Annotated in this window: 101 protein-coding genes and 1 pseudogene (2 of these 102 running past the window's edge); 56 read left to right on the plus strand and 46 right to left on the minus strand. The window is 64.4% G+C overall.

Annotated features, from left to right (window positions below; genetic code table 11):
* The 3 genes in view from QCE63_RS15790 to QCE63_RS15800 are tightly spaced (at most 52 nt apart) and all read left to right on the plus strand, a layout consistent with a single transcriptional unit that may run on beyond the window.
* A protein-coding gene (locus QCE63_RS15790) for a type VI secretion protein IcmF/TssM N-terminal domain-containing protein (RefSeq protein ID WP_309834275.1) crosses the window boundary here: on the plus strand, positions 1–2200 show its 3' portion. It extends 1925 nt beyond the left edge of the window; only the last 2200 of its 4125 coding nucleotides appear in the window; its start codon lies off the left edge, out of view; the stop codon is at positions 2198–2200.
* Complete coding sequence (gene tssA, locus QCE63_RS15795) at positions 2197–3342, plus strand: type VI secretion system protein TssA (RefSeq protein WP_309834276.1); 1146 nt, start codon at positions 2197–2199, stop codon at positions 3340–3342. Before QCE63_RS15790 ends, tssA begins: the two co-directional genes overlap by 4 nt.
* A gap of 52 nt (positions 3343–3394) precedes the next feature.
* Positions 3395–5161 carry a hypothetical protein gene (locus QCE63_RS15800; RefSeq protein WP_309834277.1) on the plus strand — a complete coding sequence of 589 codons (1767 nt, stop codon included), beginning with the start codon at positions 3395–3397 and terminating at the stop codon, positions 5159–5161.
* A 28-nt stretch (positions 5162–5189) separates the two neighbouring features.
* On the opposite strand, the gene QCE63_RS15805 is transcribed toward QCE63_RS15800, so the two are convergent.
* Genes QCE63_RS15805 through QCE63_RS15835 form a run of 7 tightly spaced genes read right to left on the minus strand, consistent with a single transcriptional unit; the run spans position 5190 to position 11308 of the window.
* The gene (locus QCE63_RS15805) at positions 5190–6431 is read right to left on the minus strand and encodes an FAD-binding oxidoreductase (protein WP_309834278.1); all 1242 of its coding nucleotides are present in this window, start codon (positions 6429–6431) and stop codon (positions 5190–5192) included.
* Positions 6432–6474: 43 nt separating this feature from the next.
* On the minus strand, positions 6475–7731 hold the full coding sequence (locus tag QCE63_RS15810) for an FAD-dependent oxidoreductase (protein WP_309834281.1): 1257 nt from the start codon (positions 7729–7731) through the stop codon (positions 6475–6477).
* Positions 7731–8111, minus strand: a complete 381-nt coding sequence (locus QCE63_RS15815; protein ID WP_309791056.1) for a RidA family protein — start codon at positions 8109–8111, stop codon at positions 7731–7733. Before QCE63_RS15815 ends, QCE63_RS15810 begins: the two co-directional genes overlap by 1 nt.
* A gap of 50 nt (positions 8112–8161) precedes the next feature.
* Positions 8162–8815 carry an amino acid ABC transporter permease gene (locus tag QCE63_RS15820; RefSeq protein WP_309834282.1) on the minus strand — a complete coding sequence of 218 codons (654 nt, stop codon included), beginning with the start codon at positions 8813–8815 and terminating at the stop codon, positions 8162–8164.
* The gene (locus QCE63_RS15825) at positions 8812–9498 is read right to left on the minus strand and encodes an amino acid ABC transporter permease (protein WP_309834283.1); all 687 of its coding nucleotides are present in this window, start codon (positions 9496–9498) and stop codon (positions 8812–8814) included. Before QCE63_RS15825 ends, QCE63_RS15820 begins: the two co-directional genes overlap by 4 nt.
* Position 9499: 1 nt before the next feature.
* Positions 9500–10303 (minus strand): amino acid ABC transporter ATP-binding protein, encoded by an 804-nt coding sequence (locus QCE63_RS15830; RefSeq protein ID WP_309834284.1) that lies wholly within the window; start codon positions 10301–10303, stop codon positions 9500–9502.
* Between the two features lie 24 nt (positions 10304–10327).
* Positions 10328–11308 (minus strand): transporter substrate-binding domain-containing protein, encoded by a 981-nt coding sequence (locus QCE63_RS15835; RefSeq protein WP_309834285.1) that lies wholly within the window; start codon positions 11306–11308, stop codon positions 10328–10330.
* A gap of 211 nt (positions 11309–11519) precedes the next feature.
* Here QCE63_RS15835 and QCE63_RS15840 point away from each other — a divergent pair, with 211 nt between their 5' ends.
* Entirely contained in the window at positions 11520–12161 is a 642-nt protein-coding gene (locus QCE63_RS15840) for an XRE family transcriptional regulator (RefSeq protein ID WP_309834286.1), read from the plus strand.
* On the opposite strand, the gene QCE63_RS15845 is transcribed toward QCE63_RS15840, so the two are convergent.
* The 6 genes from QCE63_RS15845 to QCE63_RS15870 all read right to left on the minus strand — a co-directional run bounded on the left by QCE63_RS15845 (position 12134) and on the right by QCE63_RS15870 (position 18798).
* Positions 12134–13096 carry a helix-turn-helix domain-containing protein gene (locus QCE63_RS15845; protein WP_309834287.1) on the minus strand — a complete coding sequence of 321 codons (963 nt, stop codon included), beginning with the start codon at positions 13094–13096 and terminating at the stop codon, positions 12134–12136. The genes QCE63_RS15840 and QCE63_RS15845 overlap by 28 nt on opposite strands.
* A 36-nt stretch (positions 13097–13132) precedes the next feature.
* The gene (eutC, locus tag QCE63_RS15850; RefSeq protein ID WP_309834289.1) at positions 13133–13906 is read right to left on the minus strand and encodes an ethanolamine ammonia-lyase subunit EutC; all 774 of its coding nucleotides are present in this window, start codon (positions 13904–13906) and stop codon (positions 13133–13135) included.
* Complete coding sequence (locus QCE63_RS15855; RefSeq protein WP_309834291.1) at positions 13903–15285, minus strand: ethanolamine ammonia-lyase subunit EutB; 1383 nt, start codon at positions 15283–15285, stop codon at positions 13903–13905. The genes eutC and QCE63_RS15855 overlap by 4 nt, the downstream gene beginning before the upstream one ends.
* A gap of 108 nt (positions 15286–15393) precedes the next feature.
* Positions 15394–16719, minus strand: coding sequence for an MFS transporter (locus QCE63_RS15860; RefSeq protein WP_309834292.1), 1326 nt, complete (start codon positions 16717–16719; stop codon positions 15394–15396).
* A gap of 72 nt (positions 16720–16791) precedes the next feature.
* On the minus strand, positions 16792–17772 hold the full coding sequence (locus tag QCE63_RS15865) for a 4-hydroxythreonine-4-phosphate dehydrogenase PdxA (protein ID WP_309834294.1): 981 nt from the start codon (positions 17770–17772) through the stop codon (positions 16792–16794).
* A 96-nt stretch (positions 17773–17868) separates the two neighbouring features.
* Positions 17869–18798 carry a LysR family transcriptional regulator gene (locus QCE63_RS15870; protein WP_309834295.1) on the minus strand — a complete coding sequence of 310 codons (930 nt, stop codon included), beginning with the start codon at positions 18796–18798 and terminating at the stop codon, positions 17869–17871.
* A 166-nt stretch (positions 18799–18964) separates the two neighbouring features.
* Between QCE63_RS15870 and QCE63_RS15875 the strand changes: the two genes are divergently transcribed.
* The gene (locus QCE63_RS15875) at positions 18965–20029 is read left to right on the plus strand and encodes a tartrate dehydrogenase (protein ID WP_404990129.1); all 1065 of its coding nucleotides are present in this window, start codon (positions 18965–18967) and stop codon (positions 20027–20029) included.
* Positions 20030–20057: 28 nt separating this feature from the next.
* Positions 20058–20852 (plus strand): enoyl-CoA hydratase/isomerase family protein, encoded by a 795-nt coding sequence (locus QCE63_RS15880; protein ID WP_309834298.1) that lies wholly within the window; start codon positions 20058–20060, stop codon positions 20850–20852.
* A gap of 12 nt (positions 20853–20864) precedes the next feature.
* Here QCE63_RS15880 and QCE63_RS15885 read toward each other — a convergent pair whose 3' ends face one another.
* Positions 20865–21671, minus strand: coding sequence for an FCD domain-containing protein (locus QCE63_RS15885; protein ID WP_309834299.1), 807 nt, complete (start codon positions 21669–21671; stop codon positions 20865–20867).
* 146 nt (positions 21672–21817) lie between these two features.
* On the opposite strand from QCE63_RS15885, the gene QCE63_RS15890 reads away from it, so the two are divergent.
* The 19 genes from QCE63_RS15890 to QCE63_RS15980 all read left to right on the plus strand — a co-directional run bounded on the left by QCE63_RS15890 (position 21818) and on the right by QCE63_RS15980 (position 42508).
* On the plus strand, positions 21818–22702 hold the full coding sequence (locus QCE63_RS15890) for an NAD(P)-dependent oxidoreductase (RefSeq protein ID WP_309834300.1): 885 nt from the start codon (positions 21818–21820) through the stop codon (positions 22700–22702).
* Positions 22702–23643: an amidohydrolase family protein gene (locus QCE63_RS15895; protein WP_309835465.1), complete on the plus strand. Its 942-nt coding sequence runs from the start codon at positions 22702–22704 to the stop codon at positions 23641–23643. The genes QCE63_RS15890 and QCE63_RS15895 overlap by 1 nt, the downstream gene beginning before the upstream one ends.
* Before the next feature lie 49 nt (positions 23644–23692).
* Positions 23693–24994, plus strand: a complete 1302-nt coding sequence (locus tag QCE63_RS15900) for an MFS transporter (protein ID WP_309834301.1) — start codon at positions 23693–23695, stop codon at positions 24992–24994.
* 40 nt (positions 24995–25034) lie between these two features.
* The gene (locus tag QCE63_RS15905; RefSeq protein ID WP_309834303.1) at positions 25035–26240 is read left to right on the plus strand and encodes a CaiB/BaiF CoA-transferase family protein; all 1206 of its coding nucleotides are present in this window, start codon (positions 25035–25037) and stop codon (positions 26238–26240) included.
* Between the two features lie 35 nt (positions 26241–26275).
* Positions 26276–27748: an NAD-dependent succinate-semialdehyde dehydrogenase gene (locus tag QCE63_RS15910; protein ID WP_309834304.1), complete on the plus strand. Its 1473-nt coding sequence runs from the start codon at positions 26276–26278 to the stop codon at positions 27746–27748.
* Complete coding sequence (locus QCE63_RS15915) at positions 27745–28659, plus strand: LysR substrate-binding domain-containing protein (RefSeq protein ID WP_309834305.1); 915 nt, start codon at positions 27745–27747, stop codon at positions 28657–28659. Before QCE63_RS15910 ends, QCE63_RS15915 begins: the two co-directional genes overlap by 4 nt.
* A gap of 197 nt (positions 28660–28856) precedes the next feature.
* Entirely contained in the window at positions 28857–29789 is a 933-nt protein-coding gene (locus QCE63_RS15920; protein WP_309834306.1) for an MBL fold metallo-hydrolase, read from the plus strand.
* Positions 29790–30045: 256 nt separating this feature from the next.
* On the plus strand, positions 30046–31281 hold the full coding sequence (locus QCE63_RS15925) for an urea ABC transporter substrate-binding protein (protein WP_309834307.1): 1236 nt from the start codon (positions 30046–30048) through the stop codon (positions 31279–31281).
* Positions 31282–31342: 61 nt separating this feature from the next.
* Positions 31343–32212, plus strand: a complete 870-nt coding sequence (locus tag QCE63_RS15930) for an ABC transporter permease subunit (RefSeq protein WP_309834309.1) — start codon at positions 31343–31345, stop codon at positions 32210–32212.
* Positions 32213–32221: 9 nt separating this feature from the next.
* Complete coding sequence (locus QCE63_RS15935; RefSeq protein WP_404990130.1) at positions 32222–33301, plus strand: ABC transporter permease subunit; 1080 nt, start codon at positions 32222–32224, stop codon at positions 33299–33301.
* Complete coding sequence (locus QCE63_RS15940; protein WP_309834311.1) at positions 33298–34008, plus strand: ABC transporter ATP-binding protein; 711 nt, start codon at positions 33298–33300, stop codon at positions 34006–34008. The genes QCE63_RS15935 and QCE63_RS15940 overlap by 4 nt, the downstream gene beginning before the upstream one ends.
* Positions 34005–34712, plus strand: a complete 708-nt coding sequence (locus QCE63_RS15945; RefSeq protein WP_309834312.1) for an ABC transporter ATP-binding protein — start codon at positions 34005–34007, stop codon at positions 34710–34712. Before QCE63_RS15940 ends, QCE63_RS15945 begins: the two co-directional genes overlap by 4 nt.
* A 13-nt stretch (positions 34713–34725) precedes the next feature.
* A complete protein-coding gene (locus QCE63_RS15950) occupies positions 34726–35712 on the plus strand; it encodes an acetamidase/formamidase family protein (RefSeq protein ID WP_309834314.1) in 987 nt (328 codons plus the stop codon).
* Positions 35713–35806: 94 nt separating this feature from the next.
* Positions 35807–36961, plus strand: a complete 1155-nt coding sequence (locus QCE63_RS15955; RefSeq protein ID WP_309834315.1) for a transporter substrate-binding domain-containing protein — start codon at positions 35807–35809, stop codon at positions 36959–36961.
* Position 36962: 1 nt separating this feature from the next.
* Positions 36963–37613, plus strand: a complete 651-nt coding sequence (locus QCE63_RS15960) for an ANTAR domain-containing protein (protein WP_309834316.1) — start codon at positions 36963–36965, stop codon at positions 37611–37613.
* A 45-nt stretch (positions 37614–37658) separates the two neighbouring features.
* Entirely contained in the window at positions 37659–38423 is a 765-nt protein-coding gene (locus QCE63_RS15965; RefSeq protein ID WP_309834317.1) for an SDR family oxidoreductase, read from the plus strand.
* Between the two features lie 38 nt (positions 38424–38461).
* Positions 38462–40003 (plus strand): amidase family protein, encoded by a 1542-nt coding sequence (locus tag QCE63_RS15970; protein WP_309834319.1) that lies wholly within the window; start codon positions 38462–38464, stop codon positions 40001–40003.
* Between the two features lie 159 nt (positions 40004–40162).
* Positions 40163–42055: an FAD-binding monooxygenase gene (locus QCE63_RS15975; protein WP_309834320.1), complete on the plus strand. Its 1893-nt coding sequence runs from the start codon at positions 40163–40165 to the stop codon at positions 42053–42055.
* A gap of 12 nt (positions 42056–42067) precedes the next feature.
* Positions 42068–42508, plus strand: a complete 441-nt coding sequence (locus QCE63_RS15980) for a MarR family transcriptional regulator (protein WP_309834321.1) — start codon at positions 42068–42070, stop codon at positions 42506–42508.
* A gap of 4 nt (positions 42509–42512) precedes the next feature.
* Here the strand turns inward: QCE63_RS15980 and prpF are convergent, their stop codons facing one another.
* The 4 genes from prpF to prpB form a co-directional block, all read right to left on the minus strand.
* Positions 42513–43706, minus strand: a complete 1194-nt coding sequence (gene prpF / locus QCE63_RS15985; protein WP_309834322.1) for a 2-methylaconitate cis-trans isomerase PrpF — start codon at positions 43704–43706, stop codon at positions 42513–42515.
* A gap of 33 nt (positions 43707–43739) precedes the next feature.
* The gene (acnD, locus tag QCE63_RS15990) at positions 43740–46337 is read right to left on the minus strand and encodes a Fe/S-dependent 2-methylisocitrate dehydratase AcnD (protein ID WP_309834323.1); all 2598 of its coding nucleotides are present in this window, start codon (positions 46335–46337) and stop codon (positions 43740–43742) included.
* Between the two features lie 138 nt (positions 46338–46475).
* Positions 46476–47642: a 2-methylcitrate synthase gene (prpC, locus tag QCE63_RS15995; protein WP_309834325.1), complete on the minus strand. Its 1167-nt coding sequence runs from the start codon at positions 47640–47642 to the stop codon at positions 46476–46478.
* A 20-nt stretch (positions 47643–47662) separates the two neighbouring features.
* Entirely contained in the window at positions 47663–48559 is an 897-nt protein-coding gene (prpB, locus tag QCE63_RS16000) for a methylisocitrate lyase (RefSeq protein WP_404990131.1), read from the minus strand.
* A 196-nt stretch (positions 48560–48755) separates the two neighbouring features.
* Here prpB and prpR point away from each other — a divergent pair, with 196 nt between their 5' ends.
* The 6 genes from prpR (at position 48756) to QCE63_RS16030 (ending at position 56266) form a co-directional block, all read left to right on the plus strand.
* Entirely contained in the window at positions 48756–50702 is a 1947-nt protein-coding gene (gene prpR / locus QCE63_RS16005; protein ID WP_309834328.1) for a propionate catabolism operon regulatory protein PrpR, read from the plus strand.
* 133 nt (positions 50703–50835) lie between these two features.
* A complete protein-coding gene (locus tag QCE63_RS16010; RefSeq protein ID WP_309834330.1) occupies positions 50836–51834 on the plus strand; it encodes an ABC transporter substrate-binding protein in 999 nt (332 codons plus the stop codon).
* A 30-nt stretch (positions 51835–51864) separates the two neighbouring features.
* A complete protein-coding gene (locus QCE63_RS16015) occupies positions 51865–52854 on the plus strand; it encodes a quinone oxidoreductase (protein ID WP_309834332.1) in 990 nt (329 codons plus the stop codon).
* An 82-nt stretch (positions 52855–52936) separates the two neighbouring features.
* The gene (locus QCE63_RS16020) at positions 52937–54244 is read left to right on the plus strand and encodes an MFS transporter (protein ID WP_309834334.1); all 1308 of its coding nucleotides are present in this window, start codon (positions 52937–52939) and stop codon (positions 54242–54244) included.
* Positions 54241–54918 (plus strand): response regulator transcription factor, encoded by a 678-nt coding sequence (locus tag QCE63_RS16025; RefSeq protein WP_309834335.1) that lies wholly within the window; start codon positions 54241–54243, stop codon positions 54916–54918. The genes QCE63_RS16020 and QCE63_RS16025 overlap by 4 nt, the downstream gene beginning before the upstream one ends.
* Positions 54899–56266, plus strand: coding sequence for a sensor histidine kinase (locus tag QCE63_RS16030; RefSeq protein ID WP_309834336.1), 1368 nt, complete (start codon positions 54899–54901; stop codon positions 56264–56266). Before QCE63_RS16025 ends, QCE63_RS16030 begins: the two co-directional genes overlap by 20 nt.
* On the opposite strand, the gene QCE63_RS16035 is transcribed toward QCE63_RS16030, so the two are convergent.
* Positions 56267–57193, minus strand: coding sequence for a LysR substrate-binding domain-containing protein (locus QCE63_RS16035; protein WP_309834339.1), 927 nt, complete (start codon positions 57191–57193; stop codon positions 56267–56269).
* 106 nt (positions 57194–57299) lie between these two features.
* Here QCE63_RS16035 and QCE63_RS16040 point away from each other — a divergent pair, with 106 nt between their 5' ends.
* Positions 57300–58382 (plus strand): tartrate dehydrogenase, encoded by a 1083-nt coding sequence (locus tag QCE63_RS16040; RefSeq protein WP_309834341.1) that lies wholly within the window; start codon positions 57300–57302, stop codon positions 58380–58382.
* A gap of 61 nt (positions 58383–58443) precedes the next feature.
* Positions 58444–59766, plus strand: coding sequence for an MFS transporter (locus tag QCE63_RS16045; RefSeq protein WP_309834343.1), 1323 nt, complete (start codon positions 58444–58446; stop codon positions 59764–59766).
* An 8-nt stretch (positions 59767–59774) separates the two neighbouring features.
* Here QCE63_RS16045 and QCE63_RS16050 read toward each other — a convergent pair whose 3' ends face one another.
* The gene (locus tag QCE63_RS16050; RefSeq protein ID WP_404990132.1) at positions 59775–59930 is read right to left on the minus strand and encodes a hypothetical protein; all 156 of its coding nucleotides are present in this window, start codon (positions 59928–59930) and stop codon (positions 59775–59777) included.
* Between the two features lie 35 nt (positions 59931–59965).
* Between QCE63_RS16050 and QCE63_RS16055 the strand changes: the two genes are divergently transcribed.
* Positions 59966–60346 carry an Rrf2 family transcriptional regulator gene (locus QCE63_RS16055; protein WP_404990133.1) on the plus strand — a complete coding sequence of 127 codons (381 nt, stop codon included), beginning with the start codon at positions 59966–59968 and terminating at the stop codon, positions 60344–60346.
* Here QCE63_RS16055 and QCE63_RS16060 read toward each other — a convergent pair.
* The gene (locus QCE63_RS16060; RefSeq protein WP_309834345.1) at positions 60341–60853 is read right to left on the minus strand and encodes a GNAT family N-acetyltransferase; all 513 of its coding nucleotides are present in this window, start codon (positions 60851–60853) and stop codon (positions 60341–60343) included. The genes QCE63_RS16055 and QCE63_RS16060 overlap by 6 nt on opposite strands.
* Positions 60854–61450: 597 nt before the next feature.
* Here QCE63_RS16060 and QCE63_RS16065 point away from each other — a divergent pair.
* The gene (locus QCE63_RS16065) at positions 61451–62596 is read left to right on the plus strand and encodes a CotH kinase family protein (RefSeq protein WP_309834346.1); all 1146 of its coding nucleotides are present in this window, start codon (positions 61451–61453) and stop codon (positions 62594–62596) included.
* A gap of 202 nt (positions 62597–62798) precedes the next feature.
* Complete coding sequence (locus QCE63_RS16070; RefSeq protein WP_309834348.1) at positions 62799–64151, plus strand: MFS transporter; 1353 nt, start codon at positions 62799–62801, stop codon at positions 64149–64151.
* A 41-nt stretch (positions 64152–64192) separates the two neighbouring features.
* Here the strand turns inward: QCE63_RS16070 and QCE63_RS16075 are convergent, their stop codons facing one another.
* Positions 64193–65257, minus strand: coding sequence for an Ldh family oxidoreductase (locus tag QCE63_RS16075; protein ID WP_309834351.1), 1065 nt, complete (start codon positions 65255–65257; stop codon positions 64193–64195).
* Positions 65258–65433: 176 nt separating this feature from the next.
* Here QCE63_RS16075 and QCE63_RS16080 point away from each other — a divergent pair, with 176 nt between their 5' ends.
* Positions 65434–66378 carry a LysR family transcriptional regulator gene (locus tag QCE63_RS16080; protein ID WP_309834353.1) on the plus strand — a complete coding sequence of 315 codons (945 nt, stop codon included), beginning with the start codon at positions 65434–65436 and terminating at the stop codon, positions 66376–66378.
* An 18-nt stretch (positions 66379–66396) separates the two neighbouring features.
* Here QCE63_RS16080 and QCE63_RS16085 read toward each other — a convergent pair whose 3' ends face one another.
* A complete protein-coding gene (locus tag QCE63_RS16085) occupies positions 66397–67290 on the minus strand; it encodes a LysR family transcriptional regulator (protein WP_404990134.1) in 894 nt (297 codons plus the stop codon).
* 152 nt (positions 67291–67442) lie between these two features.
* Here QCE63_RS16085 and QCE63_RS16090 point away from each other — a divergent pair, with 152 nt between their 5' ends.
* The 5 genes and pseudogenes from QCE63_RS16090 to QCE63_RS16110 all read left to right on the plus strand — a co-directional run bounded on the left by QCE63_RS16090 (position 67443) and on the right by QCE63_RS16110 (position 73485).
* Positions 67443–69017: an altronate dehydratase family protein gene (locus tag QCE63_RS16090; protein ID WP_309834356.1), complete on the plus strand. Its 1575-nt coding sequence runs from the start codon at positions 67443–67445 to the stop codon at positions 69015–69017.
* 33 nt (positions 69018–69050) lie between these two features.
* Positions 69051–69974 carry a dihydrodipicolinate synthase family protein gene (locus QCE63_RS16095; protein ID WP_309834357.1) on the plus strand — a complete coding sequence of 308 codons (924 nt, stop codon included), beginning with the start codon at positions 69051–69053 and terminating at the stop codon, positions 69972–69974.
* Between the two features lie 68 nt (positions 69975–70042).
* Positions 70043–71338 carry an MFS transporter gene (locus QCE63_RS16100; protein WP_309834359.1) on the plus strand — a complete coding sequence of 432 codons (1296 nt, stop codon included), beginning with the start codon at positions 70043–70045 and terminating at the stop codon, positions 71336–71338.
* A gap of 14 nt (positions 71339–71352) precedes the next feature.
* Positions 71353–72565, plus strand: a pseudogene (locus QCE63_RS16105) (alpha-hydroxy acid oxidase).
* On the plus strand, positions 72562–73485 hold the full coding sequence (locus QCE63_RS16110) for an NAD(P)-dependent oxidoreductase (protein WP_309834360.1): 924 nt from the start codon (positions 72562–72564) through the stop codon (positions 73483–73485). The pseudogene QCE63_RS16105 and the gene QCE63_RS16110 overlap by 4 nt, the downstream one beginning before the upstream one ends.
* 41 nt (positions 73486–73526) lie before the next feature.
* Here the strand turns inward: QCE63_RS16110 and QCE63_RS16115 are convergent, their stop codons facing one another.
* Positions 73527–74702 carry an L-rhamnonate dehydratase gene (locus QCE63_RS16115; RefSeq protein ID WP_309834362.1) on the minus strand — a complete coding sequence of 392 codons (1176 nt, stop codon included), beginning with the start codon at positions 74700–74702 and terminating at the stop codon, positions 73527–73529.
* A gap of 163 nt (positions 74703–74865) precedes the next feature.
* Here QCE63_RS16115 and QCE63_RS16120 point away from each other — a divergent pair, with 163 nt between their 5' ends.
* Complete coding sequence (locus tag QCE63_RS16120) at positions 74866–75789, plus strand: LysR family transcriptional regulator (protein ID WP_309834364.1); 924 nt, start codon at positions 74866–74868, stop codon at positions 75787–75789.
* A 24-nt stretch (positions 75790–75813) separates the two neighbouring features.
* On the opposite strand, the gene QCE63_RS16125 is transcribed toward QCE63_RS16120, so the two are convergent.
* From QCE63_RS16125 to QCE63_RS16145, 5 genes are read right to left on the minus strand one after another with little or no spacing between them, the layout of a single operon-like run.
* Positions 75814–76782: a substrate-binding domain-containing protein gene (locus QCE63_RS16125; RefSeq protein ID WP_309834365.1), complete on the minus strand. Its 969-nt coding sequence runs from the start codon at positions 76780–76782 to the stop codon at positions 75814–75816.
* A 59-nt stretch (positions 76783–76841) separates the two neighbouring features.
* Positions 76842–77483 carry an ABC transporter permease gene (locus QCE63_RS16130; protein ID WP_309834366.1) on the minus strand — a complete coding sequence of 214 codons (642 nt, stop codon included), beginning with the start codon at positions 77481–77483 and terminating at the stop codon, positions 76842–76844.
* Complete coding sequence (locus QCE63_RS16135) at positions 77480–77863, minus strand: hypothetical protein (RefSeq protein WP_309834368.1); 384 nt, start codon at positions 77861–77863, stop codon at positions 77480–77482. The genes QCE63_RS16130 and QCE63_RS16135 overlap by 4 nt, the downstream gene beginning before the upstream one ends.
* Positions 77853–79802 carry a sugar ABC transporter ATP-binding protein gene (locus QCE63_RS16140; RefSeq protein WP_309834369.1) on the minus strand — a complete coding sequence of 650 codons (1950 nt, stop codon included), beginning with the start codon at positions 79800–79802 and terminating at the stop codon, positions 77853–77855. The genes QCE63_RS16135 and QCE63_RS16140 overlap by 11 nt, the downstream gene beginning before the upstream one ends.
* Positions 79799–81538, minus strand: coding sequence for a hypothetical protein (locus tag QCE63_RS16145; protein ID WP_309834370.1), 1740 nt, complete (start codon positions 81536–81538; stop codon positions 79799–79801). The genes QCE63_RS16140 and QCE63_RS16145 overlap by 4 nt, the downstream gene beginning before the upstream one ends.
* A gap of 361 nt (positions 81539–81899) precedes the next feature.
* Between QCE63_RS16145 and QCE63_RS16150 the strand changes: the two genes are divergently transcribed.
* A complete protein-coding gene (locus QCE63_RS16150; protein ID WP_309834372.1) occupies positions 81900–82538 on the plus strand; it encodes a cysteine hydrolase in 639 nt (212 codons plus the stop codon).
* A gap of 13 nt (positions 82539–82551) precedes the next feature.
* Here QCE63_RS16150 and QCE63_RS16155 read toward each other — a convergent pair whose 3' ends face one another.
* A complete protein-coding gene (locus tag QCE63_RS16155) occupies positions 82552–83316 on the minus strand; it encodes a haloacid dehalogenase type II (protein WP_309834373.1) in 765 nt (254 codons plus the stop codon).
* 279 nt (positions 83317–83595) lie between these two features.
* On the opposite strand from QCE63_RS16155, the gene QCE63_RS16160 reads away from it, so the two are divergent.
* Positions 83596–83979: a MarC family protein gene (locus tag QCE63_RS16160; protein ID WP_309834375.1), complete on the plus strand. Its 384-nt coding sequence runs from the start codon at positions 83596–83598 to the stop codon at positions 83977–83979.
* 90 nt (positions 83980–84069) lie between these two features.
* Entirely contained in the window at positions 84070–84642 is a 573-nt protein-coding gene (locus QCE63_RS16165) for an FcoT family thioesterase (protein ID WP_309834377.1), read from the plus strand.
* Between the two features lie 8 nt (positions 84643–84650).
* Here QCE63_RS16165 and QCE63_RS16170 read toward each other — a convergent pair whose 3' ends face one another.
* From QCE63_RS16170 to QCE63_RS16185, 4 genes are all read right to left on the minus strand, one after another.
* Positions 84651–84920, minus strand: coding sequence for a DUF1488 family protein (locus QCE63_RS16170; protein ID WP_309812929.1), 270 nt, complete (start codon positions 84918–84920; stop codon positions 84651–84653).
* 172 nt (positions 84921–85092) lie between these two features.
* Entirely contained in the window at positions 85093–86646 is a 1554-nt protein-coding gene (locus tag QCE63_RS16175) for a methyl-accepting chemotaxis protein (RefSeq protein ID WP_309834378.1), read from the minus strand.
* A gap of 165 nt (positions 86647–86811) precedes the next feature.
* Positions 86812–88374 carry a hypothetical protein gene (locus tag QCE63_RS16180; protein ID WP_309834379.1) on the minus strand — a complete coding sequence of 521 codons (1563 nt, stop codon included), beginning with the start codon at positions 88372–88374 and terminating at the stop codon, positions 86812–86814.
* Positions 88375–88376: 2 nt separating this feature from the next.
* Positions 88377–89312 (minus strand): glycosyltransferase family 2 protein, encoded by a 936-nt coding sequence (locus QCE63_RS16185; RefSeq protein WP_309834380.1) that lies wholly within the window; start codon positions 89310–89312, stop codon positions 88377–88379.
* A gap of 337 nt (positions 89313–89649) precedes the next feature.
* Here QCE63_RS16185 and QCE63_RS16190 point away from each other — a divergent pair, with 337 nt between their 5' ends.
* Positions 89650–90345: a class I SAM-dependent methyltransferase gene (locus tag QCE63_RS16190; protein WP_309834381.1), complete on the plus strand. Its 696-nt coding sequence runs from the start codon at positions 89650–89652 to the stop codon at positions 90343–90345.
* A 31-nt stretch (positions 90346–90376) separates the two neighbouring features.
* On the plus strand, positions 90377–90784 hold the full coding sequence (locus QCE63_RS16195) for a GtrA family protein (RefSeq protein ID WP_309834382.1): 408 nt from the start codon (positions 90377–90379) through the stop codon (positions 90782–90784).
* Positions 90785–90793: 9 nt separating this feature from the next.
* Here the strand turns inward: QCE63_RS16195 and QCE63_RS16200 are convergent, their stop codons facing one another.
* From QCE63_RS16200 to QCE63_RS16225, 6 genes are all read right to left on the minus strand, one after another.
* Entirely contained in the window at positions 90794–92326 is a 1533-nt protein-coding gene (locus tag QCE63_RS16200) for a winged helix-turn-helix domain-containing protein (RefSeq protein ID WP_309834384.1), read from the minus strand.
* Between the two features lie 124 nt (positions 92327–92450).
* Complete coding sequence (locus tag QCE63_RS16205; protein WP_309834385.1) at positions 92451–93485, minus strand: LacI family DNA-binding transcriptional regulator; 1035 nt, start codon at positions 93483–93485, stop codon at positions 92451–92453.
* Positions 93486–93513: 28 nt separating this feature from the next.
* Complete coding sequence (locus QCE63_RS16210) at positions 93514–95538, minus strand: beta-galactosidase trimerization domain-containing protein (protein ID WP_309834386.1); 2025 nt, start codon at positions 95536–95538, stop codon at positions 93514–93516.
* 4 nt (positions 95539–95542) lie between these two features.
* Complete coding sequence (locus QCE63_RS16215; protein ID WP_309834388.1) at positions 95543–96361, minus strand: carbohydrate ABC transporter permease; 819 nt, start codon at positions 96359–96361, stop codon at positions 95543–95545.
* Complete coding sequence (locus tag QCE63_RS16220; RefSeq protein ID WP_309834389.1) at positions 96358–97347, minus strand: sugar ABC transporter permease; 990 nt, start codon at positions 97345–97347, stop codon at positions 96358–96360. The genes QCE63_RS16215 and QCE63_RS16220 overlap by 4 nt, the downstream gene beginning before the upstream one ends.
* Before the next feature lie 49 nt (positions 97348–97396).
* Complete coding sequence (locus QCE63_RS16225; RefSeq protein ID WP_309834390.1) at positions 97397–98656, minus strand: ABC transporter substrate-binding protein; 1260 nt, start codon at positions 98654–98656, stop codon at positions 97397–97399.
* A gap of 380 nt (positions 98657–99036) precedes the next feature.
* Between QCE63_RS16225 and QCE63_RS16230 the strand changes: the two genes are divergently transcribed.
* The 3 genes from QCE63_RS16230 to QCE63_RS16240 are packed head-to-tail and all read left to right on the plus strand — an operon-like array spanning position 99037 to position 102284.
* A complete protein-coding gene (locus tag QCE63_RS16230; RefSeq protein ID WP_309834391.1) occupies positions 99037–99933 on the plus strand; it encodes a glycine betaine ABC transporter substrate-binding protein in 897 nt (298 codons plus the stop codon).
* Between the two features lie 25 nt (positions 99934–99958).
* A complete protein-coding gene (locus tag QCE63_RS16235; RefSeq protein WP_309834392.1) occupies positions 99959–101311 on the plus strand; it encodes an MmgE/PrpD family protein in 1353 nt (450 codons plus the stop codon).
* 10 nt (positions 101312–101321) lie between these two features.
* Positions 101322–102284 (plus strand): LysR family transcriptional regulator, encoded by a 963-nt coding sequence (locus QCE63_RS16240; RefSeq protein WP_309834393.1) that lies wholly within the window; start codon positions 101322–101324, stop codon positions 102282–102284.
* A 118-nt stretch (positions 102285–102402) separates the two neighbouring features.
* On the opposite strand, the gene QCE63_RS16245 is transcribed toward QCE63_RS16240, so the two are convergent.
* Positions 102403–103326 (minus strand): ABC transporter substrate-binding protein, encoded by a 924-nt coding sequence (locus tag QCE63_RS16245; protein ID WP_309834394.1) that lies wholly within the window; start codon positions 103324–103326, stop codon positions 102403–102405.
* Between the two features lie 43 nt (positions 103327–103369).
* The gene (locus tag QCE63_RS16250; RefSeq protein ID WP_309834395.1) at positions 103370–104542 is read right to left on the minus strand and encodes an FAD-binding oxidoreductase; all 1173 of its coding nucleotides are present in this window, start codon (positions 104540–104542) and stop codon (positions 103370–103372) included.
* A 232-nt stretch (positions 104543–104774) separates the two neighbouring features.
* Between QCE63_RS16250 and QCE63_RS16255 the strand changes: the two genes are divergently transcribed.
* Both QCE63_RS16255 and QCE63_RS16260 read left to right on the plus strand, forming a co-directional pair.
* Complete coding sequence (locus QCE63_RS16255) at positions 104775–105524, plus strand: IclR family transcriptional regulator (RefSeq protein ID WP_309834396.1); 750 nt, start codon at positions 104775–104777, stop codon at positions 105522–105524.
* A 74-nt stretch (positions 105525–105598) separates the two neighbouring features.
* The gene (locus QCE63_RS16260; protein WP_309834397.1) at positions 105599–106750 is read left to right on the plus strand and encodes an alanine racemase; all 1152 of its coding nucleotides are present in this window, start codon (positions 105599–105601) and stop codon (positions 106748–106750) included.
* 50 nt (positions 106751–106800) lie between these two features.
* Here the strand turns inward: QCE63_RS16260 and QCE63_RS16265 are convergent, their stop codons facing one another.
* The 4 genes from QCE63_RS16265 to QCE63_RS16280 form a co-directional block, all read right to left on the minus strand.
* A complete protein-coding gene (locus QCE63_RS16265; RefSeq protein ID WP_309834398.1) occupies positions 106801–107307 on the minus strand; it encodes a flavin reductase family protein in 507 nt (168 codons plus the stop codon).
* A 73-nt stretch (positions 107308–107380) separates the two neighbouring features.
* Positions 107381–109546, minus strand: a complete 2166-nt coding sequence (locus tag QCE63_RS16270) for an NtaA/DmoA family FMN-dependent monooxygenase (protein ID WP_309834399.1) — start codon at positions 109544–109546, stop codon at positions 107381–107383.
* Positions 109543–110439, minus strand: a complete 897-nt coding sequence (locus QCE63_RS16275; protein WP_309834400.1) for an amino acid ABC transporter permease — start codon at positions 110437–110439, stop codon at positions 109543–109545. Before QCE63_RS16275 ends, QCE63_RS16270 begins: the two co-directional genes overlap by 4 nt.
* 274 nt (positions 110440–110713) lie before the next feature.
* Positions 110714–111610, minus strand: coding sequence for a LysR substrate-binding domain-containing protein (locus tag QCE63_RS16280; RefSeq protein WP_309834401.1), 897 nt, complete (start codon positions 111608–111610; stop codon positions 110714–110716).
* A 115-nt stretch (positions 111611–111725) separates the two neighbouring features.
* On the opposite strand from QCE63_RS16280, the gene QCE63_RS16285 reads away from it, so the two are divergent.
* The 3 genes in view from QCE63_RS16285 to QCE63_RS16295 are tightly spaced (at most 31 nt apart) and all read left to right on the plus strand, a layout consistent with a single transcriptional unit that may run on beyond the window.
* On the plus strand, positions 111726–113255 hold the full coding sequence (locus QCE63_RS16285) for an ABC transporter substrate-binding protein (RefSeq protein WP_309834403.1): 1530 nt from the start codon (positions 111726–111728) through the stop codon (positions 113253–113255).
* A 29-nt stretch (positions 113256–113284) separates the two neighbouring features.
* The gene (locus QCE63_RS16290) at positions 113285–114193 is read left to right on the plus strand and encodes an ABC transporter permease (protein WP_309834405.1); all 909 of its coding nucleotides are present in this window, start codon (positions 113285–113287) and stop codon (positions 114191–114193) included.
* 31 nt (positions 114194–114224) lie between these two features.
* Positions 114225–115343, plus strand: the 5' portion of a protein-coding gene (locus tag QCE63_RS16295) for a dipeptide/oligopeptide/nickel ABC transporter permease/ATP-binding protein (protein WP_309834406.1). The gene runs 855 nt beyond the window's last position; the window shows 1119 of its 1974 coding nt (coding positions 1–1119); its start codon is at positions 114225–114227; its stop codon lies off the right edge, out of view.

Here is a 115343-nt window from a genome sequence, read left to right on the forward strand (position 1 = left end):
GAGCACGGATGCGGGCGTCGACGTGAATGCGGTGCGCCAGGCGTTCCGCTGCACGCTCGACAAGGGCGCGCAGCAACTCGACAACGGCCTGTTCGCCAACAATCCGCTGCTCACGGCGGAACGCGGCATCAGCGAGCATCTGAATGGCCTCGGCATGGCCGAGGGCGACAGCGGCGACATCACGCGCATCGCGGCGGGGTATCGCGCGGTGGTGGCGGGCGTCGATACGCAGCGCGAGTTGCTGGCCTCGGGCAAGGGCGGCTGGCTGCATCAGACGCAGTTCATGCCGGGCGCGGTGTATGACCGCACGCTTTCACGCATCGCGCAGAACCGCCTGCTGGGCGCCGATCTCGCGAACCAGATGCGCCAGCGCGACGACACCGGCTTCCAGGCCTTCCGCAGCGAACTGGCGTTGCGTTTCGGCGGTGCGGACAGCGGCGTGCTCTGGTCGGACAAGGACGCGCGCTACACGGTATCGCCGGGCCGCGCTGCATTGCGCGATGCGTTGTCGAACCTGCTGAACCAGCCGTTCATGATCGCGCCGCGCGACCGCGAACTGCCGACGCTCGTCGATGGCAGCGCCATCGCCTGGGATCGCACGCAGCTCGATCAGGCGCTCGCGCTCGGCGACATGCGCAAGCGCTTCCTGACCGATGGCCTCGTGAACCTGCCGGCAACGGCGCGTCCGGCGGTCGAAACGGCGCTCGACCAGCAGTTCGCGCGCTTGCTGATTGCGCAGACGGCGTCGGCGGCGAACATCGGTCCCGCAGCGCCGCTGAGCGATGCCGACACGGCCGCCTTCGATGCGGCGCGGGCACGGATCGCGCGCATCGGCGCGTTGCTGACGGAACTCGGCGCGAGCGCGCAGATCGACGAGCTGAACTCGCTCGTATCCGGCGATGCGATGCAGCACCTTCAGCGGGTCGACGAGGCGCTCTCGCAATCCGAGTTGTACGCGACGCGCCAGGACATGCCGGACACCGCGCACAGCACGCGTGCGCCGATTCTCGCAGCCTTCGGCGTCAACGATGCGGCCGGTCTCGCGCCGTATCTGGATCAGCAGGCGCAGCGCGCGCTGGCGCTCGGCAAGCAGGCCGCGACCTATCTCGCCGCGCTCGATACCGCCGATGCCGCGTCACCGCTCGCGCAGCGCTGGCAGGCCATCGAACGCGATCTCGAACGCTATCGGCTCAAGAATCCGAACAGCAGTCTGCTGCGTCTGGAGCAGTTCGCGTTGTCGGTGGCGGCGGATCCGAATGGCGCGGGCTGCATGTCGAAGTTCTCGGGCCGCGTGTCGAGCGGCGGCGGCGACGATTACTTCGCGACCCTTCATGCGCGTCTCTACGACCGTCTGCTCGCGCGCTGCCGCTCGGGCTACGTGTTCGACCTGCGGCAGGAATGGGGCAACTTCGCGAGCGCGTTCAACGAGAGCGTCGCGGGCCGCCTGCCGTTCGAGAGCGCCAGCATGCAGCCGGTGGCGGCGCGCGCGAACGCGGCCACGCCGAGCGTCGCGGACTTCGGCGAACTGGGGCAGGTGCTCAAGCGCTATGACGCCGTGTCGGAGACGTTCCATGCGTCGGGTTCCACGGCGTCGCTGACCAACAACAAGGTGCGCCAGTTCATCGACAACTTCGATCAGGTGAAGGCGCTGCTCGCGCCGCTCTATCCGTCCGACGACGGCGCGCCCAACGGCTATGACCTGAACGTCGAGTTCCGCGTGAACCGCAATGCCGAAGTGGCGGGCAACCAGATGATCGACTGGACGCTCACGACGGGCTCGCAAAGCCTGTCGATGAACGACGCGCCGCGCACGCTGCACTGGGACTTTGGCACGCCTGTCGTGCTCACCGTGCACTTCGCGAAGGACTCGCCGCTGGCCGCCGCCGCCGATCCGCAGCAACGCGGCTACAGCACCGACGGCCGCACGCTGACGTGGCAGTTCAACGATCCGTGGGCGCTGATCTCGTTCGTGAACCGTCAGCGTGTCGCGGATGCGGGGCCGCGTGGCGATCGCGTGTCGCAACTACTGCGCCTCGAATTCCCGTTGAGCACGGCCAATCCGGCCGATCTTTCGCTGTTGCCGAAGCAGGCGCACGGACGCCTCTTCATGCGCGTCACGCTGATGCCCGCAGGCAAGAAGACGCCGCTGCCGTGGCCCGGCAGCTTCCCGGTTCGTGCACCCGAATGGAGCGCGTTATGAAACAGGCCTATCCGATGGACACCGTGGCGACGGTCGTAATCGACTTCGACGCGCTGCTCGAACCGATCATCAACGATGACGACAACCATGGCGCAGGCGTGTCCCTGCGTTATGACCCGGTGTATCAGCAGATCCGCGATGCGCGCCGTCACGACGATGCCACGCTGCCGATGGGCGAATGGGAACGGCCGCTCGTCAAGGCGGACTGGAAGCGCGTCGCGGTGCTGTGTTCCGAGGCGCTCGCCACCCGCAGCAAGGACTTCCAGCTGGCGGCGTGGCTGTGCGAAGCGTGGACGCGGATGCATCGCGTCGAAGGACTGATCGCGGGCACGCGGCTCATGATTGCGCTCGCGGACCGCTACTGGCCGCACGCCTGGCCCGAACTCGAACCTGGCGACGCCGACGCGCGCATTGCCCCGTTCGCGTGGCTCAACGAGACCTTGCCGCTGGTGCTCACCGTGCACCTGCCGCTCCTGATGATCGAGGATCGCGAGCCGGAGTACGTGAACCTCGATGAATGGCAGCACGTCATCACGGCGCAGGCGGGCGAGGGCGCGACGCTTACACGCGATCTGCTCGACAAGCATGTGCGCCGCGCCGGCAACCTCGCTGCGCTGGTGTCGCTGCATCAGCAGGTAGAAACCGCGCAGGCCGCGTGGCGCATGTTCAGCGCGCGGCTCGACGAACGGCTCGGACACGATGCGCCGCATCTGGGACGCGTCGCGGAGACGCTCGGACGCGTGCTGCAAGCGGTGACGAGCCTGATTGGCGACAACGCGCGCCCGGCGCCGGCCGAGCCGATCCATGTCGGCGATGCACTCGCCCACACTCAATTTGCCTCGCAGGAGCACGCCATGGACACCGTGTTGCACGAACTCCCGACGACGCCGGTCTCTCCCGCGATGCCGCTGAGCCCGGCGGGCGCCGTCCCGCTCTCGCGCGTGGAAAGCCGCGCGCAAGCGTATCAATTGCTCGAACTCGTGGCGGACTACCTCGCCGAACAGGAGCCGCACAGCCCGACGCCGTTCCTGTTGTGGCGCGCGGTGGCCTGGGGCAAGATGCCGCTGCCCGAACTGATGCGCGAAGTCGTGCGCAGCGAGGGCGACATGGCCCGTTATCTGTCGATGCTCGGCATCGAATGACGCTGGTTCGCTCCATCACCAAGACAACAACCATTGACCAACGGGTCCTGTCATGAACATGCCTGCCAGCTTTCCGAGGATTTCGTCGCTCACGCCCACGCTCGGCACACTGCCGAGTCCCGACGAATGGATCAAGAAGACTTCGCTGACGTTCTCGAAGCGGAGTCCGTCGACGCTCGCCATGGACGAGTGCTACAAGGCGTTCTACGCGCAGGTCAACAAGTCGCCGGATCAGGAACGCTATGCGGCGCACATGCTCTACAACCAGATGAAGGCCTATCTGCGCGAGAAGCATGGACTGTGGAGCAAGTGCGAGCGCAACAAGGCGAGCAAGGGCTTCATGGCGGACCTCTTCAAGGCGTTGGAAAAAAGCGTGGCGGTCGCGCCGTCGGTCGTGCATGCGACGGCGCTGTCCAGAATCGACAACCACGAGATTCCGCATGCGCGCTTCGGCGTGCTGTATCTGCTGTCCAATATCACGGTGGAACTGAGCGCGGCGAACTACGCGAGCATGGCAATCGAAGGCCTGAGCGTGGCGGGCACGGCGGTTTCGCTCGGCACGACCTTCGACATCTCGAAGAACGATCCCACCAAGCTCTCCGGCGACAGCGGCAACGCCATCTTCAGCGCGACCGGCAACAAGATGACCTCGAAGTCGGTCGGGATGGGCAAGCTGCCGAGCCAGGATGCATCGACGTTCATCAGCGCGGGCGGCGGGGCGCTGGGTCTCGGCAAGACGGTTGCATCGGGCGACGGCACGGAAATGGCCGCGCAGCAGGTCATCAAGCGTCAGGCGCTGGCGGGTGCATCGTTCCGTACGCTCGGATCGTGGCAGATCACCACCGAGTGGGAAAAGTTCAAGCAGTGGGTGTACAACAAGATTCGCGGCGTCGTGGATACCGTGCGCACGAAGATGCTGGCGGACGGCGACTGGCCCGCGTCGCTGGCGGGCAGCGCGATCAAGACGCTGATCGAGAAGGCAGTCGTGGCGATCTGCCAGGCGTCCGCGCCGTATGTCGGCTCAGGCATCGAGATTTTCACCGGGCTCGCCAAGACCTTCGCAGCCGTGGCCCAGAAATTCTCCATGGTGTCCTTGCGCAAGAAGTTCGAATTGCGCGAAGGACATCCGGCCGAACTCGCGCGCGCCATCGAGCGTGAGATGGAGATGGATATCGGCGGGGGCGTGAAGGACGTGCTGAAGGGTGTGGGCGGCCTGTCCGCGCAGATCTTTCTGCCGGGCGCGGGCGCGCTCGTCAGCGCGGTGATGACGGCGATCGAATGGCTCGTCAAGACCATCATGCGGCTGGCCGAGGCGCATCGCATCGCGGACTTTTTGAAGCTCGCACGGCAGATGTACGACCGCGAGCCGCGCGAGAACTATCAGGAAGGCAACTTCAGGCCGGCGACCATGAACCGCGGCGGCCTGGTGCACGACACGGCGCGCTTCACCGAGTTCTTCAAGGAAGGCTGCAAGGCCAGTGCGATCATCCCGATGCTCACGCTGAACACCGGCATCTGCGGCAGCCTGATGACGATGATCCGCATGGTGAACGATCTCGGCGATACCTCGCAGCGCAGCTACGACGCGGGCACGGACTACTTCTCCGCGTTGAAGCACTACGCGGCCAAGTACATGCGCGATTCCGGCTTCTCGTTCAAGGCGCGCGAGCGCAAGGAAGTGGTCCTGCACACGAGCGATGAAACCACGAAGCAGAAGGCGGCCATCAAGAGCGTGCAGGGCTTGTTGAATCACGCGCTCAATTCGCACCAGGTCATGTCGGACTGGAAGACGAAGGTAGGCGCGGCGGTGCTGGCTTGAGTGAAGCCGCGCGGCGGAGACGTCCGCGCTAAGCGAAGCGCCTCGCCGAAAAACGTTCGAGCAACGCGGGTCGTTCGCCCGCGATCAGTTGCGCGACGAGCTGACCCGTGGCGCCGCCCAGCGTGATGCCGAGATGCTGATGGCCGAACGCATAGATCACGCGCGGGTCCGCCGATGACGGCCCGATCACCGGCAGATAATCCGGCAGGGTAGGCCGCACGCCCACCCAGCTGCTGCGCACCGGCGCTTGCAGTTGAATATTGCGCCGGATGTTGCGTTCGATGAAGTCGGTGCGCTTCGTGTTCAGCGGCATCGACAGTCCGCTGAGTTCGATCGTGCCCGCCGCGCGCAGGCGTCCATCGCGTAACGGCGTCATGTAGAAGCTCGATTCGGCGATGCAGGTCGGCCGGGTGAACAGCGGCTTGTCGAGCTGGAATTCGACGTGATAGCCGCGTTCCGCCCCGAGCCGGATACGGTCGCCCATCTGCGCCGCGAGTTGCGCCGACCATGGCCCGCCCGCGAGCACCACGCGGTCCGCGAGGATGCCGCGCCCATCCGCCGTACCGATCTCGATGCCGCGCGCGCTTGCGTTGAGCGTCGCGACCTCCATGCGGGCACAACGTCTTTCTTCGATCAACGGCCGCGCCAGCGCTTGCACGAAGCCTTGCGGATCGAGCAGATGACGCGCGGACGGAAACAGGATCGCGCCCAGCGCGCGGCCATGCAGCGCCGGTTCGAGGCGCGTCAGTTCGTCGTGACCGAGCACCTCCTGCTGTACGCCGAGGCTGCGGCGCAACGCGATGTCAGCGGTGGCGCGGCGCATGCCCCGCTCGGTCCTGTAAGCGTAAAGGCAGCCCTCGTGACGAATGAACGCGCGCGCCTCGGGGCTGGCGTCGAGCAGCGGCGCATAGCCTTCGAACGTGTGCTGGAGGATCGCGGCGAGCGCCTCCGTATTCGCGACATACGCGCGCCGGTTACATTGCGCGAGGAAGCCCGCGAGCCAACCGGCGAACTGGCCGATGCGCGACCAGCGGATCGACAGCGGCGACTCCACGCCGAACAGCAGGCCCGGCATGTCGCGCCAGATACGCGGCTGCGGCACGGGCGTGCACGCATAATCCGCGATGGTCGCCGCATTGCCGAACGAGGCCGCGCCTGCGATCTCGCCGCGATCGACCACCATCACGTCGTGTCCCTGACGACGCAGCCACAGCGCGCACGACACGCCCACCACGCCCGCGCCTACCACCACGACCTCACGCCTTTCCATGCTTGACCCTTTGGCCTTGACCCTTGGCCTTGACCCTTGACGATTACCAGAAGCTACGTGTGAGACTGAAGGGCGAGTTGCGCCCGTCCGTTTGACCGGTGACCATCGACGTAACGAGTTCCGCCGAACCGCACGCAAGCGTCCAGCCCAGCGCGCCATGGCCGGTATTGACGAACAACTGCGGCACGCGCGTGGCGGAGACGAGCGGCAGGCCATCGGCGGCCATGGGCCGGAGGCCGCACCACGGCCGCACGTTGTCGGGCAGCGTCATGCGCGGAAACAGCCGGCTCAGCGCGCGCCTGAGATTGTCGACGCGTGCCGGGCGCAAGGTCTTGTCGAAGCCGTCGAACTCGACCGTGCCCGCGACCCGCAGCGTGTCGCCAAGCGGCGTCACGCCGATATGCTCGAAGTCATCGACGATGGGCCGTGCCGGCATGAAGTCGAGATCGCTGGCGGCGAGCGTCAGCGAATAGCCCTTGACGGGCGCCATCGGCAGGCGCACGCCGAGCGGCGCGACCAATGCAGGCGAGAGCGCGCCCGCGCAGATCACGACGCTGTCCGCGCTCAGCGTCTCGTCATGCAGGCGCACGCCGCGCACCGCGCCGGTTTTTGCGTCGATGCCCAGCACGTCCGTGTTCCAGCGGAAGACCACGCCCTGGCGCTGCGCTGCGGCGGCCGCCGCGACGCTGAACGCGCGCGCGTCGCCCCAGGCGTCGCTTTCGAGCAGCAAGCCGGTGCCGATGCTGTCGGCGATGGGCGCCAGTGTGGGTTCGAGCGCGGCGGTCTGCGCGCCGTCGAGCCGCGTGACCTTCGCGCCCATGCGTTCGAGCATGCGCGCGAAGTTTTCCGCGTGACGTTCGGCGTCCTTGCCGCGAATGAGTTCGAGCAGGCCGCCGTGCCGGATCTTCGCCTCGATGCGCTGCTCGCCGAGCAGACGCTCCATGATGGCGAGGCTGTGCTGCCCGAATGCAGTCAGCGCCGCGGCGGTCCGCTGATACTTGCTGGCACGGCAGTTCGCGAGAAAGCGCAGGCCCCACATGCCGAGTCCCGGAATGGCGCGCGGGCGCAGCAGCAGCGGCGCATCCTCGCGGCCGAGCCATTTGAGCAGTTGCAGCGGCGTGCCGGGCGAGGACCACGGCAGCGCGCTGTTGGCGGCGAGCAGGCCGCCGTTGGCGAAACTGGTTTCGAGGCCGGCCTCGGGACGGCCGTCGATGACCGTGACGCGGCAGCCCGCGCCCGCGAGCGCGAGCGCGGTCGTCGTCCCGATGATGCCCGCACCGATGACGATGACATGCTTCATCAGGCGGCCTTGCTCACATCCGCGTGGGCGAGGATTTCGATCTTGCCGCCCGGCACCATCAGGTCGGCGATGATCGTCGCACGGTTCGGATACGGCTTCGTGAAGAAGCGGCGATACACCTCGTTCATGCCTTCGAAATAGCTCTTGTCCGTGAGGAAGACCTGGACTTGCGTCACGTCGTCCATCGTGGCGCCCGCCGACTCGACGATCTGCTTCAGGTTGTTGAACGTGAGCTCGGCTTGCTTGACGATGTCGCCGTCTTCGATCGAACCGTCCGCGCGTACGGGAATGCTCGCCGTGTAGAGCGTGCCGTTCGAGACGGTTGCCCATTCCACCGGTGCGGTTCCATCCGGCAAGCCGGTTGCGATGACCTTGCGCATACTGGTACTCCTGAAAATGAGCGTGAAGCTCGGGTTGGAAAGCGTGGCTGTCAGCTGTGCGACGGATGACGCCGCTCGATGTGCCGCATCAGCTGCGAGAGCGGATAGCACAGCACGAAGTAGAACGCCCCCACGGTGACGTAGATTTCGAACGGCATGAAGTATTGCGAGCTGAGATCCTGGGCGCGCAGCATGAGATCGGGTGCGGCGATCAGCGAGGCCACCGAGGTGTCCTTGAGCAGCGAGATCGCGACGTTGCCGGAGGGCGCGAGCACGAGGCGAATGGCTTGCGGCAGCACGACCCAGCGCATCGCCGCGCCGCCGGTCATGCCGATGCTGTACGCCGCCTCGCTCTGGCCGCGCGGCACGGCCGCGATGCCCGCGCGGAAGATCTCCGCGAAGTAGGCGGCGGCGTTCATGCCGAGTCCGATCACGGCTGCCTGATACGAATCGAAACGGATGCCGATCGCGACAAAGCCGAAGTACACGAGAAACAGCTGCACTAGCGCGGGCGTACCGCGAAACACTTCGATATAGATGCGCGCGATGCGTCCGGCGAGGCCGCTGCTGCCAATGCGCACGATGGCCAGCACGAGTCCCAGCACGATGCCGATGACGATGGCCCCGCACGCCAGCCGCAAGGTGGCCCACGCGGCCTGGAACAGTTCGTCGTGCATCGAGGCCCACAATTCCGCGTAGCTCATGACAGCGCCGTCCTCGTTTTGCCGAAGCCGCGTTCGGTGGCCGTCGAGAGGCGCGACAGCGCGAGACTCAGCAGCAGGTAAATGACCGCGACGATGAAATAGATGAGGTTGGTCTGATAGGTCTCGCTGACCAGCATCTTCGCGCGGAACACGAGCTCGGGCACCGCGACCGCGGAGGCGAGCGACGTATCCTTCAGCAAGCCGATGGCGAAGTTGGCCAGCGCCGGCAGCGCGAGCCGCATCGCCTGCGGCAGTACGACCGTGGCGAGCGCCAGCGGCCAGGTCATGCCGATCGCCATCGCGGCTTCGCGCTGGCCGCGATCGACCCCGTTGATGGACGAGCGGAACACTTCGGACAACAGGGCCGCGCCGTTCAATCCGAAGCCGAGGGTTGCCGCGACGAACGCGGGCAGCGACACGCCGATGCGCTCCAGCCCGAAGTACAGCACGAACAGTTGCGTCAGCAGCGGCACATTGCGGAACAGTTCGAGATAGACATTCGCGATGCCCTTCAGCCACACACTGCGCGACAGACGCATCAAGGCCAGCACGAAGCCCAGCAGGAATGCCACGCAGAACGCACTCGCGGCGAGCGCCACCGTCGTGACGGCGGAGACACACAGGACGCGCGCGAAGTACGGCAGGAAGTGCAGGCTGTTCGCCCATGCGGTGAGCAGCGCCATGTCAGTGCTCCAGCACGGCGCGCAGGAACGCGCGCGTGCGTTCGGCCTGCGCCTCGTGAAAGATCTGGCGCGGCGGCCCTTCCTCGACGATCTTGCCGTCCGCCATGAACACCACCTTGTCGGAGACGCTTTCCGCAAAGCGCATCTCGTGCGTGACGATGATCATCGTCATGCCCTCTTCCGCGAGCTTGCGCATCACGCCGAGCACTTCGCCGACGAGTTCCGGATCGAGTGCGGACGTGGCTTCGTCGAACAGCATGAGGCGCGGCTTCATCGCGAGCGCGCGGGCAATCGCGACACGCTGCTGCTGGCCGCCCGAGAGCTGGTCCGGAAACGCATCGCGCTTGGTGTCCATGCCGACTTTCGTCAGCATCGCGCGGGCTTCGTCGATCAGGTCGCGGCCATTGCGCTTCTGCACCTTGCGCGGACCGAGCAGCACGTTGTCGAGCACGCTGAGATGCGGGAACAGGTTGAAGCGCTGGAACACCATGCCGATGTTGGCGCGCATCGCGGCGAGATCGCGGCCGGACATCGGTAGCCAGCGCGTGCCCTGCTGCCGTTCGCCGATCGTTTCGCCGTCGATCAGGATATGGCCCGCGCTCGGCGTCTCCAGGAAGTTCACGCAGCGCAGCAGCGTGGTCTTGCCCGAGCCGCTCGGGCCGATCAGGGACACCTTCTGCCCGGGCATCACGTCGAGGTCGATACCCTTCAGCACGTGATGCGCGCCGAAGGACTTGTGCAAGCCGTCGATGCGCACCAGTGGCCGGGTGGCGACGGACGGAGGGTTGATGAGCGTGGCTGCCATGTCGCGGTGTCCCATGAGCGCGCCTTAAGCGAAGGCCTGGCTGAAATCGCGCGGCTCGTGCGCGAACGGTCCGATGAGCGCGCCCTTCGCGTCGCGGTCCACGCCGATGCGCGGATCGGTGGGCATCGGCTGCAGATAGTCCGGATTGTCGATGCCGTACTTCGCGAGGATCGGCTTGATCTGGTTGGTGCGCCACAGCCAGCGCACGCCTTCGTTGATGCCGTCGAACAGGTCCTTCTTGTCCGGACTCACGCCCCAGATCGATGCAAACTTGCCGGTAAGACTCGGATAGGCCGTGTCGAACGCGATGGGAATCTGCTTGAGTCCCCACGACGGATTCTGCTGGATCATGTAGTCGACGGTCGGAGCGTAGAGCACCGCGAAGTCCAGGCGGCCGGCGGTCACGTCGCGCAGGCACGAATCGATGCCGTCATACAGCTTGACCTCGACCACGCCCGGCACCTTCTTCATGTCCGGCACCACCGAATAACCCGTGGCCGTGCCGATGGTGTGACCGCTCAGGTCCGCCACCGCGAGCGACGTCTTGGCCGTCTGGTTCTTGCGCATGATCACGTAGGCGCCGGTATAGAAAACCGGATCGGTGAGCAGCAGCAGCTTCGCGCGGATCGGCGTCCAGGCGAAGTTGCCACCGAACCAGTCCACGCGCCCCGACTTCACCGCCTCGATCACGGCGGAGAAGCTCATGTTCTGCACGTCGATCTTCAGTTGCAGGCGCTCGGCGATCAGCGCCAGCATGTCGAAGTCGGTGCCGACCAGCTTGCCGTCGCGGACCGAGGCGATCGGCATGTCGCCGAGACACGCGGCCGTCAGATAGCCCGGACGCACCGTCTTGATCGCGCTGCCCACGGGCGCCGCCGCGAAGGCGTTGCCGCCCAGCGTGCTGGCGCCGAGGCCCGCCACGACCCCATAGCCCGCCGTCTTGAGAAAGCCTCGCCGTGACGACTTGACGGTTTCGATGGCGCGCTGGATTGGATCGTCGATCATGGTGGTCAGCCCTTCCTTGTGTGAGTGAACGGGTAGCGGCGGCTTGTTTTTGCATTTATGCAAAACCGTGCAAACGATCGTAGGAAGCTAAAATCGCGCGGTCAAGCAATAATTTTGCAAATATGCAAACTAGCGCAAAGTGGCCGCGCCTGTGTCACCATGTCGGGATGGCGTTTCCCCGTCATGCATCGAACAGATCAGAAGAGACACCATGAAGACAGAGAACCGGGCACGCAAAACGCCCGTGCGCAAGACCGCGGCGAAGGCGGTCGCCACCCGCAGGCAGGAGACGCCCGCGCCGGCCGAAGAAGCCAGTCCAGGCGAGACCATTGCGCAGCATCGTCACGCGCGCGGCATGACGCTCGCGAAGTTGTCGGAGTTGTCGTCGGTGGCCATATCCACCATCTCGCGTGTCGAGAACGGCCGCATTTCTCCTACGTATGCCGTGTTGTCGAGGCTGGCGAAGGCGCTCGACATCCGCTGGCCGGACATGGTCGGGGGCAACGACAAGTCCTTCGCGCAAGGCTGCCGCGCGGTCAGCCGCGCGGGGCACGGCATCAAGCACCCCACGTCCACCGGCGTGTTCGAGTGGCTCGGCACGGAGCTGGTGACCAAGTCGATGGAACCGACGCTGATCGAGGCCACTGCCGACACGGGCAAACATGTGCTGTCCGCGCACGACGGCCAGGAGTTCATCTATGTCACCGAGGGCACGCTGCTGTTCCTGATGCGCGACTACGCGCCGCTCACGCTGGAGAAGGGCGACAGCATCTATTTCGACGCCGGCACGCCGCACGCCTGCTATGGCGTGAAGCTGCCGACGCGTTATCTGTCGATCGTTGCAAGGCCCTGAGCGCGCGTGTCCGAAGGCCTGACGCCGAACAGCCTGCGATAGTCGAGCGCGAACTGGCTCAGATGCCAGAAGCCCCATGAGGCAGCGATATCCTGCACGCTTTGCGCACGCTGCCCGGCGTGACGAAGATCGCGGCGCGCGCCGTTGAGGCGCAGGGCGCGCAAATACACGTTCGGCGCCATGCCGAACGCTTCCTGGAAGCAGTACTGAAGCGTGCGCCGGCTGACATGCAGGTGCGCGCACAGTTCGGGCACGTTCACCGCGCGGTCGCGGTGCGCGAGCACATGACGGCGTGCCGCTGCCGCGATCTCGCCGCGCCGCGAGGGCGCAGGCAAGGGCGCATCCGCGCCGCAGCCGAGCGCGCCGCTCTCGAAGATCCACGCGAGCGCCACGGTGGGCATTGAAGCGCCGCCGCGCAACATCGACAGCAGCGCCGCCGCGAGTTGCGCGCGCTTCGCGGGGTTGATGATGACGATCTCGCCGCGCGGCAACGCGTCTTCGAGTGCGAGGCGTTCCACCGTCTGCGCGTAGTCGCTCAGCGCAGCATGCTTCATGACCACGCCGAGGATCTCGTAGCCGGGCGGCGTCGCCAGCTCGAACTCGACCCCGCCGGGCCGGAAGGCAAGGGCATCGTCGGCAAGCGTGCGGGCATGGATACGGCCTGTTGCGCCGCGCGAGAGCGGGATGCCGAACCAGCATGAATCGGCGGGCACTTCGCAGGTCTGGCGCAGACACTGGCTCGTGGTTTCGCGAAACAGATGCATGCCGTCGACGTGCGTTTCCTCGAGCATGCCGACGAAGCGGCCCGCGCTCAGCTGGTCGTAGAGCTGCCGCCAGCCTTGCAGATTGCCGGCCTGTTCGTCCGCGTCGTGCGAGACGACATGGCGCACGCCGGCAGGGCTCGATGACTTCGATGCTGTCGCTACACTGTTCATGCATCGACTATAGATCGCCAAAATGCCGTGTCGATTTCATTCGATCGACATGGGATAACCGTTCAGCGTGACGAAGGCATCGCTGTCGTCCTTCAGGCCGACACCGGTCATCTCCAGGCGGCGTGCATGCGTCAGCAGATAGTGCAGCTTGTAGGCGGCGGCCTCGTAGCCCAGACCTTCGGGACGGACATTGGAGATGCAGTTGCGCTCGGCGTCGCTGCGTCCGACCTTCGGTTCGAAGGTCAGATAGATGCCGAGGCTGTCGGGCGAACTCAGTCCCGGCCGCTCGCCGATCAGCATCACGACGATGCGGGCCCGCAAGCGCTCACCGATCTCGTCGGCCAGTGCGACGCGGCCTTGTCGTGCAATGACCATCGGACCGATCCGCCATCCAGCGAGCCTTGCGCGGATCGCCTGAAGCAAAGGCACCGCCTGTTTCGAAGCGGCAAAGGCGGACAGGCCGTCGGCGATGACGAACAGCACGTCGTGGTCCTTCGGCGCGTCATCGAGGACGCTGCGGCTCGCGTCGGCCAGACGCCGGCCGCGATCGGGGCAGCGCAGATAGTGCGCGCGATCGGGTGCGTCGCTGTGTACGTCGATCACGCCCATAAAGCCGGCATCGTGGAGACGCGCGCGCAGTGCGGCGCCATCGAGCGGGTGATGCACCGCGTCGCGCGCCTGCGCGTGCGAGAGCTGGAACGCGAGCAGCGGTGCGGTCGGCAGCCCGCTGCCCACGCGCCCGAGCGCGATGCGCGCCTGCGTGAACGCGCGCAGCGCCGCCCAAGGATTCCTGGTGACATCCTCGCTCATTCGTGCGCCATCCATTCGAGCAGCGGAATGCGCGACGCGTTCTCCAGCAATGCGCCGCGCGCATCGGTGATGCGCATGGCTTCGAGCCACGCCTCGAATTCCGGCGCGCGCTTCAGGCCGAGCACGTCGCGCGCGTAGAGGGCGTCATGGAACGACGTGCTCTGGTAGTTGAGCATCACGTCGTCCGCGCCCGGCACGCCGATGATGAAGTTGATGCCCGCCACGCCCAGCAGCGTGAGCAGCACGTCCATATCGTCCTGATCCGCTTCGGCGTGATTGGTGTAGCAGATGTCGCAGCCCATCGGCACGCCGAGCAGCTTGCCGCAGAAATGGTCTTCGAGCCCGGCGCGCATGATCTGCTTGCCGTCGTAGAGATACTCCGGTCCGATGAAGCCCACCACCGTATTCACGAGCAGCGGTTCGAAACGGCGCGCCACCGCATAGGCGCGCACTTCGCAGGTCTGCTGGTCGACGCCATGATGCGCGTTCGCCGAGAGCGCGCTGCCCTGGCCGGTTTCGAAATACATCACGTTGTTGCCCACGCTGCCGCGTTGCAGCGAGCGCGCGGCATCGAAGGCTTCCTGCAACAGCGCCAGCGAGATGCCGAAGCTCGCATTGGCTTTCTCGGTGCCGGCAATCGACTGGAACACGAGGTCCACCGGCGCACCTTTCTCTATTGCGCTGATGGTGTTGGTCACGTGCGTGAGCACGCAGGATTGCGTGGGCACCTGGAAGCGTTCGCGGAACTCGTCGATCATGACGAGCAGCGTCGTGATGGCGGCGAGACTGTCGGTGGCGGGATTGATGCCGATGACGGCGTCGCCGCAGCCGTACATGAGGCCGTCGAGCATGGACGCGGCGATGCCCTTGACATCGTCGGTCGGATGATTGGGTTGCAGGCGCACGGACATGTGTCCCGGCAGTCCAATGGTATTGCGAAAGCGCGTGACCACCGGACGCTTGCGCGCCACCGCGATCAGGTCCTGATTGCGCATCAGCTTGGAGACGGCGGCGACCATCTCGGGCGTGAGGCCGTCGGTGATGCGCGTGAGCGCCGCCGTATCGGCGGAGGCGCTCAGCAGCCAGTCGCGAAAGTCGCCCACCGTCAGATGAGCGATCTCGGCAAAGGCGGCGGGCGAGTGTCCGTCGAGGATCAGGCGCGTGACTTCGTCCTGTTCGTACGGGATCAGCGGCTCGTTCAGGAACGCGCGCAACGGCACGCGGGCCAGCGCGTGCTTCGCGGCGACGCGCTCTTCCTCGCTGGCCGCGGCGAGGCCCGCGAGCTGGTCGCCCGAACGCAAAGGACTGGCCTTCGCCAGCAGGGTTTTCAGATCGGCGAAGCGCCAGGTCCGATGGCCAATGGCTTCTGCATGACTCAACGGCTGCTCCTGGACTGATCGCGATCAGTCCATGTTAAGCAGGGCAGTGCGTCGGGCGTTATCGAAAATCGGCAAACCTGCGGACCTGTACGGGTGTTCGTGACGCCTTCAGCCTGACCGTCCGACCGCACCAGCCGCATCTCCGCCGTCCAGCCCGTGCCGCTCGGAGGCATCGTCGATCGTGCGGTCCGGGTGAATTTTGAGCGTCATCAACGCGCCCAGCAGCAGGAACAGCAGCGAGCCGACGAACGGCAGGCTCCAGTTGCCGGTGGCGTCGATCACCACGCCGAACACGACCGGCGAGATGATCGTCGCGAGCGCCGCGCCCGTGTTGAGCATGCCGCTCGCGGTGCCCGCGTGAAGCGGCGCGATGTCCATCGGCACGGCCCAGATCGGGCCCACCGTCAATTCGAGCATGAAGAACGCACCGGACAAACACGTGGTGGCCACCGTCAGGTCGCGGCTCAGCATGACCGGGATCATGAAGCCGAGCGCGCCGAGCAGGCTGAACGCAATCACACCCTGACGCGCCTTCCTGAGACTGCCGGTGCGCTTGAGCACGCGGTCGCTGAGGAAGCCGCCCGTCACGTCGCCCACCACGCCCGCGAGGAACACACCCGACGCAAAGATGGCCGACTCCTTCAGGTTGAGTCCATAGCCATGCAGGAAGAACAGCGGCACCCAGCTGAAGAACAGCGTGTTGCTCCACACCTGACAGAAGTACACGAAGATGGTCGGCGTCATGCGGCCAAAGATGCGTCGCCAGGGTGTCGCGGCGCGCGCCTGCGAAGGGTCGGCGGCGGGCGGCAGCAGCGCCAGTTCGGCTTCGTTGATGCGCCGGTGCGCGCGCGGATCGTCGCGGTAGTACCAGACCCACACGACAATCCAGATGGCCGTCAGCACGCCGACGATGACGAACGACAGACGCCATGAATACAGCGTGGCGAGCAGCGCGATGAGCGTCGGCGCGACGGCATTGCCGAGCCGCGACGACGAGTGCGTGATGCCCTGCACGAAGCCGCGGTCCTTCATCTGGAACCAGTTGGCGATGGCGCGGGCCTGCGCGGGCAACGCGGCGCCTTCGCCGATGCCGAGCAGCAGCCGCGCCGCGCACAGCGAGGCCAGCCCGCCGACCATGCCGGTGGCGATGGTCGCGACCACCCAGATCGCGCCGCAGACAAACAGCGTGCGGCGCGCGCCCATGCGGTCGGCGAGCCAGCCGCCGACGATCTGAAAGATCGCATACGTGTAGCCGAACGCCGAGAACGCGACGCCGAGCGTGGTGTTGGACAGTCCCAGCTCGGCCTTGATCGGCCCGGCGGCCGCGGCGAGATTCACGCGGTCGAGATACAGGATGAACGACATCGCGCAGAGCAGCGCGAGCACGACCTTCTGAACCTGCGTGCGCGGGGCGCGCAGCGATTGCGAATCCATGTCTCCTCCAGATGCGATGACCGTGTCGGCGCGAGCGTGCGCCGCCGGTCCTTTTATTCACATTTGCCTTGGTCAGGCGGCAGCTGCTTGCGTCGAGCGCGCCATGCGGCAGGCGAGATCGAACGCGCGCGCCATGGCGGTGCCGCTCGCGCGACCCTGGCCGACGATGTCGTATGCGGTGCCGTGCGCGGGCGTCGTCACCGGGATCGGCAGGCCGCCTTCCACGGTCACGCCCACTTCGAAGCCGAGCAGCTTGGTCGCGATCTGCCCCTGGTCGTGATACATCGTGACGATGCCGTCGAGTTCGCCGGCGCGGGCGCGCAGGAAGATGGTGTCGGCAGGATAGGGGCCGGTGGAGGCACAGCCGCGTTGAGCCGCGAGACGCATGCCCGGCTCGATGATGTCGGTCTCCTCGCTGCCGTAGTTGCCATGATCGCCGTTATGCGGATTGAGCCCGCACACGCCGATGCGCGGCTCCGCGACGCCCGCCGCGCGCAGCGCCGCCGCGAGCATGCCGATGGCGTCCGCCACTGCTTCCGGCGAAAGCCGCTCGGATACTTCGCGCAGCGGAATGTGCGAGGTCACGCGCGCGGTCCATAGCGGATCCAGCACGTTGAGCTCGCCGCACACGCCGCGATGATCCAGCAGCTTCGCGAACCAGCGCATCTCGTCTTCTTCCTGCATGCCGCCGGCGCGCAGCGCGCTCTTGTTGAGCGGGCCGAAGCACACGGCATCGGCATGACCTTCGGTGACCTGCTGCACGGCGAGCCGCAATGAATCGAGCATGAAGCGGCCGCTCGCCTCGCTGATGACGCCCGGCTCGAACACGGTGTCGCTGCCGGCCCATGCAGGTATCGCGAGCCAGTCGCTGGCCTGCGGAACCGGCACGTTCGCGGCGGCGGCGCCTCGGGCGAGGGCGTCGCGATTGCCGATCAGGGTGACGTGGGCATGCTGGCGCGTGGCGGGATCCGCCAGCAGACGCGCGATGATCTCCGCGCCGATACCGGCGGGGTCGCCGATGCTGAGCGCAATGCGTACGGAAGTGGAAGTCATGAAGCTCCGGCGATGACGGTGGGAACGCTCCGCTTCTTGCGAGCGGAAAGTCCTTACGTTAAGGACAAACACGCGCCCACGCCATCGCTCATTGGCTTATGCAGGTTTCGCCTTTTGCGAAACCGGCTGCGCCAGCAGGTCCAGCACGGCGAGCGTCGAGGACGACAGTTCGTCGGCGGGAATATGGCACAGCAGCATCTGGCGCACGGGCCACGCGCCTTCAATGGGCAGGATGCGGAAGCGCTTGCCGCTCGCCAGCACGCGCGCCACGCCCAGCGGCATCACGCCAATGCCGACGCCCGCCGCGACCATCGCCGTCATGCTGTCGAAGCTGCCGACGCGAATGCGCATGTGCAAGCTGCGGTCCATCTGGCTGGCGAGACGGCTGAGCGCAATCGAGATGGCCGAGCCCACCGTGAGGCCGATCACATCGCAGTCGAGCAGATCGGCGGCGCGTACTTCGGCGTGCACGGCGAGCGGGTGATCGGCGGTGGTCAGCACGACCAGCCGGTCTTCGCGATACGGGCGCGTGGGCAGATCGAGCCGCCCGAGCGAGGCTTCATAGATGCCGATATCGACCGTGCCGCGCGTGAGCGCCTGCATCACGCCGTGGCTGTTGGCTTCCTGCAAGTCGATGTCGATACCCGGATGCGCCGCGTGGCAGCGCTGCACGTCTTCAGCAAGGAACTGCAATACCGCCGAGGTACACGCCGCAATCTTCACGACGCCCCGCGCGCCTTGCCGGAACGCGGCGGCATCTTCATGCATGCGCTCGGCGGTGTGGATCATGCTGCGGGCGTGAGCCAGCAAGGCACGGCCCGCGTCGGTAAGGGTCATGCCGTGCGGACGGCGCTCGAACAGCGCCACGCCGAGCTGCGTCTCCATCTCGCTGATGCGCCGTGAAGCGGCAGCGGGCGCCAGCGCAAGGCGTTCGGCGGCCTTGGTGATCGCGCCCAGTTCCGCGGTGGCCTCGAACAGGCGCAGCGTTTTCAGGTCGAACTGGATGCGGTCGGAGCGGCGCGTCATGGCTTGCCTGATGAAAGTGACGTGGCGATTCTAGCGCGGGTGCAACCCGACGCCGCCAGCCGATTATTCACACTTCGTGCAGAATCACTTCACCGTTATGCGGTCGAAGCGTGCACGCGCGGCGACTAGAATGGCCACCATGGATCAGTCAAAGGAGACGAGCAGCATGAGCAAGTCCTATCGCATCGCCGTGATTCCGGGAGACGGCATCGGCGTGGAAGTGATGCCCGAAGCGCTGCGCGCGCTCGATGCCGTGAGCAAACGCTTCGGTATCGCGCTGGAATACGAGCATATCGAATGGGCCAGTTGCGATTATTACGAAGCCTACGGCCAGATGATGCCCGACGACTGGAAGGCACAACTGCAAGCCTGCGACGCCATCCTGTTCGGCGCGGTTGGCTGGCCCGCGAAGGTGCCGGATCACATCTCGCTGTGGGGTTCGCTGCTCAAGTTCCGCCGCGAGTTCGACCAGTACATCAACCTGCGGCCCGCACGCCTGTTCGAAGGCGTGCCGTCGCCGCTGGCGAAGCGCAAGGCCGGCGACATCGACTTCATGATCGTGCGGGAAAACACCGAGGGCGAGTATTCGTCGGTGGGCGGCGTGATGTATGAAGGCACCGAGCGCGAGTTCGTGTCGCAGACCTCCATCTTCACGCGCAAGGGCTCGGAACGCGTGCTGAAGTTCGCTTTCGATCTGGCGCAGAGCCGCGCGAAGAAGATCACCGTGGCCACCAAGAGCAACGGCATCTCGATCAGCATGCCGTGGTGGGACGCGCGCGCCGCCGAAGTGGCCGCGCAGTATCCGGACGTGACGTGGGACAAGCAGCACATCGACATCCTGTGCGCGCGCTTCGTGCTCAGCCCGGACCGCTTCGACGTGGTCGTTGCCACCAATCTGTTCGGGGACATTCTCTCGGACCTGGGTCCGGCGTGTACGGGGACCATCGGCATCGCGCCGTCGGCGAACATGAATCCGGAACGCGACTTCCCGTCGCTGTTCGAACCGGTTCATGGCTCGGCGCCGGATATCGCGGGCAAGGGCATCGCCAATCCGATCGCGATGATCTGGTCCGCCGCGATGATGCTCGAGTTCCTCGGCGAGCAACAGGCGCACGACGCGATCCTGGCCGCCATCACCGACGTGCTGAAGGACGGCCCGCATACCGGCGATCTTGGCGGCCAGGCCAGTACGAGCGAAGTGGGCGGCGCGGTGGTTGCGCGCCTCGGCTGAAGCGGATCATCGACAACGAGGACACGGCATGACTCAGACCGATGCAAGCAGCGACGGCGACGTCCGTCTCGTCATCGAGGGCGCGGCGGCGCACGTGGTGTTCGACCGCGTGGCCGCGCACAACGCGATGACCTGGCACATGTACGAGCAGCTCGAGGCGATCTGCGAACGTCTTGCCACGTCACGCGAGGTGCGCGTGGTGACGTTTCGCGGCGCGGGCGGCAAGGCTTTCGTCGCGGGCACCGACATCCGGCAATTCGGCGCGTTCAAAAGCGGCGAGGACGGCGTGAACTACGAGCATCGCATCGAGCGCATTCTCGGCGGCATCGATGCGTTGCCGATGCCGACGCTCGCCATCGTCGACGGCTGGTGCGTGGGCGGCGGGCTCGCGATTGCCGCGTGTTGCGACCTGCGCATCGCGACGCCCGGCGCGAAATTCGGCGTGCCCATTGCGCGTACCTTGGGCAACTGCCTGGCGATCGGCAATACGGCGCGGCTCGTTGCGGAGTTCGGCATCGGGCGGGCCAAGCGCATGCTCGTGCTCGGCGACATGCTGAACGTGGATGACGCGCTGTCCGCAGGCTTTGTCTTCGAATGCTGCGAGCCGGATCAGCTCGATGCGCGTGCAGCGGCGCATGTGGATCGACTGGCTCGCAACGCGCCGGTCACGATGCGCGTGACCAAGCAATCCATCTCGCGCATGCTCGCCGCTTTGCCGTTGCAAGGCGACGATCTGGTGCGCGAGTGCTACGGCAGCCGCGATTTTCATGAAGGCGTTGCGGCGTTCACGGAGAAGCGTCAGCCGGTCTGGACCGGCGAGTAACGCCCGCTGGATTCACCCCTTCGTGCCGCGCGCCGGCTTTTCGATCACCGTATCGAGCCGCGCGCGCGACAGCCTTTGCGCGGCCGCGCCGCGGTCGCCGCTCCAGAAACTGCGATCCACCTGCTGGATGCGTATGGCCGTGCGCTGCATGTGCGCGTGAGCCGCATGACGCGCGGCGTCGGGATCGCGCGCCTCGATGGCGGCCGCGATGGCTTCGTGTTCCGCGCGCACGTCGTTGGCGAGGTCGGCGCGGCGCGCTTCGTTGGTTCGCGTGATGCGAATGGCGTCCTGGAGCGCGTGCGTCAGCATCGACAGGAGTTCGGTGAAGTAGGGATTACCCGCCGCGCGAGAAATGGCCAGATGGAACTCGAGGTCGGCCTCGACGCCGTCGCCCCCTTCGGCCACCGCGCGGTCGATAGCCTTGAGCGCGCGCCGGATCACACTCATTTGCGCCACCGTGCGGCGTTCGGCGGCCAGCGCCGCCATCTCGGCCTCGATGCCGCGCCGCAACTCGATGATGCGCACCACACCCGCCGCCGGATTGACCTCGTCGCGCGCGAGGCGGAACACCTGCGCGGCCTTCGGATCGAGCACGATGGTGCCGCTGCCCTGGCGCGTGTCCACAAGACCTTCGGACTTGAGTCGCGAGATGGCCTCGCGGACCACCGTGCGGCTCACGCCGTACTGCTCGGTCATGAACTTCTCGGTGGGCAGGCGTGCGTTCACCGGGTAGTAGCCGCTGCGGATCTGATCCACCAGCAGCCGCGTCACACGGTCGGCGAGGGTAGGCTCGTCGTTGTTCATCCTGGCGTCTTGCATGATCAGAAGCGATGAGTTCGGGTCACCCGATCATAGCATCGCCGAGAAATTCGCTTGACAAATGTGTCGTATAAATTTGTACTATGACTTGAGCGATGCGAGTCAGCGGTCTCGCATCCATCGGCAAACATACACCAGGAGATGGCATGAAGCAGATTGGCGTGATCGGGGTGGGCATGATGGGACTTGGCATCGCGAGCAATATCCAGAAGCATGGCTATGCGTTGAGCGTGCTGGAGCATCCGGGCAACCAGCCGCTCGATGCGCTGTGCGCGGCGGGTGCGCGCACCACGGCTGATCCGAAGGAACTGGCCTCATCCGTGGACGTGCTGATCCTCTGCGTCACCGGCACGCCGCAGGTGGAAGACGTGTTGTTCAATCATGGCGTGCTGGAGGCGTTGCGTCCGGGGACGGTGGTCATCGACTGCTCGACGGCGATTCCCGAATCAACGGTGCGCATTGCGGCGGCAGTGCAGGACGCCGGCGCGCGCTTCCTCGATGCGCCCATGACGCGCACGCCGAAGGAAGCCGCCGAAGGCCGCATCAATCTGATCGTCGGCGGCGAGCGCGCGGTGTTCGACGAATGCCTGCCCGTGTTGCAGACGTTCGCGGAGAACATCGTGTATGCGGGCGAGGCGTCGTCCGGGCATCGGCTCAAGCTGCTGCATAACTTCGTCTCGCTGGGCTTTTCGGCCGTGCTGGCCGAAGCGGCCGCGTGTGCGAACCGCGCAGGCGTGGCCCCCGATGTGCTCATCAGCGTGCTGGCGGCGGGCGGCGGCGATGGCGTCGTGTTCAAGCGGCTGCGGCCGTTCATCGAATCGGCGGACAGTTCTGGCTTCCGCTTCTCGATGTCCAATGCGCTGAAGGACATGAGCTATTACGTCGCGATGACGGGTGAAGTCGGCGCGGCGCATACGGCGGCAAGCGCGGTGCGCGAGGTGTATCAACAGGCCGTGACCGAAGGCGGCGAACACACGCCGGTGCCGGAACTGATCGCGCTGCTGGCGGGCCACGTCGAGCAGGCCGCGTGATGCAGGCAGCGGACGCGCCGCGCAATGCATTGGGCTTCGATTTGCCGATCCTCGATGCGCACCATCATGTCTTCGATCTCAACGATGGCCACTATCCGTGGCTGACCGACGCGTACAACCCGGACTTCTTCCTGGGCGATTACCGCGCGATCTGCCGCGACTTCCTGCCCGCGGACTATCGCGCGGCGACGGCGGGCTTCGACGTGATCGGCACGGTGCACATGGAAGCCGAGCGCGCCCGCAGCGAGCAGACCCGCGAGACCGAGTTTCTGGCCCGGCTGAAGGCGCGTGAAGTCTTGCCGTGCGCGGCGGTCGCGCATGTGACCCTCACCCAGGACGATTGCGAAACGGTGCTCACGGCGCATGCGGCGCATGCGCTCGTGCGCGGCGTGCGTTCGAAGCCGGTGACGGCGCCGGATGCTTCATCGAGCGTGCGCGGCCAGCCCGGCACGATGCAGGACGACGCCTGGCTGCGCGGCCTCGCATTGCTCGAACGCTTCGACCTGTCGTGGGATCTGCGCGTGCCGTTCTGGCATCTGGAGGAAGCCGCTGAAGTGGTGCGCGGCATTCCCGGGACCACGGTCGTGCTGAATCATCTCGGCTTGCCGCTGGATCGTTCGGAGGCGGGTCTTGCGGTGTGGCGTCGCGGTATGCAAGCGCTCGCCGATTGCCCGAACGTTGTTCTTAAGGTTTCCGAACTCGGGCTGAAGGGCGGCGTATGGGACAGCGCCAGCAACCGGCGCGTGGTGCGCGAAGCCGTGGAGATGTTCGGCTATGAGCGCGCGATGTTCGCGAGCAACCTGCCCGTAGGCGGTCTGTCCGCCAGCTTCACGCAAATGATTGCCGATGTGACCGCCGCGCTGCCCGACGCCACTGACACGCAATTGCGCGCGCTGTTCGCGGACACTTGCCGGCGCGTGTATCGGGTCGAGGTGCCATGAAATAAGCCCATCCCAGCGCATGATCATAAAGAAAACCCAGGAGACAAACATGCAGGCAATCGATGAGAACCGGCTCTTCCGGAAGATATCCACGCGGATACTTCCGGTCCTGATGCTGGCGTTTTTCTTTTCCTATGTGAACCGCGTGAACGTGGGCTTTGCCAAGTTGCAGATGGCGAGCGACCTGCATTTCAGCGATGCGGTCTACGGTTTCGGCGCGGGCATTTTCTTCATCGGCTACTTCCTGCTGGAAGTGCCGAGCAACATCATCTTGCACAAGGTCGGCGCGCGCCGCTGGATCTCGCGCATCATGCTGACCTGGGGCCTGCTCTCGTGCGCGACGATCTTCGTCCGCACGCCGATGCAGTTCTATGTCATGCGCTTCTTGCTCGGTCTTGCTGAAGCGGGCTTCATTCCGGGCGCCATCTACTACATGAGCCAGTGGTATCCGGGCGCGCGGCGCAGCCGGGCGTGGGGCGTGTTCTATGTGGCGCTGGCGTCGTCGGGACTGTTCGGCAGTCTCGTGTCCGGCGCAATCCTGCATTACATGAGCGACCTCGGCGGCCTGCGCGGCTGGCAATGGCTGATTCTCTGCGAAGGCATTCCCACTGTGTTGCTCGGCGTTTATATCTGGTTCCGCATGAACGACAGCATCGCGAGCGCAACCTGGCTTTCCGACGATGAGAAGCGGCATCTGCAAACCGTGCTCGCGAGCGAGAACCGTCACAAGCTGGAGACGGGCTTCGGCGCGCTGCTGGCAAGCGGCCGCATGTGGGCGCTGATCGCCATCTACTTCGGCTTCACGATGGGTCTCTACGCCATCAGCTTCTGGATGCCGACGCTCGTGCAGCGCATGGGCGTGAAGGATGCGCTGAGCATCGGGCTGCTGACGGCGATTCCGAGCGCCTGCGCAATCGTCGCAATGGTGCTGATGGGCCTCAGTTCGAGCCGCCGCAACGACCTGCGCTGGCACCTGACCATCGCCTATGTCACGGCTGCGGTGGGCTTCGCGCTGTGCGTCGTGTGGCAGCGTCAGCCGGCGCTCGGTGTGTTCGCACTGTGCGTCGCGAACATGGGCGTGTACTCGATTCCCGCGCTATTCTGGGGCTTGCCCACCGCGTTGCTGACCGGCGTGACGGCGGCCGCAGGCATCGCGCTCATCAATGCGATCGCGAATCTGGCGGGCTTCGTCGCGCCTTATCTCATCGGCTATCTGAACACGGTGACGGGCCGCACCGACGTGGCGCTGATCGTCGTCGGCGCGTGTCTTGCGTTCGGCGCGGCGCTGGTGCTGATCGTCACGCGCGAACGCCGGCTTGCCGCCGGCGGCGTGGACCGGCGCGCGGCCTGATGCAAACGAGTCAAACGAATCGACCTGAAAGGAGAAAGACATGGCAGGACCTTTGAGCGGCATGCGCGTGATCGAACTGGCGCACATCATGTCGGGACCGGTGTGCGGCATGATGCTCGCCGACATGGGCGCGGAAGTCATCAAGGTGGAGAAGATTCCGCATGGCGACGACTCGCGGCGCTTCTCGCCGATGCTCGACAACGGCGAATCCGCATCGTTCATGATCGTGAACCGCAACAAGCGCGGCATCGGCCTCAATCTCAAGACCGAAGGCGCGCGCGATGTGCTGCGCAAGCTGCTGGAGAGCGCGGATGTCGTGACGGAGAACTACCGCGAAGGCACGATGGAGAAGTTCGGTCTCGGCTACGACACGCTGAAGCAGATCAATCCGGGCCTCATCTATTGCTGCATCTCGGGCTTCGGACGCACCGGTCCGTGGGCGAGCAAGGGCGGCTTCGACCTGATCGCGCAGGGCATGAGCGGCATGATGAGCCTCACCGGCGAGGAAGGCCGGCCGCCGGTCAAGGCGGGCTCGCCGGTCGCGGACATCAACGCGGGCATCCTCGCGGCGCTCGGCATCTCGGCGGCCTACACGCACAAGCTGAAGACGGGCGAAGGGCAGATCGTCGATACGTCGCTGTTCGAAGCGGCGTTGCAGCAGATGTACTGGCCCGCCGCGAGCTGGTTCGCGCAAGGCACGTTGCCGAAGAAGATGGGCTCGGCCAACACGACGAGCGCGCCGTATCAGGTGTTCGCGTCGAAGGACGGGTGGATCAACATCGGCGCGGCGAACCAGAGCAATTACGAGCGTCTGCTGTCGGTGCTCGACATGCCGCAGCTCGCCGCCGACCCGCGCTTCGCCGACAACGCCGGGCGCATGGCCAATCGCGACGAACTCGTCCGCCTGTTGACGGAGCGCCTGATGACGCGCACCACCGACGATTGGATTCGCGCGTTCGATGAAGTGGGCCTGCCCGCCGGTCCCGTGCTCGATGTCTCGCAGGCGCTGGAACATCCGCAGGCGCAGGCGCGCGGCATGGTGGTGGAGTCGCACCATCCGCTCGCGGGCGACGTGAAGGGCATTGGCCTGCCGATCCGCTTCTCGAACGGCAATGCATCGCAATCGGGACTGGCAGCGCCTTTGCTCGGCCAGCACACGCGCGAAGTGCTGCGCGAGATCGGCTATGCCGATGCACAGATCGACGCGATGCACGAATCCGGCACCGTGTTCGCGCGGGCCGAATGAAGCGGGATCGTCTCACTGACCTCAAGGACCATTGCATGTTTCTCGAACTGACGCGACCGGAGCTCGTGCGCACGGGCAATCTGATCGACGGTAAATGGAGCGGGGCGGCCGAAGGCGGACGCTATCCGGTCATCAATCCCGCCAATGGCGAGCGCTTTGCAGAAGTCCCCGACAGCAGCGCCGCCGATGCACGCGCCGCCACCGATGCCGCCGCCCGCGCCTTGCCCGCCTGGCGCGCGATGTTGCCGCGCGAGCGTGGGGCCATCCTGCGCCGCTGGCATGGGCTGATCCTCGCGAACCTGGAAGACCTCGCGCGCATCATGTCCACCGAGCAGGGCAAGCCGCTGGCGGAGGCGCGTGGCGAAGTCCGTTACGGCGCGTCGTATGTCGAATGGTTCGCGGAGGAAGGCCCGCGCGTCTACGGCGATCTCATTCCGCAGCAGCAGCGCGGCAAGCGCATGAGCGCGGTGAAGGAGCCTATCGGCATCGTCGCGGCGATCACGCCGTGGAACTTCCCGCTCGCGATGATCGCCCGCAAGATCGCGCCTGCACTTGCAGTGGGCTGCACGGTGGTGGCGAAGCCCGCCGAGGACACGCCGCTCACCGCATTGGCGCTCGCGCAACTGGCCCTCGAAGCCGGCGTGCCCGATGGCGTGCTCAACATGATCGCGGCCTCGCGCGAACACGGCGTCACGGCGGTGGCCGACTGGCTCGCCGATGCACGCGTGCGCAAGATCACCTTCACCGGCTCGACGGCGGTGGGCAAGCATCTCGCGCGGGCGTCGGCGGATACGTTGAAGAAGCTGTCGCTCGAACTCGGCGGCAACGCGCCCTTCATCGTGTTCGATGATGCCGATCTCGATGCCGCCATCGAAGGACTCATGGCTTCGAAGTTCCGCAATGGCGGCCAGACGTGCGTGTGTCCGAACCGCGTGTATGTGCAGGCCGGCGTCTACGAAGCGTTCGCGCGCAAGCTGGGCGAGCGCGTGGCGGCGTTGAAGGTCGGGCCCGCTACCGACGACGCCGCGCAGATCGGCCCGATGATCAACGCGCGCGCCGTCGAGAAGATCGCGCGGCACGTGGACGACGCGCTCTCGCACGGCGCACGGGTGCTGACCGGCGGCCGCAAGCTCGACGCGCTCGGCCCGAACTACTACGCGCCGACCGTGTTGCTCGATGCCCGCGACGGCATGGCGGTGTGCTGCGAGGAGACCTTCGGGCCGGTCGTGCCGCTGTTCCGCTTCGAGCGCGAAGAAGACGTGATCCGCACGGCAAACGACACGCCTTACGGCCTCGCCGCCTACTTCTACACGCGCGATGCACGGCGCATTCATCGCGTGGCCGGGCAACTGGAAGCGGGCGTCGTCGGTGCGAACGAAGGCGCGGTGTCGAGCGAGGCGGCGCCCTTCGGCGGCGTGAAGGAATCGGGCTATGGCCGCGAAGGCTCGCGCTATGGGCTGGACGACTATCTCTCCGTGAAGTACGTGTGCGAGGGCGGGCTCGATTGAACCGTCATGTCGATCTGAACGATCTGCGGGTCTTCCATGTCGTCGCGCAGAAGGCGAGCTTTGCCGCGGCGGCGGATTTTTTGTCGGTGTCGCCTGCGTATGTCAGCAAGCGCATCCAGTTGCTCGAAAGCGCGCTGGATGCGACCTTGCTGTTCCGTTCGACACGCCGCGTCGCGATGACCGAAGCAGGCGAGCGTCTCTACCGGCGCGCGCAGCAATTGCTCGACGATGCGGATCAACTGATCGACGACGTCTGCGGCGTCAAGCACGCGCCGCGCGGCATGCTGCGCATTTCGAGCAGCTTCGGCTTTGGACGGCGCGTGGTCGCGCCGGTGCTGGCGCGCTTCATCGAAAGCCATCCGCAACTGAACGTGCGGCTCGACTTGTTCGACCGCATCGTTGATGTTGCGGCCGAAGGCTATGACCTGGACATCCGCGTGGGCAACGACATCGCGCCGCACCTGATCGCGCGGCGTCTCGCGATGAATCACCGCATTCTGTGCGCGTCACCGGACTATCTGCGCGCCCGTGGCGCACCGGACAGCATCGAGGCATTGCAGACGCACGAATGCCTGTGCATCAAGGAGCGCGATCATCCGTTCGGCGTGTGGCGCTTCGCCGTGAACGGCGCGGACGTGCGCGTGAAGGTCAGCGGCGCGCTTGCATCGAACGATGGCGAAGCTGCCGTGCAATGGGCGCTGGCGGGTCGCGGCATCATGCTGCGCTCGATCTGGAACGTCCGTTCGTACCTCGACGACGGCCGGCTCATCCAGGTGCTGCCCGAGGTCACGCAGCCCGCCGATATCTTCGCCGTGTATCCGGCGCGGCTCGCGACGTCGGCGCGCGTGAAGGCGTGCGTCGAGTTCCTGGAGTCGGAGTTCGAGCGCGGCGCGTGGTCGCCGCGCGGGTGATGCACGCAGCATTTCTTCAGGCTTTTCGCTTTCGTCGATTGTTGCGCTCGCAACAACATCACGGTCCCCTCCGCGACGCTACTGGCGTCCGCCTCTCCTGACTACACTTCGTCGCACAGCTGACCGGCACGCAAGCGCAGCGTGCCAACTTAGTCGCCCTGTGCGGCCATTCCCCATCGATAGAAGGAGTAGCGAACATGAGCCAGACCACCCGCAATGTGCAGCCGGTCATCACGAGTCCGGGCAAGCAGGCGTCGGGAGAACTCGTGCCGTCGCGTTACGCGGTGCGTATCGGCGACGTGGATGTCGTGCTCATCAGCGACGGCGTCCTGCCGCTGCCGACGTCCACCATGTCCACCAACGTGAGCGAGGCGGATCGCAACGCCTGGTTCGACAGCCGCTTCCTGCAGCGCGACCGCTTCGACTGGGCGCTGAACATCGCACTCGTGCGCAGCGGCGAGCAACTGATCCTGATCGATTCGGGCGTGGGCGACGGCTTCGAATACTTCACGCGCGCCGGGCAGTCCGTGATGCGCCTCGAATCCGCCGGCATCGATCTGAAAGCGCTGACCGACATCGTGATTACGCACATGCACATGGATCACGTCGGCGGCCTGAACGTCGATGGCATCAAGGGCAAGCTGCGTCCCGACGTGCGCATTCACGTCGCGTCTGAGGAGGTCGAGTTCTGGAAGAACCCCGACTTCAGCAAGACGGTGATGCCGGAAACGGTGCCGCCCGCGCTGCGCGAAGCCGCAGCGAAATTCGTGAAACTCTACAGCGAAAATCTGGTTCGCTTCGATCAAACTGCCAATGTGGCGCCGGGCGTCTCGGCACGCGTGACGGGCGGACATACGCCGGGTCATTGCGTCGTGGATATCGCATCGAACGGCGAGAAACTGACCTTCGTCGGCGATGCGATCTTCGAGGTCAACTTCGATCATCCGCATTGGCAGAATGGCTTCGAGCACGACCCGGAAAAGGCCGCGGAGGTGCGTATCGCGCTGCTCGACGAAGCCGCGCAAACCGGCGCCCTGCTTGCCGCTGCACATGTCGCCTTCCCGTCGATCGGTCACGTTGCGAAGCACAAGGAAGGCTTCCGCTTCGTGCCGGTGCTGTGGGATTACTAACCCGCGTCAGTGCGGATTGCGCGCGCTGCTTCGGCTCATGCAAGCCTGTCGCATCCGTAACCTCGCGCATTTTGATTTTTGATTGCGGTTGACAAGCAAAAATTCAGCGCCTTAGACTTGGGCTCATCCTCGCGGCCCGACAAAGATGTCCGCCCGGGGACCCGGCACAGAAGCCCCCTGACGAACCGACCGTTCGTCAGGGGGCTTTTTTTTGTCCGAATTTCCCTGTTCAAGCGCCTACTTCTGGAGAACCCGCATGTTGCTGAAGCCGTCGGGCTGGATGCGTCTCGCCCTTACCGCAGGACTCGCACTGACCTCGCTCGCATCGAGCGCCGCCGATCCCGTCAAGATCGGCTTGCTGGAAGACGCTTCGGGAAACTTCGCATTGGCTACCATCCCGAAGATCCACGCCACCCAACTCGCCGTTGAAGAGATCAACGCGAAGGGCGGCATACTGGGACGTCCGGTGACGCTGATCGCCTACGACACGCAGTCGGACAACACCAAGTTCCAGGAACTCGCCCGGCGCCTCGTGCAGACGGACAAGCCCGATGTGATTTTCGGCGCGTTCTCCAGCGCGTCGCGCGAGGCCATCCGTCCGATCATGGACCGCGCGCATCAGCTCTATTGGTACGACAACCAGTATGAAGGCGGCGTGTGCGACACCAATACCTTCGTGACCGGCGCGGTGCCCGAGCAGCAGTTCTCCACGCTCATTCCATGGATGATGCAGAAGTACGGCAAGAAGGTGTACACCATTGCCGCCGACTATAACTTCGGGCAGATCTCGGCGGAATGGGTGCGCAACATCGTGAAGGAGAATGGCGGCACGATGGTGGGCGAGGAATTCATCCCGCTGTCCGTGTCGCAGTTCGGCCAGACGATCCAGAACATCCAGAAGGCCAAGCCGGATTTCGTGGTCACGCTGCTGGTCGGCGCGAACCAGGCGTCGTATTACGAGCAGCAGGCGTCGGCGCATCTGAACCTGCCGATGGCCAGTTCGGTCAATGTCGGCCAGGCCTACGAGCACAAACGCTTCAAACCGCCGGCGCTGAAGGACATGTATGTGACGGCGAACTATGTCGAGGAAGTGGATTCGCCGGCAAGCAATGACTTCAAGAAACGCTTCCACGCCAAGTTCCCGAACGAGCCGTACATCAACCAGGAAGCGGCCAACGCCTACGACGCCATCTATCTCTACAAGGCCGCCGTCGAAAAGGCCAAGACGACGAACCAGGATGCGGTGCGCCATGCGCTTGAAAGCGGCGACATCTGCACGACGGGCGCGCAAGGCAAGGTCTGCATCGACCCGAAGAGCCATCACGCGAGCCATACCATCTATCTGGTGCATGTGAAGGAAGACCATAGCGTCGAGATTCCGAAGGTATGGGACGACGTGCAGCCGTACTGGCTTGGCAAGGTCGGCTGCGATCTGCCGAACAAGCCGGATCATCGCCAGTACACGCCGTCGAACCTGCCCAAGAAGTCCTGATCCGAAGCTGGCGCGCGCTGCCTTGAGGCCGCGCGCGCGTCTTCCTGAACGTGGAGCATGCATGGCCACTCTTACCACGCTGTATTCGCTCGTCTACCAGTTCGGCGACAACTTCGCCTATCTGGTGCTCGCGGCGCTCGGTCTCGCAGTGATCTTCGGCATGATGGGCGTGATCAATCTCGCGCACGGCGAGTTCATCATGTGCGGCGCCTATGTCACCATCATCGCGGCGAAGCGCGGCCTGCCGCTGCCGCTCGCGATGCTGCTCGGCGCGCTGGCGGCGGCCCTGGCCGGCGTGATCGTCGAACGGCTCGTGATCCGTCATCTCTACGACCGCCTGTTCGATTCCGTCGTCGCCACCTGGGCCATCAGCCTCATCGTGCAGCAAACCATGCTGCTGGTCGCGGGGCCGTCGATGGAAGGCATCGCGACGCCGTTCGGTTCCTTCTCGCTCGGCGAATATTCGTTCTCGACCTATCGCGCCGTGCTGCCGCTCATCGCCCTCGCGATTCTCTTCGGACTCTATCTGCTGTTCTTCAAGACCAACTACGGCGTGTGCGCCCGCGCGACCATCCAGAACGCGAGCATCGCGCAATGCCTCGGCCTGCGCACGGACCGGCTCTATACGTTGACCTTCGCGCTCGGCGCCGGGCTCGCGGGCCTCACGGGCGCGCTGTATGCCCCGACCATGACGGCGGTACCTACCATGGGCAGCAACTTCATCGTGCAGGCCTTCGTCTCGGTGGTCGTGGGCGGCGCGAACGTGATCGCCGGAACGACGCCGGCCGCCGGCGTCCTCGCCATCATCCAGACGGCGCTCACGGCTTCGTATGGGCAATTGTTCGGGCAGATCGGGCTGTTGCTGACGGTGATCGTGGTGATCCGGTTGATGCCGCAAGGCCTCGGCAATCTCTTTACCCGCCTGCGCTAGGAGGCCTGCATGAAGCAAACCGGAATGGCTTCCATCGGTGCGCCTGGCGCCTGCGCACGGACCTTGCGCGTGCTTCCGTGGCTCGTTGCGCTGTGCCTGCCGCTCGTTGTCGATGCAACTACCAGCGGCAATCTCGCGTATTGCCTGCTGTGGGCCTTCAGTGCGATGGGACTGGCCGCGATGTGGGGTTACGGCGGCATCCTGTCGTTCGGGCAGACCGCGTTCTTCGGGCTGTCGGGGTATAGCTACGGCATCTTCACGCTGAACTATGGCGACTACTGGTTTCAGTCATGGCTAGGTCTCGGCGCGGGCCTTCTGGTCAGCGTGCTGGCGGCCGCGCTGATCGGCTACATGATCTTCTATGGCCGCATCAAGGGCGTGTTCATCGGCATCGTCACGCTGTCGGTAACGCTGGTCCTCGAAACCTTCATGGCGCAGACGGCGGGGCCGCAATGGGCGATCGGCGAGGCGCGGCTCAACGGTTATAACGGCATGGGCGGCATGACGCCGCTGACCATACCCTGGCCGGGCGGCCCGCTGACGCTGGAAAACGCCAGCTTCTATTACCTCGTGCTGATCCTGCTGATCGTGGTGTATGCCGTCATGCGCAAGCTGCTCGACGGCCCGTTCGGCCTCACGCTCATTGCCATCCGCGAGAACCCGCAGCGCGCGGAGATGCTGGGCGTCGACATCCGCCGTCACCAATGGCTCGTGTTCGTGCTCGGCTGCACGCTGGGCGGCCTGTCGGGCGCGCTCTACACGATCTGGGGCTCCTACATCACCCCGTCGACGATGGGCCTCACCGCCGCCGCCATGCCGGTGATCTGGGTCGCCACGTCGGGACGCAAGACCATCGGCGGCACGATTCTCGGCACCGCGCTGCTGGTGTGGCTCTCGCAGAATCTCGCCGTGTACGGCAGCCAGTACGCGCTGATCCTGCTCGGGGCGATCCTGCTGATCGTCGTGCTGGCCGCGCCCGAAGGCCTGCTGCCCTTCGTCACGCGGCAACTCGGACGGCTCGCCGGCCGCGCGGGCGGCGGCGCGCGCCACGGCGGCCCCTGTCTCAAGCGCGAGGAGGGCAAGTCATGACCACGCTGCTGGAAACGCGCGGACTCAAGAAGCACTTCGGCGGCGCGCACGTCATCAATGGCATCGACTTCAGCATCGACGCGGGCGAGATCCGCTGCGTGATCGGGCCGAACGGCGCGGGCAAGAGCACTTTCTTCAAGCTCATCACGGGAGAGCATCGGCCGTCAGAGGGGAGCGTGATGTTTCTCGGCGAAGACATGAGCCATGTGCTGCCGCACGAGCGCATCCGCCTCGGCATGAGCATCAAGTTTCAGATACCCGGCGTGTTTCCCGATCTCAGCGTGCGCCAGCATCTGCAACTGTCGCTGCATCGCGCCCGCGACGACCGGCCCGAAAGCCTCGACGACCTGCTCCAGCGCTTCATGCTGGAGCACGAGGAACACGTGCTCGCGCGCAATCTGTCGCACGGTAAGAAACAGTGGCTCGAAATCGCCATGGCTGTGTCGCTGCGGCCGAAGCTGCTGTTCCTCGATGAACCCGTGGCCGGGATGTCGGTGGAGGAAACCCATGCAACGGGTGAGCTCATCAAGCGGCTGTCGGCGGCCGGGCTCACCATGATGGTGGTCGAGCACGACATGACCTTCGTCAAGCAGATCGCGTCGCGCGTCACGGTGCTGCACGGCGGCAGCGTGCTGGCGGACGGCCCGCTCGACGAGATCCTCGCGCGCGACGATGTCGCCGAAGTGTATCTGGGGAAAAAGAAATGAGCGCGTTGCTCGAAGTGTCGGGCGTGGAAGCGGGATATGGCGGCGGACGCGTGCTCAACGGCGTGTCTTTCAGCATCGGGCGGGGCGAGGTGCTGGCGCTGATCGGCCGCAACGGCGTCGGCAAGACGACGCTGATGCGTGCGCTCATCGGGCTGGTCCGGCTCGACGGCGGGGAGATCACCCTCGACGGCACGGCAATCGGGCACGAGAAGCCCTACGTGAGGGCGCAGCAAGGCATGGGCTACGTGCCGCAGGGCCGCGAGATCTTCGGCGCGCTGACGGTGGCGGAAAACCTTCAGGTCGGCGCGCAAGCGAACCGGGCGAAGGCCGCGCAGATGCGCGAGAAGGTGGTCGGCTATTTTCCGATCCTGAAGAAGCGCTACGCGCAGAAGGCAGGCACCATGAGCGGCGGCGAACAGCAACAGCTCGCCATTGCCCGGGCGCTCATCAGCGCGCCGAAGGTGCTGTTACTCGACGAGCCGTCGGAGGGCATCCAGCCTTCCATCGTGGATCTGATCGGCGAGACCTTGCAGCAGATCGCGCGTGAAACCGGCATCGGCGTGGTACTGGTCGAGCAGGACATGGGCATGGTCGAGCGCATCGCGACACGCTGCTGCGTGATGGACAAGGGCCGTATCGTCGAGACATTGAGTCCCGCGCAACTCGGGGACGAGCAACTCATTCGCCAGTATCTGGCACTGTGACGGAGAGCGAGACATGAAATGGCTTGAGGACTCGATCATGATGAAGCGCGGCGCAGGCGCGGGCCGCGAACCGGTGGAGCATCATCTCACCGAGCAGATGCAGAAGACTTTTCACTACACCATCGGTCCGTACTCGGAGCCGGTGCTGCACGTGAAACCGGGCGACCGCATCGTGGTGGAAACGCGCGACGCCTTCGAAGGCAAGATCAAGGAGGAAACGGACAAGCCGTCGCAGGTGCTGCAAGTGCCGTTTCTCAATCCGCAGAACGGGCCGATCATGATCGAAGGCGCGGAGAAGGGCGACGTGGTTGCGGTGTACATCGAGAAGATGGCGCCGCGCGGCCCGGACCCGCATGGCTTCTGCTGCATGATTCCGAACTTCGGCGGCCTGACGGGCACCGACTACACCGCGCTGCTCAACGAGCCCTTGCCGGAAGTGGTGCGCAAGATCAAGATCGACGAGGAGAACGTGTACTGGAGCAAGCGCAACACCTTGCCGTACAAGCCGCATATCGGCACGCTGAGTCTTTCTCCGGAAATCGATTCGATCAACTCGCTCACCCCTGATAATCACGGCGGCAACATGGACGTGCCGGACATGGGACCAGGCAGTATCACCTATCTGCCGGTGCGCTCGCCGGGCGGACGTTTGTTCATCGGCGACGCGCATGCCTGTCAGGGCGATGGCGAAGTGTGCGGCACCGCCGTCGAGTATCAGAGCACGACCACCGTGCGCGTGGACCTCATCAAGGGCTGGCGGATCGACTGGCCGCGGCTCGAAAACGAAGACGCGCTGATGAGCATCGGCAGCGCGCGGCCGCTGGAGGATGCCACGCGCATTGCCTATCGCGAACTCGTGCTGTGGATGGCCGCGGACTACGGCTTCGACAAGTGGGATGCGTACATGATGCTCAGTCAGGTCGGCCGCGTGCGCCTGGGCAATTTTGTCGATCCAAAATACACGGTTGGCGCGATGGTCGCGAAGCACTATCTGAAGTAGCGCATCATTCAGTCGGAAGAAACGACACCAGACGGCACCAGACGACCCAGGCGCGAGGCCACGGCTTCGCGCAAACAAGAGAGCGTGTCAAGAAATGGCTTTGTCCGATCCCATTCGAGTGGGCCTGTTGTGCTCGACCAGCGGTTCGACCGCGCTGCTCGAGCAGTCCCAGTGGCGAGGCGCGTGTCTCGCCGTCGACGAGATCAATGCGCGCGGCGGTATTGGCGGACGCGAACTCGTTGCGCTGCACTACGACCCTGGCTCCGACCCGGCCGCCTTCCGCGAACTGGCGGAGCGGCTGATCCTGAAGGACGGCGTCAACACCATCTTCGGCGGCTACACGTCCACGAGCCGCAAGGCCATGTTGCCGGTCGTCGAAAAGCACAATCGTCTGCTGATCTATGCGCAGATGTACGAGGGCTTCGAGTACTCGGACAACATCATCTACAGCGGCGCGTCGCCGAATCAGAACGGCGTGCAACTTGCGGACTTCATGACCGAGACCTTCGGCGCGCGCGTGTATTTCGTCGGGTCGAGCTATGTCTATCCCTACGAATGCAATCGCACGATGCAGGAGCTGCTGCTCCAGCATCCAGAAGGCGCGATCCTCGGCGAACGTTATCTGCCGCTCGACGCCACGCGCGATCATTTCGAACAGGTCATCGCCGACATCCGCCGCAAGTCGCCGGACTGGATCTTCTGCACGGTGATCGGCGAGACCGTGCCGTATCTCTACGACGCCTACGCGCACGCCGACTTCGATCCGGCCCGCATGCCCATTGGCAGCCTCAATACCTCGGAGACGGAAATCCGCGCGATGGAGCCCGGCAGCGCCGCCGGTCACATCACGGCCGCGCCTTATTTCCAGAGCATCGACACGGTGGAGAACCATCGTGCGGTCGCGCTGCATCAGTCGCGCTACGGCGCGCAGACGCCCACTGACATGAACTGGGAAGCCGCCTACTACCAGATGCACATGTTCGCGGAAGCGTTCGCGCGCGCGGGCTCCGACAAGCTCGCGAGCATCATGCCGCAGCTGCTCGGTTCCGAGTTCAATGCGCCGCAAGGCCGCGTTCGCATCGATCCGGTGAATCATCACATGGCGCTGTATCCGCGCATTGGCCGCGCTTCGGCTGACGGCCAGTTCACCATCCTGCGCGAATCGAAGTTCGCCGTCGGCCCCGATCCCTACATGACGCGCCAGACGCTCGGGGACTGGGTCACGAAACTGAGCACACGGGATTCCTGACGTGAACGCGCGCCCGGACCGAGGCCAGCGGAGCCTCACCAGTTCGATCCTCGAGCGCCATGCGCGGGTGCTCGTCTTCCATCCCGACGACAACGACGGCCAGACGCTTGCGAATCATCTGCGGCGCATGGGCTTTCAGGTGGAGCGCTGCTGGCCGCCGCTGGACACCTTGCCCGAACGCGTGGATCTCGTGTTCCGCGCGCTGCTGCCGGAAGAACGCGCGCCGAGCGGCGAGTGGTCCGGACCGGATGCGCCGCCCGTCATCTGCGTGGTGGCCTACGAGAATCCGACCTTCATCGACCAGGCCATCAAGCTCGGCGCGGACGGCATCGTTACGACGCCGGTGCGCGCGTCAGGGCTGCTTTCCACGGTGGTGATGGCGCTGTATCACTCGAAGCGCTCGCGTCAGCATGCGCAGCGCATTGCGAAGCTCGAACAGAAGCTGCTCGACAGCCGGCATCTGCAGGAAGCCAAGAACATCTTGATGATCATGCATCGCGTGAGCGAACGCGAGGCCTACGACATGCTGCGCGCGCAGGCAATGGAGAAGCGCGTGACCATCGACGACATCTGCCATTCCGTCATCCAGGCGGGCGAAGTGTTGCAGATTGCGCGCGGCATGAGTTCCGGGGACGGCGGCGAGAAAGCGTGAGCGCGCCGTCACCACGTCTGACCGACATGCACAGGAGCGGCGAACATGGACCTGCAACTGAAGGGCTTGAGGGCGATCGTGACCGGCGGCACCAAGGGCATCGGGCTGGCGATTGCGCGGACATTGGCGGCGGAAGGCGCGGATGTCGCCATTTGCGCGCGCGATGCGGCCGCCGTTGAAACCACCGCGCAGGCGCTGGCCGGGTTAAGCGGTGCGCGTGCATCGGGCGCGGCCGTCGACGTGGCCGATGGCGCCGCGCTCAAGGCGTGGGTCGCGCGCGTCGGCGCGGAGTGGGGCGGGCTGGATATCGTCGTCGCCAACGTGAGCGCGCTTGCTATTGGCAACGACATCGAATCATGGCGCAAGGAGTTCGAGACGGATCTGCTGGGCACCGTGAATCTCGTCGATGCCGCGATGCCGTTTCTCGAAGCAAGCAAGGCGGCTTCCATTGTCGCGATATCGAGCGTGTCGGGGCGCGAGATCGATTTCGCGGCCGGACCCTACGGCGTCTTCAAGGCCGCGCTGATTCACTACATGCAAGGGCTCGCGAATCAGCTGGCCGCGAAGGGCATCCGCGCGAACACGGTATCGCCGGGCAATGTGTACTTCGAAGGCGGCGTGTGGGACTGGATCGAGCATAACGATGCCGCGCTGTTCGAACGCGCGCTCGCTTTGAATCCGACCGGACGCATGGCGCGGCCACAGGAGATTGCCAACGCGGTGGCGTTCATCGCGAGTCCGGCGGCGAGCTTCGTGAGCGGGGCAAATTTCGTCGTCGATGGCGCGCTCACGCGCGGCGTGCAGCTTTGAGCGTTGTGCGTTCGACACCACTTCAACAGGAGCCACGAATGGAACGAGGCAGTGCGATGGACATCGATCTGGACGCGCTCACCGTCGAAACCGTGCAGGCGGGTTTCAAGGCCGGCACGTTCACGGCAGAACAACTGGCGCAGGCCTGCTTCGAGCGGATCGAGCGCGATAATGGGCGCTACAACGCGCTGATCTTCCTGAACCCCGCCGCACTCGACGATGCGCGCGAGATCGACCGGCGTCGGGCTGCTGGCGAAGTGATGGGGCCGCTCGCCGGCGTGCCGGTCGTCATCAAGGATCCGATGGACATGGTCGGCTTTCCGACCACGGCGGGATGGACGAAGCTCTACAGCAAGCACGGCGGCGTGGACCTGATGCCCGCACGCGATGCGCCGGTCGTCGCACGCATGCGGCGCGCGGGCGCGATCCTGCTCGGCAAGACCAACGTGCCCATCTTGAGCCACACGGGCACGCATGCAAACGATAGCTGGGCAGGCCCGACCCTCAACGTGCCGATGCCCGACCGCGCACCCGGCGGCAGCAGCGCGGGAACGGCATCGGCGGTGGCATCGGGCATGGCGGTGCTCGGGCTCGCCGAAGAGACTGGCGGGTCGATCCAGAACCCGGCATCGGCGCAAGACCTCGTCGGCATCAAGCCGACCATCGGGCTGGTGCCGAATGCGGGCGTGGTGCCCCTGTCGGGCAATCGCGACGTGGTAGGGCCGATTGCCCGCACCGTGCGCGACGCGGCGCTGTGCCTCGATGCGCTCGCAGGCTATTCGAGCGAAGACCCGAAGACGTTGGCCGGTGTCGGCCGTCAGCCTGCGGGAGGGTATGCAGCAGGGCTCGCTGTGGATGCGTTGAAGGGCAAGCGTATCGGCCTGTACGGACCGGGCTGGCGCACGCAAGCGCTCTCCGACGAAGCCGCCGGGCTCTATCAACGCGTGCAGCAGGAATTGGTGGAACTGGGCGCGGTGCTGATCGACGATCCGTTCGCCGGTTCGGGCTTCGCTGACTTGCGCAAGCCGACGCCGCCGCTCGAACATTTCGATGCGCGTGGACTCGAATCCATTCCTTATGATCTGGAGAAGTATCTGCAGCGATTGGGCAAGGACGCGGCGCTCAAGACGTTCGCGGAATTCGCTGAAGCGACGCGGGATGAGGATGCCTTCGGACCACAAGGCGTGCTGCGCTATCTGCATAGTCTGGCGGATTTCCGGACCGCGCTGGCGGATCCGTCGCTGCCGCCGGAGATGCCGGAATTCGTCGCACTGAAAGCGCGTTATCTGACGATCTTCGACAGCGTGATGAGCCAGCATCGTCTCGACGCCCTCGTGTTTCCGCAGATGCGCGGCGAGCTTCCAACGCTGCACGGCAAGGACGTCATCCAGGAAACGACCGTCGGCGAGATCAATATCGCGGGCTTGCCGGGCATTGCCGTGCCGGCTGGATACTACGAATCCGGCTCGCCGTTCGGTCTGATCTTCGTCGGACGGCAATGGGACGAGGGCGCGTTGCTCGGCTATGCCCATGCGTATGAATGCGGCACGCGGCACAGGAAAGCGCCGCTGCGCGTCTGACCTTTGCGCGACCGGACCGCCTGTGCCGGTCGCTTGAAAACGCCCAGTTAGTCTGCCTGCTTCGGGTAAACCGCAGGGCCTCGATAAATTCTTGGATATAGTTGGTATGCGGAGTATATTTCGATCCAGAGAAATCGAGACCTTGTGGAGGCAGACATCATGCAATTTCATCTCAACGGTTTTCGCACGGATGACCCGAGCATCGAACCCGCTGCCGAAGGCGCGCCTCACGTTGCGATGCCTGACGCGGTGGATGTGCTCATCGTCGGCAGTGGTCCGGCGGGACTCGTGCTCGCGGCGCAGCTGGCGCGGTTTCCGTCGATCAATACGCGTATCGTCGAACGGCGTGCGGGGCCGTTGCTGATGGGGCAGGCGGACGGCGTCGCGTGCCGCACCGTGGAAATGTTCCATGCCTTCGGTCTCAGCGAACGTCTGCTGCGCGAAGCCTACTGGGTCAATGAGACCGTCTTCTGGCGGCCGGATGCCGATGACCGGGGCGCGATTCGTCGTACCGGACGCGTTCAGGATACCGAAACCGGCATGTCCGAGTTTCCGCATGTGATCGTGAATCAGGCGCGCTTGCAGGCTTATCTGCTCGATCTGATGCATCGTTCCGCGCAGCGCCTCGAACCGGATTACGCGCTCGAAGTCGTCGATGTCACGCGCGACGACACGCATGACCATCCGCTCACCGTCACGCTGAAGCGCACGGAAGGAGAACATGCCGGTGAAGAGGTGAAGGTCCGCGCGCGCTACGTGGTGGGTTGCGATGGCGCCCGAAGCCGCGTGCGCACGGCTATCGGCCAGACGCTCAACGGCGACGCCGCCAATCATGCATGGGGCGTGATGGACGCGCTGGCGGTGACCGACTTCCCCGACATTCGCCTCAAGGCCGCGATTCAATCGGCGAGCAAGGGCAATCTGTTGCTCATCCCGCGCGAGGGCGGCTATCTCGTGCGCTTCTATGTCGATCTCGGCGAGGTGACGCCGGAGAACCGCGACGGCATCAGGCAGATCAAGGTGGAGCGCATCATCGAGACGGCGCAGCGCATCCTGCATCCCTATACGTTCGATGTGAAGGAAGTCGCGTGGTTCTCGGTGTATGAAGTGGGCCAGCGTCTGACGGAACGTTTCGACGATGCCTTGACACCCGATGGCTCAGTGCGCGAGCCGCGCGTGTTCATCGCGGGCGATGCCTGCCATACGCATAGCGCGAAGGCGGGGCAGGGCATGAACGTGTCGATGCAGGATGGCTTCAATCTCGGCTGGAAGCTCGGCGCGGTCTTGCAGGGGCGCAGCGATGGGAGCCTGCTGCGCACCTATTCCGATGAACGCCAGCCGGTCGCGCAGGAGTTGATCGACTTCGACAAGGAATGGTCCGCGATGATGGCCGCGCCGCCGAAAGACCCGGCGCATCCGGAAGCGGGCGGCGTGGATCCGGCGGAGTTGCAGGCGTATTTCGTGCGCGCGGGCCACTATACGGCGGGCGTTGCCACGCATTATCGGCCGGGTCCGCTGACGGGCGAGTCGACGCATCAGACGCTGGCGCGTGGCTTTACGATCGGCACGCGCTTTCATTCCGCGCCGGTCATTCGCATCGCCGATGCCAGGCCGATGCACCTCGGTCACGCAGCGCTCGCCGATGGCCGCTGGCGTCTGTATGCGTTCGAGGATGCGAGCGGCCAGGCGTTCGATGCGCTCTGTGAGCATCTGGTTGCATGGTTGCGCAACGTGACGCCACCTGATGCCGATATCGACAGCGTCATCGATCTGCGCGCGGTGTTGCAGACGCCGCATCGCGACGTGCGCTTGCAGGACTTGCACGCGGTGCTCTTGCCGCGCAAGGGCCGCTATGGGCTGGTGGATTATGAAAAGGTATTTACGCGCGACGAGTCGGCTGATATCTTCGACGCGCGCGGCATCGATCGCGAACGGGGTGCGCTCATCGTGGTCCGTCCGGATCAATACGTCGCGCATGTGCTGCCGCTCGATGCGTTCGACGAACTGAACGCATTCCTGCATCCTCTCCTCCGAATTCGTTCCACTGCTTAACCCTGTCGAACCGTGCCCGCTCAAACTCATTTCCCCGCCGCGCTTTCCCGATTCACCGGCAGTCTGGTGCGGCGCGCGCAGCAGCGGCATCTGGCGGTCTGGCAGAGCGAGGTGTCGACGGAGATTACGAGCGTGCAGTACGCCGCGCTTGGTATCCTGCAACGGACGCCGGGCGTGAACCAGCGTCAGCTTGGCGACGAACTCGACGTGGACCGCTCGACTATCGCGGAACTCGTGGCGCGCATGGCCCGCAATGAGCTGATCGAGCGTTCCGACGATCCCGTGGACAAGCGCAGCTATGTGCTGTCGCTCACGCCTGCCGGGAAGAAGCAGCTTGCGACGCTGCGGCCTCGCGTGGAGCAGGTGGAGCGCATTCTGACCGCAAGGCTGACGGCAGCGGAGGGCCGCGAATTGCGACGCCTGCTGCTGGCCTTGTTGCCGGAAGAAGCTTGACGCTTTAGTTCGGGCTTTCGAACGGCACGCGCACATTCCCTTCCATCAGCACGCGCGCGCTGCGGCTCATGATGGCCTTGGTGACTTGCCACGCGCCTTCCGCCTGCACGGCCTCCGCGCCGACCCGCAGCGTACCCGACGGATGCCCGAACCGCACTGACTGACGCTCCCCGCCGCCTGCCGCGAGATTGACGAGCGTGCCGGGAATCGCCGCCGCCGTGCCGATGGCCACCGCCGCCGTACCCATCATCGCGTGATGCAGCTTGCCCATCGACATCGCGCGCACCAGCACGTCCACATCTTCCACGCTCACTTGCTTGCCGCTCGATGCCGTATACGCCGCCGGCCGCGCGACGAACGCGACCTTCGGCGTGTGCTGGCGCGTGGCGATTTCATCGAGGTTCTTGATCAGCCCCATGCGCAGCGCACCGTGCGCGCGAATGGTCTCGAAGCGCTTCAAGGCCGCTTCGTCGCCGTTGATGGCGTCCTGCAACTCGGTGCCGGTGTAGCCGATGGCGTGGGCGTTCAGGAAGATGGTCGGAATGCCTGCGTTGATCATCGTGGCCTTCAGCGTGCCGATGCCCGGCACGTCGAGATCGTCCACCACGTTGCCAGTCGGGAACATCGCGCCGCCCGCGCCTTCTTCTTCCGCTGCCGGATCGAGGAATTCGAGCTGCACTTCCGCCGCCGGAAAGGTCACGCCATCGAGTTCGAAGTCGCCGGTTTCCTGCACGGCGCCGTTCGTCATCGGCACATGCGCGATGATGGTCTTGCCGATGTTCGCCTGCCAGATGCGCACGATCGCGATGCCGTTGTCCGGCACGCGTTCCGGATCGACGAGTCCGCCGCCAATCGCAAACGGACCCACCGCCGCCGAGAGATTGCCGCAGTTGCCGCTCCAGTCGACGAAGGCTTTATCGATCGACACCTGACCGAACAGGTAATCGACATCGTGACCGGGCCGAGTGCTCTTTGACACGATCACGGTTTTGCTCGTGCTCGACGTCGCGCCGCCCATGCCGTCGATCTGCTTGCCGTATGGATCGGGGCTGCCGATCACGCGCATGAACAGCTTATCGCGGGCCGCGCCGGGCACGCGCGCGGCCTCGGGCAGATCGTTTAGGCGGAAGAAGACGCCCTTGCTGGTGCCGCCGCGCATGTAGGTCGCGGGGATCCTGATTTGAGGTGCGTGTGCCATGTGAATCGAATCCTTTGGTAGAAAGACAGCGCGTCAGGCGGCAGCCTTCGACGACTCCAGGAAATCCTGCGCAAAGCGTTGCAGAACGCCGCCCGCTTCATAGATGGACACTTCTTCGGCCGTATCGAGCCGGCACGTGACGGGCACTTCCACGCGTTCGCCGTTCTTGCGCTGAATCACGAGCACGAGGTCCGCGCGCGGCGTGCGTGCGCCGATCACGTCGTAGGTTTCGGTGCCGTCGAGCGCGAGCGTCACGCGGTTCACGCCCGGTTTGAATTCGAGCGGCAACACGCCCATGCCGATCAGGTTCGTGCGATGGATCCGCTCGAAGCCTTCCGCGACGATTGCCTCGACGCCAGCGAGCCTGACGCCTTTCGCGGCCCAGTCGCGTGACGAGCCTTGTCCGTAGTCCGCGCCCGCAATGATGATGAGCGGCTGCTTGCGCTCCATGTAGGTCTCGATGGCTTCCCACATGCGCGTGACCTTGCCTTCAGGTTCGATGCGCGCGAGCGAGCCTTTCTTGATCTGGCCATCGACCACGGCCATTTCGTTGATGAGCGTCGGATTGGCGAAGGTCGCGCGCTGTGCCGTCAGATGATCGCCGCGATGCGTCGCATACGAATTGAAGTCTTCTTCAGGCAGGCCCATCTTCGTCAGATATTCGCCGGCGGCGCTGTTCGCGAGAATGGCGTTCGACGGCGAGAGATGATCGGTCGTGATGTTGTCGCCGAGCACGGCGAGCGGCCGCATGCCGCGCAACGTGCGTTCGCCCGCCAGCGCGCCTTCCCAGTATGGCGGACGGCGGATATACGTGCTCTGGCCGCGCCAGTCGTACAGCGGGTTGATGGCGTCGCCGCGCGCTTGCGTCAAAGCGAACATCGGCTCATACACGCGGCGGAAATGCTCGGGCTTCACGCTCTGCGCGACGATCGCATCGATCTCCGCGTCATCGGGCCAGATGTCCTTCAGATACACCGGCTGGCCGTTCGCGCCGGTGCCAAGCGCATCCTTCTCGATGTCGAAGTGGATCGTGCCCGCAATCGCATACGCAACGACGAGCGGCGGCGATGCCAGGAACGCCTGCTTCGCGTACGGATGAATGCGGCCATCGAAGTTGCGATTGCCGGAGAGCACGGCGGTCGTGTACAGCTCGCGCTCGACGATCTCCTGCTGGATCACCGGATCCAGCGCGCCCGACATGCCGTTGCAGGTCGTGCATGCAAACGCGACGATGCCGAAGCCGAGCTTCTCGAGTTCAGGCAGTAGGGCGGCATCCTGCAAGTAGAGTTCGACGGCCTTCGAGCCCGGTGCCAGCGACGACTTCACCCACGGCTTGCGCGTCAGGCCTTGCGCATTGGCATTGCGCGCGAGCAGCGCAGCGGCGATCACGTTGCGCGGGTTGCTGGTATTGGTGCAGCTGGTGATGGCCGCGATGATGACCGCGCCGTCCGGCATCTTGCCGGGCGTCTCTTCCCACTTGCCGGCGATGCCGCGCGCGGCAAGCTGCGACGTAGGCAGGCGCTTGTGCGGATTCGACGGCCCTGCCATGTTGCGTTCCACGCTCGACAGATCGAAGCGCAGGATGCGCTCGTAGCGCGCGTTCGTGAGCGTATCGGCCCACAGGCCGGCTGTCTTCGCATAGGTCTCGACGAGGCGGATCTGCTCTTCTTCGCGGCCGGTGAGGCGCAGATAGTCGATGGTCTGCTGGTCGATGTAGAACATCGCGGCGGTCGCGCCATACTCGGGCGCCATGTTCGAGATGGTCGCGCGGTCGCCGAGCGTGAGGCTCGCTGCGCCTGCGCCATAGAACTCCAGATACGCGCCGACGACCTTTTCCTTGCGCAGGAATTCAGTGAGTGCGAGCACGATGTCCGTCGCCGTGATGCCCGGCTGGCGCTTGCCCGTCAGATCCACGCCGACGATATCCGGCAGGCGCATCCACGACGCGCGGCCCAGCATGACGTTCTCCGCTTCAAGACCGCCGACGCCAATCGCAATGACGCCGAGCGCATCGACGTGCGGCGTGTGGCTGTCGGTGCCGACGAGCGTATCGGGAAACGCGACGCCGTTGATCGCGTGAATGACCGGCGACATGCGCTCAAGATTGATCTGATGCATGATGCCGTTGCCCGGCGGAATCACCTCTACGTTCTCAAAAGCTTGTTTAGTCCAGTCGATGAAGTGAAAGCGGTCTTCATTCCGGCGGTCTTCGATGGCGCGGTTCTTCTGGAACGCATCGGGATCGAAGCCACCGCATTCGACGGCCAGCGAATGATCGACGATCAACTGCACCGGCACCACGGGGTTCACCTTGGCGGGATCGCCACCCTGTTCGGCGATGGCGTCGCGCAGGCCCGCCAGATCGACCAGCGCCGTCTGGCCCAGGATGTCGTGACACACCACGCGCGCCGGATACCACGGGAAATCGCGTTCGGTCTTGCGCTCGATCAATTGCAGCAGCGACGCGTCGAGCATGGCCGGATCGCAGCGCCGCACCAGATTCTCGGCCAGCACGCGCGACGTATAGGGCAGGGTGTCGTAGGCACCGGGCGAGAGGGCGTCGACGGCGGCGCGCGCATCGAAGAAATCGCACGGGGTGCCGGGAAGAGGTTTGCGGTTTGCAGTATTCATGGCCGTGTCTCGCTCATCGCATGGTCTGGTTTCAGTCGCCATGCTGCAAGGGTATTGTCGGGGGTCGAACGTTGACTACGATATCAAAAAAGGCCTTGCTGCCGTGTAAGGCGGCAAGGCCTGTGCGTCACATGCGCTTTACTTGCGCTCGCGCAGCGGCGTGAACTTCAGGTTGTCCGGTCCCGTGTAATTCGCGCTCGGCCGGATGATCTTGTTGTCGATGCGTTGCTCGATGATGTGCGCGCTCCATCCCGACGTGCGCGAGATGACGAACAGCGGTGTGAACATCGCCGTGGGCACGCCCATCATGTGATACGACACGGCGCTGAACCAGTCGAGATTGGGGAACATCTTCTTCGCGTCCCACATCACCGTTTCGAGCCGCTCGGCGATGCTGAAAAGCTTCGTGTCGCCCGCTTCCTTCGAGAGCTTCTTCGCGACTTCCTTGATGACCTTGTTGCGCGGATCCGAGATCGTATAGACCGGATGTCCGAAGCCGATCACCACTTCCTTTCGTTCGACGCGCTGCTTGATGTCGGCTTCGGCTTCGTCGGCGTTCAGATAACGCGACTGGATTTCAAAGGCCACTTCGTTGGCGCCGCCGTGCTTCGGGCCGCGCAACGCGCCGATGCCGCCCGCAATCGCCGAGTACATGTCCGAACCCGTGCCCGCGATCACGCGCGCCGTAAAGGTCGACGCATTGAATTCGTGTTCGGCGTAGAGGTTGAGCGACACGTGCATTGCATCGACCCATGATTTCGACGGCTCCACGCCATGCAGCAGATGCAGGAAGTGCCCGCCGATGGAATCGTCATCGGTTTCCACTTCAATGCGCTTGCCGTTGTGCGAGTAGTGATACCAGTACAGCAGCATCGAGCCGAGCGAGGCCATCAGCTTGTCGGCGATGTCCTTCGCGCCCGGAATGTTGTGATCGTCCTTCTCGGGCAGGATGGTGCCGAGCACGGAGACGCCGGTGCGCATGACGTCCATCGGATGTGCCGAAGCGGGGATCCATTCGAGTGCGGCCTTCAAGTTAGCGGGCAGGCCGCGCATGGCCTTCAGCTTGGTCTTGTAGGCCTTCAGCTCGGCGGCGTTCGGCAGCTTGCCATGGACGAGCAGGTAAGCAATCTCTTCGAACTCGGACGTGTTGGCGAGATCGAGAATGTCATAGCCGCGATAGTGCAGATCGTTGCCGGTGCGGCCGACCGTGCACAACGCGGTATTGCCCGCCGTCACGCCGGACAGCGCGACGGACTTCTTCGGCTTGAAACCACCGGCTGCGGTGCTGTTGTCTGCTTCGCTCATTGTTCGTCTCCTGAGTGCGGTTATTTCTGGGCGGAAAACAGCTGGTCGAGCTTGTCTTCGTAGGCGTGATAGCCGAGGTACTTATACAGGTCAGCGCGCGATTGCATGGTCTCGACGGCGGCCTTCTGCGTGCCGTCGCGCCGCACGGTCTCGTAGAAGTTCAGCGCCGCCGCGTTCATCGCGCGATACGCGCCGCAGCAGTACAGCGCGATATCGACATTGGCGTCCTTCAGTTCATCGACGGTGAAGAAGGGCGTCGAACCGAACTCGGTCAGGTTCGCGAGGATCGGCACCTTCACCGCTGCCTTGAAGCGCCGGTAGTCGTCGAGCGTCTTCATCGCTTCCGGGAAAATCATGTCCGCGCCGGCTTCGACATAAGCAACCGCACGCTCGATCGCGGCATCGATACCTTCGACAGCGGCCGCATCCGTGCGCGCCATGATGACGAAGGAGGCGTCGGTGCGGGCATCGACGGCCGCCTTGACGCGATCCACCATCTCGCCCTTCGAGACGACTTCCTTGCCCGGACGATGGCCGCAGCGCTTCTGTCCGACCTGATCCTCCATGTGCACGGCCGCCACGCCCGCCTTGATGAACGAGCGGACCGTGCGCGCGATGTTGAATGCGCCGCCCCAGCCCGTATCGATATCGACCATCAGCGGCAGCGACGATGCATCCGTGATGCGCCGCGCGTCGGTCAGCACGTCTTCCATGGTGCTGATGCCGAGGTCAGGCATGCCGAGCGAGTTCGCGGCGACGCCGCCGCCCGACAGATACAGCGCCTTGAAGCCGACGGCCTCGGCCATCTTCGCCGCATAGGCGGTAATGGCGCCGACGACTTGCAAGGGGGATTCTTCCCGGACGGCCTGGCGGAAGCGCGCGCCGGCGGTCTGTTCGAGTGGGGAGTTTGAATTCACGTTTGATGTCTCCATAGAAGGCACCGATCGTTTGCAAAATCCCTGCCATGTGAGGCGGGCGGTGTAAGCCGTTGATTTGCCTGAAGTTGACTCGCAGCCGCGCGCACCGGATGATTTCAAAAATGAAATTCACGTTTCGAAACGGGGATTCGTGCGTTACGCTGTAGTTTCGATCGACCCCGTTTCCAGCAACAACATGAAACCCGAAACCGCCTCACGCCCCCGCATCTGGGCGGTCGGCATCAGCCGTCTGCGCGACCTGTTCATGGACGTCGGCGAGGAATACGCCGACCGCGCCGATCTCGACGCCATCCCGCTCGGCTACGAAGATGCCGTCACGCGCATCGAGTCCGAAACCGGCGAGCGGCCCGATGTCGTCGTCGCGGGCGGCTCGAACGGCGCGTATCTGAAGACGCGCGTGTCCGTGCCGGTGGTGATCGTCAGCCCGACCGGCTTCGACGTGATGCAGGCGCTCGCCAAGGCGCGCCGCGAGGATGCCCGCATGGCGCTCGTCACGCACGGCGAGACGCCGCCGGAGATTCGCCGCTTTCTCGCCGCGTATGCGATTGACGTGGCTTGCGAGTCGTATCGCTCGGCGCAGGACGCCGAACATCTCGTGCTCGATCTGCGCGACCGCGGTATCGACGTGGTCGTGGGCCCGGGCCTCGTGACCGATCTCGCCGCCCGCGCCGGCATGCAGTCGGTGTTCCTCTATTCGCGGACTTCGGTTGCCTCGGCGCTGGAGACCGCGCTCGAAGTCGCGCAGGCCATGCGTCGCGAAGCCGGGCGGCGCGCGCGGCTCGACAACCTCCTGCAACATCTGCGCGACGGCGTCGTCGCAGTGGATGCCGAAGGCCGCATCGAAGCGATCAATCGCCGTCTGCTGGATGCGTTGGGCCTGCCCGATGCCGCCCGCGCCGCCGGCCGCGCGCTGCTGGAAGTCGCGCCCGCGCTCGACGGCATCCTGCCGGCTGACGGCGAGGATGTCGTCGGCCACGTGCGCGGCGTCAGCTACGCGATCCATCGCGGCCCGCTGGGCGCGGACGGCGCCACCGGCGGCACGCTCTTCACGTTCCAGGAATCGCGCGCCGTCGAGCGGCTGGACCGGACCCTGCGCGCGCGGCAAGGCGCGCAGGCGTTCGTCGCGCGCTACCGGCTGGACGCGATCGTCGGCGAGTCGGACGTGATGCAGCGCGTGAAGGCGCTGGTGCGCAAGTACGCCACGTCCGACGCCACGCTGCTGATCCTCGGCGAAAGCGGCACCGGCAAGGAAATGGTCGCGCAGAGCATGCACCAGATGAGCCGCCGCAAGGACTTTCCGTTCGTCGCGATCAACTGCGGCGCGTTCCCGGAAGCCTTGCTGGAAAGCGAACTGTTCGGCTACGAGGAAGGCGCATTCACCGGCGCGCGCAAGGGCGGCCGGGCGGGGCTGATCGAAGCGGCGCATCGCGGCACGCTGTTTCTCGATGAAATCGGCGAGATGCCGTCTTCGCTGCAAAGCCGGCTGTTGCGCGTGTTGCAGGAGCGGGAAGTCGTGCGGCTCGGCTCGACCGAACCGACGCGCGTGGATATCCGCGTGATCGCGGCGACGCATCGGCCGCTGGCGCAGGCCGTGCAGGACGGCTCGTTCCGTGCCGATCTCTTCTACCGCATCAACATCCTGAGCATCGCATTGCCGCCGCTGCGCGCGCGTCCGGGCGATATCGCGCCACTGGCCGTCGAACTGCTCGCGCAGGCGGCGAGCCGCGATGAAACGCTCGGCACGCGGCTGCCGGATCGCGAGGCAATGAGAAAAGTGCTTGCGCCGTTGCAGGCGGCGCTGGGCGCCTACCGCTGGCCGGGCAACGTGCGGGAATTGCAGAACGTGATCGAACGCGTCGCCGTGGAAATGGCGCATTTGCCGGGCCGGAGCGGGCGGGAGCCGAAGCTGTCGCTGGACGATTTCGCGGCCCTCGCGCCCGAAGTCTTCGACACGGCGCAGGAAGCGGACGCCAACCCCGGTCTGCGCCAGCTGAGCCGCACGGCGGAGGCGGATCAGGTCCGCGCGACGCTCAACGAATACGGTGGCGATCGCGATGCGGCGTGCCGGGCGCTCGGCATCAGCAAGACCACGCTGTGGCGCAAGCTGAACGACAAACGCTGACGGGAGTCGGGAAACTACGGAGAAAACGCCTGCCCGGCGGAAAGCTTTCAGAAGGGCACGGTTTTTTATACTTCCTGACATGGCAGGCGATTGTTTCGGCAAGCGCCTTGAAGCTGTTCAGGAGACTTTCTCGATGCCGTTGCGTGCAGGCTCGCTCGTCCGTCTGGCTTATCTGCTGCTTGCGCTGTGCGCGGCGCAGGCGGCGCGCGCCGAACCCATCCGGCTGATGACGGGCGGCGTCGCCAAGCTGATCTATCTGCCGGTCATGCTCGCCGACCAGCTCGGCTACTTCCGTCGCGAAGGACTCGACGTGCGCGTGCTGTCGTCGCCTGCGGGCATCGACACGTCCACCGAACTCGTCGCGGGCGCCATTCAGGGCGCGGTCGGTTTTTATGACCATACGATCGGTCTGCAAAGCCGTGGCATGGACGTGCAGTCGGTGATCGTGCTGGGGCGCTCGGCGGGGTTGATCGAACTGACGCGCAGCGCGAGCGCCATGCGGACGATGGCCGATGCCAAAGGCCGCAAGCTCGGCGTGACCGGTTTCGGCTCATCGACGGATTTTCTGACGCGCTATCTGGCCGCGCGCGCGGGCGTGCTGGCCGGCAGTTATACCGTAGTGCCGCTCGCGACCGAAGCAGCGTTCGAGCGGGCGCTCACAGCCGGTGAAGTCGATGCCACCATGACCGAGGAACCCACCGCCACGCGTCTTTTGTCGCGCGGCGTGGCGCGGCCGCTGGTGGACTTGCGCAGCATCGCCGACTCGCGCGCGCAACTGGGCGGTTCCTACGTGGGCGCGTGTCTTTACATGCGCCGCGAATGGATCGACGCCCATCCGGATGAAACGGCGCGACTGGTGCGCGCGCTGCTGGCCGCGCTGCGCTTCATCCAGACGCACAGTGAGCAGGACATCGCGGCCGCGATGCCGGCGGCGCTGGAGGGCGACGACCCGGCCATCTACCGGCAAGCGCTGACGGTGATGAAACCGGCTTTCTCGACCGACGGACGCATGCCCGCCGATGCCCCCGCGACCGTGCTCGCGATCCTGGCCGAAGCCGATGCCGAAGTGTCGGCGCGGCATGTCGATCTCGCGCGCACGTGGACCGACCGGTTCGTCGCCGCCGCGCAGTAACGCGATTCCTATCACAACGGAGACACGCTCATGCGAGCGATTCAGATTCATGAGTACGGCGGCCCGGAGGTTCTGCGCCGCGTCGAGATCGAGGTGCCGAGGCCGGGGCCGGGTGAAGTGCTGGTGCGTGTCGTCGCGGCGGGCATCAACTTCATGGACGTGCATACGCGTCAGGGCAAGTATCGCGATTCACGCACGTATCCCGTGCGCCTGCCGTGCACGCTCGGCATGGAAGGCGCGGGCGAGGTAGTCGAATGCGGCGCGGGCGTCATGTCGTGCCGTCCGGGCGACCGCGTGGCATGGTGCATCGCGTGGGGCGCGTATGCGGACTATGCGGTGATTCCCGCCGCACGTCTCGCGCGACTGCCGGACGACATTGCCTACGATGTGGCCGCCGCCGCGATCTTCCAGGGTTCCACCGCGCACTATCTGCTCGGCGATGGCGCGCAGCTCGAAGCCGGCATGACCTGTCTCGTGCATGCGGCGTCCGGCGGCATCGGACAGTTGCTCGTGCAACTGGCGAAGCGGCGCGGCGTGCAAGTGTTCGCGACGACCAGCACCGCAGACAAGGCCGCCATCGCCCGCGAGCGCGGCGCCGATCACGTGCTGCTCTACGAGAACGGCGGCTTCGCGGACCGGGTGCGCGAACTGACCGATGGACGCGGCGTCGACGTGGTGTTCGACGCTGTCGGCAGAACGACCTTGCGCGACAGCTTCCGTGCGACGCGCGTGCGCGGGCTGGTGGTGAACTACGGTTCGGTGACAGGCCCGATGCGCGATCTCGATCCTTATGAACTCGGCGAAGCCGGTTCGCTGTTCCTGACGCGCCCGCGCCTCGCCGACCATCTCGCCGATGCCGCCACCGTGCAGCGCCGCGCCGACGATGTCTTCGCCGCGATCCAGCAAGGCGCGCTGCGTGTGGAGATCAATGGCCGCTACACGCTGGACGACGTCGAAGATGCGCATGCGGCGCTCGAAGAGCGGCGTCAGTCCGGCAAGGCCGTGATGGCCATCGCCTAGGCTTCAACGCTTCCCGATTCTTCCGACGGCGCAAAAGCGTCGCCGGTGCCCCAACTCGTCCTTTCGCTATCCGAGGATGCTGATGAAAACCGATATTCCGAATCGCTCCGAATCGCCGTTCCGCTCCGTGTTTCGCGTGGTCAGCGGCAATTTTCTGGAGATGTACGACTTCACTGTCTACGCCTATTACGCGAGTGCCATCGCGCATACCTTCTTTCCGGCCGAGAACGAATTCGTCTCGCTGCTTCTGGCGCTGTCAGTGTTCGGCGCGGGCTTTGTGATGCGGCCGATCGGCGCGCTCGTGCTCGGCGCCTATGTGGACCGGCACGGACGCCGCAAGGGGCTGATCCTGTCGCTCTGGCTGATGGCGGTCGGCACCGCGTGCGTGGCGCTCGTGCCGGGCTATGCGGCCATCGGCATCGCGGCGCCGGTGGTCGTGCTGTTCGGACGCCTGCTGCAAGGCTTCTCGGCGGGCGTGGAACTGGGCGGCGTCTCGGTGTATCTCGCCGAAATCGCGACACCCGGCCGGCGCGGCTTCTTCTGCTCGTGGCAATCGGGCAGCCAGCAGGTCGCGGTGATTTTCGCGGCATCGCTCGGTGTGCTGCTCAACCAGACCCTGCCGCCTGCCGACGTCAACGCCTGGGGCTGGCGCATTCCGTTCCTGGTCGGCTGCCTGATTGTGCCGTTCCTGTTCCTGATCCGCCGCACGCTGCGCGAAACCGATGAGTTCGCGGCCCGCAAGCATCATCCGTCGATGAGCGAGATCTTGAAGTCGATGGTGCAGAACGCCGGGCTGATTCTCGGCGGCATGGGGCTCGTCATCATGACCACGGCGTCGTTCTATCTGATCACCACCTACACGCCGACCTTCGGCAAGAACGTGCTGCATCTGTCGTCGATGGATTCGCTCATCGTCACCGTCTGCGTGGGTCTCTCGAACCTGATCTGGCTGCCGGTGTCGGGCGCGATGTCGGACCGTTTCGGACGCCGGCCCATCCTGCTGCTCTTCACCGTGCTGACCATCCTCACGGCCTATCCGGCGATGCAATGGCTGGTCGCGGCGCCTTCGTTCGAGCGCCTGCTGGCGGTGGAACTGTGGCTCTCGGTGCTCTATGCGTGGTACAACGGTGCGATGGTGGTCGCGCTCACCGAGCTGATGCCCGCGCACGTGCGCACGACCGGTTTCTCGATGGCCTATAGCCTCGCCACGCTGGTGGGCGGCTTCACGCCGGCCATCTCGACCTCGCTGATTCACTTCACCGGCGACAAGGCCGCGCCCGGCGCGTGGATGGCGGTGGCGGCCGTGTGCGGCGCGGTGGCGACACTGGTGCTGTACCGCTCGCGCGAGGCCCGCAATGGGTACAGGTGGCACGGCGTGACCGAGCAATGAAACTGCTGCTGATCGAAGACAATCATCAACTGGCGCACTGGCTCGCGAGAACCCTGACCGACGAGGGTTTTCTCGTCGAGCATGCGCCGGACGGCGAAGCGGCCGAGGCGTCGCTCGCCGGCACGCGCTACGACGTCGTGCTGCTGGATCTCAATCTGCCGGGGATGTCGGGCAAGGCGGTGCTGCGGCGCATGCGCGACGGCGCCAACGACACGCCCGTGCTGGTGCTGACGGCCACCGGCGATATCGGCGAAAAGGTCATCTGTCTGAGCGACGGCGCGGATGACTACGTCGTCAAGCCCTTCGACGACCGCGAACTGGTTGCGCGCATCAAGGCGCTGGCGCGGCGTCACGCGCCGGTGCGCTCGAACCGCCTGCGCTGCGGCACGCTGCTGTACGACATGGACCGCCGCCAGTTCTTCGTCGACGACGACGCGCTCTCCCTCACGCCGCGCGAGCACGCGGTGCTCGAAGCGCTGATCCTCCAGGCCGGGCGCACGGTATCGAAGGCCGTGCTGGCGGAAGCGGTGGACGACCGCGATGCGCCGCCGAGCGGCGATGCCATCGAAATCTATATCTCGCGGCTCAGGAAGAAGATCGAGAAGAGCACGGCGGCGATCATCACGCTGCGCGGGCTCGGCTATCTGCTGGAACATGAAGAGTCGCACGCGTAGCCTGCGCACGCGGCTGCTGCTCTGGCTCATCGTGCCGATGACGGCCTTCGGCCTGATCGCGGCCTGGATCACGCATGCGAACGCGCGCCGCACCGCGGACCTGCTGCAGGACGCGGCGCTGCTGGCCGCCGCCCGCGTGCTGGCTGCCGATGTGCGCTGGAGCGGCGACGACCTGGTGGCGTCGGTGTCGCCGAGCACGATCCAGATCGTCGGCACGCCGGAGGGCGATCAGGTGTTCTATCGCGTGCAGATTGCCGGAGGCGCGGTGATCGCAGGCACGTCCGATTTTCCGGGCCTGCCGCGCACCGGCCTGCCGCAGTGGTACGACGCGCGCGTGTCCGGACTGCCGGTGCGCGCGGTGTCGCTGACGCGGCCGATGTTCGACGCGGGCCGCACCGTCGAAGTGCTCGTCTCCGTGGGGCGCACGCAGGCGGCGCGCGACGCGCTCGTCGCCTCGCTGTGGAAGCCGCAGCTCGCCTATATCCTCGGCAGCATCGCCGTGGCGATGGCGCTGATCTGCGCCGGTCTCGCGCTGGAACTGCGCCCGCTCGAACGGCTCGCCGCCGCGCTCACCGCGCGTCCCCGGCAGGGCCGCAACCGCATCGACGCCACGGATCTGCACGCCGAGTTGCAGCCGCTGGTCGCGGCCTTCAACGCATCGCTCGACGTCATCGAGCAGCAGACCGCGACGCAGCGGCGCTTCATCGCCGACGCCGCGCATCAGATTCGCACGCCGCTCACGCTGCTCGGCTCGCAGCTTCAGTACGCGCGCCGTCAGCATAATCTCGACGAAGTGCGCGAGACGCTCGCGGCCATGCATCACAGCAATCGCGCGATGGTCGCGCTCATCAATCAGTTGCTGATGCTGGCGCAGGCCGAATCGGCCGATTACACCCGCTTCGAGCGCGAGTCCGTCGATCTGAAGGAGGTCATCGCGCGTGCGGTGGAGAAGCTGGCGCTGGCGGCGAGCCGTCGCGAGATAGAACTGGCCGTGTCCTTCGAGGACGCCGCGCTCGTCGTCAAAGGCAGCAAGCCGTTGCTGTCGGCGGCGCTTTCTAATCTCGTCGATAACGCCATCCGCTATTCGCCCGACGGCACGCGCGTCACGGTCGAAGCGCGGCGCGTCGACGATGCGGTGCAAGTCTGCGTCCTCGACGAAGGGCCGGGCATTCCGGCGGAACTGCGCGAGCGGGTGTTCGAGCCGTTTTTCCGGGCGTCGGAGGAAGAGGGCAGCGGGTTGGGGCTTGCCATCGCGCGGGAAATCGTGCGCGCGCACGGCGGGACGATCGAGATAAGTGAAGCCGCGCCGCAGCGGGGCGCGAAGTTCACGGTGATCCTGCGGGGCTGACTAACCGCGTCCGCCCCCGCCGTCCTGAAACGTGCGCGCCATGAAGTCCACGAACGCGCGAATCCGCGTCGACATCTGGTGACGTTGCAGATAGACCGCGTAGATATCGGCGTTGGGCGTTTCGAAGTCGGGCAACACGGGCACGAGGCGGCCGTCGTTCAGATATTCGGCGATATCCCACTCGGCCCGCATCAGGATGCCGTGGCCGTCCAGCGCCCATTTCACGGCGATCTCGCCGTCGTTCGTCGTCAGATTCCCGCCGATGCGCACCGCCTCCGTCCTGCGCGCGCTTCCGCGTCCGGATGTCAGACGCCACACGCCATAGGCTTCGTCGCCCTGACGGATGCCGATGCAGTTGTGGCGCGTCAGATCATGCGGCGTGGCCGGGACGCCGTGTGCGCGCAGATACTCCGGCGTCGCGCACAACAGCCGCCGGTTGGCCGCGAGCCTGCGGGCCACGACGCGCGTATCGGGCGGCTCGCCGAAACGGATGCAGACGTCGAAGGCGTCATCCGTGAGCGAGGGCGGCGCGACCGACAGCTGCAACTGCGCCTGTACCTGCGGATACTGCCGCACGAAACGCGCGAGCGCCGGGCCGACATGACTGCGCCCGAAGCCGAGCGTCGCGTTGACGCGCAGCAGCCCCTTCGGATTCTTGCGCGCGCTGCCGAGCAGTTCGGCGAGTTCGTCGATCTCGTCGAGGATGCGCCGCGCCCGTTCCAGATACAGCTCGCCCTCGGGCGTCAGCATCATGCGGCGGGTCGTGCGCGTGACGAGCGGCACGCCGGCGCGCTGCTCCATCTGCGCCAGCCGCTTGCTGACCGCCGCCGCCGTGAGGCCGAGTTCGCGCGCTGCGGCGCTCAGGCTGCCCGCAGCCGACAACGTCGAAAAGAACGAAAAGTCCGCAGCCTGGACGGTCTCGGCCATATTCCCACTTTCAACTCAAAGTTAAAGATGCCTTGAGTCTAGCACCGGTTGATGCACTCCCGCTTCGGTAAAGTGAACCCACTCGAACCCAACACACGGAGACAGCATGAAGACCTATCGCATCGCGATCATTCCCGGCGACGGCATCGGCAAGGAAGTCGTGCCGGCGGGCAAGCAGGTGCTTGAAGCGCTCGCGCAAACCGTCAGCACGTTCCGCTTTGAATTCGAGGACTTCGACTGGGGCGCGGACCATTACCGCCAGCACGGCGCGATGATGCCCGCCGACGGCCTTGACGCGCTGCGCGACAAGGACGCGATCCTGTTCGGTTCGGCGGGCGATCCGGACGTTCCCGATCACATCACGCTGTGGGGTTTGCGCCTGAAGATCTGCCAGGGCTTCGATCAGTACGCGAACGTGCGGCCGACGCGCATCCTGCCCGGCATCGATGCGCCGCTGAAGCGCTGCGGTCCCGGCGACCTGAACTGGGTGATCGTGCGCGAGAACTCAGAAGGGGAATATGCGGGCGTCGGCGGGCGGGTGCATCAAGGGCATCCGATCGAAGCGGCCACGGACGTTTCCATCCTCACGCGCGCCGGTGTCGAGCGCATCATGCGCTACGCGTTCCGGCTGGCGCAGTCGCGTCCGCGCAAGCTGCTGACGGTGGTCACGAAGAGCAATGCGCAACGTCACGCGATGGTGATGTGGGACGAGATCGCCACGCAGATCGCCGCCGAGTTTCCGGATGTGACGTGGGACAAGGAACTCGTCGATGCCGCCACCGCGCGCATGGTCAACCGTCCGAAGTCGCTGGACACGATCGTCGCGACCAATCTGCACGCGGACATTCTCAGCGATCTCGCGGCCGCGCTGGCGGGCAGCCTCGGCATCGCGCCGACGGGCAACATCGATCCGGAACGCCGCTATCCGTCGATGTTCGAGCCGATCCACGGCTCGGCCTTCGACATCATGGGCAAGGGGCTGGCGAATCCGGTCGGCACCTTCTGGTCGGTGGTGATGCTGCTCGAACATCTCGGTGAGCACGAGGCCGCGCAACGCGTGATGCAGGCGGTGGAAGCGGTGACCGCGAATCCCGCGCTGCATACCGGCGATCTCGGCGGCAACGCGACCACGGCGCAAGTCACCGAAGCTGTCTGCGCACTGCTCCAGAAGGTCGCGGCCGCAGCCTGAAAATCCTTTTTCGAGCGCCGGCCCCGCGAGGGCACGGCGCCGCCTCGTCCGAAGGAGACACATGCAGAACGACATCGAAACGCGCGTATCGCGCAAGCTGATGTGGCGCATCATTCCGCTCGTCATGCTGCTGTATTTCGTGAGCTTTCTCGACCGCGTGAACATCGGCTTCGCCGCGCTGACGATGAACCGCGACATCGGTCTTTCGCCGGCTGCCTTCGGGCTCGGCGTCGGGCTGTTCTTCATCGGCTATTTTCTGTTCGAAGTGCCGTCGAACCTGATACTCGACCGCGTCGGGGCGCGCATCTGGATTGCACGCGTGATGGTGACGTGGGGCATCGTGTCGGCGGCATCGGCGTTCGTCTCCGGGCCGCAGAGCTTCTATGTGTCGCGCGTCCTGCTCGGCATCGCGGAAGCGGGCTTCTTTCCCGGCATCATCCTGTATCTGAGCCAGTGGTTCCCGAAGCGCCAGCGCGCCGTCGCCGCCGCCTGGTTCATGGCGGCCGCGCCGATCTCGACGGCGATCGGCTCGCCGCTCTCCGGCGCCATCATGCAGTTGCCGCCGATGTTCGGCCTCGCCGACTGGCAGATCCTGTTCATCATCGAAGCGCTGCCTGCGGTCGTGCTCGGCTTCGTCGTGCTGCGTGCGCTGACGGATTCGCCGCAGAAAGCAGGCTGGCTCGCCGACGATGAAAAGACCTGGCTCATCGACCGTCTGCGCGAGGAAGCGGACGCGCGCAGCCAGCATGCGGGCCACACGGGCGCCGCGCTCGCCGCGTTGCGCGATGTGCGGGTGCTTGCGCTGGCGCTGGTGTATTTCGGCACGTCGGCGGGCTTGTACACGCTCGGCTTGTGGGCGCCGCTCATCATCAACCAGTATGGCTTCGGCGCGCTCCAGACCGGCTTGCTCGCGGCCATTCCCGCGCTGATCGCGGTGCTCGCGATGATCTGGTGGGCGCGGCGCTCGGACCGCTTGCAGGAACGCACGTGGCACGTGGTGCTGCCGTGCGTGCTGGCGTGCGTCGGCCTGATCCTGGCCGCGAATGCCCATGGCGCGGTTGCGATCGTCGGGGCGCTGGTGCTGGTGAATGTCGGCATCAGCGCGGCCAAGGCGCCGCTGTGGGCCATTCCGAGCACGTTTCTCTCCGGCGCGGGCGCGGCGGCGGGCATCGCGATGATCAATTCGATCGGCAATCTCGGCGGCTTTGTCGGGCCGTCCGCGATCGGCTGGCTGAAGAAGATCACGGGCGGCTATGCGGCGGGCCTTTATGTGGTGGCGGGAACCCTCGCGTTGTCGGCGATCATCACGCTCTTGCTGGCACGCAAGCAGGGCGGCCCTGACATGCATGCCGCAGGCACGGCAGTGAGTTCGACGCCGCGTTGATCGACTCGTCAGCCGATGTCGCGAAGCAGCGTCGCAAGGCGTTGCGTCCCGGCATCGGACAAAGCCTTGAGCGGCGCGCGGGGAATGCCCGCATCGAAGCCCTGGGTTCTCAGGCCCGCCTTGATCGTCGTCGGCAGGCCGCCCTTGAGGATGAACTCCAGCATCGGCAACTGCTTGTGAGAAGCAGGCCGATGGCCCGTTGACCTCCGAAGCACTCGGTGAAATGCTGGGCACGAACGCCGTGGTCGTCAGACGCTTGTTCGGCGGGCTGCGGGATAGCGGTCAGGTTGCATCGGAGAAGGGACACGGCGGAGGGTGGGCGCTGGCGCAACCGCTCGATAAGATCACGCTGCTGGACGTGTATCGGGCGGTCGGCGAACCGCCTCTCTTTTCAGATCTGGTTTCCGAAGACCATCCGGAATGTCTGGTCGAGCAGGCCGTGAATGCGCATCTCCCGGTCACCTTGCGCGACGCCGAAGCGGTCATGCTCGCAAGATTCGAAAAGCTCACGCTTGTGATGCTGATGCGCGGCGTCAAGCTTCCGGTGTCGCGCGGGAAGGCTGCCCGGAAGCCTTCATAGCTTTCTGATGGGCGCGTAAAGCGTCATCACCATCTCATGCCACGCCATGCCGCCGTGATCCGAACTCGACGGCCTGACATAGCGATAGCCCAGTCTTTCGTAAAGCGCGACGTGACGGTCCTTGCACATGAGGTGGATCGTCTTCTTTCCCGTGGCGGTCATGTGTGCAACGAAAGTGCGCATCATCAGCGAGGCATGGCCTTGTCCCTGGCATGCCGGATCGATCACCACTGACATGACCACGACATTCGGCGCGGCGGGATCGTGGCCGATCAGTTCCTTGAATGCCTCATCGGACATGACGACATCATGGGCACAGCCGCCATTGATGAAGCCGATGACGCGTCCATCCTGTTCCATGACGATGAACCCCTGCGGATACTGCTCGATGCGCGTGGCGATCTTCTCGCGCGTCGCGGCTTCGTCGCCTTCATAGGCGCAGTTTTCTATTTCAAAGCAGCGGTCGATGTCGGAAGGCGTGGCCTGGCGGAAGGAAGGTGGGTTCATGGGTGGTTGGGATCAAAGGCAAGGTATTCACACCGTATCACTCGTAAGTCTTTCCTCCCCGAAAGCCATTGGATTGTGATCCGGTAAATGACGATCCAGATGTAATAGTTCAGTAACCTTGCAGTAACAGTCCGAACGTTTCTTTATAGTCATCAAACTGTCATCAGCGTGCAATTGAGGTGATCTTTTGTCATCTCATTGCTTTTAATAACAAGGACGGTTTGAATAATCATGCTGGAAATGTTACCGGACACACAGACCCGAACGCGCAAACAGCATTTGGCTTCGACTGCCGCTTCCATGCTTTTATCGGTACTTCTCGTTGCTTGCGGAGGCGGTGGAGGCAGCGACGGTTCATCGACACCCGCAACCAGCGCAAGCGGATCGCCGACGAGTTCAGCGAGTGAAACGCCTGAAGCATCGGTACCTGCTCAAGGAGGAAGTACCGCGCCGGATAACCAGCAGGCGACCGGCTCCGGATCATCGACACCGCCTGCGGATAACGGCGCTTCGACGCCGGCAGCCGCCGATCCTGGCGCATCCGCCCCTGCCACCGCGGATAACGGCGCATCGGCTCCCGCCGCTATCGGCAACACCTTGCTGCCTGCCAAAGTAAGCATCACGACGGACGGCGCCGCACCCATCGCCGACAAGGTCAACTATGTGGGCGCGACGATCAGCATCGCGCAGACCGACAGCAACTACGCTTATTCCGGAAGGGCATCGATTCGCGGACGCGGGCATAGCACATGGGACATGCCGAAGAAGCCGTACAAGATCAAGCTCGACGAGAAGGCTGGCTTGCTCGGCTTGCCCAAGGACAAGAACTGGGTGCTGCTGGCGAACTACTCCGACAAGACCTTGTTGCGCAATCGCGCCGCCTTCGAGCTGGGCAAGCGGCTCGGCATGGACTGGACGCCGCGCGATCTGCCTGTTGAAGTGACGCTGAACGGCGAATACCTCGGTGTGTACGACCTGGTTGAATCAGTGCGCGTGGACAAGAACCGCGTCAACATTGCCGACACCGATAACACTGTGGCCCCGGAGAACACCGGCTTCATTCTGGAGATCAACGAGCGTCTGGATGGCGACTCGTGCTGGACCACGACGCATGGCGTGCCTCTCTGTATCGATACGCCGTCGCCGGCGTCGGATGCACAGGCGGCGTACATCAAGCAGTACGTGCAGGCGGCAGAAGATGCGTTGTTCTCCGACGCCGCGACGGATTCCGCTTCCGGCTATGAAAAGTACTTCGACGTCACCTCGCTGATCAACTGGTATCTCGTGAATGAGCTGTTCAAGAACCAGGATGCACAAGGCTATGCGAGCATTTATCTCTACAAGGAGGTGGGCGGCAAGTTGAAATACGGTCCGCTCTGGGATTTCGATATCGGCGCCGGTAACGTCAATTATTCGGGCGCGCAATATCCGCTCGGATGGTGGATCGCGGACAACAAGTGGATCTCGCGCATGAAGAGCGTGGATCCCACCTTCGAGACGCGCGTGCGGGCCAAATGGGTGGCAACGAAGGCCGCGCAGATCGATACCTTGCCCGCGTATTTCGACACGAGCGCGGCCGCGCTGGTATCGAGCGGAGGCGAGGCGCGCAACTTCCAGCGCTGGCCGATTCTCGACCAGTCAGTGTGGCCGAATCCGGTTGTGACGGGCTCTTATCAAGGCGAGATCGACTACGTGAAGAACTGGCTTCAGCAACGCACGACCTGGCTGGAGGAGAACCTCTGACAGGGCATGCGGACCCGAGCGCCAGGCGCGCTCGGGTTTGCCCCTAGTTCGCGATAAACAAATGGAATTGCTTCGCGAGGAATATTGATTGGATTTCTAACGGTCGCGGACCTATTGTGCGTCAGTCCAATGCCGCAATGCGCGCGTGCGGATCGATAAAACGGCCTCGCCGATTAGAACAAAACATCCAGGAGACATTCCCATGGAGCAATCCTCCACGGCGCCGCGCGTGCCGGAGTCGGACGCCGGCGGCGTCCATAACCTCGCTTCCAGCGATCAGGCCTCACCCCGGATAAAGCGCATTCAACGCACTGCGCTGGCGCTGCTGCTGCTGAGCGGGGTCATCAATTACATCGATCGTGCGACCCTGTCCATCGCCAATCCGCTTATTCGCCAGGATTTGGGATTGTCGGTCGGTGAAATGGGCTTGCTGCTTTCGGCGTTTCTGTGGGCCTATGCGTTTGCGCAATTGCCGGCCGGCGCACTGGTCGATCGCTTCGGCGCGCGCGTCATGCTCGCCGTCAGTCTCGCGACGTGGTCGGTGGCGCAAGCTTTCGGCGGGGTTGTAACCAGCTTCGGCCAGTTCTTCGCTGCGCGCATGGTGCTCGGCGTCGGCGAGGCGCCGCAGTTTCCGACGAGCGCCAAGGTCGTGCGCGACTGGTTCGGCAAGAAGGAACGCGGCGCCGCGACCGGCATCTGGAACAGCTCATCGACGCTCGGCACCGCGATCTCCGCGCCGCTCCTGACGGTGGTCATGCTGACCGTCGGATGGCGCTGGATGTTCGGCATCATGGGGATCGCCGGTTTGGTCGTGGCGCTGTGCTTCTATCTCGTGCATCGCGATCCGCGACAAGTCGACCTGACCCACAGCGAGCGCGCCTATCTGACCGACGTCGAAGGCGAGTCACAGACGCGTCCGACCTGGAGCGACTGGCGTCGCCTGTTCGAATTCAGCACCACGTGGGGCATGCTGCTCGGCTTCTTCGGCACCATCTACGTGCTGTGGCTCTACAACGCGTGGCTGCCGACTTACCTGCAAATGGAGTTTCACCTGACCATCTCCAAATCCGGATGGGTCGCGGCAGTGCCTTATCTGTTCGGCGTGGTGGGCAGCCTGTCCGGCGGTAAGATCTGCGACGTGCTCGCACGCCGGGGCGTCTCGGCGATCAACAGCCGCAAGTATCCGATGGCGGCTTCGCTGGTCGGCGTCGCGGTGTTCACGCTCCTGACCGGTCTCACGCACAGCGCGACGCTTGCAGTGGTCTTCATCTCGATCTCGATGTTGCTGCTGTACGTGTCGAGCAGCGCGGCCTGGGCGACGGCATCGGTGGCGGCGCCCGCCAACTGCACCGCGTCCATCGGCGCGATGCAGAACTTCGGCGGCTACTTCGGTGGCGCGCTGGCGCCGGTGGTCACGGGCTTCATCGTGCAGCAGTCGCACTCGTTCCAGCCCGCGCTGTTCGTTGGCGCGGGCGTGGCGGCGGTTGCGGTCATCGGGTACTGGGTGCTGGTTCGCGGCCCGATCCCTCCGGCTGCGCTCAGCCGGGACGCATAACGTCAATGCAACAAGCGAGAGCCTTGGGCTCTCGCTTGCCTTCACTCAGAAAGCACTTCCGGAAGCCCGATATCGTAGCGCTGCGCGCAGGCCGCGAGCGCCGGTGCGATGGTCGGATGCAATGCCACCCCGTCGCGCAGTTGCTCGCGCTTGAGGGCAAGCCCGCGATCGCCCGGCATACGCACGCTCGACGTGCCGGGACGCGGCGGGTTATCCCGGCACGCTTCACCAATCCAGTCCATCTGCCGCGCGAATGCAGCGGGGCCGCCGAACGCCGCCGGATCATACAGCGACAGGAAGACGGTGGCGCCCCAGCCATCGGCGGGATCGGCCCGGCCGTGACCTGCCAGCCCCCCCGTCATTGCCTCGATCAGCAGCGCGAGCCCAAAGCCCTTGTGTCCGTACGTCATGCCGCCGACCGGAAGAATGGAGCCCGGCGGATCGGCGGACAGCACGCCAGGATCGCCGCTCGGATGTCCCTCCGCATCGAGAAAGCACGCCTCTTCGAAGACTTGTCCGGCCTTGTGCTGGCGCGCGGTCATGCCGTTCGTCACGGTCGATGCCGAGATGTCGATCAGGAACGGCGTGCCCGAAGTGGGAATGCCTGCAGCGATTGGATTGGGCGTGAAGACCGAGCGCGTGCCGCCGTGAGGGGCCACGCTCTGCACGGCGGGATCCGAACTGCTGAGCACGATCAGGAAGCCTTCGGCCGTGGCCTTCTCCAGATAACTTGCCAGGCATGCAATATGGTGGCTGCGCCGGATTACCAGCGTCGCGCTGCCATGTTCGCGCGCCTTCGGCACCAGTGCATCGATGCCGCTCAGCACCAGCCAGGGACCGGGAAGACGCCGGCCATCCCATAGCAGGCTCGCGCCGCGCTCCGATATGACCTCGGGTGCGCCGGAGCAGGTCATCGTGCCGCGCTCGATTTCGCCGACATAGCCCGGCAGCAAGGCGAGGCCATGTGTGTCGTGTCCCATCAGGTCGCCGTCCAGCAGCGTCTGCGCGACCGCTTGCGCCTTGACTTCTTCCATCCCGGCCTTGACCAGCAGGCGCCGTGCGAAGTCCTGCAATGCATCGGCGCGATATCGGACTCGTGCATTCATCTTGATTGTGTCCGTCAGAGTGATTGAAGCGATTGTTCGAAGACTGCCGCTTGATTGATTGCGGAAGGCCGGTCTGAATTGTCCTTTGGGCTTTCGATCAAGGTCCAATCGCGAATTGCGTAAAATCAATTCCATCTGGTTATGAGTCGGCGTTTCCCTTCCTAGGTCTTACACTTATGCCGCAAGATTCCACGCTGTCCGCTGCGCAAGTGCTGCCCAAGCTGCGCTTCAGGCATCTCCAGTTGCTGGAACTGCTCGGACGCACGCGCAACCTGCGCATCGCGGCCGAGCAGATGCATATCACCCAGCCTGCCGCGACCAAGATCCTCAGCGACCTCGAGGCGCTGTTCGGCGCGCCGCTGTTCGACCGGCTGCCGCGCGAGATGCGTCCCACAGACCTGGGTTCGCTCTCGGTGCGCTATGCCACAGCGACGCTGTCCAATCTCGGCAAGTTCTCGAACGAGTTCGCGACGTTGAAGAACGGCGGTTATGGTCATCTCACGGTGGGCTTCATTCCGGCGTCCGCCGCTCAACTCGTGACGGCTGCGATCAAGGAGATTCAGCGCAGGCGGCCGAGACTCATCATCAGACTGGTCGAGCAAAGCAGCGATCAACTCGCCACATGGCTCGAGGAAAGACGGCTCGACGTCATGATCGGGCGGCCGACCGAGCCGCGCCATCAGGCGCTTTTCCATGTGGTCGATCTGCTGGCCGAGCCGGCGCGTGTGGTGGTCGGACGGCATCATCCGTTGCTGAAGCGGCGGCGCATGGAGATTGCCGATCTGGGCGAATGGCCCTGGATCCTGTACCCGCAAGGCACCGCCATGCGGCTGCTGTTCGAAGAGACGTTCGCGGCGACAGGCTTGCTGCCGCCGGTGGGGATCGTGGAAACGCCGTCGATCTTTTCGACGCTGGAACTGCTGCAAGCCACCGACATGATCTCCCTTCAGCCGCAGGCGGCGATGGACAAGTATGTGAAGCATGGGTTGCTGGGTTATCTCGATGTGCCCATCCGGCGGACGATGTCGAACTACAGTGTCCTGACCCGAAAGGAAGAAACCAGCTCGCAGGCGGCGGAGGAATTCGTTGCGATTGTGCTGGGCATCGCGGCGCAGTGCTAGAGCCGGACACCAGTTCGCTCAATCCCGCGTCCCCTCCCTCAGCAATTCGATGAGCCGCGCTGCAATAGGCGAAAGCACGCTGCCGCGCCGCGTGACAATGCCGAAGGTCTGCGACGGCGAACGCAACGCAATCGGCAGGATGCTCAGCATCTTGTGGCGCGCGAACATCTCGGCGATATCAGTCGGCAAAAGCGAAGCGAGATCGCGTCCCTGATTGAGCAGCGCGACCGTGACGAACGTGGAGGCGGTCGAAACCGTATTCGGCGGCATGTCGATGCCGGCCAGATCCATCTCCCGCTCCAGCAGTTCGCGCAGCGGCATCTTGCTCGGGTAGGTGACCCATCGGCAATGCGCGAGGTCGTGCATGTCGAGCGGCTTGCGCGAACGGGGCGCCGAGCGATAACCGACCACCACGGACAAGGGCTCGTCGGCGAGCTTCACATAGCGGTACTTCGCCGGTTGCGCGCTGACCGCCGAGCGCCCGATGACCAGATCGAGCCGCCCTTCGTCGAGTTGCGTCAACATGCGCGCGCTCGTGTCCTCGACGATTTCAATCGTCACGTCCGGCCGTTCCGCGTGCAGCGCGTCGAGCGCCGGCACGACGTGCGCGGGTATCGCGCCCATGATCGCGCCGATGGAAAGCCGTCCGCCGCGCCCCGCCTTGATATCGGTGAGGTCGTGGCACAGCTGCGTGAGGTCCGTCGTCAGCAGCCTTGCATAGTCGATGACGCGCCGCCCGTAAGCGTTCGGAATCATGCCGGAGGCCGAGCGTTCGAAGAGCGCTGCATCAAGCATGGTTTCGAGTTCATGCAGCGCCTTGCTGGCTGCCGATTGCGTGATCGACAGCACGACGGCCGCCTTGTGCAGCGACTTGTGTTCGTCGAGCGCGATCAAGAGTTGCAGTTGCTTCATGCGCAACCTCGACAGCAGCATTTGGACGGTCTTCATCGGCGAGTAGAAAAAGTGATCGGGGGATGGAAACAATTCAATATACAGGGGCCGAACCGCGCCCGTATATTGAGCCCCGGAGACAATCACAGAGACCCGCCAGACGGGCCAGCTCAATGCACGATACCCACGTATCTTCCAGCGGCGCGTTCACTGAAACCGCCACACGCCCCCTTGTCATCCGCCTGCATCGTGACGACGACGTCGTCATCGCACGGGAACAGCTCATTGGCGGCACGCGTCTTCCTGCCGAGAACATCGCCGTATCCGGACTGATTCCGCCGGGCCACAAGGTGGCGACGCGCAGTATCGCGGCGGGCGAGGCGGTCAAGCGCTATGGCCAGATCATCGGCTTCGCGAGCCGCGCGATCGAGGCGGGCGAGCACGTTCATATCCATAACCTCGCGATGGGCGAGTTCGATCGCGATTATGCGTTCTGCGCCGACGCCCGCCCGACACCCCGCGCCGCCGCGCCCGCGACCTTCGACGGCATCGTGCGTGCCGATGGCCGCATCGCCACGCGCAACTACATCGGCATCTTGACCTCGGTGAACTGCTCCGCCACGGTGGCGCGGGCTATCGCTGATCAGTTCCGCCGCGACACGCATCCCGATGCGCTTGCCGCCTTCCCGAACGTCGACGGCGTCGTGGCCCTCACGCACGGCGTGGGCTGCGCGGTGGACCCGGAAGGGGAAGGGCTCGCGCTCTTGCAGCGCACGCTCGGCGGCTATGCGGTGCATCCGAACTTTGCGGGCGTGCTCGTGATCGGACTGGGCTGCGAGACCAACCAGATTGCGCGGCTCCTGGAGACGCAAGGGCTCGTTGAAGCGCCTTCGTTGCAGACGTTCAATATCCAGGAGACGGGCGGCACGGCGAAGACGATCGCGCACGGCATCGAACGGGTGCGGGCGATGCTGGCCGAAGCCAATCGCGTGGCGCGTCAGCCGGTGCCGGCGTCGCATCTCGTCGTCGGGCTGCAATGCGGCGGCTCGGACGGTTACTCGGGCATCTCGGGCAATCCGGCGCTGGGCGCGGCAGTCGATCTGCTGGTCGCGAACGGCGGCACGGCGATTCTCTCGGAGACGCCCGAGATCTACGGCGCGGAACATCTTCTGACGCGCCGCGCGGTGAGTCGCGAAGTGGGCGAGAAGTTGGTGGCGCGCATTCACTGGTGGGAAGACTATTGCGCGCGCAACCGCGCGGCGATGAACAACAATCCTTCGGCGGGCAACAAGGCGGGCGGCCTGACGACGGTCCTCGAAAAGTCCCTCGGCGGCATTGCGAAAGCGGGCGAATCGAATCTCGTCGAAGTGTATGAATACGCCGAACGCGTCGAAGCGAAAGGCCTCGTGTTCATGGATACGCCCGGCTACGACCCGATCTCCGCGACCGGGCAAGTTGCGGGCGGCGCCAACCTGATCTGCTTCACGACGGGACGCGGTTCGGCATACGGCTGCGCGCCGACGCCCTCGCTCAAGATCGCCACCAACGACGCGCTATGGAACCGTCAGGCGGAAGACATCGACCTGAACTGCGGCCCCATTCTGAGCGGCGAGAAAAGCATCGAACAGATGGGCGCGGAGCTATTCCAGATGATGCTCGACGCCGCTTCCGGCAAACGCACGCGCAGCGAGATCCACGGCTACGGGCAGAACGAATTCGTGCCCTGGCAAATCGGCGCGATCACGTAAGCGCTTTTCACTTCACTCTTACACGTCAACAGCATGTCAAACGATAGCCACTATCGCGGCGTCTTTCCGGTCGTCCCGACAATCTTCAACGACGCAGGCGCACTCGACCTCGAAGGCCAGAAGCGCTGCATCGACTTCATGATCGATGCAGGGTCGAACGGCCTGAGCATTCTCGCGAACTTCTCCGAGCAGTTCGCCCTCACCGACAATGAACGCGACGCCGTCATGCACGCGGTGCTCGAACACGTTGCGGGCCGCGTGCCGGTCATCGTCACGACGACGCACTTCAGCAGCGACGTCTGCGCGCAACGCAGCCGTGCCGCAGAAGACGCGGGCGCGGCGATGGTGATGATCATGCCGCCGTACCATGGCGCGACCATCCGCGTGACCGAGAAGGGCATCTATGACTTTTTCAGCAAGGTGTCGGACGCGATCCGCATTCCGATCATGATCCAGGACGCGCCCGTCGCGGGCACGCCGCTGTCCGCGCCGTTTCTTGCACGCATGGCGCGTGAGATCGAGCACGTGTCGTACTTCAAGATCGAGACGGCGCAGGCTGCGGCGAAGCTGCGCGAGCTTATCGAGCTGGGCGGCGACAGCGTGATCGGTCCGTGGGACGGCGAGGAAGCCATTACGCTGATGCCCGATCTCGATGCGGGCGCGACCGGCTCCATGACCGGCGGCGGTTATCCGGACGGCATTCGCAAGATCGTCGATGCGCATTTTCGCGGTGATCGCGAAACGGCGGCCGCGCTCTATCAGCAATGGCTCCCGCTCATCAACTACGAAAATCGCCAATGCGGGCTGGCCGCCTGCAAGATCCTGATGAAGGAAGGCGGCGTCATCGGCTCGGATGCCGTGCGTCATCCACTGGCGCCCGTGCATCCGAAGATCCGTGAAGGCCTGCTCGAAGTCGCGCGCCGTCTGGATCCGCTCGTGCTGCGCTGGGGCCGCTGAACCTCTCCCGCCCGCACTGCGGGCGCACCGCTACACGTTACTTCACAAGAACAAACAGGAGACAGGACATGGACATGTCCGGTGTACAGACCGCCAGAATGACGAGCGTGCGATGGAAGATCTTTCTTCTTTTGCTGCTGCTCGTGTCGATCAACTATATCGATCGCGCGGCGCTGTCCGTTGCGATGCCGGCCATCGCCACGGAATTCGATCTCTCGCCCGAGCGGCAAGGGCTCATTCTCAGCTCGTTCTTCTGGACCTATCTGTTCATGCAAGTGCCCTCGGGCATGCTTGCCGACCGCCTCAAGCCGCGCGCGTTGATTGCGGCGGCAACCATCGGCTGGGGCGCGTTCCAGGCGCTCGGCGCGCTCTGCACGGGCTGGTTCGCGTTGCTGCTGACGCGTCTGGGTCTTGGCATCACGGAAGCGCCGATCTATCCGGGCGGCGTCAAGCTCAACGCGCTCTGGCTCACGCAGAACGAGAAGACGCGTGGCGCATCCATCGTCGATGCAGGCAGCGCGCTGGGCTCAGGCGTGGGCGCGGTGGTGGTCGCCGCGCTGATGACGTGGTTCGGCTCGTGGCGCGCGGCCTTCGTCGTGGCGGGCGTCGGTACGATTCTGTGCGGCATCTGGGCATGGTGGTACATCCGCAATACGCCGCGCGAGCATCCGTCCATCAGTCAGGCGGAGATCGACTACATCGAGCGCGCGCACGCTGAAGAGGACGCACGCGAGCCGAAGACCGCGGCAGGCGGCTCGATGCTGCGGTTCTTCACATTCCGTTCGGTGTGGGGAATGTGCGCGAGCCACACGTGTACGAACCTGATCTTCTTCGGCCTGATGACCTGGCTGCCGACCTATCTCTACAAGGCGCATGGCTTTGATCTGAAGTCGCTCGGCGGCGCGACCTTCATCATCTTCTTCGCGGGCTTCGTCGGCGAAGTGATCGCCGGATCGCTCGCCGACAAGTGGAAGGCAGCAGGCGGCAGTTCCAATCTGGTGTATCGCAGCATGATGATGGTCGGCGCGTTCGCGGTGGCCGTGTCCATGCTCGGCGTCGCCAACGTGCGCTCACCGTTCGCCGTGGTCAGCCTGCTGTGCGTCGCGCTGTTCTTCCTGCGCTGGTGCGGCGGCTGCAACTGGGCCACGCCCGCGATGCTCGCTACCCGCGCGCGCACCGGTACGCTGAATGGCATTATGAATTTTGTCGGCAATATCGCGGGCATCTTCGTGCCGATCTTCATCGGCTATATTGTGCAGACGACGGGTTCGTACTTCCTCGCGCTGATGTTCTTCGTCGCCGTCGCGGTGTTCCAGATGATCGTGGTGCTCGCGATCGACTATCAGAAGAAGCTGCCGGTGTGAGGACAGACGAGAACATGCAGCGTCGTCTTTACTCTGGAAACGACCCGCGCCGCGCGCACAGTATCGAGGATTTGCGCGCGATGGCGGCGCGTGCCGAACTTCTGCTTCGAATATGTGGAAGGCGGCGCGGAGGAGGAAGCCACGTTGCGGCGCAATCGCGACGTGTTCGCGGAGATCGCGTTCAGGCCGCGCTCGCTCGTGGATGTCTCGAAGCGCGATATCGGCATCCACCTCTTCGGGAAGCGCAGTGCGGCGCCCTTCATGATCGCGCCGACGGGTTTCAGCGGCTTGTTGTCACACGAAGGCGATATCGCGCTGGCGAGCGCGGCGGCTGCGGCGGGCATTCCGTTCATCTTGAGCAATGCATCGACGGTGCCGCTCGAACGCGTGATCGAGCGCGCGGGCGGGCGCGTGTGGATGCAGGTCTACATGTATCGCACGCGGGACTTCGTGGCGAAGCTTGCGGAGCGCGCGCAACGCGCGGGCGTCGAAGCGCTCGTGGTGACGACCGACAGCGCCATCTATGGCAAGCGCGAATGGGATCTGCGCAACTATGCGCGTCCGCTCAAGCTCGACATGCGCAACACGCTCGATGTACTCGCGCATCCGCGCTGGATGATGGACGTGCTGTGGCCGCGCGGCATGCCGCGCTTCGCCAATCTCGGCGATCTGCTGCCGCCAGGACAGGACAGCGTGCGCGGCGCGGCATCGGCGCTGGCGAAAGAACTGGACCCTTCGTTGTCTTGGGAGGATATTCGCTGGCTGCGTGATCGCTGGCCGGGACGGCTCATTGTGAAAGGGCTGTTGCATCCGGACGATGCAATGCGCGCGGCGTCGCTGGGCGCGGATGGCATCGTGCTGTCGAATCATGGCGGACGCCAACTCGACGGCGCTGTCTCCGCGATGGATGTGCTGCCCGACGTCGTCGATGCCGTGAAAGGACGCCTCGCCGTGATGCTCGACGGCGGCTTCCGGCGTGGCGGCGATATCGTCAAGGCCATGGCGTACGGCGCGGACGCGGTGCTGGTCGGCCGCGCGACGACGTATGGACTCGCGGCGGGCGGGCGTGCTGGGGTGGATCGCGCCATCGAGATACTGATGACCGAGGTCGATCGCGTCATCGGGTTGCTGGGCTGCGGCAGCATCGGCGCACTGGATCGGCAGTATGTGAAATGGAGCATGCGAGCAGCAGCGTTGGAACAGGCACATGAGATGGAGTTGCAATGAACCTGACCGGACATGAGGCGACACCGGCCGCGCGCATCGAGCGCGTCGGCATGGTGGGATTGGGATTGATGGGCAGCGCCATTGCGGCCCAGGTGTTGGGCAAGGGGTTCAGCCTGGCGGCGCTCGCGCATCGCAGCCGCACGGCGATCGATGCGCTCGTCGCGCAAGGCGCAACCGAAAGCAACAGTGCGGCCAATCTTGCGCGCAACGCCGATGTCATCATTATCTGCGTGACCGGCACGCCGCAAGTGCGCGACGTCGTGTTTCGCGAGGACGGTCTGCTTGCGGGCGCGCATGAAGGGTTGATCGTCATCGACAGCAGCACGTCGGATCCCGAGTTCGCGAAGGAAGCCGCGGAGGCGTTCGCGAAGAAGGGAGCATGTTTTCTCGATGCGCCGGTGAACCGCACGCCAAAGGAAGCGCGCGAAGGTCGCCTGAATGTTCTCGTCGGCGGCGAGGCGGACGTGCTCGACCGCGTGCGTCCGTTGATGGCCGCCTACGCGGAAACCGTGCATCATCTCGGCGCTCACGGCGCGGGGTATTGCGCGAAGCTGGTTCATAACTTCATTGCGCAAGCCAATGGCGCGATCCTCGCGGAAGCGTTCGGCACGGCGGCGAAGGCCGGTCTCGACCTGCATGAATTCGCGGCCGTCTGCCGTCTGAGCGGGGCGCATAGCAAGACGTTCGATCGCATCATGCCGTATCTGCTCGAAGGCGATGACAGCGGTCAGCAGTTCGCCATCCGCAATGCCGCGAAAGATATGCGCTCGTATGCGCAGCTTGCGTCGGCGCAATCGTCGACGGCAGTGATCGCGGAAGCGGTGCGGCAGATGTATGTGCTGGCGACCAATCTCGGGCATGGCGATGCTTACGTGCCGCGCATGTTCGATGTGTTGCGGGAGTTGAATGGGTTGCGGTAGGGCTGCCGCCGGACATCACAACCCGGCGGCCTTTTGCTCGCTCAGCCAATGATCGAAAAGTCTTCCAGATACCGCTCGGACAGCGTGAGTCCCAGTCCGGGCGTCGTATCGGACAGTTGCAGGAAGCCTTGCTCCGGTTGCGGCTCGCCCTCGAAGATGTAGTAGAACAGTTCGTTGCCGACCTCGACATCATGGACCGGGAAGAACTCGGACATGGGACTCGCCGTGCTGGACAGGGTCAGGTGATAGTTATGCATCTGCCCCGCGTGCGGAATCACGGGAACGGACCACGCTTCCGCCATCGCGTTGATCTTTTGAGCAGCCGTGATCCCGCCCACACGATTGGTGTCGTACTGGATCACATCCACCGCGTGGCGTTCGAGCAAGTCCTTGAATCCATAGCTTGTGAATTCGTGTTCGCCGCCGGACACCGGCACGATGTTCATCTTCTTCAGTTCCCGATAGCCTTCGATATCGTCGCCAATGACGGGCTCCTCGATCCAGCGCGGATTGAAAGGCGCGAGACGCGGCAGCATGCGCCGCGCGTATTCCAGCGTCCAGCCCATGTAGCACTCCACCATGATGTCGATGTCATCGCCCGCGAGTTCGCGCAGCAGCCGCAGTTGCTCGATGTTCTTCGCCATTCCCTTCGGCCCGTCCTTCGGTCCATAGCCGAAGCGCATCTTCATGGCGGTGAAGCCCTGGTCGAGATAACTTTGCGCCTCGGCGAGAAAGGCATCGCGTTCGTCGTTGTTATACAGCTTGGAGGCATAACACCAGATTTTTTCCTTGGTGCGTCCGCCGAGCAGTTTGAACACCGGCTTGCCCACGGCCTTTCCCATGATGTCCCAGATCGCGATGTCCATCGCGGAGATCGCGGCCATGCCGATACCCTTGCGACCCCATGCAAGTGTGCGCCGATACATCTTCTGCCAGATATATTCGTTGTCGAACGGGTCTTCGCCTATGGCTATCGGGGCGAGATATTCGTCGATGATCTGCTTCGCGATGCGCGGAGCCAGCGCGCAGTTGCCGATGCCGATGGTGCCGTCGTCGCACTCGATCTCGACCACCAGCCAGCCGTGAAAGCGGAATGAACCCATCGCGTCACCGCGTTCATACAGCGTGTCCACCGCATTGGTACAGAAGTGCGCTTGCGGCGGAAGGACCTTGCCTTTCCACTCGAAGACGCGTGCGCGAACGTGTTTGATTTTCATGAAGCTGTCCCCTTGAAGATGCCTTTGCTTGAAAGAATCGCACCCAGGTGCGACTGCGCGAAGCGTTCTGTGAAGATGTGATTCGCCGAACTATTGTGCGAAACTACGCGATAACCGACCACTGAATAAATCGTATCGGGCTATTCGTTGAGGTTATGGATCGATGATCGCGCTTTCCTCCGCTATCCGTAAGCGGCTTCGCTTGCGGCACCTGCAACTCATGCTTGCCCTCTCAGCCACCGGTTCGCTGCGCCGGGCCGCGGATGAACTCGCGATGACCCAGCCCGCCGCCACCAAGGCGCTGCGCGAACTGGAAGACGCGGTAGGCGCGCAACTCTTCGTGCGGCATGCGCGCGGCATGAACGCCACCGTGTATGGCGAAGCGGTCATGCGTTATGCGCGAGTCGTCTTCGAGGACCTCGACGAACTGCGCGAAGAACTGGCGGCCATCGAAGCAGGCGATGTCGGCAAGGTGCGGATCGGCGCGGTCATGGCGCCCGCGCCGGAACTGCTCACGCGCGCCATCGTGTCATTGAAGGAAGCGCATCCGCGCTTGCAGATCACCATTCAGATCGATACCAGCGACGTCCTCATCCAGGCGCTACAGCAAGACCAGCTCGACGTGATGATCGGCCGCATTCCGGACGGCGTGCCCGCGCTGGACCTGAGCTTCGAAATCCTGTCCGAAGAAGCGCTCTCGCTCGTGGTGCGGCCCGACCATCCGGCGCGCAAGGCCGCACGGCCAAAGCTCGCGTCGCTGGCTGCTTATCCGTGGATCGTCCAGCCGCATCCGAGTCCCATGCGGCAGATCATCGACCAGACATTTCGCGAGTCGCGCGTCGGCATGCCGGTCAGCATGGTTGAAACCTCGTCAATTCTCACCACGCTCTCGCTGCTGCGCGACGCCGACATGCTCGCGGTCCTGCCCAGTTCGGTCGCGCTGTATTACGAAGCGCTCGGACTGCTCGCGCCGCTCTCCACGCCGTTGCGCGGCCGGCTCGCGCCATACGGCCTGATCCTGCGGAAGAACCGGCGGGTCAGGCCGGCCACGCAGCTTGCTATCGACGCGATCCGCGCCGTTGCATGACGCCCCCGACGCCTGCCGACGCCTTCAGAACGAGACCGTCTGCTTGACCACGGCCATGTTCTCCTGAAGGTTGTCCTTCGTGATGACGATCACCGGGACCACGATGCTCTTCTCCGGCGTCTTGCCGTTGACGGCCTGCACGAGCGCAGCGGCGGCCTTCTCGCCCATCAGGTTGGGCTGCTGCATGCCGAACGCGGCAAGGCGTCCGTCGTTGAGCATGGCGATGAAGTCCTCGACGCCATCGAACGCGCCGAGCACGATGTCATCGCCCTTGCGCGCGGATTGAATCGCCTTCGCGCTGCCGAGGGCCGCCACGTCCACTTGCACGAACAGGCAGTGCATGCCGGGGTGCGCCGTGATCATGTCCTGCGTGTACTTGAACGATTCCTCGCTGGTATAGCGTTGCAACTGGTTGAGACCCAGCTCGGACACGCCCGCTTCCTTCATCGCGCGGCGGAAACCGGCGGAACGCAACTGGCCGTTCTTTCGCGCCAGCGACACGGTGATCATGCCGTATCCGCCCGACGTCCAGCCCTTGGCTTTGAGCACAGCCGCGACTTTTTGCCCGGTTTCATAGGCGCCTTTCTCGTTGTCGGAGCTGATGAAGCTGGCATACGTGCCGCCATTGGTGCCGATATCGGCGATCACGACGGGCACATGAGCCCGCGCGGCAAGCGCGAGCACGCTGGGCGCGGTCGAGGAGTCCGTCGGCGAAAGCACGATGCCGGCCACGCCCTTCGAGATCGCATCCTGTGCGTTCTTCAACTGCGCGGACGCATCGTTGCGCGAGTCGAGCGTGAGGACCGTGCCGCCCTCCTTGGTGATGCCGGTCTCCACGCCTTTCGCGATATGCCGCCAGAACGGCAGGTCGAGTCCTGGCGTGATGTAGGCGAAGGTCTTGCCCTTGACGCTTGCATCCTGCGCATGGGCTGACATCGCCGAGAGGCCGAACGCGGTCACGCACAGGACTCGCTTGATGAATGAGAGGGGCATCGTGTGTCTCCTGCTTTCGCATTGTTGTCGATGGAAAAGGGGTACAGCGGAATGCACATTCAGCGTGTCTGCTTGCCGAAGCGGCTGCTCAGAAGCCTTTCGCCCAGCACGGCGACGATGATCACCGCACCCACTGCGCTGCCTTGCCAGTAGGGGCCGACGTTGAGCAGGTTCAGGCCGTTGTGGATCAGCACGAGAATGAGCACACCGAAGAAGGTGCCGATCATCGAGCCGCGGCCGCCGAACAGACTGGCGCCGCCAATCACGACGGCCGCGATCGAATCCAGTTCCAGGCCGGTTCCTCCCACCGGGTCGATGGACATGAGACGCGAGGCCAGCATGACCGCCGCGACCGCTGCGAACATGCCCGCCAGCACATACACGAGCACGTTGTAGAAGTCGACGCGCAGGCCTGCGGCACGCGCTGCCTCGCGATTGCTGCCGATGGCGTAGATGGTGCGGCCGCCTTTGGTGAAGGTGAGGTAATACCAGGCGACGGCGAACAGCACGATCAGCAGGATGAAGTTGACCGGCAGGCCGAACACCATCGCGGCCGATGGCGTGGCGAGCGCGTCGGGCAGCGTCGAGATGGAGTTGCCGTTGGTGAGCACGAAGGCGACGGAGCGGCCAATCGACATCATGCCCAGCGTGACGATGAAGGGCGCGATGCGTCCTCGCGTAACGAGCAGGCCATTGATCAATCCAAGCAGTCCGCCGCGATGGCGAGCAGGATCGCGGGAATCACCGGCAGGCCGAGCGACGTGATGGCGAGGCCGAGAAAGATGCCGCCCACGCCGGTAATCGAACCCACCGACAGATCGATGCCGCCCACCAGCACCACGAAGGTCTGCCCGATCGCCGCGATGCCGGTCACGACCGCCTGGTCCATCAGGTTGAGCACGTTGCCGAGCGAGAGGAAGTGCGGGGACACGACGCCGAGCACCACGCACAGCAGCACGAACAGCAGCATCATGCGCACTTCGAGCTGGAACTTGCCGAGCGTGGCGCGCCATGTGGGCGCTGCCTGAGTCACCATGACGTCTCCCTTGTCATCGGGCTTGATGAGCGTTTTACTGTTCATGCGTTGCCTCCTCGCGGCCTGCGGAGTCCGTCTTCAGCCGGATGTGAGCGATATCGTGTCTGCGCAGCGCTTCGGCTATCTCCGTAGCGCATTGTTCGAGCCTTGCGTCGCCGGGCGAGGGCATGCTGATGCCGATCTCGCCGAACGCATGGCCCGATGCATTCGCGAGCCGATGCTTGACCGAGGTGAAGGCCGCATCGCGGACCACGACGCCGTCGGCCACATCGGGCGCGAGCAGGGCGCTTATAGCGGTCTCTTCGATCAGCGGAAAGCGGTCAGGCGCAATGCCGAGTGCCAGCGGGCGAGGCTCGGCAAGATCCAGGCAGAACGCACGGCCGCCTTCCACCTGGACCCAGAACGCGCTGGCATCGACCGCTTTCGATACGTCTTCCAGCACGCGCTTCATCCGGCGCGCCGAGGAACGCGGCATCGAGAGCATGGTGAGGATGGTCGGGTCGAGCACGTTGGCCGGCACTTCGGCGACCGAGACGCCGTCGCTCATCACGACGATCCGGTCGCACAGGCCGAGCGCTTCCTCGAAGTCCGACGACACGACGATCACGCCGACACCGCTCGCCGCCACCTTGCGAATGATCCGGTAGAGCGTGCTGCGCGCGCCGATGTCGACGCCGCGCGTGGGCTCGTCGAGCAAGAGCACCGAAGGGTCCAGCATCAGCCAGCGCGCGAGCAGCACCTTCTGTTGCTGGCCGCCGCTCAACGCGAGTATCGGAACGTCGCGCGTGTGCGCGGGCATGTCCAGATCCTTCAACAGCGCATCGACGCGGGTCCGTTGCTTGCCGTAATCGGTATGCACGGTCTTGCTGCGTCCAAGATGGGCGAGCAGCAGGTTCTCTTCCACCGTGAGATCGGGCACGATGCCCTGTCGCCGCCGGTCTTCGCCGATCATGCCGAGTCCCGCGCGGATCGCATCGACCGGCGAATGCACTGTCAGCGGCTGGCCGTTCAGCAACACTTCGCCGCCCTGCATCCTGCTCAGGCCGAAGATGGCTTCGAGCGCTTCGGAGCGTCCTGCGCCCACCAGCCCCGCGAGACCCAGTATCTCCCCGCGATGCAGCGTGAACGACAGATCGTGCACGCGCGGCGCGGCCGCGAGATGGCGCACGGTCAGTGCGGGCTGGAGGCTACGGTCCGTCGTGGTCGTGGCGAGTGCGCGGTCGTAGACGTTCTGGATGTCGCGTCCCACCATCAGTTGCACGAGGTCGCGCGAAGTGATCGAGTGAGTGGGAATGCCGGCGGCAACGGTGCCGCCATCGCGCATGACGGTGATCAAATCCGTGATCTCGAGAATCTCCTCCAGCCGGTGCGACACGAAGACCAGCGACTTGTCGCGTGCGCGCAGGAGGCGCATCACCGCGAACAACTGCTCGACTTCGAGCGGCGAGAACGACGCAGTCGGCTCGTCGAAGATGATCAGCTCGGAGTCGTTGTACAGCGCCTTGCATATTTCGATAATCTGCCGCTGCGCGATCGACAGACTGCCCGCGCGTGCGCCGAGCAGCGCGCGCGGTTGCTCGATGAAGTCGAGCGCGGCGGCGGCCTTGCGTTCCATCGCGCGCCAGTCGGCCCGTCCGCGCGCGCCGAACTCGGCTAGCGCAATGTTCTCCAGCACCGTCATGTCCGGCGCAATGCTGGTTTCCTGCATCACGATCGAGATGCCGGCCACGAGTGCCTGGCGCGGCGATGTGAAGAGCGCTTCGCGGCCATTGAAGAGATAGCTTCCGGCAGACTTGGTGATATGCCCCGCCACCACGCGCGACAGCGTGGACTTGCCCGCGCCATTGACGCCGATCAGCGCATGCACTTCGCCGCGCCGCAGTGTGAGGCTGCAGCCGTTGAGCGCCTTGACGACGCCGAATTGCCTCGTGATGCCCGTCAGTTCGGCGAGCGTGGCGTGGCCGGGTGGTGTCGATGGCGTCACGCTGCCTCCAGCACGAGGTGAGCGATGCCGTATGCGTCGAGGTCGACTGGCGTGTCGTGCGGTGACTCGCTCGCGATGGTGCATGACACGGGCTCGGCGTCGAGATTGGCGATCCATACATGACGCTGGCCATTCTTCATGAGCGCAAGGGCCGACACGCGTCCGGCAAGGCCGTCCAGATCGATATCGAGCAAGGGGCAACGCGCGAACCCCGCAAGCCCGGCGAGCAGATGGCCCAGCGGCGACAGCCGGATGCCATCGGCGTCCGCGATCGTCACGCCGCGCGGGCCCGTCAGTTCCGAAAGCGCCATGCGCGCCGCGCCGTGTGCCGCGAACGCCGCGATGTAGCCGAGCGCCCACGCGGCGGCGAAGGGTTCGAACTGGCGGACGTCGTCGTGGGTCAGCGCGATTTTTGTACGCGCCGGATTCGGCGCAGTGCCCGCGCCATAGGGATTCATGCGCGCGCCGATGCTCGATGGCCCGACCCAGAACGGCACGTCGCCGAACAGGGCATGCGTGGTGCGCGCAATGTGCGTCAGGCAGGCGAGGGTCTGCATCACGGAGATGTCGTCGGCCGCATGCACGATGGGGCAGGTCGTGAAGCTGATGAAATCCAGTGCCGCTGTATCCGGCCGCTTCCGGTTGAGTTCAGTGAAGAACGCGAGCGTGCCGCCGCCGATCAAGGCCGCTTCAAACGACGCCTGCGCGGCTGCATACAGTTCGCCGAGCGGAGGGCATGCCGGCCACTCGGAACCGGGCAGGACGCCTTTGAGATCCACCGCCGGCGTCAGCATGATGGCTTCGGGCTCAAAGCGCGCAGCGTCCGCCGATGCCCGCACACGCGCGAGTTCAAGGCGCGGTTCGTTGTCGCAGGGAAGCACGAGTTCGAGCACGACCGGGATGCCTTCAGCATCGTTCAATGCAGCCAGCCGGGCGAACGTGCGCTCGATCTCCGGATCGTCGGCGCGGACTTGGGCAACCACATAGTCCGGTCCGACGAGCTGCGCCTGATGGGCGGGCGCGGACGGGTCGATGCCCAGGCCGAGCAACGGCATGTACGCGCCATTCGCGCTGCCTACCGCGATGCGGGTGGACGCATCCGTTGCCACAGCATTCCCGCCGATGCTTCGAGCTTCGAGCGTGAACGACTGTGTCAGCACTTCGCCCTTTGCCAGCGTGTAAGGCCACGGAAGCCCGATGGGACGGCTATAGGTCTTGAACGACGCGTCGGACCAGTTGCGCTGGTCTTCCATCTCGAACACGTCGCCGCGCAGCACGAGATCCACCGATACGGCGTCCATCACGTCATGCCGCAAGCCATTGAACGACATGAACGGCTGATAAGGGTCGATCAACTCGGGGAACGTGCCCGCGCGCGTGCCGCCATCGGAAGCCGTAACGGTGACCGGAGTGCCGGCAAGCGAAAGCGGATGCAGGACCACGATGCCGGTGCGGTTCGTCGCGACGCTTTCCTGTACGGTGACCTCGACCCCGAAGACGAGCTGACCGCTGGACCGGCCGTCGATCTGAAGCTTCACCGCCAGTTCGCCGCCATTCGGCCCGGCGGTGCCCTCTATCTCGACATGAAAGCTGTCTTCGCTCAACGCGACCTGATTCGAGTGTGCACGAATTTCAAACGTCTGCCAGCTCTCGTCGCGCATGGCGAAATACACGGCCCGGACGATCTCGTGGCCATCGAAACGAATGTCGCGCAAGCCGTTGGCTTCGAGGCGCATGGCAAGTGCGCCTGCCCGCAGTTCGCGCTGAAGCGGAGGAGTTTCGCGATCGGATATCACGGCCATGTCCCCTGGTCGTCCGTTCTGATGTCGGGCTTTTGCGGCTTGCCCGATGCTTTATGTTCACGAATGCGGGATGCTGCCGGTGCGCCGGGAGCGATCCGTCTCCTCTGGATCCACGCCAGGCCACGCTGTAGAACCGCAGTGTGCAAAAAATGGCGATAACGCGCCATTGAATAAATGGCATAGGGCGATCACCCGGAGTTATAGATCGCGTGACGCCCACGTGACGGTGCCGGTGTCAATGGGTGGATATGCTCAAAGGCGTAGAATGCATCGACTCTGCTGACCTGGAGACTTCATGCGTGCCGTGCTGAGTGGGCTATGCGCCTTGTGGCTTTTCTTTTCCTTCAACGGTGCGGCACAGGCCGACATCATCGCTTCATGGCAATCGACGCAGATGCCGGCGCCGCCGCCGCTGAAGCCATTCACCGTGACGGATCCTTCGCACACGGCCTTGCTGCTGCTGGATTTCGATACCAGTACCTGCAACAGCAAGGAGCGTCCGACATGTGCGGCCTCGCTGCCCTATGTTGAAGATCTGCTGAAGAAGGCACGCCGCGCGAATCTGATGGTCGTCTATAGCCTGACGAGCACGGGCACGATGGCGGCAGTGCCGCCGGCCATCGCGGCTATCGGCGATGAAACGGTGGTGCAGTCCGGCGTGGACAAGTTCTTCGGAACGGATCTGGAAGCGGCGCTGAAGGCCAAAGGAATTCAGACCGTGATCGTGACCGGCACGATGGCGCACGGCGCGGTGCTGTACACCGCGAGCGAAGCCGCGCTGCGTGGCTTCAAGGTCGTCGTGCCGACCGATGGCATGTCGAGCAAGGACCCGTTCGGCGAACTGTCGGCCGCCTGGGTGCTCGCCAATGCACCGGCCGGCGTGAGCAGGAACGTCACGCTCAGCCGGTCGCGCATGATCGGGTTCGGGCAGTAGGCGTCTCTGCCATTCAGCGGTTCAGAAGCTCCGCCAGCGCCGTCAGGCTCGGAGCGAACGCGTCAAAGCAGGTTTCATCGCGTGTATCCGGGTTGCTGTCAGGACCGAATTCCAGCGGCCGGGGAATGAAAGCCACACGAAAGCCAAAAGCCTTCGCCGCCTCGAGATCGTACTTATGGCAGGCCACCATCAATATCTCATCGGCGGCGAGACCGAGGGATCGCTGCGCCAGCGCGTACACCTTCGGATCGGGCTTGGACGAGCGCACCAGCTCGGCGGTCAATACGCAATCGAAGGGCAGGGCGCGTTGCTTGACGATGTGGATGAGGGACGACATCGAACCGTTGGACAGGGTCGAAAGCGTGTATCGATCGCGCAATTGCAGAAGGCCCGGCCGCGTGTCCGGCCAAGGCTTCAGGTTGCTCCACGCCGCGCTCAGTTCAGTGCGATCCTGCGGCGTCAATGCGTCTTCCCACGACGAGGCTTGTAGCGCCGTATCCAAGGTTTCACGGTAGATCTGATCGGTCGAGCGCCAGCTTATCGTTCCGTCGATAACCTGATCCAGCTGCACGCGATACGCGTGGCGCCAATGCGCCAATAAGCCGGACCATTCGGCGGCCGTGGCGTGCTTCACTGAAAACTTCGATCCCGCCTCGACGATCGTGCTGTAGAAATCCAGCAGCGTACCTTGCATATCGAATGCGATGGCCTTGATGCTGCGTGGATCAAGCTTCGAATAAGCACGGGTCGCCGGGGATGATGCGGTGGTCGTATTCATGCTTCCCTCTCTGCGGGTCGTCGACTGGTTTCAAGATGTGGCGCCCAGATTAGCAGCCAATATTTAAGCTGGATTTATGCAGAGGAATTCAGCGCACGGGATCGCGCCGGCTCCGGATAATTTGCAACTCATTCATGGCAATCAGCATAGGGAGCGTTGTAAGAAACGGTGGGTATGCCATGGGTCATCGTGGTTGATCTGATCTTTGGGGCATACGTTCGTGCCGACCCTGAACGTCTATGACGGCAATCGCGATGTCATGCGCGCCCGTCGCGCCGAATGGCACGACGCGAGGACAGCACGGCGGAGGAGGTCGCGCCGGCCGCCGACCGGGCGGCATCGCTGCGCACCAAGGCGTGCTATCCGCTGATCCTGCCCATTACCGTCGGACCCGGATCCATCGCGGTGGCTATCGCACTGGGCACCGGATCGCCGCACGCGGGCCTGCAATCGAACCCCCTGGACGGTGTAGGCGTGGCCCTCGTGCTGCTGTGCTTGAGCATTTTCCTGTGCGTGCGCTATTGCGGGCGACTGGAAAAGCTGCTGGGAAAAGTGGGCACTCAGATCGCAATGCGACTCTTCGCGTTTGTCCTGTTCTGCATCGGCGTGCAGCTCTTGTGGATCGGCGCGTCCGGATTGCTCGAAAACCTGAAGCTGCATTGACGTCCGGCGCGCAAGCACGCGAAGCGATCATTCCGGGCTAACTGTCGCACCGTACAGTGAATCTACGACATTCGACCCGAGGAAAAGATCATGCTCGCGCCACTGAAACAAACGGGATCCGCACTCTTTCAATCCAATAACTTTCGAAGCATTCCGGCTCACCTGAAAGACGCGATTCTAGAGCCATACAAGGCGGAGTGCGTGTATATCGAAAGGGCTTTCCGGGATATCTCGTTCGATCATGAACTGGTCGCGTTTGCCGAAGTCTGCGTTCCCGAAACGTTCTATGGATCGCAGACAGGCCATTTCAATGCGGTGGAATCGCTACTCTGTCTGAATCAGATCGCGTTTCTCACGATAGCCGACTTCGTCACCGATGATGCGCCTCATGCTTTTCGCGAGGCTATCGGCACGGCGGATCTTCAGAGCTTCAAGGAGAATGTGCTGAAGCGGACGTTCATCACGTCCGTGAAAACGCAGTTCAGGCGCACGCTCGATGGCCGGAACGTCGTCATGCGCTTCTCGTTCACGAAGATGCGCAAGCATGCCGGGATGGTGTTCATGGCATCGGAATTCGAATTCACCGATACGGAAAGTTCACCGGACAAGCCGCCTGCGTTTTTCGGGCACGCGACCTTTGCCATTCCGGTGATGCGACGATGAACCCGGCGCTATGCCTCGCCGAGGTCATGCGCCGTCAACAGGATACGCGAGCCGCGCAGCACGCGGCTCTTCTTGTCGGCGGCTTCCAGAATGCGCTTGAGTCCGCGCTCGAACACCGACAACAAGGTGCGCTCGTCCGAAGTCCGGCGCTGCAGGAAGTGTCGCTCCAGGGCGTCGCGCGTGACCGCGCAGGTAATGGCCTTGCCTCGCGACCGCAGCGTGAAAGTGATGAGGCGCCCCTCGGCAAAGAACCGCGGGCCACCTTCCAGTGCAAGCATTGCATCCTCGACGTTACATTCAACTGCGGTGGGCTCAAGCCGTGCGCAGAAGGATCGGTGTCATGCGCTCTGATGAGCTATTGACGATGGCGCAGGTTAGCAAGAACAAAAACCACGCGCCACGTGGAAAAAAATTAATCCACCGTTACGCATCGGGAATGCAGTGACGCACTCAAGCCGCGCGCTCATCCAGCGTGAACGCAGCCGCGGCCTCCGCCAGCATCCGGGCCTGATGCTCCAGCGAACTCGCGGCGGCCGACGCCTGTTCCACCAGCGCGGCGTTCTGTTGCGTCGCGCTGTCCATGTCGGTGACGGCGATGCTGACCTGGCTCAGCCCGTGACTCTGCTCCTGCGTGGCGGCGGAAATTTCGGCCATGATCGCGTGGGTTCGCGACACGGCGTCGATCAGTTGACTCATCGTATCGCCGGCCTCCGAGACGAGCTTCGCTCCGCCGTCGATGCTGGCCGTCGAGTTGGAAATCAGCTCGCGAATCTCCTTCGCCGCGCCCGACGAGCGCTGCGCCAGCGTGCGAACCTCGCCCGCCACGACCGCGAAACCCCGGCCCTGGTCGCCGGCCCGCGCGGCTTCCACCGCGGCGTTGAGCGCGAGGATATTGGTCTGGAACGCGATGCCTTCGATGATGGAAGTGATCTCGGCTACCGCCGTTGAATCGCGGCTGATTTCGCCCATGGTGGTCACCACGCGCGAAACAACATCGTGGCCGCGACGGGCAATGTCGGAGGCCGACGCGGACAGTTCGCTCGCACGATCGACGCTGTCGGCATTCTGGCGCACCGTCGTCGACAACTGTTCGGCGCTGGTCGCGGTTTCCTGGAGCGACGAAGCCTGCGATTCGGTGCGCGCGGAAAGGTCCGCATTGCCCGCAGCAATCTCCCGCGTGGCCGTGGCAATCGCGGCGCTGCCTTCGCGCAGCGTGCCGACCGTCTTGCGCAGGCTCGACTGCATTTCCGAGAGCCCGTGGAGCATGTTGCCCATCTCGTCATTGGACTTCACGGTGATCTGGCTGCTCAGGTTGCCCCGAGCGATCAGTCCAAAGTGGGCGATGGCATCGTTGACGGGCGAGAGAATCGCCTTGCGCAGGAAATACCATCCGCCGGCAGCGGCGCATACGCCGGCCACGATCGCCGCGATGCTGCTCCACAACAGCCACTGATAGCGCTGTTCGGTCTCAGCGTACTGACTCGCGGATTGTTCGAACTGGTACTTCTTGAGCGCATTGGCGGCTTCCTGCATGCTCGTATAGATCTTGCCGACGCTGAACATCAGCTTGAGGATCTCGTCGCGATCAGCGCGCTGCGTGGCTTCCCGAAAGCGTCCGAGTTCGGCTTCGGTGGCCTCGTACTGACGCGTGACGCTGGAGGCCAGTCGGTCTTCCTCTTCGTCGCGCGGCAGTGAAAGATATTTGTTCCACGCCGCTGCGGCCGCGACCTGGACCTCCTTTTCCTTCTCATACATGTTTCGGGCGTCTTCCGAACCGGGGTCGATAGCGGCGCGGTCGAGCGACGTGCGTTGCCGGCCGACCATGATGGTCATTTCACCGACCGCGATCGACTTCGGCAACTGCTCCGAGTAAGTGCGTCGATTCGCGTTGTTGCTTGTAATCATTCCAGTGAGGCCGAGCGCGCCAACGACGATCAGAAGAAAGGCCAGGAAAGACATGGCTGCTACGAGACGAGCATTGATTGAGAGGCGGGTGCGCTGCATGGTGAGAGGTGAGGGATTGTTATTGGAAGTATGGGAAGAATGAAGCGGCGGTCGGTCAGGAACGGCAGACCGACGCGTAGGGGATAACGGCACATTTAAGCGAATGCTTTAGAGGAGCGGGCTTGAAATCGTGATGCTTCCGCTCACCGTCATCAAACCGCGCCTTCACTGGCACGCATGCCGCTCATACAGCGCCCACTTGCCCTCACGTGCGAGCAAAGCCACATCGCACTCGCCATTGGCGAAGTAGCCGGCGGGCAAGGGCTGCGTCGAGCGCACGAAGATATACCGATACAAGCGGGCGTTGTCTTGCTTCCAGTCGAACGAGCCGGGGAAACGATCGAGCTGTGACGCATGAACCGGAAATTGCGCCGGCCTGAAACGCACGATCTGCGGCACGAACTGAGCGAAATTCGGATCGACGAAACCGTGCTTCTCGGCCTGATACCACAGCGCCTGATGCTGATAGGCGAAGGGACTCCAGTACGCCTCGCTGGCCCCGTCCATCACCAGATTGAGCGCGCGCTGATTCGGCTCGGTTCGCGACAGCAGGTGCTCCAGCGGCGCGATCTCCATTGCGAAACGGTGCAGCCGGACCGCCTGATTCGCGAGGAATATCCAGCAGCCGGCGATGATGACGAGCTGCATGCCGAAGCCGCGCATGTCGCGCTTCACGCCGGCACGAGGCTTCGGCGCGACGAACATCAGCGCATAAGCGGGCAGCAGAAAGAGCGCGAAGCGCTGATAGAGATACGCCGTGCCGAGCGCGAGGTTCGGCACGGCGAGCCAGATGAATACCATGACGATCATCGGCACCAGCACGGCGCGATCGGGATTGATGCGGTCCCGCCAGAGCCACGGCGCAATGCCCATCAACATGAAGAGCGGCAGATAAACCGCGCTCCACTTCGTGAGCCCCCACACCATCATCGGAAACAGCAGCAGACGTTTGCCGCCGGTGTCCGACCAGCCCCAGTCGATCTTTGCGGCATTGTCGATGGTGTGGCCGAGAACCGGGTCGCTGGCGTGACTCCACAGCGTGTAGACAATGCACAGCAAGCCGAGCGGCACGAACGCCGCCAGCGCCAGCAGCTTGCCCCTGATCCGGCGCGGCTTGACGAGCGCGAAACCCGCACCGATCCCGCAGGCGAACAGAAAGACGAGACCGTGACAGAAGAACAGCGCCACGCCCGCGACGAACACGCCCACGCCCCGGCTGAACGAAGGGTGGGTAGCGGAACGATGCGCGAGCCACATGAACAGCATGCCCACTGGCGCCGCTACCAGAAACGTATAGAAGCCCCATGCAAAGGCGAAGCCGAAGAAGCCGGGGATGAAGAGCACATCGAGCCGCGAGTCGCCGTTCAGATGCCTGCGAAAGCCGACGCACGACATGACGAAGCCGACATACGCGATCATCAGCACGAGCTTGAGCGCTGCGGAGATCGACATCACGTAAGTGAGCGGCAGCGCCAGTCCATAGCCGATCAGATAGGGCGTGAACAGGTTGATGCGCACGAGGCTCTGCCACGCCGACGCATGATCGATCAGGTCACGCAGCAGCATCACCTGCGCGGCGTGCTGCGGCAGGTCCACGAGCGGCGGACGGGGCGCGATCCAGAACAGCAGGGCGCCGCCGAGCAGGGTCACGATGAACAACGCACGCGGCATCCATTCGAGGAGTGAACCGCTGCGCGCCACCGACGTACTTGCGGACGACCCAAGCATATTCATAAGGTTCGTTCGATGATGAAGCGCGGACGATGCTTCGTCTCCGCATAGGTCTTCGAGATATACCCGCCGATGACGCCCAGGAACAGCAATTGAATGCCGCCGAGGAAATACATCGGCACTACGGTGGACGCCCAGCCGGGCACGGCCAGATTGGTGAAGAGGCGCGCATACGCGGCCCACGCGCCGAAGCACAGCGAACCGAGCGCGAGGAGCGCGCCAATCCGCGTGCTCCACTGCAAGGGCACGGCGGAAAACGACGTGATGCCGTCGAACGCAAAGGCGAGCATTTTCGCGAGCGGATATTTGCTCGTGCCGGCGAAGCGTGCGGCGCGCTCGTATTCCACGATCGCTGTCCTGAAGCCCAACAGCGGAATGATGCCGCGCAGGAAGAGATTGACCTCCTGGAATTCCTTGAGGGCATCCAGCGTCTTGCGGCTCATCAGGCGGAAGTCCGCGTGACCGGGCAGGATATCGACGCCCAGCGCCTTCAGCATCTTGTAGTAGTTGCGTGCGGTGAAGCGCTTGAAGAAGGTATCGCTGTCCCGCTTGTGCCGGACGCCGAACACGATCTCCGCCCCTTTTCGATATTCGTCGAGCATGCGCGGAATCGCTTCGATGTCGTCCTGAAGGTCGGCATCGAGACTGACGAGCACATCGCCTTTCGCCACCAGCAGGCCTGCGAGCAGTGCATTCTGATGCCCGCGATTGCGCGACAGCTTGATGCCTCGGCATCGCGCATTGGAGGCATGCAGGGTCTCGATGATCGACCAGGTCCGGTCGCGGGAACCGTCGTCGACAAAGGTAATCCTGCTCTCGTCACTGACCACAGACGCGACAATCAGCCGCTCAAGAAGCGCAAGCAGACGTGAGCATGTTTCCGTGATGACTTCCTCTTCGTTGTAGCAAGGTACGATGAGATTCAACGTCGTCATAGGCGGAACCCTTGATGCCCAAGTCGTTGGGCGACGTGCGAGGCAAATGGATTTCCCTGTGATTGCAAGGGACGGGCGCGGCGATGCAGCCTTTGATGTCGAAGCAGCACGCGCGATGCAGACGAATGCGGGACATGAGTGTCACGTACATACTAAGCGCAGTGCGAAATCAAACACAAGAATTTCATGACTCGATCCGTGTCTGATTCCCATGAAAGAAATTGTAAGCACAGTACATCTGATGAATCGTCATGGCGTTGTCGAGGACGCATTGCGCTACAGTAGCGAGTAGCCTGTATTCAAGCAAATGAATGAATGAAAGGGAGAGCGCACGCGCATGGACAAGGCCGAATTCGATAGCTTTGCAGACGAATATCTCGCGCTACATACGAAAAATATTTCTGCATCCGGAGAAGGTCCGGCGTTTTTTGCCGAGTACAAGATTCGCGATATCGCGCAGGAAATGGCCCGCCGCAACGCTGTGCCCGCGCGCATGCTCGACTTCGGCGCAGGCGTGGGCACGTCGGTGCCGTGGGTGCGCCAGTACATGCCTGCAGCGCAACTGACTTGCGCAGATGTATCAGAGCGCTCTCTCGAACTGGCAAAAAGCCGTTTCGCGGGTGATGCAAGCTTCGCTTATTTCGACGGGCGCACGCTCCCGTTCGAGACCGGCGAATTCGATCTGGCCTATGCGATGTGCGTGTTTCACCACATCGATCATGCCGAGCATGTGAGTCTGCTGCGCGAATTGCATCGCGTGGTGGGTGCGCGCGGCACGCTCGTGATATTCGAGCACAACCCCTATAATCCGCTGACCGTGCGCGCGGTCAATACCTGTGAATTCGATGTGAACGCGAAGTTGATTACCGCGTCGAATATGCAACGCGCATGCCGTGAAGCCGGTTTTACCGATGTTCAAGTGCGCTACCGTATTTTTTTCCCGCACGCACTCGCGGCGTTGCGTCCGCTGGAAAAATATCTGACTCACGTTCCGCTCGGTGCGCAGTATGCCGTGTATGCAACCGGCGCCTGATCGTGTGTCGCCGGACTCCGATGCTTCCTCAATGATTGCGAACGCAACTTCCAGTCGCAATGTCCGCTTGCAGTTCGTGAAGTATCTGCTGGTCGGCGGCCTGAACACCGCGCTCGCGGCGGCGGTCATCCTCGGCGTGCAGGCGGCGGGCGCAAGGCCGGTGGTCGCCAACCTGATCGGGTACGGCGTCGGCGTGGTGATCAGCTTCGCGCTCAACAGCAAGTTCACTTTCCAGACCGTCGCCACGCGCTACGCGGCCATGCGTTTTCTCGTCGTGGTGCTCGTTTCGTATCTCGCGAATCTCGGCGTCGTCCTGCTCGTCTTGCGCATCACGCATGCGCCGTACATGGCGCAGTTGAGCGGCATCCCGGTGTATGTGATCGTGGGATTCATCGGCAACAAATATTGGGCCCTGCGCGAAGCGCCCGCGCGTGGGTAGCCGGGCCCGCTACTTGTCGGCATGCAGCACACACGAATCCTGAACATGCTTCGCCAACCGCTGCGCGATCATGTCGGACTCACCGGCTTCTTCCAGCTTGCGCTTCGCATAATCGCGCGTGGTGTCGAGCAAACGATACTGCACACTGTCGCCGCGCACTTCGGCTGAGAGCATCGACTTCGTGACCAGGCTCGCCACGGCGCCCACGATGCCGGCCGAGGTGACGCCTTCGTCCGATATGACCGCGGTCGCCGATGACAGCGTGAACTCCCCGGGAAAGACCGAGATACGCCGCAGCGCGAGACGCTCGATATCCGGCAGCAATTGATGGCTCCATTCGAGCGTGGCGAGGAAGCTCTTGTGCCGTTCCGGCGCCGTGCGCCGTCCCTGTGCGAGCGTGAAGAAACGGTCGTCGAGCAGGTTGAGCACCTCTGCCGCGCCGAACGCGTTCAACAGCGTGGCGGCCAGTTCGATGGCCAGCGGAATGCCGTCCAGCCGCTTGCAGATGCGGCCGATCGTCGACGCCTCTTCCGCGCTGACCGTGAAGTCGCCGCGTGCGGCAAACGCGCGTTCCAGAAACAGTTCGACAGCGGGATGGCGCAGTGCTTCGTCGGGGAGGAGCCGCGCGGGATCGACGGGACAGTCGAGCGGTTCAAGCCGGTAGACGTGTTCGCCCATCGCCTGCAACGGTTCACGGCTGGTCGCGAGAATCCGCGTTTGTGCAGCGCTTGCGCTGATGCGTTCGGCGAGGATGGCCGCGGCCTCGATCACATGCTCGCAGCCGTCGAGCACCACGAGTTGCGGGCGGTTGCGTGAACGGAAATGACTGGCGAGCGCCGCAAGCGGAGCATCGCCATGCGGTGTCAGCCCCAGGGACTGAACGACGGCGCGCGGTACCAGACGCGGGTCGACGAGGCCGGTCAGATCGACGAAACACACATCGTGCTCGGCGGCTTGCGCGGTTGCATGCGCAACCCCCAGCGCAACGGTCGTCTTGCCAATGCCACCGGTGCCTGCCACGGTCAGCACGCGCACGCGCTGCAAGCGTTCAAGCAGATCGGCGATGACCGCCGCCCGTCCGATGGGCCGCACCAGCGCGGCTGGAAGGTTATGCGTCACGGCCTGCGGCGCGCGTGATCCATCTGCGGCGTCGGCAAGCGTTTCGCGCGTGACGGGCGCCACGAACCGATAACCTTGCCCGACGACGGTCGTGACGAAGCGCGAATGCACGGGCTCGTCGCCGAGCGCCTTGCGCAAAGCCGCGATATGCACCTTGAGATTGCTTTCCTCGACCACGACGCGAGGCCAGGCCCGCGCGAGCAGCTCCTGCTTCGTGATGAGTTTGCCGTGGCCCTCGACAAGCATCGTCAACAGATCCAGTACGCGGCTGCCCACCGGCACGCGCGCTTCGCCGTCGAGCAAGGCCTGCTGCGACGGAATCAGGCGGAACGAGCCGAACCGGTAGGCAACGGCCGCTTCAGCGGGCGGGCTGACGGGGCCGCTTGTCACGCCTGGGGCGCGGACTGCAGTCTGTGCATACATGATGCGTCGTTCCGGTAGGCCGCGGGATACGCACCGCGGAAGAGGGTTTCGTCCATGAGAGACCTCGCTGTTCTGCCTTCGTGCGCCGCGTTTCCTGCGGCCGCGGGGTTGATCGGGTGCGTGTTCAGACCGGACGGGTCGAAGCTCGCAAGATGACTTCACAACGCAGACTGGTCGTGCTGTACGGCGTTTCACGCGCCGTCCGCAGTCTTCTGTCCAGTACGTCGGCAATGGCTTGCGCCACGCCGTTGATGGGCTGCGCCACCACGGTGATGCCGGGCTCATAGAGTCCGAAGAGCGGCGGGTCGTCGAACGAGACGAGCGACACACGCTCCGGCACGCGCACCTTCGAATCCTTCAGGCAGCGCAATACCCCGAGCGCCATCACGTAGTTGCCGCAGAAGATCGCCGTGGGCGGCTCGGGCAGCGCCAACAGGCGAGCCGCCGCATCCGTGCCGCCCTGGATCGACCAGTGTCCGGAGATCACATAACGCTTGTCCACGGTCAGGCTGCGCTCGGCCAGTGCATCGCAATAGCCGAGGTAACGTTCGTTGGCGGCGGTGTCGATCAGTTCGCCCGTCACGATGCCCACGCGCCGGTGGCCAATGTCGAGCAGATGCCGCACCAGGTTCGTCGAGGCTTCGCGGTTGTTGACGAACACGCGATCCGCGGGAAGCCCGGCAAGGTCGTTGTCGTACAGGACCAGCGGCAGGCCGGTCGAGATCAACTGGTCGACACGCTCGAACAGATGCTCGACGCCCGACATCACCAGCGCATCGATGCGCTGCGCCGACAGATAATCAAGGCCGTCTTCCATCAGGCGCGTGTCGCCGCCATGGCAGTAGATCAGCAGCGCACGTCCGTCGCGACGCAGCGCGCGCGACAGATGTTCGAGCATGGCGCCGTGGAATTCATCGAACGAAGGCGCGAGCAGGCCGACGACATGCGTGACATCGGTCTTCATCGCGACGGCCGCCGCGTTCCGCTTGAAGTTCAATGCCCGGATCGCTTCCTCGATCTGCTCGCGGTTCGCACGACGCACCGGGAAGCCATTCAGATGGCGCGATACGGTCCCCACCGCGACTTTCGCGCGGCGCGCCACGTCCACGATCGTCGCGGAACGGGGTTTGACGGCTTCGTTCGAGTTGTCGTCTTTCATGAGTCGCCGCTGTGCCGTGAGGTGTCCGTCATTCGGTTTCGAAGACCACCGCCGCGTGGATCCGCAGGCGGGGCACCGTGATATGCACTGCGCCTTCCGCGCCCGAAGTCCAGTCGAGCGGCTCGCCCGAGAGGGCGTCGTAGCAGCGCTTAGGCGGGCGCGGAAGACGCACGCAAGCCGATACCGGTCCAATCGCCGCAATGTCCTCGATGATCTCCATCACGCGCGTGCCGCCCCCTTCGACCGGCATGGCCTGGCCACGCACTTGCGCCGGGCCGTGGAGCAGGTGCAGCACGTAACGCTTGCTGCGCGCCTGATACGTGAGCGCGCGCCGCCCCGACGACGGCAGGTCGGTGGTCACGATCGCATGCGGCAGCAAGCGCGCGATCAACGCTTCCACGATGTATCGATAGACCGGTTGCCCCACCGCCCGGTACAGCCTGAAGACCGGATGAGCGAGATAGGCACGGCCCCGGTGTATCGATGCGGCCACGCCGGACGGTGTCGCGTGCACGTCATGGGGCGCGTGCATGTGCGAGCAGAAACGCTCGGCCGTGCGGTTGAAGTAGGGCGGGCGGATCACGCCGAGCACGTCGGCGCCTTGCGTGCGGACCTGCAATGCATCGTCATAGAAGACGACCGGGCTGGCCGGAATGCGCGCGTCGAGGCCTTCGTTCATCGTGACGTAGGTGGGCTTGAAACCCGTGTTCCCGGCTTCGATGCACAGACCGAAATCGAGGGCGAACGCGTCGTCTTCATTCTGGCCAGAGCGCCATGACGCCAGCAAGGTGCCGCCATCCGCGAGGAAGGCTTCGAGCCGCTGTGCAAGCGCGCGATCCACCGGAATCTCGTCCGGCAGGATGATCAGCCGATAGTCCTCGAAGCGTGCGTGACGGTCGATGACATCGAACGGACGATGCGCTTCGAGCAGCATCTGCACCGCGCCTTCATCGCTGGGATGCGCGCGGTTCGCGCCGGGCCGCATGTGTTCCGCCGAGAGAATCGCGATCTCCGGGACCTGCACCGCACCCTCCAGGAACGGTTCGAGCTTTGCAATGCGCGCGTAGGCCGGCGCGATGCGCTCGTAGGTGCTGTGATCGATCGCGCCGCTCGGATGCAACGCGTCGCCGACGAGGCACTTCGAACCGAGCGCGGCCATCTGCGTGCATTCGTATTCGAGCGCATCCGGATGCTTGAAGCCGCCGAATTCACCCCAGCCCGCGTGAAACTTGCCGGTGTGCGCGACGTATTCGAGGCCGAGCGTCGCGGCATGGCGCGCGCTCGCGGGGAAATGGGTGTAGCCCCAGCCACCCGTCGGCAGGCTCTCCAGTTCGAGATGCGTGTAGTGCCGGTAACGTCGCGAATCGCGTTTGGAGATGTGCCCCGCGTTGTAGAACACGCGCAGGCGCGGGAACTCGGCGAACAGCGCCTCGCTGGTCTCGGCGCGAAACTGCGCGAGCCCGGCTTCGTCATTCAACAAACGGTCGCCGGCGCGGGCGAGATCGAGGCCGTTCGACGCCATGCGCGCAATGCAGTTCGGGCAACAGCAGTCGCTTGCCATGACGATGTCGAAGAACAGACCCGGCGGGTCATAGCGGAAGACCACTTCACGCGCCTGATCGAGAATTCGCTGGCGCAACGGCGCGTGGCTCAAACAAAGGGTTTGCCAGCGCGAGGCGGGTGGCGCGGCATCGGGCGCGCGCTGCACGCGCCACTCGGGATGTTCCCGCGCCGTCTGCTCGTCCCACTGCACGGTGAGGTAGATCGGGCTTTCGATGCCGGCTTCTTTCAATGCAGCGATCATCTCGCCCAGCAGATCGGGCCGGACGAGGTTTGGATGGACTTGGCCCACGCGAGTCGGATAGTAGGACCAGCCGTGATGGCACTTCGCGAACACCGTGATCGAATCGACGTGCGCTTGCTGCAGCGTGGCGATGAAGTCGACGGCATCGAACGCTTCGCCGACACACGGAATGTGCTCGGACGTATGGAAGTCGAGATGAATCTGCCGGTAGCGAAGAGGATGAACGTCACGTCGCGCAAGAGAGCTCATGGCGTCATTCCTTGCCGCCGCTGCGGCTCAAGGCGCCGCCTGCGAACTGGCGCTGAAACAGGATGAACATCATGAGCGGCACGATGGCCGTGATGAGGGCGGCCGTCGCGCGCAGATTCCAGCTGGCGTCGTAGGTGCCCGCGATCCGTGCGAACGCCACCGGTAACGGAATCTGCGAGCGCAGATACAACAGCGGCAGCAGCAACGCGTTCCAGGTCCACAGGAACTGCAGGATGCCGACCGCACTGATCGACGGGAGCATGTTGGGCAGCACGACACGCCAGAACACCGCCACCGGGCCGCAGCCGTCGATGCGCGCGGCCTCGATGAGTTCGCGCGGAAAGTCGTCGAGGAAATGCTTCACCACGACAATCGACCACGCGAAGGAAAGGCCGACGTACGGAATCGCCACGGCGAGCACATGGTCGATCAAGCCCCAGTCGCGCCATAGCCGGAACAGCGGCAGGACGATCACCTGTTGCGGCAGGACGAACGTGGCGACGATCAGAAGCAGGATCGTGCGCCGCAGCGGAAAGCGCAGAAAGTGGAACGCATAGGCTGCGGGAGGCGTGAGCAGCATGGTCGCGAGCGTGGCGCTGCCGGCAAGCTTGAGCGTCACCCAGAAGGCGTTCAGCAGCGGGAATTGCGACCAGATGTCCCGCCACGAAGCGAGCGTCAGCGTGAACGGCCCGGTGGTCCACCAGCCGAGCGCGGCCTCCTGCACCGGACGAAGCGACGTGACGATCACACCGATGACCGGCACGATCCAGATGCATGCCACGAGACTGACGAGCGCAGTGGCCCAGCGCGAGGAACGGGTCATGATGCCTCCGCCGCGCGCCGGAGGATGTACGGGATCGACACGAGCAGCACCGTGGCCAGCAGGACGAGCGTGGCGGCCGCGCCATAGCCGAGCTTGAACTGCGTCATCGACTCGCGATACATGAAGAAGCCGAGCGTTTCCGTGGAACGGACCGGACCGCCGTTCGTCATGACGAAGAGCAGGTCGAAGGCGCGCAAGCTGCCGATCAGCGTGATGAACGTCGAGACTCTGACGCCGGGCATCGAGAGAGGCATCACGATGTGCCGGATCAGCGCGACGCCTTTGGCGCCGTCCATGCGGGCGGCCTCGACGATCTGCGCGGGAATCGCTTGCGTGGCGGCGAAGCACAGCATCAGCGGCAAGCCGGCCTGCGCCCACGAATACGCGATCACGAGCGCGGCGAGCGCGGTCGATGGATCGCCCAGCCACGCATGCGCGAAGCGTCCGAGGCCGATGCCTTCCAGCCCCGCGTTGAGCAAGCCGCCCGAATCCGGCCGGAAGATGCCGAGCCAGATGAAACCCGTCACGGTCTCGGAGAGGCCATAGGCTGCGAAGATCATCACGCGTGGAATGCGCGTCGCCTTTGGGGCGAGCGAGCAGGCCATCGCGAGGCTCCAGCCGGCGCCGACTGAAAGCAGTGTCGTCGATGCCGTCCAGATCAGCGTGGTCCGCCATGCACGCTGGAAGTGACTGTCCTGGAACAGGGCCTCGTAGTTGCCGAAGCCGATGTAATGGCCCGCGCTGAGGCCTTTCATGTCGGTGAAGCTCAGGCGGATCGTGTCGATCAGCGGATAGGCCACGGCCAGCCCGAACAGGATCACGGCAGGCGCGATGAGCAGGCAGGCCGCGCGCGTTTCGCTCCATCGCGAGGCAAGGATGCGCGCGCGGCGGCGTTGGCCGGCGTCTTGCGCGCACGGTCGGCACAGGGCCGACGCGTTCGCCGCGACACCCGTGAGTTGCGCCAGACGAGTTTCGTGTTCGTTCATCGAGGCTCGTGATGTTGAGGTTCACTGCCTGCGCCACCGGGCGCGGGCATCATCGATACGACGACTGGGCCTTCTGTTCGATTGCGGCGAGCACCTTGTCGATGGTGGTGTCGCTCGGGTCCTGCAGGAAGATCTGGAGTTGCACGCGATACTCGTCGACCAGGTCGCCCGGCAGAAGATCGCCGAGTACGAACTGGTTTTCCGAGGCTTTCACCGCATTCGACGACACCGTGGCCACCGGACTCAAGTGCGCGGTATCCGCCTTGGCGGAAGGCGACGCCAGCCCGCTTTTCGCTTCGATGGCCGCGGCTTCCGGGCCTGTGATCCAGCGCATGAAAGCATCGGCGGCAGCGGGGTTCGAACCGGACTTCAACGCGACGAATTCCTTCGTGTCGATGCTCGATGTGTCGTCATGACCGAGGCCGAGCGCAGGGAACTGGAACATCGCGTAGTCCACGCCTTCTTTCAGACCGTAGTCGCTCTTCGCCCGGCTGTTCACCCACATGCCGATCAGTTCATAGCCGTGCGAGCCGGACTTGAGCACCTCGTTGGCGGCGCCGTCCCATTCGGTCGCGAGCATTCGATCGGGCGCGTCGCAACATCCGGCGCGGAGCATGTCGGCATACAGGCGCAGCGCCGTGCGAACGACGGGATCGGTCCAGCGGATCTGGTGCGCCGCGAGTTTCGATGCAGCGTCCACGCCGCCCACCCGCAACAGCAAGGTCTCGAACCATTCGGCATGCGCCCAGGTTTTAGCGGGCATGGAAATGGGCGTGATGCCGGCCGCGCGCAGCTTGCTGAAGCTGTCGAGGAAGGCGCGCCAGGTCTTCGGCGGTTCAGCGATGCCGGCCTTCTTCAGCCCGTCCGTCCGATAGAAAATGCCGCTGCGGTCGCCGAACGTGAAAGTGACGCCGTAGGTGACGCCCTTGTATTGCCCGAGACGCCGCCACGGTTCGCCGAGATCGACGGTGTTCCATTGCGCGTCGAGCGGGCGGAGCATGCCTGCGTCGGCAAGCTCGGCGCGAAACGCGGGCCAGGTGTTGACGAGCAGGTCGGCTTTCTCTCCGCCGAGCAGGGCCGTGCGGATGGCGCCGCGCGGATCGCCCTGCACCGTGAGATTGATTTCGCGAATCCTGATGTCGGGATGGCTGCGCTGAAAGGCGCTTTCCATTGCATGCATGACTTCGCCTTCCGAGCCCGACAACCAGCTGATGATCACGAGCTCGCCGCTCTGAGCCGAAGCGAGCGACGGAGCCAGGATGGTTGTCATTGCAACGACTAAAGCGGACGCCGACAAGACGCTAGGCATTGCCCTGCTCCAGAGCCTGAGAGGTGGCTCGATAACAGTTTCAGTTTAATTGAAACGTTATCAACTTACTTGGAGGGTGGCAAGAATTGGTTTCGTGCCAACGACGTATTCGTCTTGACGAGGTAATGGTATGAGCGTTTCCCTTGGCAGGGTTTTCCATCTCTCCGCGCCACGCCGACAGGATTAACGACTTTTCAAGTTAATATTAGATTGGCTTAATCGGAGCGCTTATTTTTGTACTTCTGAGTGGTTACATTAGTATTTTCTTGCAATTCGACGCGTAAGACTTTTTTGTCGGACCAATTCATTACTCACGCCGGGGCACAGATCTTCTCTGCCAGAACGGCCACAATCCGTCCTTTCAAGACAGCGAGAAAGCCATGAAGAACTCATTTCCAAGGAAGTTGTGTGCGCTGCTGTTCGTTCTGGCGGCGATCATTCCGCCGGTCGCCGCGTGGTCGAAAACGGTCGTGATTGGTGGGAAGAATTTCACCGAGCAGCAGTTGATGGCGGAACTCACCGCGCAATTGCTCGAAGCAAAGGGCTTCTCCGTCGACAAGAAAGTCGGCATGGGCAGCATGGTGCTGCGTCAGGCTCAGGAGAACGGCCAGATCGATGTGTACTGGGAATACGTCGGCACCGCGCTGAACAACTACGACAAGTTCACCGACAAGCTCAGCGCGCCTGACATGTATCGCAAGGTCAGCGAGCTCGATGCGCCGAAGGGGCTGGTCTGGCTCGATCCCTCGAAGGTCGACAATGTCTACGCGTTCGCGATGAATCAGGACGAGGCGAAGAAGCTGGGCATCACCTCGATCAGCGATCTCGCCAAGGTGGTTCGCGGCGGCCAGTCGATGGTCTTCGCGTGCAACTCCGAGTTCTACGGCCGCGCGGATGGCTTGCGTCCACTCGAAAAGACCTATGACTTCAGTTTCGGTCCCAGTGAGATCAAGCGGATGGATTCGGGCCTCACGTATCAGGCGCTGAAGGACCGGCAGGTCAACGTCGCGCTCGTGTTCACGACAGACGGCCGCATTCCCGCGTTCAACTTCGTCGTGTTGAAGGACGACAAGGGGTTCATCCAGCCGAACACGCTCGCGCCGGTGGTCCGGAAGGCAACGCTCGATGCCAACCCGACGCTCGCGCCCGCATTGAACGCACTGGCCGCCAGGCTCGACACGCCCACCATGATTCGCCTCAACGCGAGCGTCGATCTCGAGAAGAAATCGCTGCAAGATGTCGCCCGCGCCTTCCTGCAGCAATCCGGACTGCTTTGATCACATGGCCAGCGCCGCACATTCCATGAAAGCATCCCCTGCTGGCTTCATTCACGAACTGACGTTCGATGATCTGCCCGATCACGTCGTGGAACAGGGCAAGCTTTGCCTGCTCGATCTGTTCGGCGTCGCGATGATGGGGCGGCGCACGGACTTTTCGCGGATCGCAAGCGATCACGCTGTTGAATTCTTTGCCGCGGGCCGACTGCGTTCCCGTCTGCTGTTCGACGGGCGCATGGCGAGTCCCATCGGCGCGGGACTGGCCGGGGCGATGACGATTGACAGCTGCGACGGCCACGACGGGCACGCCGAGACCAAGGGTCACGTCGGCGTAACGGTGATAGCCGCGCTGCTCGCCCTTGCCGATCTGCAGCGCGACATGAGCGGTCGCGAATTCCTGACCTGTGTCGCGCTGGGTTACGAGGTCGGCACTCGGGCCGGCATTGCCCTGCATGCGAGCGCGTGCGACTACCACACGTCGGGCGCCTGGAACGCGCTCGCGGCGGCGGCGCTCGCTGCGCGGCGGCTCGGGCTCGATGCGAACCAGACGCGCGAAGCGCTCGGGATCGCGGAATATCACGGGCCACGCAGCCAGATGATGCGCTGCGTCGACCATCCCACCATGGTGCGGGACGGCTCGGGCTGGGGCTGCATGGCGGGCCTGAGCGCGGGCTTCCTGGCGCAGCAGGGCTTTACCGGCGCGCCCGCGATCACGGTCGAGCAGGAAGCGTCGCGCGCGTACTGGAGCGATCTCGGCGAGCGCTGGCGCATCATGGAGCAGTACTTCAAGCCGCAGCCGGTGTGCCGTTGGGTGCACCCGGCGATCGATGCGGCGCAGCGGCTGCGGCAGGAACACGGCTTCGCGATCGGCGAGATACGCGCGGTGCGCATCCAGACGTTTCACAACGCAATCCGTCTCGATCATCCCGAACCCCGGACCACTGAAGTGTCGCAATACAGCTTGCCGTTTCCGGTGGCGGTCGCGCTGAAATACGGCGCCGTCACCCTCGACGCACTCCAGGGCGCGAGCCTCGACGATCCCGAAGTGCTGCGTGTCAGCCGTCTGATTCGCGCGGAAGAACAGGCTGACTTCAATGCGCGGTTCCCAAAGCAGCGCTACGCGAACGTGACTGTCGAACTAAACGACGGGCGACGCTTCGATTCGGGTCCGACGCAGGCGCTGGGCGATCCCGATCTGCCGTTCGGCGCTACGGCGTTGCGCGAGAAGTTTCGTCGCTTTGCCGAAACAGCCTGTGACGCTCAACACGCGCGAGCGCTGGAGTCGCGCGTCGATAACCTGGCGGACAGCGACGAAACCGTGGCGCCGCTGCTCGAACTGGTGCTCGACACGATTCGCGTCATGCCCGTCGAACGATGAGAGCCAACCCGTGAGCGATTCATCGCGACTCGATATCCGGGCCCTGCGCGTCTTCGACGCGGTCGCGTCGAGCGGAAGTATTTCGGCAGCGGCCAGCGCGCTGGGCGTCACGCAGTCCGCCGTGTCGCAGGCGGTCGGGCAGATCGAAGAGATGTTGGGCACGAAGGTACTTGACCGCAGCCGCCGTCCGATGCTGCTCACGCCGGCCGGTATCGCGCTGCGGCGGCACGCGCAGACGGTGGTCGAAGAAATGGAACGGCTGCTTGCGGTGGTGCGTGAAGCGGACCTGACCGGCCGGCCGGAGATCCGCATCGGCATGATCGATTCATACGCGGCCACGGTGGGACCGGCGGTGGTCAAGCACACGATTGCACAGGGCAATCAGGTCGTCCTGCGTGCCGGGTTCGCCGACAGTCTCTCGCTCGCGCTACTGCAACGGCAACTCGATCTGATCGTCACCTCCGATCCCATGGACGACTTGGATAACCTGGTGCGGCGGCCGTTGTTCGTGGAGCCGTCGCTGCTCGTCGTGCATGCGGCGCGGCGTGAGCAATATCGCTCGGCGGATCTGCAGACGCTCGCGCGCGAGTTGCCGTTCGTCCGCTTCAGCAAACGGTCGCACTATGGCGCGGTGACGGAGCGGTATCTGCGGCGCTGCGGCGTGAGCGCCGATCGCCATCTGGAGATCGACGCCGCCGACGTGCTCCTGGCGATGGTCGCGGCCGACCTGGGATGGTCGATCTGTCCGGCCCTTGCGCTGTTGCAGGGGCGGGCGCACTTGCAGGACATCGCGGCTATCCCGGTTGCCGATCCACCGCTGGTGCGCACGATCTTCCAGGTCTCGCGTGCGGGCGAGTACGAAGAAACCGCGGAGTTTCTCTACCAGACCAGCCGGCGCGTGCTTGAGAAAGGTGTGTTCGCCGAGATACGGGCGCGGCTTCCTGAAGTCGGGGCGAAGCTGCATCTCAGTTAGCGGCGAGGCGGGGCGCGGCTTGCATCGCCGGCATCGCCGCGCCGACCGGACAGGCCGGTCCAGTACCCTTCGGGCGTGAACGCATCAGGACACCGGCCCGCACCCACCCGCTCAAAGCCTACAGCTTGGCATCGTTGATCGGGAACGTGGGTCGCGAGTCCTTGGTCGACAAGCCCCATTTCTTGAGCAGCATGTCGTACACGCCATCCTTCTGCAACTTGCGCAGGGCCTGCTGCACGGCGCCCGCCATCTGCTTGCCTTTCTCGTCGGTGCCGAAGCCAATGCCATACGGCGCAATGTAGTTGAAGTAGACGACCTTGTACTTCTCGGGGAACTTGCTGGCGTTGTAGTTCGCGACCGGAGAGTCTACCCATGCAGCGTCGCTGGCCTTGGTGGTCAGCGACAGCAAGGTCATGTTCGTGTCGGGATAGGTCGCGAGCGAAAGAGGCTTCTTGCCCTGCGCTACGCATTTTGCACTGAGCTTGTTCGCTTCCTCCACGGTCGCGGTGCCGCGCGGCAATGCTACTTGCAGACCGCAGAGATCGTCGAGCGATCCCACCACGAGATTGCGCGACGGCGACGCAACGATGGTCTCACCGATATTCAGGTAATCGACGAACGTGACCATGTTGTGTCGCGACGGAAAGTCCGCCAGCGACAGCAGCACGTCGAAGCGATTGGCGCTGAGGCCGGGAATCAGGGCATCGAACGAGGTCTGCGTGAGTTGCAGCTTCATGCCGAGCACGTCAGCGGCGGCGGAAAGCAGATCCGGGGTAAAGCCCGCAATGTTGCCGTCGTCGTTGATGAACTTCACGGGCGCGACATCCGGATTCACCGCGGCCGTGAAGGTCCCTCGCTCACGATAGGCCTTCGGCACCAGCGCCGACAGTGTAGCGTCGGCCTTGATGCCGGGAACTTTCGGTGCTTCGTCCGCGTGCGCGGCGAAGCCCGGCGCAAGCGTGGCCGCTGCCGCCATGGCAAGCGAGACGGCGAGCAAGGTAGGGCGCTTGCGCGGCATGGACTTCGGAGCGTGATCGTTCATCGTCGTGGTTACCTGGGGTGGAGAGAAGGCCGCAAAAAGGCAGTCAGTGTGCGGTGGATGATTCGGGTCGCGCATGGCCAGCGGCAAAGCGCGACAGCGCAAAGGGCTCGAGCTCGGGCGCGCGCGCGCCGCCGAGAACTTCGTCGGCCACGGCGTTGGCGAGATACGGTGCAAGCGTCACGCCGCTATGGGTCGTGACCGCATAGAGTCTGCGCGACGCGTCGAGCCAGTCGGCGATGGTCAGGCCATCATCGGTCAGTACGCGGTTGGCGATGCCCACTGTCTCGACGCAGGTGTCGTGCAACTTCGGGAAGAGGCGCTGCGCGCGCGCGTGAAAGAGCTGCGGCAGCGACCAGATATGCGGATCGTTGCGGTCCCAGCTGCCGCCTGTCGGGTGATCGGTAAACACCACGCCGCGCCTGCGGTCGGGCCGGATGGAGATGCCTTCGCCGCGAATCACGTGCGCCACCCGGGCCAGTGTGGGCGCGGTCGTGCAGAGGAGGCCGACGGTCGGAAAGTGCGGCCCGCGCGCGGACGATGCCGGGCTGGCAAGCGGCGCGACCGGTTCAAGCAACGGGTAGTCGCGTCCGAGGGTCGCGGCGAGCGCGCGCACGCCATTGCCGGCCGCCAGCACCACGTGATCGGCGTGATAGACGGTGCGCTCTTGACATTCGTTGATGGTCACCACGCCGGTCTCGTCGAAGCCCGTCACCGTTTCATGCGGATGAAAGCGTGCGCCGCGCGCGATGGCTGCGCCGATCAACTGGTCGCACATGGCCGGGACATCGGTCCAGCCCTCGCGCGCGAACCAGCAGCCGCCGACGATGCGCGATACATCGAGGTCCGGCTCCAGCTCGGCGATCTGCTGACGCGTGAGCATCTCGGCCTGATAGTCCCGCGCATGATGGCGCCGCACTTTCAGCGCGACGCCAGCGAGGTCGGCGTCATCGGCGATCAGCTCGATGCTGCCTGTCTGGTGAAACCAGCTTGCACCGGGAATGCGCCGCATCCAGTCTTCATGCGTATCGAGCCCGCGCAGGTGAAGGTCGCCCCAGCAGGCGGGCAGTTTCGTGTTGCCGTTGACCCATCCAAAGCTTGGCGTGCCGGACGACGAAGCAGACACGATCGTGACCTCCGCGCCGCGCGCCGCGAACGCGTATGCCTGCGCCGCCGCGATGACGCCCGCGCCGACGATGATGACTCTTGCGCTTCCCATTTCAGCCTTTCATGTCGTTGGAAAAATGCTCGCTGCAAAGTGCCGCGAACACGCGCACAAACATTATTTAATCATTGTATTTCAATGAGTTAAATAAAAAACTGCACATTGTGCAATCGTCGATGCAAATCCCATGAGCTTGTTGTACCATGTCAAAAAGCGTACGCGCAACACGTTCTCTGCTTCGTGCATGGTCTTCCGTATGCCTCGTTCAACTTCCTGTGCATAACGCATGAGTCAAAGCCTCGATCGCGGATTGGAAATTTTGAAGTCGCTACTGAGCGCGCCGAAGACCGTCGATGAAATCGCCGCGGATCTCGACGTCCATGCGACCACGGCCTTCCGCCTGTTGAAGGTGCTGGAGGAGCACCGCTTCGTGAAGAAGATGGAGAACCGGCAGTTCTGTCTCGGACCGGCGTTTCTCGGGCTGTCGTCCACCTTCATGGGCAACAACATACTCATTGAGGTCGCGCGGCCGTTCATGGTGCGTCTGAACTACCGCACCATGCAGGCCGTGCATCTCGCCGTGTTCGACGCCGGCGAGGCCATGTATATCGACAAGCTCGAAGCAAAACACGGCTTTCGCACCCACTCGCGCATCGGCCTGTCCGCGCCGATGCACGCCTCCGCCATCGCCAAGGTCATCCTCGCGTATCTGAAGAAACGCGAGCGGGACGCGCTCGTCGAGTCCATCAACTACGAACGCTTCACGCCCGCCACCATTCACACGCGCGAAGCCATGCGCGCCGACATCAATCGCACGCGCGAAAACGGTTATGCCACCGAGGTCGGCGAGCAGGAACCCTATATGAACGCCATCGCCTTGCCGATCCTGGATCCGGCCGGGCGCTTGCTCGCGGGTCTGTCCGTATCGGCGCCGGCGCCCGTGATGCCGTTCTCCGACCTGCTTGAACTGCTGGACGACGTCACGCTGACCTGCAAGGACATCGCCTCCGAACTGCTTTCGCGCGACCAGCCCTGACGGCTTCAACGCCCCAGGACGCGTGCCGCGCTTCCGCCATCCCCGTTCGCTCATCATCTTCGGAGCCTCTGCTCATGACAGCCCATGCGTCATCCTCGTCCGTTCACGCCGGCCATCCGGCGGCGCCGCCGCAGCCCGCCCTCAAGCACGCGCCCGCGTGGGCCAGCGATCTGCCGGACGACGTTCCCACACCCGCGCTCATCGTGAGCGAGGCGGGCGTGCTCGCCAATCTGGGGCGCACCGCGCAGGCCTGCGGCGGCGTCGGGCGGCTGATGCCGCATGTAAAGACCCATCGCGCGCCGTGGATCGTCCGCCTGCTGCTCGAACAGGGCGTCACGGCCTTCAAGGCGGCGACCGTCGCCGAGGTCGCCATGACGCTCGAGGCCGGCGCGCGGCATGTCGTGTGGGCCTATCCCACGGTCAACCGGGCGAATCTCCACGAGTTGCTGGCACTCGCCGCACGGCATCCGGAGGCGCGCATCGGCGCGCTCGTCGATTCGCTGCACGGGCTGCGCACCTGGTCCGAACTCCTGGCGCAGAAAGCAGTGCCGAACCTGCATCTGATCGTCGACCTGGACGTCGGCATGGGGCGCACCGGTGCGTCGCTTGCCGACGGTACGGCGTTCACGCTCGCGTGCGAACTGCATGCGCTCGGCTGCTTCGGCGGCTGGCATGCCTACGACGGCCATATCCACGACCGCGACCCTGCGGTGCGACGCGCCCGCGTGCAAGACGGCATCGAGGCCGTGCAAGGGCTGCTGGCGCAAGCTGGTGTCCGCGGCCTCTCGACGCAACTGATCGCGGGCGGCAGTTACAGCTTCGATGTCTGGCCGCCCGAGCTCGCCACGTTCGTGTCGCCGGGCAGCTTCGTGTATTCGAGTTCCGAGCATGACGTTGACCTCGCGCCGCTCAGCTGGACACCGAGCGCCTACGTGCTCGCCACGGTGATCTCGCAGAACGGCGGCACCGTCACGCTCGACGCGGGCGCCAAGGCCATCGCGCCGGACAAGCCCTTGCGCGAACGCTTCGCGTGGCCTGGCGCGATCCGCCTGATGAGCGAGGAGCATGTGGTGGTCGAGAGCGCGGGGCAAGGACTGCGGGTCGGCGACCAGGTGATGCTGATGCCGCGTCACGCCTGTACGACCGCATATCTGTTCGACAGCGCCGCCGTGCGCGCACGGGATGGCGGGTGGGACGTGCGGCCCCAGCTCGGCAGCCGCCGTTGACGGCTTGCGCGCTGCGTTGGAAGACGCGGCGCGCGTGACAGGCCTGCCTTTCAGGCGGTCTCGAGCGCGCTACGAGCGAAGTCGCGCTGGTGCCACAGCAGACAGCTGACGGCGGCTTCGTCGTTGACGATGGCGTCGATCACCTGTCCGACGATGATGCTGTGCGAGAAGCCGTCGTGTATCGCGAGCACGGTGCAGTCGAAGGCGACGGCCGCGCCGGGCAGCATCGGCGCGCCGCTCTTGCCCGCGCGCCATAGCTGCGGCTCGAAGCGCTCCGCGCCGCGCGCGCTGGAGAAGCGCTGTGCCACCGCCTTCTGGCTGGCCGCGAGCAGATTCACCGCGAAGATGCGGCTGCGCAGAATGACATCATGGGCCGAAGCTGTTTTGTTCACGCAGACAAGCACGGTAGCCGGGTCCACCGACAAGCTGCACACCGACGTGGCGATGAGACCCGCCGGCACGCCATGCTCGCGGGTGGTGACGGCCGTCACGCCGCTTGCGAAGGACGCCATCGCATGACGGAACGTCTCGGCGGAAGTGTTGGTTTCGATAGACATCGTTGGAGCTCTCAGGGGTTGCAAGCGCCGCCGCGATCGCGCGCGGCGGCGAACAGGCGCCAGGGCGGATGCTTCAATCGCCGTAGCGCAGCGGCTTCAGGCCGAGATTGCCCCGCAGCGTCGCTGCTTCGTATTCCGTGCGGAACAACCCGCGCCGGCGCAACTCGGGGAGGATGAACTCGTCGAGGTCGTCCATGCCCTGTGGCAGCGTCGCGGGACAGATGTTGAAGCCATCGGCCGCGCCGGCCTCGAACCACGCCTGCATGTCGTCGACGATATCCTCCGCCGTGCCGATCAGCAGCCGCCCGCTGTTGCCCGCGGCCATGCGCTTGTAGAGCTGGCGGATCGAGAGCTTGTCGCGCTCGGCCATCAACAGCAGGTTCGCGGCGATGCTGCGCACGCGCTGCGATCCGAGGTCCGGCACCGGGCCATCGAGATCGTAGCTGGAGAGATCGCCCAGCGTGCTGTAGAGAATGGCGAGGCCGGCCAACGGATCGATCAGGTCCTGCAACTGGTCGAACTTGTCCTGCGCTTCCTGGCGCGTCTTCGCCACATAGGGCGTGAGGCCCGGCATGATCAGCAACTGGTCCGGCGTGCGGCCGTACTTCTCCATGCGGCCTTTCACGTCGTCGTAGTATTCCTTCGCCGCCTTGAGGTCGAACGCATTGCTGTAGACCACGTCCGCGTTCTTCGCGGCGATCTCGCGACCCGATTCGTTGGCGCCGGCCTGCACGATGATCGGCCGGCCCTGCGGCGTGCGCGCCGAATTCAAGGGCCCGCGCACGCTGAAGTGCTTGCCCTTGTGATGCGGCGTGTGCAGCTTGGACTCGTCGTAGTACACGCCGCTTGCCTTGTTGCGCAAGAACGCATCGTCTTCCCAGCTGTCCCAGAGCTTGCGCACGACTTCGACGAACTCGTCGGCGCGCTCGTAGCGTTCCTCGTAACCCATGTGTTCGTCGCGGCTGAAGTTCCAGGCTTCCTGCTGCGACCATGAGGTCACGACGTTCCAGCCGGCGCGCCCGCCGCTGATGTGATCGATGGAAGCGTATTTGCGCGCGACGTGGAACGGTTCGTTATAGGTAGTCGAAGCGGTCGCCACCAGTCCGATGTTCGACGTGCACGCGCCGATTGCCGCGAGCAGCGTGAGCGGTTCGAGCTCGGCATTCTTGTAGTCGCGCGCGAGCGAGCCGCGCGGCTCGTCGGACGCACGCACGCCGATGCCGTCGGCGAAGAAGATCATGTCGAGCTTGGCCGCTTCCGCTTTCTTGGCGACCGCGAGGAAGTGATTGAAATCGATCGCGCCAGCGGCCGGCACATCCGGGTGCCTCCAGGCGGCGATGTGATAACCGAGATAGCGCATCGAGAGACCGACTCTCATTTTTTCGTCTTTCTTCATCAAAGGTTCCGTAGTTCGTAAGGTGAGTGAAGCACTCAGCCGCGCGTGAGCTCGGTCGCGCAGGTTGGAGAGGAAGCGGCGGCAGCGTTCCGTGCCGCCGCCTTCGAAAATATGCGCAGGCGTCCCCTGATCGACGATGCGCCCGCCATCCATGAACACGACCCGGTTCGACACCTTGCGCGCGAACTCCATCTCGTGCGTGACGACGATCATCGTCGTGCCGCCGAGCGCGAGTTCCTTCATGACGTCGAGCACTTCCTTCACGAGTTCGGGATCGAGTGCGCTGGTCGGCTCGTCGAAGAGCATGACTTCAGGCTCCATGGCAAGCGCGCGCGCAATGGCGACGCGCTGCTTCTGGCCGCCGGAAAGCTGCGCCGGATAGTGATTCATCTTGTCGGCGAGACCAACGCGCGACAGCAGCGCGCGGCCTTTCTCGATGACGTCGCGCCGCGCCGCACCGCCCACGATGCGCGGCCCCGCGATCACGTTGTCGAGCGCGGTGTAGTGCGGAAAGAGATGAAAGCCCTGGAACACCATGCCGAAAAAGCGGCGCTGACGATCCAGCTCTTTCTTCGGCAGACGCACCCGGCGCGCGCCGCGCATTTCGACGCCAAGGGCTTCGCCCCGGAATGCCATGCTGCCGGAGTCGATCAGCTCCAGCATGTTGATGCAGCGCAGGAGCGTGCTCTTGCCGGAGCCGGAAGGGCCGATCACGGCGACCACTTCTCCGCGCTGCATCGAAAAATCGACGGTGTGCAGCGCGGTGAAGTCGCCGAAATGCTTGGTGACCGCGTGCATCTCGAGCAGCGGGGCGGCGGCGCCGATCGCGTGCAGATGGTTCATCGTTGCACTCCTTTGCCGAAGCGGCGTTCAAGCAGGTTTTGACCGATCATGGCGAGGCTCGTCAGAAACAGATACCAGAGGCATGCCACCGTCAGCAGCGGAATGGTCTCGAAGTTGGCGGAATAGATGAGCTGCACGGTGGTCAGCAACTCGACGTAGCCGATCACGGTGACGAGCGACGTGTTCTTGAACATCGTGATGAGTTCATTCGCGAGCGGCGGAATGATGATGCGGACCGCCTGCGGCATCACGACGTGCCACATCATGCGGAAGTCGCTCATGCCCATGGCTTTGCAAGCCTCGCGCTGGCCCTGGTCGACTGCCGCCAGACCGCCGCGAAAGATCTCTGCGCTATAGCCGCCGAGGTAGAGCGCGAGCCCGATGATCGCGGCGCTGAAGCGCGAGATGAGGTTGTTGGTGTCGACGTCGAACAGATTGACATGCAGGAACGGCAGCGGGAGATAGATGCGCGGCACGAGCGCGGAGAGAAAGAACAGGAACAGCAGCATGGCGAGCGTCGGCGTGGCGCGGATGATCCAGATGTACAGGTACGCCGCGCCGCGCAGCACAGGGTTCTCCGCCATGCGGCAGCCGGCGATCACCACGCCGAACGCGAGACCGAGCAGGCTTGCGAGTGCGGTGAGGATGAGCGTGTTGCCGAGTCCGGCGAGCACACGCTTGTTGAACAGATAGTGGGCGACCACGTCCCACTGCCAGCGCGGGTTGTCGATCACCAGCTGATAGAACAGCACGAGCGCCACGATCAGAAGCGCGTAGCACAGCCAGTCGGACTTCTTGGGTCGCGGGTGAATGCGCAGTTCGGCGCTGGGCTCAGCGGGACGCTCGGGTCGGGCGACCGTCGGTTCCTGAAGATAGACGGCTTTCTCTTGCATATGCGGGCGACCTTTCCGGTGGTGTGCTGAAGATAATTTAAAGTTCTTTAAATCAGAGACTTACGTAAATAATTGCAAATTGCGCAAACTCGATTTCAGACGTTGTGAAATCTTTTTAGCATGGTAAAAACGCGCTTGCAAGCCGCATGCTTCATCGCGTGACAACGAAGATGCGGATTGAGCCGCGGCGCGAGGCCGTGAAGATTCAAGCGCGTCATGCTGTGCCGGGCTTGATGGCAAGCGCATGCGCAGAGCGCTGCCTGTGCGCGCGGCACTACTGACCGGACAACGGCGGAGACAGACGGCGCAGCGTGTCTTCGAACGCGCTGGCGATGGCGGACGGCGCGCGCCCGGCGCTGCGCATCGCATAGATCGGCATGGTCACGGTGGGGCTGAACGGCCGGAAGACGATCGCACGGTTCTTCGCCAGCCGCGCCGTTTCGGCATCGACGAGACCGATGCCCAGACCGTTCTCGACCAATGCGCACAAGCCTAGTCCCAGCCCGATTTCCAGCGTGGACTTTGCCGCGACCTGATGCTCGCGCAAGGCGAGATCGAGTCCGGCGCGAATCTCGTCGCCGGACGACGACAGCAGGATCAGCGCTTCGCCGGCGAGGTCGGCGACCTTGACGCGCTTCCTCGCGCACAGCCGATGTCCCTTCGGCAACACGCATACGGTCGCGAGATCGAACAGCTTTCGGCGCAGCACCGAATGCTCGCCGGTCTTCGACTGCGCGATGCCGATGTCGATGCGTCCCTCCGCCACCATTTGCAGCGTGCGCGACGAATCGTGCGACTGGATGGTCAGCGATGCCTCCGGAAAATCCCTCATGAAGGCAGCGGTCACGGCGGGAATCCAGTCCGACGCCAGCGCCGGAATCGCGCTCACGATCAGGCGCGTGTGCCTCATGCTGGTCAGCCCGCTGGCGAAGCGCGTGAGGCTTTCGATGCTGTCGTAGGCACGCTGCACTTCCGCGTAGAGGGCATGCGCCTCGAGCGTGGCCACGAGGCCGCGGCCGGTGCGCTCGAACAGGCGCAGGCGCAGGTCGCGCTCGAGCGCATGCAGGGATTTGCTGATGGACGGTTGCGACACATACAGCCGCGCGGCTGCCTGCGTAATCGAGCCGGTTTCCATGATGACCTTGAACACTTCGGTCTGGCGGAAGTTCATCGCGACATAGCCTCAGGTTATGGACCTACGAGCAATATGAATTTGACGACTGCATTATGACTTTCCAATATTGGCGTGCGGATTCGACCCATTGCACATCAACGTGGAGAACGCAGTGAAGCGATACCTGACGTCCTGTTTGCTCGCGCTCGTAGTCATCTCATCCCTTGCCGCGCACGATGCCCACGCGGCGCCGGCCAACACGTTGCGGGTCGCGCTGGGCACCGGCGCCACCACCTTCGATCCCGCCTTCAACGACCTGCCTGCCGGCGACACCGTGGACCGGCTCGTCTTCAACGGACTGTTTCGCTTCGACGATCAGGACATCGTGCAGAAGGATCTGGCCGAGCAGTACACGTATTCGGACGATGGACTGACGCTCACGGTCGTCATTGCCCGCGGACGTGTGTTCAGCAACGGTCGTCCGCTGGACGCGGCCGCCGTCGCGGCTTCCTTCGAGCGCTTGCTGTCGCCGGCAACCGGCTCGATCTATCGCGGCCTCTATGGCGCGCTGGGCAAGGTGGAGGCGACATCGAGCAGTACCGTGGTGTTTCACCTCGCGCAAAAGAACGGTCACATCCTCACGTTGCTGGCGAGTTCGCCCGCCAAGATCGTCGACGTCAAACAGGTTGCGGAAGCGGGTACGGAATTTGGCCGCAAGCCGGTTGGCAGCGGGCCTTATCTCGTCGACCGGTTCATCGGCGGCGAATCGTACCGGCTCGTGCGCAACCCGAAATACAACGGGCCCGCGCCCGCGACACTGGACGCGATCGAGTTCGTGATCGCGCCGGAAGATGGTTCGCGCATGGCGCTGTTGCAGACCGGCGACGTGCAGATCGCCGAGCGTGTCCCAGCCGAATCGATGGACGCGATCAAGACCCTGCCGGACGCCACCGTCGTGACGGGTCCGGACATGTTCTCGCTCAACCTGGAGATGGTGTTGCGCGGGCCGCTCGCGGACAAGCGCGTGCGCGAGGCGCTGAACCTCGCGGTCGATCGCGCGGGCATCATCAAGGGCCTGCTGCGCGGGCTTGCGACGCCATCGGTGGGCATGCCCGGGCCCGGCACGCAGGACGCGCTCCGCACCACCTTCGCGCCGATTCCGTTCGACCCGAAGAAGGCGCAGGCGCTGCTCGCGGAGGCCGGCATCAAGCCCGGCCAGCTTGCGCTGACGCTGACCTGTCCGAACGGACGCTATGTGAAGGATGCGCAGATCTGCCAGGCGCTGGCGGGCTCGTTCTCGGCGATCGGCGTCAAGGTCAAGGCGAACGTGATCGACCGGGCGAGCTGGACGGTCATCGTGAATTCACCGGTCGATGCGCGCAAGGACAACTTCGCGATGGTCGGCCGCGGCACGGCGGGGATGGACTACACGCTATACCGCCTGTTCCACACGGGCGTGGACAGCAACCGGAGCGGCTTCAGCAATCCGCAAGTCGACAAGTTGCTGGAAGAGGGACGCCAGTCGACCGATCCGGTTCGACAAAAGGACATCTACGGACAGATCCAGAAAATCATCTGGGAAGAGCAGCCGTATGTGTTCCTCTGGTATCCGATGCAGGCCTACGGCATCAGCAAAAAAGTGCAGGGCTTCGTCATGCGCCCCGACGAGACCATGAGTTTCGAGCGCGCCGCACTCAAGTGAGCGTGGCTGTTTCCTGACCGGAGATGTTCATGAGATCGCTTGCCCGTCTCGGGACCTCGCTGATGACGCTCGTTGCGGTCTCGGTGCTGGTGTTCACGTTCGCCAATCTGATGCCGGGCGACCCGGCGCGCATCCTGGCTGGCTCGATGGCGTCCACGCGCGACGTCGAGGCCATTCGCGAGCAACTGGGACTGAACAAGCCTCCGCTCGCGCGCTATGTGCATTTCGTCGCCGGGCTCTACGAGCCTGCTTACGCGATGTCGTATCAGACGCGGCGTCCCGTTGCCGTGGAGATTCGCGAGCGCCTGCCGAACACGTTGATCATCGCGGCGGGCGGCCTGGTCGTCGGACTCTTGTTCGGCATCGGAGCGGGCGTGCTCAGCGCGCTCAACCGCGGTTCGATGCTGGACGTCGTCATCACCGTGGTCACATTAGCCGGCATTTCAATGCCGATCTACTGGCTCGCGCTGCTATGCATCTGGCTCTTCGCGGTGTCGCTCGGCTGGCTGCCGGCGGCGGGCGCATCGACCCCCGCGCATTTCATCCTGCCGGTGCTGGTGGTGGCGACGCGTCCGGCCGCGATGTTCAGCCAACTGGTCTCCACGAGCCTGTCTGAAGTGATGTCGCGCGACTATCTGGACCTCGCCCGGTCGAAGGGGCTGTCGGCGTCGCGCGTGATGGTGCGCCACGCGCTGCGCAATTCGCTGGTCGCGGCCGTGAGCGTGGCGGGCGTGCAGTTCGGTGCGATGCTCGGCGGCGCGGTCGTGACCGAGACCGTGTTCGGCATTCCGGGCGTGGGACGTCTGCTGGTGGACGCGGTATCGGCCGCCGACTATCCGGTGATCGAATATTCGATCCTGATGTTCGCGGTGTTCTTCCTCGTGATCAACCTGCTCACCGACGGCATCACGAAATGGCTCGATCCTCGCACCCGCTGACATGGACAACTCAACGCAAGGAGCGCGCAACATGGCGAACGTGACCGGTCTGTCGGGTGCGCTGACGAACCCGCCTAGAGCCAGGGTACGCCTGAGACTGCTGCGGCAAATCCTGTCGCAGCCGAAGGGCGTGATCGGCGTGGTCCTGGCGCTTGGCTTCATCCTGCTGGCGCTGCTGGGACCTTCTCTCGCGCCGTTCGATCCGCTCGCGCAGAGCTTCTCGGACACCTTGCAGCCGCCCTCCGCGGCACACTGGTTCGGCACCGATCAGCTTGGCCGCGACATCTTCAGCCGCGTGCTGTCCGGCGCGTCGATTTCGCTTGCGATCGGCATGGGCGGCGTGGCGCTCGCGCTGGCGTGCGGCGTGCCGCTCGGCATCGTCGCCGCCTGTCAGCGCGGCAAAACCGATACGGTGATCATGCGCGGCATCGACGTGATGCTGAGCTTTCCCGACATCATCTTCGCGCTCGCCATCGTGGCGCTGCTGGGCGCGGATACGAAGAACGTGGTCGTCGCGGTGGGTCTCGTGTCCATTCCGGTCTATGCGCGAACCGTGCGCGCGGTGACCTTGAGCGTGCTCGCCGAGCCGTACATGGAAGGCGCGCGCGCGCTCGGCTGCGGACCCTTGCGGCTGATCCTGCGCCACGTGCTGCCGAATATCAGCGGCGCGGTGCTGACGCTGTCCAGCCTGCTGTTCGCCTCGACGCTGCTGACGGCGTCAGGCCTCGGCTTCATCGGACTGGGCGTGCAGGCGCCCGCGCCGGAGTGGGGCGCCATGTTGGGCGACAGCCGTTCCTATCTGCAATCGCAGCCCTGGATGGCCGCCTTTCCCGGCGTGTTTCTCGCACTGGCTGCGCTCGCCTTCAATCTGCTCGGCGAGGCCTTGCGCGTCGTGTTCGATCCGACTGCGCGCCATGCGCCCAGGAAGTCGTCGGTCCGCACGCTGGCCGAACGACTGCGCGCGCGCGGGGCGAAGGACGCGGATGCGCTGGCAAGCCCGCCGCAAGCAGCGCAGTTGCGCGAGCATGACGCGCCTGTCCAGGTACGCGATCTGAGCGTCGATTTCATGGCGGGCCGCGCGCGCCGGCGCGTCATCCGTTCGGTCGATCTCATCGCGCAACGCGGCCGCACGCTGGCGGTCGTCGGTGAA

Source organism: Caballeronia sp. LZ065, assembly GCF_031450975.1.
Lineage (GTDB): Bacteria > Pseudomonadota > Gammaproteobacteria > Burkholderiales > Burkholderiaceae > Caballeronia.

Bases quoted from the DNA above. Each gene is read 5' to 3' on its own strand.
- QCE63_RS15885 (WP_309834299.1), bottom strand. From the start codon at position 21,671: ATGCAAGACGCCAGGATGAACAACGACGAGCCTACCCTCGCCGACCGT.
- QCE63_RS15890 (WP_309834300.1), top strand. From the start codon at position 21,818: ATGAAGCAGATTGGCGTGATCGGGGTGGGCATGATGGGACTTGGCATC.
- QCE63_RS16155 (WP_309834373.1), bottom strand. From the start codon at position 83,316: ATGAATACGACCACCGCATCATCCCCGGCGACCCGTGCTTATTCGAAG.
- QCE63_RS16170 (WP_309812929.1), bottom strand. From the start codon at position 84,920: ATGCTTGCACTGGAAGGTGGCCCGCGGTTCTTTGCCGAGGGGCGCCTC.
- QCE63_RS16030 (WP_309834336.1), top strand. From the start codon at position 54,899: ATGAAGAGTCGCACGCGTAGCCTGCGCACGCGGCTGCTGCTCTGGCTC.
- QCE63_RS15825 (WP_309834283.1), bottom strand. From the start codon at position 9,498: ATGGCGCTGCTCACCGCATGGGCGAACAGCCTGCACTTCCTGCCGTAC.
- QCE63_RS15905 (WP_309834303.1), top strand. From the start codon at position 25,035: ATGGCAGGACCTTTGAGCGGCATGCGCGTGATCGAACTGGCGCACATC.
- QCE63_RS15935 (WP_404990130.1), top strand. From the start codon at position 32,222: ATGAAGCAAACCGGAATGGCTTCCATCGGTGCGCCTGGCGCCTGCGCA.
- QCE63_RS16060 (WP_309834345.1), bottom strand. From the start codon at position 60,853: ATGAACCCACCTTCCTTCCGCCAGGCCACGCCTTCCGACATCGACCGC.
- QCE63_RS15920 (WP_309834306.1), top strand. From the start codon at position 28,857: ATGAGCCAGACCACCCGCAATGTGCAGCCGGTCATCACGAGTCCGGGC.
- QCE63_RS16075 (WP_309834351.1), bottom strand. From the start codon at position 65,257: ATGAATGCACGAGTCCGATATCGCGCCGATGCATTGCAGGACTTCGCA.
- QCE63_RS15805 (WP_309834278.1), bottom strand. From the start codon at position 6,431: ATGGAAAGGCGTGAGGTCGTGGTGGTAGGCGCGGGCGTGGTGGGCGTG.
- QCE63_RS16225 (WP_309834390.1), bottom strand. From the start codon at position 98,656: ATGCCTAGCGTCTTGTCGGCGTCCGCTTTAGTCGTTGCAATGACAACC.
- QCE63_RS15955 (WP_309834315.1), top strand. From the start codon at position 35,807: ATGGCTTTGTCCGATCCCATTCGAGTGGGCCTGTTGTGCTCGACCAGC.
- QCE63_RS16120 (WP_309834364.1), top strand. From the start codon at position 74,866: ATGATCGCGCTTTCCTCCGCTATCCGTAAGCGGCTTCGCTTGCGGCAC.
- QCE63_RS16175 (WP_309834378.1), bottom strand. From the start codon at position 86,646: ATGCAGCGCACCCGCCTCTCAATCAATGCTCGTCTCGTAGCAGCCATG.
- prpF (WP_309834322.1), bottom strand. From the start codon at position 43,706: ATGGCACACGCACCTCAAATCAGGATCCCCGCGACCTACATGCGCGGC.
- QCE63_RS15835 (WP_309834285.1), bottom strand. From the start codon at position 11,308: ATGATCGACGATCCAATCCAGCGCGCCATCGAAACCGTCAAGTCGTCA.
- QCE63_RS16095 (WP_309834357.1), top strand. From the start codon at position 69,051: ATGTCAAACGATAGCCACTATCGCGGCGTCTTTCCGGTCGTCCCGACA.
- QCE63_RS16275 (WP_309834400.1), bottom strand. From the start codon at position 110,439: ATGCAAGAGAAAGCCGTCTATCTTCAGGAACCGACGGTCGCCCGACCC.
- QCE63_RS16090 (WP_309834356.1), top strand. From the start codon at position 67,443: ATGCACGATACCCACGTATCTTCCAGCGGCGCGTTCACTGAAACCGCC.
- QCE63_RS16205 (WP_309834385.1), bottom strand. From the start codon at position 93,485: ATGAAAGACGACAACTCGAACGAAGCCGTCAAACCCCGTTCCGCGACG.
- QCE63_RS16265 (WP_309834398.1), bottom strand. From the start codon at position 107,307: ATGTCTATCGAAACCAACACTTCCGCCGAGACGTTCCGTCATGCGATG.
- QCE63_RS16180 (WP_309834379.1), bottom strand. From the start codon at position 88,374: ATGCTTGGGTCGTCCGCAAGTACGTCGGTGGCGCGCAGCGGTTCACTC.
- QCE63_RS16035 (WP_309834339.1), bottom strand. From the start codon at position 57,193: ATGGCCGAGACCGTCCAGGCTGCGGACTTTTCGTTCTTTTCGACGTTG.
- QCE63_RS16260 (WP_309834397.1), top strand. From the start codon at position 105,599: ATGACAGCCCATGCGTCATCCTCGTCCGTTCACGCCGGCCATCCGGCG.
- QCE63_RS16070 (WP_309834348.1), top strand. From the start codon at position 62,799: ATGGAGCAATCCTCCACGGCGCCGCGCGTGCCGGAGTCGGACGCCGGC.
- QCE63_RS16195 (WP_309834382.1), top strand. From the start codon at position 90,377: ATGATTGCGAACGCAACTTCCAGTCGCAATGTCCGCTTGCAGTTCGTG.
- QCE63_RS15950 (WP_309834314.1), top strand. From the start codon at position 34,726: ATGAAATGGCTTGAGGACTCGATCATGATGAAGCGCGGCGCAGGCGCG.
- QCE63_RS16150 (WP_309834372.1), top strand. From the start codon at position 81,900: ATGCGTGCCGTGCTGAGTGGGCTATGCGCCTTGTGGCTTTTCTTTTCC.
- QCE63_RS16165 (WP_309834377.1), top strand. From the start codon at position 84,070: ATGCTCGCGCCACTGAAACAAACGGGATCCGCACTCTTTCAATCCAAT.
- QCE63_RS16250 (WP_309834395.1), bottom strand. From the start codon at position 104,542: ATGGGAAGCGCAAGAGTCATCATCGTCGGCGCGGGCGTCATCGCGGCG.
- QCE63_RS15880 (WP_309834298.1), top strand. From the start codon at position 20,058: ATGACTCAGACCGATGCAAGCAGCGACGGCGACGTCCGTCTCGTCATC.
- QCE63_RS16160 (WP_309834375.1), top strand. From the start codon at position 83,596: ATGGCACGACGCGAGGACAGCACGGCGGAGGAGGTCGCGCCGGCCGCC.
- acnD (WP_309834323.1), bottom strand. From the start codon at position 46,337: ATGAATACTGCAAACCGCAAACCTCTTCCCGGCACCCCGTGCGATTTC.
- QCE63_RS16100 (WP_309834359.1), top strand. From the start codon at position 70,043: ATGGACATGTCCGGTGTACAGACCGCCAGAATGACGAGCGTGCGATGG.
- QCE63_RS15870 (WP_309834295.1), bottom strand. From the start codon at position 18,798: ATGACGCGCCGCTCCGACCGCATCCAGTTCGACCTGAAAACGCTGCGC.
- QCE63_RS16085 (WP_404990134.1), bottom strand. From the start codon at position 67,290: ATGAAGCAACTGCAACTCTTGATCGCGCTCGACGAACACAAGTCGCTG.
- QCE63_RS16145 (WP_309834370.1), bottom strand. From the start codon at position 81,538: ATGCGCCTCGAAGCCAACGGCTTGCGCGACATTCGTTTCGATGGCCAC.
- QCE63_RS16020 (WP_309834334.1), top strand. From the start codon at position 52,937: ATGAAAACCGATATTCCGAATCGCTCCGAATCGCCGTTCCGCTCCGTG.
- QCE63_RS16210 (WP_309834386.1), bottom strand. From the start codon at position 95,538: ATGAGCTCTCTTGCGCGACGTGACGTTCATCCTCTTCGCTACCGGCAG.
- QCE63_RS16235 (WP_309834392.1), top strand. From the start codon at position 99,959: ATGAAAGCATCCCCTGCTGGCTTCATTCACGAACTGACGTTCGATGAT.
- QCE63_RS15815 (WP_309791056.1), bottom strand. From the start codon at position 8,111: ATGCGCAAGGTCATCGCAACCGGCTTGCCGGATGGAACCGCACCGGTG.
- QCE63_RS15800 (WP_309834277.1), top strand. From the start codon at position 3,395: ATGAACATGCCTGCCAGCTTTCCGAGGATTTCGTCGCTCACGCCCACG.
- QCE63_RS16200 (WP_309834384.1), bottom strand. From the start codon at position 92,326: ATGTATGCACAGACTGCAGTCCGCGCCCCAGGCGTGACAAGCGGCCCC.
- QCE63_RS15875 (WP_404990129.1), top strand. From the start codon at position 18,965: ATGAGCAAGTCCTATCGCATCGCCGTGATTCCGGGAGACGGCATCGGC.
- QCE63_RS16110 (WP_309834360.1), top strand. From the start codon at position 72,562: ATGAACCTGACCGGACATGAGGCGACACCGGCCGCGCGCATCGAGCGC.
- QCE63_RS15840 (WP_309834286.1), top strand. From the start codon at position 11,520: ATGAAGACAGAGAACCGGGCACGCAAAACGCCCGTGCGCAAGACCGCG.
- QCE63_RS16245 (WP_309834394.1), bottom strand. From the start codon at position 103,326: ATGAACGATCACGCTCCGAAGTCCATGCCGCGCAAGCGCCCTACCTTG.
- QCE63_RS16280 (WP_309834401.1), bottom strand. From the start codon at position 111,610: ATGAACTTCCGCCAGACCGAAGTGTTCAAGGTCATCATGGAAACCGGC.
- eutC (WP_309834289.1), bottom strand. From the start codon at position 13,906: ATGAGCGAGGATGTCACCAGGAATCCTTGGGCGGCGCTGCGCGCGTTC.
- QCE63_RS16025 (WP_309834335.1), top strand. From the start codon at position 54,241: ATGAAACTGCTGCTGATCGAAGACAATCATCAACTGGCGCACTGGCTC.
- QCE63_RS15845 (WP_309834287.1), bottom strand. From the start codon at position 13,096: ATGAACAGTGTAGCGACAGCATCGAAGTCATCGAGCCCTGCCGGCGTG.
- QCE63_RS16135 (WP_309834368.1), bottom strand. From the start codon at position 77,863: ATGAACAGTAAAACGCTCATCAAGCCCGATGACAAGGGAGACGTCATG.
- QCE63_RS16215 (WP_309834388.1), bottom strand. From the start codon at position 96,361: ATGACCCGTTCCTCGCGCTGGGCCACTGCGCTCGTCAGTCTCGTGGCA.
- QCE63_RS16010 (WP_309834330.1), top strand. From the start codon at position 50,836: ATGCCGTTGCGTGCAGGCTCGCTCGTCCGTCTGGCTTATCTGCTGCTT.
- QCE63_RS15895 (WP_309835465.1), top strand. From the start codon at position 22,702: ATGCAGGCAGCGGACGCGCCGCGCAATGCATTGGGCTTCGATTTGCCG.
- QCE63_RS15860 (WP_309834292.1), bottom strand. From the start codon at position 16,719: ATGGATTCGCAATCGCTGCGCGCCCCGCGCACGCAGGTTCAGAAGGTC.
- QCE63_RS15830 (WP_309834284.1), bottom strand. From the start codon at position 10,303: ATGGCAGCCACGCTCATCAACCCTCCGTCCGTCGCCACCCGGCCACTG.
- prpR (WP_309834328.1), top strand. From the start codon at position 48,756: ATGAAACCCGAAACCGCCTCACGCCCCCGCATCTGGGCGGTCGGCATC.
- QCE63_RS16050 (WP_404990132.1), bottom strand. From the start codon at position 59,930: ATGCTGGAGTTCATCCTCAAGGGCGGCCTGCCGACGACGATCAAGGCG.
- QCE63_RS15965 (WP_309834317.1), top strand. From the start codon at position 37,659: ATGGACCTGCAACTGAAGGGCTTGAGGGCGATCGTGACCGGCGGCACC.
- QCE63_RS16220 (WP_309834389.1), bottom strand. From the start codon at position 97,347: ATGAACGAACACGAAACTCGTCTGGCGCAACTCACGGGTGTCGCGGCG.
- QCE63_RS16290 (WP_309834405.1), top strand. From the start codon at position 113,285: ATGAGATCGCTTGCCCGTCTCGGGACCTCGCTGATGACGCTCGTTGCG.
- QCE63_RS15810 (WP_309834281.1), bottom strand. From the start codon at position 7,731: ATGAAGCATGTCATCGTCATCGGTGCGGGCATCATCGGGACGACGACC.
- QCE63_RS15945 (WP_309834312.1), top strand. From the start codon at position 34,005: ATGAGCGCGTTGCTCGAAGTGTCGGGCGTGGAAGCGGGATATGGCGGC.
- QCE63_RS16080 (WP_309834353.1), top strand. From the start codon at position 65,434: ATGCCGCAAGATTCCACGCTGTCCGCTGCGCAAGTGCTGCCCAAGCTG.
- QCE63_RS16185 (WP_309834380.1), bottom strand. From the start codon at position 89,312: ATGACGACGTTGAATCTCATCGTACCTTGCTACAACGAAGAGGAAGTC.
- QCE63_RS15900 (WP_309834301.1), top strand. From the start codon at position 23,693: ATGCAGGCAATCGATGAGAACCGGCTCTTCCGGAAGATATCCACGCGG.
- QCE63_RS16115 (WP_309834362.1), bottom strand. From the start codon at position 74,702: ATGAAAATCAAACACGTTCGCGCACGCGTCTTCGAGTGGAAAGGCAAG.
- QCE63_RS16125 (WP_309834365.1), bottom strand. From the start codon at position 76,782: ATGCCCCTCTCATTCATCAAGCGAGTCCTGTGCGTGACCGCGTTCGGC.
- QCE63_RS15970 (WP_309834319.1), top strand. From the start codon at position 38,462: ATGGAACGAGGCAGTGCGATGGACATCGATCTGGACGCGCTCACCGTC.
- QCE63_RS15975 (WP_309834320.1), top strand. From the start codon at position 40,163: ATGCAATTTCATCTCAACGGTTTTCGCACGGATGACCCGAGCATCGAA.
- QCE63_RS16255 (WP_309834396.1), top strand. From the start codon at position 104,775: ATGAGTCAAAGCCTCGATCGCGGATTGGAAATTTTGAAGTCGCTACTG.
- QCE63_RS15930 (WP_309834309.1), top strand. From the start codon at position 31,343: ATGGCCACTCTTACCACGCTGTATTCGCTCGTCTACCAGTTCGGCGAC.
- QCE63_RS15865 (WP_309834294.1), bottom strand. From the start codon at position 17,772: ATGACTTCCACTTCCGTACGCATTGCGCTCAGCATCGGCGACCCCGCC.
- tssA (WP_309834276.1), top strand. From the start codon at position 2,197: ATGAAACAGGCCTATCCGATGGACACCGTGGCGACGGTCGTAATCGAC.
- QCE63_RS15820 (WP_309834282.1), bottom strand. From the start codon at position 8,815: ATGAGCTACGCGGAATTGTGGGCCTCGATGCACGACGAACTGTTCCAG.
- QCE63_RS16045 (WP_309834343.1), top strand. From the start codon at position 58,444: ATGCAGAACGACATCGAAACGCGCGTATCGCGCAAGCTGATGTGGCGC.
- QCE63_RS16230 (WP_309834391.1), top strand. From the start codon at position 99,037: ATGAAGAACTCATTTCCAAGGAAGTTGTGTGCGCTGCTGTTCGTTCTG.
- QCE63_RS15925 (WP_309834307.1), top strand. From the start codon at position 30,046: ATGTTGCTGAAGCCGTCGGGCTGGATGCGTCTCGCCCTTACCGCAGGA.
- QCE63_RS15940 (WP_309834311.1), top strand. From the start codon at position 33,298: ATGACCACGCTGCTGGAAACGCGCGGACTCAAGAAGCACTTCGGCGGC.
- QCE63_RS16190 (WP_309834381.1), top strand. From the start codon at position 89,650: ATGGACAAGGCCGAATTCGATAGCTTTGCAGACGAATATCTCGCGCTA.
- QCE63_RS16040 (WP_309834341.1), top strand. From the start codon at position 57,300: ATGAAGACCTATCGCATCGCGATCATTCCCGGCGACGGCATCGGCAAG.
- prpC (WP_309834325.1), bottom strand. From the start codon at position 47,642: ATGAGCGAAGCAGACAACAGCACCGCAGCCGGTGGTTTCAAGCCGAAG.
- QCE63_RS15910 (WP_309834304.1), top strand. From the start codon at position 26,276: ATGTTTCTCGAACTGACGCGACCGGAGCTCGTGCGCACGGGCAATCTG.
- QCE63_RS16015 (WP_309834332.1), top strand. From the start codon at position 51,865: ATGCGAGCGATTCAGATTCATGAGTACGGCGGCCCGGAGGTTCTGCGC.
- QCE63_RS16270 (WP_309834399.1), bottom strand. From the start codon at position 109,546: ATGAACCATCTGCACGCGATCGGCGCCGCCGCCCCGCTGCTCGAGATG.